This window comes from Micromonospora sp. NPDC005686, from assembly GCF_042871665.1.
In the GTDB taxonomy this organism is placed as follows: Bacteria; Actinomycetota; Actinomycetes; order Mycobacteriales; family Micromonosporaceae; genus Micromonospora.
This window is the reverse complement of sequence record NZ_JBIAIY010000003.1, coordinates 114,293-229,635: the sequence shown is the minus strand read 5'-3', so window position 1 is coordinate 229,635 and position 115,343 is coordinate 114,293. Positions and strand designations below refer to the sequence as shown.

The 115,343-nt window shown below is 73.4% G+C and carries 70 protein-coding genes and 1 pseudogene (2 of these 71 running past the window's edge); 28 read left to right on the top strand and 43 right to left on the bottom strand.

What is annotated here, in order from left to right; translation table 11 throughout:
* Positions 1-1,275, bottom strand: the 5' portion of a protein-coding gene (locus ACFYON_RS08220) for an ABC transporter ATP-binding protein (protein WP_354864131.1). 447 nt of this gene lie to the left of the window's left edge; only the first 1,275 of its 1,722 coding nucleotides appear in the window; the start codon lies at positions 1,273-1,275; its stop codon lies off the left edge, out of view.
* A gap of 171 nt (positions 1,276-1,446) precedes the next feature.
* On the opposite strand from ACFYON_RS08220, the gene ACFYON_RS08215 reads away from it, so the two are divergent.
* Positions 1,447-3,438: an acyl-CoA dehydrogenase gene (locus tag ACFYON_RS08215; RefSeq protein ID WP_354864133.1), complete on the top strand. Its 1,992-nt coding sequence runs from the start codon at positions 1,447-1,449 to the stop codon at positions 3,436-3,438.
* 44 nt (positions 3,439-3,482) lie between these two features.
* Here the strand turns inward: ACFYON_RS08215 and ACFYON_RS08210 are convergent, their stop codons facing one another.
* Positions 3,483-4,460 carry an HAAS signaling domain-containing protein gene (locus ACFYON_RS08210; protein WP_355095807.1) on the bottom strand — a complete coding sequence of 326 codons (978 nt, stop codon included), beginning with the start codon at positions 4,458-4,460 and terminating at the stop codon, positions 3,483-3,485.
* The gene (locus ACFYON_RS08205; protein ID WP_355095809.1) at positions 4,457-4,795 is read right to left on the bottom strand and encodes a PadR family transcriptional regulator; all 339 of its coding nucleotides are present in this window, start codon (positions 4,793-4,795) and stop codon (positions 4,457-4,459) included. The genes ACFYON_RS08210 and ACFYON_RS08205 overlap by 4 nt, the downstream gene beginning before the upstream one ends.
* Positions 4,796-5,024: 229 nt before the next feature.
* On the opposite strand from ACFYON_RS08205, the gene ACFYON_RS08200 reads away from it, so the two are divergent.
* From ACFYON_RS08200 to ACFYON_RS08190, 3 genes are all read left to right on the top strand, one after another.
* Positions 5,025-6,269, top strand: a complete 1,245-nt coding sequence (locus tag ACFYON_RS08200) for a cellulose binding domain-containing protein (protein WP_355095811.1) — start codon at positions 5,025-5,027, stop codon at positions 6,267-6,269.
* A gap of 291 nt (positions 6,270-6,560) precedes the next feature.
* Entirely contained in the window at positions 6,561-8,723 is a 2,163-nt protein-coding gene (locus tag ACFYON_RS08195) for a BTAD domain-containing putative transcriptional regulator (protein ID WP_354864141.1), read from the top strand.
* Entirely contained in the window at positions 8,720-10,783 is a 2,064-nt protein-coding gene (locus ACFYON_RS08190; RefSeq protein ID WP_387188642.1) for a BTAD domain-containing putative transcriptional regulator, read from the top strand. Before ACFYON_RS08195 ends, ACFYON_RS08190 begins: the two co-directional genes overlap by 4 nt.
* Before the next feature lie 6 nt (positions 10,784-10,789).
* Here the strand turns inward: ACFYON_RS08190 and ACFYON_RS08185 are convergent, their stop codons facing one another.
* The 13 genes from ACFYON_RS08185 to ACFYON_RS08125 all read right to left on the bottom strand — a co-directional run bounded on the left by ACFYON_RS08185 (position 10,790) and on the right by ACFYON_RS08125 (position 32,924).
* A complete protein-coding gene (locus ACFYON_RS08185; protein WP_355096103.1) occupies positions 10,790-13,174 on the bottom strand; it encodes a hypothetical protein in 2,385 nt (794 codons plus the stop codon).
* Position 13,175: 1 nt separating this feature from the next.
* Positions 13,176-13,811, bottom strand: coding sequence for a response regulator transcription factor (locus ACFYON_RS08180; protein WP_354864147.1), 636 nt, complete (start codon positions 13,809-13,811; stop codon positions 13,176-13,178).
* Between the two features lie 119 nt (positions 13,812-13,930).
* The gene (locus ACFYON_RS08175) at positions 13,931-14,251 is read right to left on the bottom strand and encodes a YbaB/EbfC family nucleoid-associated protein (RefSeq protein WP_354864149.1); all 321 of its coding nucleotides are present in this window, start codon (positions 14,249-14,251) and stop codon (positions 13,931-13,933) included.
* Positions 14,252-14,283: 32 nt separating this feature from the next.
* Positions 14,284-17,565, bottom strand: coding sequence for a right-handed parallel beta-helix repeat-containing protein (locus tag ACFYON_RS08170; protein WP_357708468.1), 3,282 nt, complete (start codon positions 17,563-17,565; stop codon positions 14,284-14,286).
* A 4-nt stretch (positions 17,566-17,569) separates the two neighbouring features.
* Entirely contained in the window at positions 17,570-20,761 is a 3,192-nt protein-coding gene (locus ACFYON_RS08165; RefSeq protein WP_354864153.1) for a hypothetical protein, read from the bottom strand.
* A gap of 7 nt (positions 20,762-20,768) precedes the next feature.
* Positions 20,769-22,124, bottom strand: coding sequence for a type VII secretion protein EccB (gene eccB / locus ACFYON_RS08160; RefSeq protein WP_354864154.1), 1,356 nt, complete (start codon positions 22,122-22,124; stop codon positions 20,769-20,771).
* Positions 22,125-22,130: 6 nt separating this feature from the next.
* Positions 22,131-23,540, bottom strand: a complete 1,410-nt coding sequence (eccD, locus tag ACFYON_RS08155; protein ID WP_354864156.1) for a type VII secretion integral membrane protein EccD — start codon at positions 23,538-23,540, stop codon at positions 22,131-22,133.
* Positions 23,541-23,553: 13 nt separating this feature from the next.
* Positions 23,554-27,513 carry a type VII secretion protein EccCa gene (eccCa, locus tag ACFYON_RS08150; RefSeq protein WP_355095537.1) on the bottom strand — a complete coding sequence of 1,320 codons (3,960 nt, stop codon included), beginning with the start codon at positions 27,511-27,513 and terminating at the stop codon, positions 23,554-23,556.
* Positions 27,510-27,911, bottom strand: coding sequence for a hypothetical protein (locus tag ACFYON_RS08145; RefSeq protein ID WP_354864160.1), 402 nt, complete (start codon positions 27,909-27,911; stop codon positions 27,510-27,512). Before ACFYON_RS08145 ends, eccCa begins: the two co-directional genes overlap by 4 nt.
* A 2-nt stretch (positions 27,912-27,913) precedes the next feature.
* Positions 27,914-31,252 carry a hypothetical protein gene (locus tag ACFYON_RS08140; protein WP_357708462.1) on the bottom strand — a complete coding sequence of 1,113 codons (3,339 nt, stop codon included), beginning with the start codon at positions 31,250-31,252 and terminating at the stop codon, positions 27,914-27,916.
* A gap of 42 nt (positions 31,253-31,294) precedes the next feature.
* Entirely contained in the window at positions 31,295-32,143 is an 849-nt protein-coding gene (locus ACFYON_RS08135; protein WP_355047409.1) for a hypothetical protein, read from the bottom strand.
* A 120-nt stretch (positions 32,144-32,263) separates the two neighbouring features.
* On the bottom strand, positions 32,264-32,566 hold the full coding sequence (locus tag ACFYON_RS08130) for a WXG100 family type VII secretion target (protein WP_354864166.1): 303 nt from the start codon (positions 32,564-32,566) through the stop codon (positions 32,264-32,266).
* Positions 32,567-32,603: 37 nt separating this feature from the next.
* A complete protein-coding gene (locus ACFYON_RS08125) occupies positions 32,604-32,924 on the bottom strand; it encodes a WXG100 family type VII secretion target (RefSeq protein WP_354864168.1) in 321 nt (106 codons plus the stop codon).
* 251 nt (positions 32,925-33,175) lie between these two features.
* Between ACFYON_RS08125 and ACFYON_RS08120 the strand changes: the two genes are divergently transcribed.
* From ACFYON_RS08120 to ACFYON_RS08080, 9 genes are all read left to right on the top strand, one after another.
* Positions 33,176-33,586: a YbaB/EbfC family nucleoid-associated protein gene (locus ACFYON_RS08120; RefSeq protein WP_354864170.1), complete on the top strand. Its 411-nt coding sequence runs from the start codon at positions 33,176-33,178 to the stop codon at positions 33,584-33,586.
* The gene (locus ACFYON_RS08115; protein WP_354864172.1) at positions 33,583-34,542 is read left to right on the top strand and encodes a hypothetical protein; all 960 of its coding nucleotides are present in this window, start codon (positions 33,583-33,585) and stop codon (positions 34,540-34,542) included. Before ACFYON_RS08120 ends, ACFYON_RS08115 begins: the two co-directional genes overlap by 4 nt.
* Before the next feature lie 26 nt (positions 34,543-34,568).
* Positions 34,569-54,521 carry a DUF6531 domain-containing protein gene (locus ACFYON_RS08110; protein ID WP_387320681.1) on the top strand — a complete coding sequence of 6,651 codons (19,953 nt, stop codon included), beginning with the start codon at positions 34,569-34,571 and terminating at the stop codon, positions 54,519-54,521.
* Positions 54,522-54,600: 79 nt separating this feature from the next.
* Positions 54,601-54,924 carry a YrhB family protein gene (locus tag ACFYON_RS08105; RefSeq protein ID WP_355095958.1) on the top strand — a complete coding sequence of 108 codons (324 nt, stop codon included), beginning with the start codon at positions 54,601-54,603 and terminating at the stop codon, positions 54,922-54,924.
* 62 nt (positions 54,925-54,986) lie between these two features.
* Positions 54,987-55,349, top strand: a complete 363-nt coding sequence (locus ACFYON_RS08100; RefSeq protein WP_355095956.1) for a type VII secretion system-associated protein — start codon at positions 54,987-54,989, stop codon at positions 55,347-55,349.
* The gene (locus tag ACFYON_RS08095; RefSeq protein WP_387320679.1) at positions 55,346-55,849 is read left to right on the top strand and encodes a type VII secretion system-associated protein; all 504 of its coding nucleotides are present in this window, start codon (positions 55,346-55,348) and stop codon (positions 55,847-55,849) included. The genes ACFYON_RS08100 and ACFYON_RS08095 overlap by 4 nt, the downstream gene beginning before the upstream one ends.
* Positions 55,846-56,766 carry a hypothetical protein gene (locus ACFYON_RS08090; RefSeq protein ID WP_387188653.1) on the top strand — a complete coding sequence of 307 codons (921 nt, stop codon included), beginning with the start codon at positions 55,846-55,848 and terminating at the stop codon, positions 56,764-56,766. Before ACFYON_RS08095 ends, ACFYON_RS08090 begins: the two co-directional genes overlap by 4 nt.
* Before the next feature lie 124 nt (positions 56,767-56,890).
* Positions 56,891-57,835 carry a hypothetical protein gene (locus ACFYON_RS08085; protein ID WP_355047402.1) on the top strand — a complete coding sequence of 315 codons (945 nt, stop codon included), beginning with the start codon at positions 56,891-56,893 and terminating at the stop codon, positions 57,833-57,835.
* A complete protein-coding gene (locus tag ACFYON_RS08080; protein ID WP_354864185.1) occupies positions 57,832-58,731 on the top strand; it encodes a GlcNAc-transferase family protein in 900 nt (299 codons plus the stop codon). Before ACFYON_RS08085 ends, ACFYON_RS08080 begins: the two co-directional genes overlap by 4 nt.
* On the opposite strand, the gene ACFYON_RS08075 is transcribed toward ACFYON_RS08080, so the two are convergent.
* From ACFYON_RS08075 to ACFYON_RS08030, 10 genes are all read right to left on the bottom strand, one after another.
* Positions 58,732-60,963: a S8 family serine peptidase gene (locus ACFYON_RS08075; RefSeq protein ID WP_355047401.1), complete on the bottom strand. Its 2,232-nt coding sequence runs from the start codon at positions 60,961-60,963 to the stop codon at positions 58,732-58,734. It lies immediately after the preceding gene.
* Between the two features lie 173 nt (positions 60,964-61,136).
* Positions 61,137-61,559: a hypothetical protein gene (locus tag ACFYON_RS08070; RefSeq protein WP_387188655.1), complete on the bottom strand. Its 423-nt coding sequence runs from the start codon at positions 61,557-61,559 to the stop codon at positions 61,137-61,139.
* A 50-nt stretch (positions 61,560-61,609) separates the two neighbouring features.
* Positions 61,610-62,011: a hypothetical protein gene (locus ACFYON_RS08065; RefSeq protein WP_355095864.1), complete on the bottom strand. Its 402-nt coding sequence runs from the start codon at positions 62,009-62,011 to the stop codon at positions 61,610-61,612.
* A gap of 161 nt (positions 62,012-62,172) precedes the next feature.
* Positions 62,173-64,206, bottom strand: a complete 2,034-nt coding sequence (locus ACFYON_RS08060) for a hypothetical protein (protein WP_355047398.1) — start codon at positions 64,204-64,206, stop codon at positions 62,173-62,175.
* Positions 64,207-64,249: 43 nt separating this feature from the next.
* Positions 64,250-66,175 (bottom strand): ABC transporter ATP-binding protein, encoded by a 1,926-nt coding sequence (locus ACFYON_RS08055; protein WP_355047397.1) that lies wholly within the window; start codon positions 66,173-66,175, stop codon positions 64,250-64,252.
* 61 nt (positions 66,176-66,236) lie between these two features.
* Positions 66,237-67,901 (bottom strand): bifunctional 3-(3-hydroxy-phenyl)propionate/3-hydroxycinnamic acid hydroxylase, encoded by a 1,665-nt coding sequence (locus ACFYON_RS08050; RefSeq protein WP_354864200.1) that lies wholly within the window; start codon positions 67,899-67,901, stop codon positions 66,237-66,239.
* Positions 67,902-68,023: 122 nt separating this feature from the next.
* Entirely contained in the window at positions 68,024-71,107 is a 3,084-nt protein-coding gene (locus tag ACFYON_RS08045; RefSeq protein ID WP_387320675.1) for a BTAD domain-containing putative transcriptional regulator, read from the bottom strand.
* A gap of 27 nt (positions 71,108-71,134) precedes the next feature.
* Positions 71,135-71,674 (bottom strand): DUF1697 domain-containing protein, encoded by a 540-nt coding sequence (locus ACFYON_RS08040; RefSeq protein ID WP_354864204.1) that lies wholly within the window; start codon positions 71,672-71,674, stop codon positions 71,135-71,137.
* A 152-nt stretch (positions 71,675-71,826) separates the two neighbouring features.
* Entirely contained in the window at positions 71,827-72,444 is a 618-nt protein-coding gene (locus ACFYON_RS08035; protein ID WP_355047396.1) for a M23 family metallopeptidase, read from the bottom strand.
* A 113-nt stretch (positions 72,445-72,557) separates the two neighbouring features.
* On the bottom strand, positions 72,558-73,694 hold the full coding sequence (locus ACFYON_RS08030) for a hypothetical protein (RefSeq protein ID WP_354864208.1): 1,137 nt from the start codon (positions 73,692-73,694) through the stop codon (positions 72,558-72,560).
* A 202-nt stretch (positions 73,695-73,896) separates the two neighbouring features.
* Between ACFYON_RS08030 and ACFYON_RS08025 the strand changes: the two genes are divergently transcribed.
* Complete coding sequence (locus tag ACFYON_RS08025) at positions 73,897-75,123, top strand: alpha/beta hydrolase (protein ID WP_354864210.1); 1,227 nt, start codon at positions 73,897-73,899, stop codon at positions 75,121-75,123.
* A gap of 183 nt (positions 75,124-75,306) precedes the next feature.
* Positions 75,307-76,614, top strand: a complete 1,308-nt coding sequence (locus ACFYON_RS08020; RefSeq protein ID WP_354864212.1) for a hypothetical protein — start codon at positions 75,307-75,309, stop codon at positions 76,612-76,614.
* Between the two features lie 703 nt (positions 76,615-77,317).
* Here ACFYON_RS08020 and ACFYON_RS08015 read toward each other — a convergent pair.
* Positions 77,318-78,325 (bottom strand): hypothetical protein, encoded by a 1,008-nt coding sequence (locus ACFYON_RS08015; RefSeq protein ID WP_355047392.1) that lies wholly within the window; start codon positions 78,323-78,325, stop codon positions 77,318-77,320.
* 183 nt (positions 78,326-78,508) lie between these two features.
* Positions 78,509-81,373 (bottom strand): CHAT domain-containing protein, encoded by a 2,865-nt coding sequence (locus ACFYON_RS08010; RefSeq protein WP_355014865.1) that lies wholly within the window; start codon positions 81,371-81,373, stop codon positions 78,509-78,511.
* Between the two features lie 58 nt (positions 81,374-81,431).
* Between ACFYON_RS08010 and ACFYON_RS08005 the strand changes: the two genes are divergently transcribed.
* Both ACFYON_RS08005 and ACFYON_RS08000 read left to right on the top strand, forming a co-directional pair.
* Positions 81,432-82,391: a hypothetical protein gene (locus ACFYON_RS08005; RefSeq protein ID WP_354864218.1), complete on the top strand. Its 960-nt coding sequence runs from the start codon at positions 81,432-81,434 to the stop codon at positions 82,389-82,391.
* Between the two features lie 92 nt (positions 82,392-82,483).
* The gene (locus tag ACFYON_RS08000; RefSeq protein WP_354864220.1) at positions 82,484-84,853 is read left to right on the top strand and encodes a CHAT domain-containing protein; all 2,370 of its coding nucleotides are present in this window, start codon (positions 82,484-82,486) and stop codon (positions 84,851-84,853) included.
* A gap of 40 nt (positions 84,854-84,893) precedes the next feature.
* On the opposite strand, the gene ACFYON_RS07995 is transcribed toward ACFYON_RS08000, so the two are convergent.
* The gene (locus ACFYON_RS07995) at positions 84,894-85,889 is read right to left on the bottom strand and encodes a hypothetical protein (RefSeq protein ID WP_354864222.1); all 996 of its coding nucleotides are present in this window, start codon (positions 85,887-85,889) and stop codon (positions 84,894-84,896) included.
* Between the two features lie 507 nt (positions 85,890-86,396).
* Here ACFYON_RS07995 and ACFYON_RS07990 point away from each other — a divergent pair.
* Positions 86,397-88,439, top strand: a complete 2,043-nt coding sequence (locus ACFYON_RS07990; RefSeq protein WP_354864224.1) for a caspase family protein — start codon at positions 86,397-86,399, stop codon at positions 88,437-88,439.
* Between the two features lie 56 nt (positions 88,440-88,495).
* Here ACFYON_RS07990 and ACFYON_RS07985 read toward each other — a convergent pair whose 3' ends face one another.
* Positions 88,496-89,536, bottom strand: a complete 1,041-nt coding sequence (locus ACFYON_RS07985; RefSeq protein WP_354864226.1) for a DUF4034 domain-containing protein — start codon at positions 89,534-89,536, stop codon at positions 88,496-88,498.
* A gap of 71 nt (positions 89,537-89,607) precedes the next feature.
* Positions 89,608-90,636, bottom strand: a complete 1,029-nt coding sequence (locus ACFYON_RS07980) for an acetylxylan esterase (protein WP_354864228.1) — start codon at positions 90,634-90,636, stop codon at positions 89,608-89,610.
* A 67-nt stretch (positions 90,637-90,703) separates the two neighbouring features.
* On the opposite strand from ACFYON_RS07980, the gene ACFYON_RS07975 reads away from it, so the two are divergent.
* From ACFYON_RS07975 to ACFYON_RS07950, 6 genes are read left to right on the top strand one after another with little or no spacing between them, the layout of a single operon-like run.
* Positions 90,704-91,633 (top strand): ABC transporter permease subunit, encoded by a 930-nt coding sequence (locus ACFYON_RS07975; RefSeq protein WP_355047390.1) that lies wholly within the window; start codon positions 90,704-90,706, stop codon positions 91,631-91,633.
* The gene (locus ACFYON_RS07970) at positions 91,630-92,556 is read left to right on the top strand and encodes a carbohydrate ABC transporter permease (RefSeq protein WP_354864232.1); all 927 of its coding nucleotides are present in this window, start codon (positions 91,630-91,632) and stop codon (positions 92,554-92,556) included. The genes ACFYON_RS07975 and ACFYON_RS07970 overlap by 4 nt, the downstream gene beginning before the upstream one ends.
* Positions 92,557-92,595: 39 nt before the next feature.
* Positions 92,596-94,239, top strand: coding sequence for an extracellular solute-binding protein (locus ACFYON_RS07965; RefSeq protein WP_354864234.1), 1,644 nt, complete (start codon positions 92,596-92,598; stop codon positions 94,237-94,239).
* A gap of 6 nt (positions 94,240-94,245) precedes the next feature.
* Positions 94,246-95,772, top strand: a complete 1,527-nt coding sequence (locus ACFYON_RS07960) for a xylan 1,4-beta-xylosidase (RefSeq protein ID WP_354864236.1) — start codon at positions 94,246-94,248, stop codon at positions 95,770-95,772.
* Complete coding sequence (locus ACFYON_RS07955) at positions 95,769-96,458, top strand: hypothetical protein (RefSeq protein WP_354864238.1); 690 nt, start codon at positions 95,769-95,771, stop codon at positions 96,456-96,458. The genes ACFYON_RS07960 and ACFYON_RS07955 overlap by 4 nt, the downstream gene beginning before the upstream one ends.
* A complete protein-coding gene (locus ACFYON_RS07950; protein ID WP_354864240.1) occupies positions 96,455-98,569 on the top strand; it encodes an alpha-glucuronidase in 2,115 nt (704 codons plus the stop codon). Before ACFYON_RS07955 ends, ACFYON_RS07950 begins: the two co-directional genes overlap by 4 nt.
* 7 nt (positions 98,570-98,576) lie before the next feature.
* Here the strand turns inward: ACFYON_RS07950 and manD are convergent, their stop codons facing one another.
* From manD to ACFYON_RS07925, 5 genes and pseudogenes are all read right to left on the bottom strand, one after another.
* A complete protein-coding gene (manD, locus tag ACFYON_RS07945) occupies positions 98,577-99,785 on the bottom strand; it encodes a D-mannonate dehydratase ManD (protein ID WP_354864242.1) in 1,209 nt (402 codons plus the stop codon).
* A gap of 86 nt (positions 99,786-99,871) precedes the next feature.
* Positions 99,872-100,042: a hypothetical protein gene (locus ACFYON_RS07940; RefSeq protein ID WP_184686617.1), complete on the bottom strand. Its 171-nt coding sequence runs from the start codon at positions 100,040-100,042 to the stop codon at positions 99,872-99,874.
* A 77-nt stretch (positions 100,043-100,119) separates the two neighbouring features.
* Positions 100,120-100,341: a hypothetical protein gene (locus ACFYON_RS07935; protein WP_354864244.1), complete on the bottom strand. Its 222-nt coding sequence runs from the start codon at positions 100,339-100,341 to the stop codon at positions 100,120-100,122.
* A 140-nt stretch (positions 100,342-100,481) separates the two neighbouring features.
* Entirely contained in the window at positions 100,482-101,333 is an 852-nt protein-coding gene (locus ACFYON_RS07930; protein ID WP_354864246.1) for a nuclear transport factor 2 family protein, read from the bottom strand.
* Positions 101,334-101,371: 38 nt separating this feature from the next.
* Positions 101,372-102,374 (bottom strand): annotated as a pseudogene (locus ACFYON_RS07925) (sigma-70 family RNA polymerase sigma factor).
* A gap of 574 nt (positions 102,375-102,948) precedes the next feature.
* Between ACFYON_RS07925 and ACFYON_RS07920 the strand changes: the two are divergent.
* Complete coding sequence (locus ACFYON_RS07920) at positions 102,949-104,379, top strand: RICIN domain-containing protein (protein ID WP_387188675.1); 1,431 nt, start codon at positions 102,949-102,951, stop codon at positions 104,377-104,379.
* A gap of 190 nt (positions 104,380-104,569) precedes the next feature.
* Here ACFYON_RS07920 and ACFYON_RS07915 read toward each other — a convergent pair whose 3' ends face one another.
* Positions 104,570-106,204 (bottom strand): Ig-like domain-containing protein, encoded by a 1,635-nt coding sequence (locus tag ACFYON_RS07915; protein ID WP_355047581.1) that lies wholly within the window; start codon positions 106,202-106,204, stop codon positions 104,570-104,572.
* Positions 106,205-106,334: 130 nt separating this feature from the next.
* On the opposite strand from ACFYON_RS07915, the gene ACFYON_RS07910 reads away from it, so the two are divergent.
* Positions 106,335-106,478, top strand: a complete 144-nt coding sequence (locus ACFYON_RS07910; protein WP_354864254.1) for a hypothetical protein — start codon at positions 106,335-106,337, stop codon at positions 106,476-106,478.
* A 96-nt stretch (positions 106,479-106,574) separates the two neighbouring features.
* On the opposite strand, the gene rfbB is transcribed toward ACFYON_RS07910, so the two are convergent.
* The 3 genes from rfbB to ACFYON_RS07895 all read right to left on the bottom strand — a co-directional run bounded on the left by rfbB (position 106,575) and on the right by ACFYON_RS07895 (position 109,251).
* Positions 106,575-107,573 carry a dTDP-glucose 4,6-dehydratase gene (rfbB, locus tag ACFYON_RS07905; RefSeq protein WP_387188745.1) on the bottom strand — a complete coding sequence of 333 codons (999 nt, stop codon included), beginning with the start codon at positions 107,571-107,573 and terminating at the stop codon, positions 106,575-106,577.
* A 119-nt stretch (positions 107,574-107,692) separates the two neighbouring features.
* Positions 107,693-108,250, bottom strand: a complete 558-nt coding sequence (locus tag ACFYON_RS07900; RefSeq protein ID WP_387188677.1) for a dihydrofolate reductase family protein — start codon at positions 108,248-108,250, stop codon at positions 107,693-107,695.
* A 188-nt stretch (positions 108,251-108,438) separates the two neighbouring features.
* Positions 108,439-109,251, bottom strand: coding sequence for an MBL fold metallo-hydrolase (locus ACFYON_RS07895; protein ID WP_387188679.1), 813 nt, complete (start codon positions 109,249-109,251; stop codon positions 108,439-108,441).
* Between the two features lie 75 nt (positions 109,252-109,326).
* Between ACFYON_RS07895 and ACFYON_RS07890 the strand changes: the two genes are divergently transcribed.
* Positions 109,327-109,824, top strand: a complete 498-nt coding sequence (locus ACFYON_RS07890) for a helix-turn-helix domain-containing protein (RefSeq protein WP_354864260.1) — start codon at positions 109,327-109,329, stop codon at positions 109,822-109,824.
* A 42-nt stretch (positions 109,825-109,866) separates the two neighbouring features.
* Here the strand turns inward: ACFYON_RS07890 and ACFYON_RS07885 are convergent, their stop codons facing one another.
* The gene (locus tag ACFYON_RS07885; protein WP_355014867.1) at positions 109,867-111,198 is read right to left on the bottom strand and encodes a condensation domain-containing protein; all 1,332 of its coding nucleotides are present in this window, start codon (positions 111,196-111,198) and stop codon (positions 109,867-109,869) included.
* A gap of 518 nt (positions 111,199-111,716) precedes the next feature.
* Here ACFYON_RS07885 and ACFYON_RS07880 point away from each other — a divergent pair.
* On the top strand, positions 111,717-112,577 hold the full coding sequence (locus tag ACFYON_RS07880; RefSeq protein ID WP_354864264.1) for an SDR family oxidoreductase: 861 nt from the start codon (positions 111,717-111,719) through the stop codon (positions 112,575-112,577).
* A gap of 54 nt (positions 112,578-112,631) precedes the next feature.
* On the opposite strand, the gene ACFYON_RS07875 is transcribed toward ACFYON_RS07880, so the two are convergent.
* Together ACFYON_RS07875 and ACFYON_RS07870 are read right to left on the bottom strand one after the other, a co-directional pair.
* Positions 112,632-113,741, bottom strand: a complete 1,110-nt coding sequence (locus tag ACFYON_RS07875; protein ID WP_355014868.1) for a Glu/Leu/Phe/Val dehydrogenase — start codon at positions 113,739-113,741, stop codon at positions 112,632-112,634.
* 299 nt (positions 113,742-114,040) lie between these two features.
* Positions 114,041-115,343 carry the 3' portion of an alpha/beta hydrolase gene (locus ACFYON_RS07870; protein WP_354864268.1) on the bottom strand. The gene runs 311 nt beyond the window's last position, so only the last 1,303 of its 1,614 coding nucleotides appear in the window; its start codon lies off the right edge, out of view; it ends in the stop codon at positions 114,041-114,043.

Sequence of the window (115,343 nt, the reverse complement as noted above, 5' to 3'; positions counted from 1 at the left end):
CTCGAACAGCGTCACGTCGTGCGGCTCGACGAGCACCGTGCCGCGCAGCGCGTCGACGTGCAGCTCGTCGGCGGGCACGCCGTCGACGCGTACGGCGCCCCGGCGCTGGTCCGGCGGCACCCGCCCGGACAGCAGCGCCACCAGCGCCTCGGCGTCGGCCGGGTCGTACGCGAGCACACCGACCACCTCGCCGGGCCCGACGTGCAGGCTCACCCCGTCCAGTCCGGCGTGCCCGACGTCGTCGAGGGCCAGCCGTGGCCCGTCCGTGTACGGCGGCGCCGCAGCGTCGCCGGGCCGGGTCAGCGGCTCGGCGCCGAGCACGCGCGCCACCCGGGCGGCGGAGGCGCGGGCCATCGCGAACAGTTGCACGCACCAGCCCATGGTCTGCACCGGCTCGGCGACGAACTGCGCGAGCCCGACCACTGTGACCAGCTCGCCGATGGTGAGCCGGCCGCGCAGGGCGAGCCAGCCGGCCACCCCGGCGACCGCCGCGAGGAACAGTCCGTTGGCGGCGGTGGTGAGCCCGAGGTGCAGTCCCTTGGTGTTGGCGGCGCGCAGCGTCACGGCGAGGGCGTTGCGGCTGGCGGCGGCGTACCGGCCGGCGGCGTGGTGCTGCGCGCCGATGCCGCGCAGCACGCGCAGGCCGGAGACGAGGTCGACGGCGAGCGCTGTGGTCTCGGCGAGCGCCTCCTGCTGGGAGGTGCTGCGCCGGGACAGCAGCGGCGCCATCCGTTGCAGCACCAGGACCAGCACCGGCACGCCGACGAGCACGCCGAGCCCGAGGGGGATGTCGATGACCAGCAGCGCGGTCGCCGCGACGGTGAGCGCGGTCACCGCCGCGACACCGAACCCGGCCACCCGCACCACGAGCGCGGAGAGTTCGGCGTCGGAGGCGGCGACCGAGAGCAGTTCGCCGTCGCGCAGGCCGGAGCGGTGCCCGCGCGGGTCGAGGGCACGCTCGGCGATCTCCACCCGCAGCAGGTGCGCCTCCCGCTCCACCGCCCCGAACGCCTGCCGGGCACCGTTGCGGTAGGCGAACGCGAGCACGGCGAACAGGGTGGCGAGGCCGGCGACCGAGTACGCCAGCGCCCACGGGTCGCCGGTCACCACGGCCCGGTCGATGATGACGCCGATCGCCACCGGCACGAGCGCCTCGGCGACCTGGTGCAGGCCGAGCAGCGTGACGCCGATCAGCACCGGTCGCCGCTGGCGACGCAACGCCTGGCGGAGCACGTACCGGGCCGTGACGGCGCGGCCGGCGGGTTGCGGGGACACGAGGGGACGCCTCCAGTGCTCGAAGTGAGGACAGCCTAACCTCAGCTTCGGAAGCGACCGAGGCGGGTGGCACGGCTCACCACGGCCTCCGCCAGCGGGGCCCGGTGACCGCCGGTAATGTTGATCAGGACGAGAGTGCACCCATATGTCCGCTGCCCCAGAGGAGCGACCATGCTCGATCACGCGTCCGGCCGAATCGACATCGCCCGCCTCCAGGAGACGCTCGACGGACCGTGGTCCGAGGTCCGCCAGGCCCACCGCAAACACCTCGACGACCGCTTCCTCCCGGTCTACGGCGAGACCGGCGACCAGGCACGCGAGCGGATCACCCGGCTGCTCGGCGAACTCCCGGTCGAGCTGGGCATCGCCGCGGGCTTCCCGGCCGAGTACGGCGGCCGGTCCGACGTGGGCGCCTCGATCGTCGCCACCGAGATGCTGGCGCAGGTCGACCTGTCACTCATGGTGAAGGCCGGCGTGCAGTGGGGCCTGTTCGGCGGCGCGGTCGCCGCCCTCGGCACGAAACGGCACCACGACGCCTACCTCCGGGACATCGTCGAGGGCCGGACCTTCGGCTGCTTCGCGATGACCGAGACCGGCCACGGCTCGGACGTGCAGCAGCTGCGCACGACCTGCGTGTACGACCCGCAGACGCAGACCTTCGACCTGCACACGCCGCACGAGGCGGCGCGCAAGGACTACATCGGCAACGCCGCCCGGGACGGGCGGATGGCTGTGGTCTTCGCCCAGCTGGTCACCGGTGGACACCGCCACGGGGTGCACGCGTGGCTGGTGCCGATCCGCGACGAGCACGGCAAGCCGATGCCCGGTGTGACCATCGGCGACGCCGGGGCGAAGGCCGGCCTGCTCGGCGTCGACAACGGGCGGCTCAGCTTCGACCACGTGCGGGTGCCGCGGGACATGCTGCTGGACCGGTACGCGCAGGTGGCCGAGGACGGGACGTACTCCAGCGCGATCGAGAGCGACTCGCGGCGCTTCTTCACCATGCTCGGCACGCTGGTGCGGGGCCGGGTCAGCGTGGGCGGCGCCGCGTCGGCGGCCACCAAGGCGGCGCTGGCCATCGCGGTGCGCTACGGCGACATCCGCCGCCAGTTCAGCGACGGCGACGGCGACCGTGAGGTGCTGCTCAACGACTACCTGGCCCATCAGCGCAAGCTGCTGCCCGCGCTGGCCACCACGTACGCGCTGCACTTCGCCCAGACCGAGCTGGTCGCCGCGCTCGACGAGATCCAGGGCGGCGACGGGCCGGTCGACGAGCACCGGCAGCGGGAGCTGGAGTCCCGGGCCGCCGGGCTCAAGGCGGCGCAGACCTGGCACGCGACACGCACCATCCAGACGTGCCGGGAGGCGTGCGGCGGCGCCGGCTACCTGTCCGAGAACCGGCTGCCCAGCCTGAAGGCCGACACCGACGTGTTCACCACGTTCGAGGGCGACAACACGGTGCTGCTGCAGCTGGTCGCCAAGGGGCTGCTGACCGGGTACCGGGACGAGTTCGGCTCGCTGGACGGCTGGGGGCGCGCCTCCTTCGTCGCCGAGCAGGTGCGCGAGATGGTGCTGGAGCGCACCGCCGCGCGGGCGCTCATCGCACGGCTGGTCGGCGCGGTGCCGGGCCGGGACGACGAGGTCGCGGTGACCGACCGGGGCTGGCAGCTCAAGGTGTTCGAGGACCGCGAGGAGCACCTGCTCGACAGCGCGGTCCGCCGGCTGCGCGGTGGCGCGTCCACCAAGAAGGACCGCCCCTTCGACATCTTCAACGACGTGCAGGACCACGTGCTCGCCGTCGCCGCCGCGCACGTCGACCGGGTCACCCTGGAGGCGTTCGTCGCCGGCATCGACGCCACCGCCGACCCGGCGGTCAAGGAGCTGCTGTCCCGGGTCTGCGACCTGTACGCGCTGAGCGTCATCGAGGCGAACAAGGGCTGGCTGCTGGAGCACGGCCGGCTCACCCCGGCCCGGTCCAAGACGATCACCAGCGTGGTGAACGGGCTGCTCAAGGAACTGCGGCCGTACATGCGCACGCTCGTGGACGGCTTCGCCATCCCGGACGCGTGGCTGCACGCCGCGATCCTGCGCGAGGAGCCCGGACGCCAGGAGGAGATGGCCGCGCACGACGCCACAGCCGATCCGCGGACAGCCGCCGCCTAGCCGGCCGCTCCGCGGCCCGCGCCTGACCGGCGCCCGGCCGCCGGTCAGGCGCCGGGGGCCGGCGCGGGTCGCTGTCGTACCGGCGGATCCGGCGCCCCGGCCGGGTCCGCCGCGGCGGCCCGCGACGCGGCGTACCCGCTCGCGCCGATCGCCAGGTACAGCCCACCGAACAGCCAGAACGCGGCGAACAGGAAGCCGCGCCCGGTCATCGCGAGGGTCATGACGATCGCGCCGGCCAGGGCGGTCACCGCGTAGCCGGCCCGGATCCCGTACGCGCACAGCGCGCCGACGGCGAGTGGCCCGGCGATCCACAGCGCCGCGCCCACCCAGCCGACGCCGACCGAGCCGCCCGCCGACGCGACCGCCACGAGCACGCCGGGCATCGCCACGAAGCCGCCGGTCAGGTAGTGCCACCACCGTCCACCGGCGCCGCGCCGCATCGCCCACGGCACGAGCGCCGCCGCACCGGCCACCAGCGCGAGCGGGAGGTAGTACAGGCCGATCTCGCCGGACGCGCAGGCGAAGAGCGCCAGCACCGCCGCACCGGCGAACCGGGCCGCGCCGCGGACCCGGTCGGGCAGCACCAGCGGCGCTGCCGCGAGGAGCGCCGGCAGCACCGTGAGCAGCGCGATTCCGGGACCGAACCGGCGGACGACGCCCTGCTCGCCGGACTCGGCGCCGAGCGGCTCCACCGGCACGGTGGACGGCAGCAGGAAGCTCACGCACACGGCGATCAGCACACCGGCCGCCACCGCGACCACTGAGAGCATCCGGGCGGTCCGCTCCGCGCCGTGCCGGACCGGCAGGCCCAGTTCCTCCCGCGCCTGGGCCGCCACCGCGTGCGGCTCGCCGAGCCCGGCGAGGATCTCGGCGATGTCGCGTCCACTGTCCAGCGCGTCGGCGATGTGCGCGCGGACGTCCGCGACGATCTCGCCCGCCGCGTCCGGCGGGACCTCGGACAACTCCGCGTCGAGGGCCCGCAGGTAGGTCTCCGCCGCCGCCGGGAAACCGTCGTCGCTCATGTCTCCTCCGCCATCAGCTCGTCCACGTGCGGCTGGATCTCCCGCCACACCCCCGCGAACAACCGCAGGTGCGCCCGCCCCTGATCGGTGATCGTGTAGTACCGCCGGGCGTGCCCCTGCTCGGGCGCCACCCACCGGGTCTCCACGGTGCCCGCCTGCCGCATCCTGGCGAGCAGCGGATACAGGCTGCCCTCACTCGCGGTCAGGCCACGGACGGCGAGCCACTCGGCCAGCTCCAGGCCGTACATGTCGCGTCTCGCGAGCAACGCGAGCACGCAGTACTCCAGCACGCCCTTGCGGATGTTCGTGGTGATCCGCTCGCGTGCGCCGTCCATGCGTCGCAAGATACCTTGCTATGCAAGACATCTGCGCAAGGGGTCCGTGGGCCGGGCGGCAGGCATCGACCGGCATGCATTGACACATTTCGTTACGGCGGTGATAGTAACTGCAAAGCTCCCGCCGGTCCCTCCGCGGGGACGCACCCGGCGGCGCCACGTCGACGTGGCCGACACACCGCCACCACCACCTCCCAGGGAGCGCCGTCACGACGTCCCTGGAGGACGCATGAGAACAAGATCGAAGATCTACGCCGGGTTGGCGGCCGCCGTCGTCCCGATCGCCTCGGTGATCGTGTGGCTCGGCGCGACACCGGCGAGCGCCGCGATCGGCGGCTCGGGGCCCTACCCCGCCGACTACGAAACCTCGTCGAGCCTGCCCAACCACACCATCTTCCGGCCCCAGACGCTCCCGTCCGAGCGCCTTCCCGTCCTGGTGTGGGGCAACGGCGCGTGCTCGGCCAACGGCCTGTCCCAGGGCAACTTCCTGCGCGAGATCGCCTCCCACGGCTTCCTCGCCATCGCCAACGGCGCACCGAACGGCTCCGGCTCCACGAACTCCCAGATGCTCACCCAGTCCATCGACTGGGCGGTGGCGGAGAACTCCCGGTCGGGCGGCAAGTACTACAACCGGATCGACACCACGAAGATCGCCGTGGCCGGGTTCTCCTGCGGCGGCCTGGAGGCGTACGCGGTCTCCAACGACCCGCGCGTCACCACCACCGGCATCTTCAGCAGTGGCCTGCTCAACGACGCCGACGACTACCAGCTGCGCAGGCTGACCAAGCCGATCGCGTACTTCGTCGGCGGGACCAGCGACATCGCGTACCCGAACGCGATGGACGACTGGGGCAAGCTGCCGTCCGGGCTGCCCGCCTTCATGGGCAACCTGAACGTCGGGCACGGCGGCACGTACGACCAGCCCAACGGCGGTGAGTTCGGCCGGGTCGCGGTGCTCTACCTCAAGTGGCGGTTGAAGGGCGACATCGGCGCCGGCGCCAACTTCGTCGGCCCGGACTGCGGTCTGTGCCGCACCCAGTGGAGCGTGCAGCAGAAGAACCTGACGCTCGACGGCCCGCCGCCCACGACCCCGCCGCCCACCACTCCCCCGCCCACGACTCCGCCGCCCACCACTCCCCCGCCCACGACTCCGCCGCCCACCACTCCGCCGCCCGGCGGGGCCTCCTGCACCGCTGTCTACGCCGTCCAGGACCAGTGGAACGGCGGCTTCGTCGCCAACGTGACGGTGACCGCCGGGAACGCCGCGCTGACCGGCTGGCGGGTGACGCTCACCCTGCCCGGCAGCGCCGCGATCAGCTCACTGTGGAACGGCGTGCCGAGCGGCACCAGCGGCACCGTCACGGTGGCCAACCAGAGCTACAATGGAGGGCTCGGCGCGGGGCAGACCACCACCTTCGGATTCCAGGGCACCGGCAGCGGCGGCGGCGCCACCGCCACCTGCGCCGGCAGCTGAACCACCTCGGCCGGGGGCCGGCGCCGGACGCCGGCCCCCGGCGGGGTGAGTATCGTCTCGCCGGGACGCCCGGCCGACCGCCGGTCCCTCGTCGACGGTGCGGACCGGCCCTCGGGAAGACTCCCTGCTAGCGCCACCGCCGGCGATCCGCGACGAACACCACGCGCACCGGAAAGCGCTGCGCCGTATGCTTTTCGGCCATCCACACGAAGTTGACATGGCAGATAGTTGGGCTAGGGTTCCGCCGAACGGTTGTCACCGCGGCAGGTATCCGGTCACCACGAGGACGGCATGACGGCACAGCGCAGTGGCTTCGACATCCGCTTGCTGGGCAGTCTCCGGATGACGTACGCCGGGCGGGAACTGCCACTGCGCTCGGCTCAGCGCCGGGCCGTCTTCAGCGCGCTGGCGCTCACCCCGGAGCGGGGCCTGTCCCGGGACGAGCTGATCGCCGCCGTCTGGGGTGAGCATCCACCGGCCAGCGCGAGCGGCAACCTCTACACGTACGTCTCCGCCCTGCGCCGCATGCTCGAACCGGACCGCCACAGGTGGTCCTCCGGCGGGGTGCTCACGTCCGAGGGCGGCAACTACCGGCTGCACGTCGACGCCGATGCGGTCGACGTGCACCGCTTCGAGCGGTTGCGGGAGCGCAGCCGCGCGCCGCGCGCCGCCGGGGACACGGCCGGTGAACTGGCCGCGCTGGACGCCGCGCTGGCCGAGTGGCGGGGCGACGAGGCGCTCGTCGGCGTACCGGGACCGCGAGCCGCCGGCCATCGGATCCGGCTCGGCGAGCTCTACCTGACCACCGTGGAGCGCCAGGCCGAGCTGTTGCTGGGCCTCGGACGCGGCGGCGAGGTCGTCGACCGTCTGCTCGCGCTCGCCGGCCGCCACCCGGCCCGGGAGAGCCTGTACGCGGTGGCCATGCGGGCGCTGGCCGTGCAGGGGCGTACCGCCGAGGCGCTGGCGCTGTACGCCACACTGCGGGACCGGCTGGTCGAGGAGGCCGGCACCGAACCCGCCGCCGCGCTCCGGCAGATCCACGAACAGCTCCTGGGCGGGAACCCGGCGCCGGCGCGCGCCCCCGGTCCGGCGCCGTCCCGGCACCCCGGCTTCCGGGGCCGCTCCGCCGCGCTGGCCCGCCTGCGGTCGGCGGTCACCGGCCTGGCGGTCGGACGCGGCGGCAGCGTCTGGGTCAGCGGCGAGGCCGGCATCGGGAAGTCCGCGCTGCTGGCCGAGGGACTGAGCGGCGCGGCCCCGCTCGGCGTCCGGGTCGGCTGGGCCGTCGGCGACGAGCTGGCGTACCGGATGCCGTTGAGCATCGTGCTGGAGTGCCTGTCCCTGGGCGACGACGGCCTGCCCGCCTCGTTGCACGCCTGCACGGGCGGGGCGCCACCGACCATGACGGTGATCGACACGGTCCAGCGGTTCGTGGTCGCGCGGTGCGCCGAGCGGCCGCTGCTGCTGGTCCTCGACGACCTCCAGTGGGCCGACGACATGTCGCTGCTGGTCTGGCACGCGCTGCACAAGCTCACCACGCGGCTGCCGCTGCTGCTCGTCTCCGCCGCCCGCCCGGTGCCGGCCGGGTACGAGGTGCGGCTCCTGCGCCGGGTGCTGCCCCGCGACGGCACCGCGCTGATCGAACTCGGCCCGCTGGACGACGACACGGCGGCCGGCCTGGTACGCGCCTGGTCCCGCCCGCCCGGCCCGGGTCTGGGCACCGCGCGCTCGTTCGTCGCGGCGGCCGCCGGGAACCCGTACTACCTGCGGCATCTCGTGCTCGCCGACCGCGACGGCCGGACCGCCGACACGCCCGGACCGGAACTGACCGACGCCGTCTCCCGTCACCTGCAACCGCTCGCCGACGACACCCGCCAACTGCTGCGGGCGATCGCGTTCCTCGGCAACAACTACCTGGTGACCGACCTGGCCGCGGTAACCGGCAGGTCGGCGCCGGAACTCCTGCCGGCAGTGGAGGAGGCGCTGGCCGCCGGGCTCCTCGTCGAGGACGGACGCCGCCTGCGGTTCCGGCACCCGGTGATCCGCCGGGTCCTGCGCGGCGCGATCCCGACCGCGCTGCGGGTGCTGATGCACAGGCAGTTCGCCCAGCGGCTCGCCGAGGCCGGCGGCGATCTCGGCCGGGTCGCGGGTCAGTTGCTGGCCGGGCCGGTGCCTGTCGACGCGTGGGTGCAGGACTGGCTGATCGCGCACGCCGCGCAACTGAGCGCCACCGCCCCCGCGCCCGCGATCGCGGTGCTGCGGCACGCCGTCTCCGCACCCGGCCTCTCCGCGCCGGCCCGTGAGCTACTCACCGCGCAGCTGGCCCGGGTGCTGCACCGCAGCGGGCTGCCCGCCGGAGCCGAGGCGAGCTGGGTGTCGGCCCACACCGGGGACGCCGCGAGGCGCGCCGAGATGGACCGGATCGCCGTCGGGACAGCGGCCACCGGGCAGCGGTGAGAAGACTGCGTGTCACCGTTCTGGGGCCGGTACGCGCCTGGAACGGCGAGGTCGAGATCGACCTCGGACCGGCCCGGCGGCGGGCCGTGTTCGCGGTGCTGGCGGCGAACGCCAACCGCCCGGTCACCCGCGGCGAGCTGATCCGCGCGCTCTGGGGCGAGTCGGCGCCGAGCACCGCGGCGGGCAACATCTACACCTACGTCTCGGGGCTGCGGCGCAGCCTCGGCCCGGCCGGCGGGCTGCTGCGCTCCGGCCGGACCGGCTACACGCTGCGCCTCGAACCGGGCGCGCTGGACGCCGACCGGTTCGAGGCGCTGTGCGAGGCAGCCGGGGCGCCGGCCGCCGCCGGGCGGCCCGGGCAGGCCGTGGCCCTGCTCGACGAGGCGCTCGCGCTCTGGCACGGCGAGGCGTACGGGAACGTCACCGGACCCTTCGCCGACCTCGACCGGCACCGCCTGACGGAGCTGCGGATCGCCGCGGCGGAGCGGCGGGCCCGGCTGGTCCTGGCCGGCGGCGGCGACGACGCGCTGATCGCCGACCTGACCGCCCTGGTCCGCGACCACCCGCTGCACGAGCCGTTCCACGAGCTGCTGATGCGCGCGCTGCACCGGGCCGGCCGGGGCACCGAGGCGCTCGACGTCTTCCACGCCGCACGCCGGGTGCTCACGGCCGAACTCGGCGTCGAACCCGGCCCGGCCCTGCGCGGGTTGCAGAGCCGCATCCTCACCGAGCCCACACCGGCAGTCCAGCCCACACCGGCCGGCCGGCCGGCACCGGCAGCCGCGGCAGCACCGACGGCAGCGGCGGCGCCCGCCGTACCGTCGCGGGGTGCCCTGGTCGGACGCGACGGCGACCTGGCGTTGCTGCGCGGCCCGCTGGACGCGCTGGGCGCGGGCCGCAGCGCGATCGTGTGGATCGAGGGCGAGCCGGGCATCGGCAAGTCCGCGCTGCTCGACGCCGCGCTGGACGAGGCGCGGGCGCGGGGCCACCGGGTCGCGCGCGGCGTCGCCGAGGAACTCACCAGCCGCATCCCGCTGCACGTGATGCTCCGGGCGCTGGACCTGGAGGACGCGCCGCACGAGGACCGGGCCACGGCCGTCGACCGGGTGCTCGACCACGTCCGTGCGCTGACCGCCACGGGTCCGCTCGTGCTGGCCGTCGACCATCTCCAGTGGGCCGACGAGGTGAGCCTGCTGGCCTGGGAGCGGCTGGCCGCGCTGACCCGGTGGCTGCCGCTGCTGCTCGTCGCGACCGCCCGGCCCGAACCCGGTCGCCGCGACCTGGCCCGGCTGCGGCGCGGGGTGAGCACCCGCGACGGGCACCTCATCCGGCTCACCCCGCTGCCCGCGGCGGACATCGAACAGATCTTCGGTACGACGGTGGGCGTGCCGCCCGGCGCCACGCTGCGGTCGCTGACGCCGCTGGCCGCCGGCAACCCGCTGTACGCCCGGGAGCTGGTCGCCGGACTCGTGGCGGAGGACGCGGTACGGGTGGTCGACGGACTCGCCGAGGTCGACGCGCGAGCCGACGAGATGCCGCGCTCGCTCCTGGACACCGTGCGGGCCAGCCTCGACCACCTCTCCCCCGGCGCCCGGGAGGCGCTGCGTTACGCCGCCCTGCTCGGCGGCGAGTTCGCCGTGGCCGAGGTCGCCGCGGTCACCGGACGGTCGCCGTTCGACCTGATGGCCGAGCTGGAGGAGGCGGTCGCCGCCGACGTCCTCGTGGCCGCCGGCAGCGAGCTGGCGTTCCGGCAACCCGTGCTGCGGCGGGCGCTCGCCGCCGGCATCCCCGCCGCGTTGCGCCCGACGCTGCACCGGCACGCGGCACAGGCGCTCGCTGACAACGGAGGCGCGGTCACCCGGATCGCCGAACACCTGCTCGCCGGCCCGCCCGAGGTGGACGAATGGCTGGTGAGCTGGCTGGTCGCGCACGGCGTCGAGCTGTTCCGCCACGCGCCGGAGGCGGGCCGGGAACTGGTGCGCCGGGCCTTGGCGAGCCACCGGCTGTCGCAGGCGCAGCGGGCGACGCTCGCCGCCCTCCTCGACGGGCCGGACCGGTAGCGACCCTCAGCACAGCCCGGGTACGCCGGTGAACCGGCGCGCGGCGGCCGCCGGGACCGGCGTACCCGGGCCGGTACGGCGCGCGAGGTGCTGGCGCAGGGCGGCCAGGGCGAGGGCGTCGAAGCGTACCCGCCCGTCGACCGGCGGCTCCTCCACCGCCAGCTCCCGCACCAGCAGCCGGGCCGGGGCGCCGGCCTCCGGCTCCTGCACCTCGAGCACCGTGAACGCCGTACCGGGGAGGAAGAGGACCCGGGCCGGCACGCCGTCGCCGGTCTCGAACGCGGCGGTGCGCCGCGCCGTGGCCGACCAGATCAGCACCTCGACCGTGCCGGGCAGGTCGGCGGGCGGCTCGGCGAGCGCGTTCGTGAACCCCCAGTCCGTGAGCACCCGGCGCTGCGCGATCCGGCGCAGGTCCGCCGTGGTCAGCTCGGCGCCGGCGTACGCGACGCCGCGATGCACCGGCAGCCGGCGCACGCCCGCCGACACGCACCTGGCGAACGGCACGTGACCACCCGGCGCGGCGGACCGCAGCGCCTCGTCGAGGCCGTCACCGGCGGCCGAGAGGTAGAGGCGGACGGCAGTGGCGTACTCCACCGCGTCGGCGCCGCCGGCCAGCGCCGGATGCGCGGCGAGCACGTCCGCCACGTCTGCGGTGAGGGCGGCGATCTCGCGGCGGAACGCGCGCCGGAACCAGGCCCGCTCCTCGTCCAGGTCGGGTCCGGGGCGTACGCCGCGCGCGTCGTCGCCGGGCGTGCGCTGGAAGCGGACCGGCGCCGGCGCGGGGCGGTGCACCGGCAACGTCATCGTCGGGCCCGTCGCCCACGCCGCGCCGCCGCCGAGCACGGGCCCGGCCACGTCGGGCGCCGCCACGTCCGGCCCGGCCGCGTCCAGCGCCACGCGGCCGAGCCCGGCCGTGTCCGGCCCGGCGCCCTGAAGCCCGGCCACCTCCGGCGCCGGCCCGGGAGGCCCGGCGCCGTCCGGCAGGGCGGCGGGAACGGCCACCCCGTCGGCGGCCACCCCGCCGGTCGACGGCGCGGGTGGACCCGCCACGGCGACGGACACCGGTTCCGGCAAGGCCGCCGGCACCCGCGGCGCGGGAACCGGTCCGGCGGCGTGCTCAGTCGTGGGCCGGTACGTCCCGGCCTCGATCCCGCGAGCCGAGAGCCCCGGGCGTCCCGGCGCCACGACCGAGGACGGCTGCACCGCAGCGCGCCCGCGGGTCGCCGGGTCCAGCCGCGCCGCCAGGTCACCGGCCAGTTCCCGATGGCGGTCGGCCACGGCCGGTGCCGGATCGTCCACCACCAGCCGGGCGCGGTTCGGGTCCATCGGCGCCGCGCGGATCCGGTCGGCGTGCCGGGGCGGCTCGGGGCCACGCAGCCAGAGGCCGGACGGGATCACCTCGACCACCGCGTCGTGGGCGTACTGGTAGACGCGAGGGCCGATCGGCTCGCCGAGTTCCGGCGGCGCGCGGTGGCGCAGGATGCGCGGCGTCACCGCCTTCGCGCCCAGGGTCTCCCGGGGACGGTAGCCCAGTTCCTCGGCGAAGACCTGCCAGCCGGGCCGCCCGCCGGCGTCGACTGTGAACATCGCCGGACCGTCCGGACGGCCGGTGGGCACGCCGGCGAAGACGCGCACCGGGCAGCACAGCAGGTCGGCCAGCGCCTGCCCGAACTGTTCGCCCTCGGGCAACGCGACCGGGCCGTACTGGACGAAGCGGGCGTGTTCACGGCCCTCCGGCGCCAGGCCGCGCCAGAACCGGGCGATGTCGTCCAGGCGCAGCGGCGCCGTTCCGGGGCAGCCCACCAGCACCGGCATCGCGTCCGGCAGGCACGGCATCGTCGCGGTGAGGTGGCTTCCGTGTACGGCGACGGCGGCCTCGTCGCGGCTCTCCCGCAGCCACACGCCGCCGGGTAGCGGCTCGGCGGCGCAGGTCGAGCTGACCGTCAGGTGGTCGACGGCGGCGCCGTCCCAGGCCGGTACGGGATAGCGCTTCGACTGCCAGACCGGCGTGTGGCCGCGCCGGTAGCAGACCCAGCCGCCCAGGTCGGTCGCGTGCACGAACAGCAGTCCCGCCGCACCCGGGATCATCCGCCCGAAGGGCGCGATCACCGGCCGGCCCAGCCGGTCGGAGAGCCACTGGCCGGCGAGCGCCCCGGTCTCCGGACGGGCGCCGCAGACCACCAGCCGGATGCCCCGGCGCAGGCGCTGCCGGCGCAGCTCGGTCGCGACCGTGTCCCAGATGTCGAACGGCAGCTCGTGTTGCAGGTCGAGAATCACGATGTCGTTGTCGGGATCCCGGTCCACCGAGAGCGCGACCGTACGGGCCTCCGTGCTGATCCGTTCGCGGGCGTGCAGCACCAGCGCGTTGCCGACGGTGTGGCGCGTGATCACCTCAGATCATGCCGGAGCGCAGGGCGTAGGCCACCGCGTGCGAGCGGTTGCGCAGCTTCAGCCGGTGGTTGAGGCCGTAGATGACGTTCTTCACCGTACGTTCGGAGTAGCGCAGCTCGTCGGCGATCTCGTTGGTGTCGAAGCCCTCGGCCATCAGCCGCAGCACGTCGATCTCCCGCGCGGTCAGGCCGGAGGCATTCAGCCCGTTCGGGTTGAGCACGTCGCGCTGGAGCCGTTCGATGTGCTTGAGCAACTCGCCCACCAGGTTCGGGGGCAGGACGCCGCCACCGGAGGCGGCCGCCCGGACGCTGTGCACGAGGCGTTCCGCGGTGACCGCCGCGCGCGGCAGGACCGCCACGACGCGGCACTCCACGGCGGTCAGCAGTTCCTGCTCGCTGACCTCCGTGGTGATCAGGACGACCGGGGCGCTGATCTCGGTCGCCGCGAGGCGCAGCATGGCGATCACGTCGGTGGTGAGCCGTTCGGCGGCGACGACGAGGACCTGCGCCCGGGTGCGGTCAGCGCTGTCCAGCAGCGTGATGTCGGAGCACGACCGGAGGTGGGCGGTCAGGCCGGTGTGGGTCAGCGGGTCGGGCGCGTGCACAAAGACGGCAACTTGCTCCACAGCCATCTCCATCACTGTCAGTAGGGGCTGACAGTCTCATGGAGAGTCCTTCAGGAAATCTCCACAGTCTCCCGCCGGATGGCGACAAGGCGTGAAGACGCACGCGTAAGCGCTGGTCAGACTTTTTTCAGTCAGTGAAGATTGATTTCGACGGGGCCCATCTTCTCCGTCGCGAGCTTCCCCGCATTCTCGGCCGCGGCCTGGATCGCCTCCATGATCGCCGTCTGCAACGACGCTGCGTCTCGTCGCTCGTACACCACCGGGTCGACCCGGACGACCTGGACCTTGCCCAGGCCGCTGGCCATGACCACCACTGTGGCGTCCTGCGAGCGGCCGGTGACGATCGCCCGTTCCAGTTCCGACTGCGCGTTGCGCATCTGGTCCTCCAGGCGCTGCGCGTTCTCGATGAACTCCTGGAACGAGGGCGGAACCGGCTTGGACTCGGGCTGCATGCCGGGCCTTTCTGTCTGGGACGGACGGGTGGTCAGCCGACGGCGGCCAGGCCGCCGAGCCGCTCGCCGACCGCCGGGCCGGGCGCGGCCAGGTCGGCGAGCGCGAGGGTACGGGAGCCGGTGCGCCGGGTCAGCGCGAGCGAGAACTGGTGGGCGGCGAGGACGGTGCGCTCGGGTAACCGCCCGGCCATCTGCGTCAGCGCGGCCCGGACGTCGTCGGGCACCTCGTGGCCCCGCCGCACCAGGTGCCGCAGCACGATCGCGGCCAGCTCGTCGGTGCTGAACTCGGGCACCGACCACTGCTGGCCGAACACCTCGTTCACGGCCGGCACCGCTGCCCGCAGGCTCGCCAGCGCCGCCTCCTCGCCGGTCAGCACCACCATCGGGTCACCGAGCCGGGAGCGCATCCGGCCGACCAGCGCCTCGGCGATCTCCGGTGCCACGCCGGAGCCGTCGTCGACGTAGTCGAGCTGAAGCACCCCGCCGGCCGCGTCGTCGAGCACCGCGTCGACGAGGCTGCCGGCCTGGCCGGGCCACTGCGGCGCCAGCTCCCGGCTGGTGCCCACCCGCACCAGGTGACCGACCGGCACCAGGCCCAGCTCGGACAGGCAGGCCGCGTAGAGCCGGGCGTACTCGCTGCGGCCACTCCCGGCCCGGCCGCCGAGCAGCACGTTGCCGGTGCGGCCGGGGCCGCGGCGGCGGTTGCGTCCTTCGCAGAGCTGCAACAGCGTCTGCCCAGCCGCCTCCTTCACCCGCTGCCCGCCGACCAGGCCACAGATCCGCTTCCAGCTCCGGGCCGCGTTTATCGCGCCGGTGGGATCGGTCGCCGCGTCGGGTTGCTCGCCCTGCTCGACCGGCAGGTCCTCCAGCAGCGCCAGCTCGGGCTCGACGTCGGCGGCGGTGAGCCGGTTGAGTTCGCTGTCCTTGGTGGGCGGCGTGGTGGCCAGCCGCGACGCCTGGTTGTTGATCAGCGCCTCGAAGAGCTTGCGCGCCACCCGGCCGTTGCCGAACGTGGCGTTCTTCGGCACCCGCGTGAAGTACGCGGTGAGGGCCTCCACCGCGTCGTCGGTCAGCTCGTAGTAGTGCTTGCTGACCAGGTTCGAGGTGATGGTGACGAGTTCCTCGACGGAATAGTTCGGGAACTCGATGGTGCGGGTGAAGCGGGACGCCATACCGGGGTTGGAGGCCAGGAACTGCTCCATCAGCTCGGAGTAGCCCGCGACGATCACCACCAGCTCGTCGCGGTGGTCCTCCATCATCTTCATCAGCGCGTCGATGGCCTCCTGGCCGAAGTCCGGCCCGGAGCCGCCGGAGCCGCTGGACAGCGTGTACGCCTCGTCGATGAAGAGCACCCCGCCGAGCGCCTTGGTGACCAGCTCGGTCGTCTTGATCGCGGTGGAGCCGATGTACTGGCCCACCAGGTCGGCCCGCGCCGCCTCCACCATGTGGCCCTTGGACAGGATGCCCAGTTCCTTGAGCACCGAGCCGTACAGGCGGGCCACTGTGGTCTTGCCGGTGCCGGGCGGGCCGGCGAAGACCAGGTGCCGGCTCATCGGCGGCATCGGCAGGCCCATCTGGAGCCGGACCTGCGACATCTTGATCAGGTTGATCAGCGCGGTGACCTCCTGCTTCACCCCGCGCAGGCCGATCAGGCTGTTCAACTCGCGAAGCGGCTCGCTCAGCTCGTCCGCGCCGCTCTCCTCCGGCGTACCCCCGGCGTCGGGCGCCGGGAGCGGCGCGGCGGCCGGCGGGCCGGCGGGCGTGGCCTGCGGACGGCCCACAGTCAGCGCCTCGGTGGTCACCGTCGCGCCGGGCGCGCGGCGCACGTCCTCGCCGCCGCTGTCGCGCACCACGCACCGGGTGAGCGCGACCGGCTCCTCGGTGTCCACGCCGATGCCGGCCGCGCCGCTGCCGAGCACCTCCCCGTCGCTCACCGATCCGCGGGAGCCCGCCTCGAAGACGATCCCGTCGGCCCGGGCGTCGCGTACCCGGGTCTGCGTGACGCTCGCCGAGCCGGTGACCCGCAGGCCGTCGCGGGCCGAGCCGACGATCTCGCTGTCGCCGAGCTGGAGCGCCCCCTCGGCCAGCACGCCGGAACCGCGCAGCAGGGCCGCGCGCAGCGTCAGGTCGGCGCCGGCGCCCACCCGGACGCAGGCCGCGCCGGTGCCGGTGAGGCGGGCCTCGTGCACGACGCCCCGCGCCGGTCCGGTCAGCGCGAGCGCCGTCGCCTCACCCGCGTCCACCACGAGGTCGGCGCCCTCCAGCGAGGCGCCGTCCTGGACCAGCACCCCGGAGCCCGTGGTGATCTCGGCGCGCAGCCGCTGGAGCACGACCGCCGACTCACCCGCGAACACGGCCACGTTGTCCCGCGTGCCCCGCACGGTCAGGCCGAGGAAGCGCGGGGCGCCACCGTTGACGGCGACACCCACCGGCGCGTCCTGGATCGTGCAGTCGGTGAAGGTCGGCCGGCCGCCGCCGAGCACCTGGACCGCTGTGTGCCCGGCGCCGGCGAACGTGCAGTTGCGGAACGACGGCGAGGCGCCCTCGGCGATGTGCGCCGACTGCACCGCGGCGCCGGTGAACGTCGAGTCGCTGATCTGCACGTCGGCCTCGCCCCGGACGAAGACGTCGACGTTGCCGCTGCCGGTGACGGACAGGCCGCGGATGCGCGCCCAGGCGCGCTGCTCGACCACCAGGGCGGGCTTGCCGGCTCCGGTGATCTCGCACTGCTCGACGGTGAGCCGGGCGTCGCCGCCGGCGCACACGCTGTTCGCGCCGGCCGTGCGCAGCCGGCAGCGGCGCAGCGTCAGCGCGCTCTGCTCCCCGGCCACCACGCTGCTCGTGACGACGTCGTGGACATCGGTGTCCTCGATCGTGCTCGAACCGGCCGACATCACCACCACACCCGCGCCGGCCGAGCTGGTCACGTCGCAGCCGCGCAACGCGACGGTGCCCTGCATGCGGGCCAGCAGCGTCACCCAGGAGGCCCCGCTGACCCGGCAGTCGTCGAGCGCCACCTCACCCGCGTACACGTCGACGGCGGCCAGCGTGGCGTCGGCGCTGCTGAGCGTGATGCCCCGCAGGTGGGCGCCCTCACCGCGCACGACGAGGACGCTGCCCTCCTCCACGTGCACCTCGACGGTGCCGGGCTGGACCGCGCTGATCGTCACCCGGTCGCCGACCACGAGCTTCTCGACGTACCGGCCGGGATGGACGTCGATCGTGGCGCCGGGCTCGGCGCGGGACAGCGCGGCGCCGATCGTCGGATGGGATCCCGGCCTCCGGTCGCCCACCACAAGAACCTGCCGACTCACCGCGTCACCCCTTCCGGTCCAGTCCGGGCAGCACCCGCAGGCGCCCGCGGGCCGCCGCTCCGATGCGTACCCGGGGCTCGGCCGCGGCCCAGCGGTCGACGCTGCGCCGCAGCGACGTGATCGCCAGCTCGTCCAGCGACAGCCGGTTGGAGTCGACCCGGCCGGTGTCGTCGATCTCGTTCGCGCCGATCTCCCGCAGCATTATCACGCCGCGCTCACCCGCCGCGGGCCGGCGCAGCTCCAGCACCTTGAAGCTCGTACCCGGCAGGAACAGCACCCGGTCCTCGACGTGCTCGTCGCCGTCGGGCTCCAGCAGGCTGGTCCGGCGGGCGGTCATCGACCAGATCAGCACGTCGGTGTCGCCGTCCTCGGACGCGCACGGCTGGGTGAGCGCGTTGAGAAAGCTCCAGTCGGTGACCAGCCGCCGGTCCTGGTAGAGCGCCCACTCCCCGGCGGTCGGCGACAGCCGGTAGACGGTGGTGCCCCGGAAGGACGGCAGCCGGGAGACCCCGGCGACCACGCAGCGCGCGAACGGCACGTGCGGCCCCTTACGGCCGGACCGCAGGCCCGCGTCGACGCCCGGCCCACGGCCGGTCAGGTAGAGGCGTAGCGCGACCGAGTCGGCGAGCACGTCGTCCGTGGACACGCCGGAGCCCTGCATGCCGGGGTGCTCGGACATGATCCGGGACACCGAGCTGGCCATCACGTCGAACTCGCGGCTCAGCGTGCGGCGCAGCCAGGCGCGCTCGTCGGCGAGCCCCTTCTTCTCCGACAGCAGCGCGCCCGCGCCGGCCGAGGGCACCGGCTGCACCCGCGCCTCGGCGGCCACCTCCGACGGCTCGGCCGTCTCCACCGGCTCGGCTGTCTGCGCCGGCCCGGCCGTCGTCGCCCGCTCGGCTGTCGTCGCCCGCTCGGCTGTCTCCACCGGCCCGGCTGTCTCCATCGGCGTGGCCGTCTGCGCCGGCGTGGCCGTCTGCGCCGCTCCAGCGGCGGCGTGCGCGGCGGGCGGCAGGTCGACGGCGACGACCGGCATCGACGCCGGGGCCGCCACCGGCCCGGCCGCCACGGGCGGTGGCGTCGCGAGCGCCTGACCGAAACCGGCGGGCATGGTCGGCGGCGCCGGCTCGTCGAAGCCGGCCGGCACGGTGGAGGGGCCGGGGTACGCCTCGCGTCCGGTCTCCTCGACCGGCGCCGCCGACGGCCCGCGCCCGGAGTCGGGGACCACCGGCCCGGCGACCACGGGCGCGGTGGGCGCCGTCGGCGCGGCGGGTGCGGCAGGCGCGGCAGGTGCGGCCGGCTCGGCGGAGGCGGCCGGCTCGGGAGTGGTGGCCGGCGCGGCGGGCGTGACCGGCTCGCCGACGACGACCGGCGGCGTGGGAGCGGCCACCACGACCGGCGCTGCCGGGAACGGCATCGCGGGTGGCGGCGGCAGCTCGGACCCGAGCGGCACCGAGGGGGGTTCCGGAAGCTCCGGCCTGAGTGGCGCCGAGGGTGGTTCGGGCAGGACGGCCGCGACCGGAGGCGCTGCCGGAACCGGTCGCTCGGACAGGGCCGGAGGCGGCGACGGAAGCGGCCGCTCGGACCCGGCCGGAGGCGGGACCGGCCGCTCGGACCTGAGCGGGGCCGTCGGCGGATCCGGCAGCGCGGACACGAACGGCACCGCGGGCGGAGCCGGCAAGTCGGATCCGGGCGGCGCGACCGGGGACGGCGGCAGTTCGGGCACCGCCGGGGGCGGCGGCAGCGTGCGCGTCCGCTCGGCGGCGAGGGCCGGGACCGGGGCGGGAACGGCGACCACCACACCGTCCGCCGCGGGCGGGGCGACGGCGGCGGGTGGGGTGACCTCCAGGTACGCGCGCAACGGCACGGTCGTGTCCGCCGCGGCCGTCCCGGCCTCCAGATCGACGACCATCTCCGCCCGGCTGGGCGGTTTCGCGCCGGGTACCAGCACCGACGCCGGCATCAGCGCGCGGCTCGTACCCGCCATGCCGTCGACCCGCGCGCCCAGGTCCAGCGCCAGTTCCCGCATCCGGTGGGCGGTCGAGTGGACGGTGTCGTCGAAGACGAGCGTGCCGCTGCGCGCGTCGAGCATCGCGGACCGGACCTGATCGGCGTTCCTCGGCTCGGCGGTGGAGCGCACCCAGAGGCCGGTCTGCACCACCTCGACCACCGCGCCGGGGGCGAACCAGTAGACCCGGGGTGCGACCTCCTCCGCCCCGGCCAGCGGCGGGCGGTGGCTGAGCACTGTGGGCCGGCGGGCCCGCGAGTTGGGGTGCGCCCGGGGCGAGTAGGACAGTTCCAGCGCGTACGGCGCCCAGCCGAACGTGCCGTCGGGCAGCACGGTCCGGATCTCGTAGCGCTGCGGGCTGCCGATCGGCACGCCGGTGTAGCAGGTGACCTCGGTGTTCAGCAGGTCGGCGAGCGCCTGGCCGAACGCCTCGCCCTCCGGGATCCGGACCTCACCGAACTCCACGAAGCGCACCCGCTGCCGGTTCTCCTCGTCGAGTCCGCGCCAGAAGCGCACCACGTCGTCGAGCGACAGCGGCGGCGTGCCGGGGCAGCCCAGCAGCACTGTCATGGTCTCCGCCTGGCAGGGCACGTACGCGGTGAGCCGCTGCCGTTGCGGGTCGACCACCTGCGGGTCGCGATTGCTGTGGATCCAGACCCCGGCCGGGATCGGCTCGATCTCGGCGGTGGCGCTGGACGGCCGGGTGTCGATCGCGGCCCGGTCCCATCGCGGCGTCGGATAGCGCTTGGCGTCCCAGGCCGGCGGGCGGCCGGGCCGGAACCGCACCCAGCCGCTGCCCGGGGCGGAGTGGACGAACAGCGTTCCGGCCGAGCCGCGTACCAGGTCGCCGTCCGGGGCGATGACTGTGCGGTTGAGGCGCTCGGACAGCCACTGACCGGCCATCGCCGCCGAGTTGCCGTGCCGGCCGCAGGCGATGAGCCGGATGCCGCGGCGGCGGCGCGGCAGCATCCCGGCCATCGACTCCCAGGCGCTGATCGGCATCCCGTCGCCGAGGTCGAGCACGACCACGTCGTTCTCCGCGTCCTCGATCATGGACAGCGCCAGCGACTGGGCCTCGGGACTGATGGCGTCCTCGGCGTGCACCACGAGCGCGTTGCCGACGGTGTGCTGGACGACGCCCTCCGGACGGTCCTTGCCGCCGCCGAACAGGTCCCGGATCCGGGTTGCCATGATCGACCTACCCCACTTCTGCGGCCGCGAGGGCCCTCATGCTCAGTCCCGGCCCCTGAGGCACCAGCGCGAGCAGCTCTCTCGGGAAGGGAACGTTCACGACCCGGTCGAGGTTGAGTGCCCGCACCGCGTCCTGGTCGCCGATCGGGTACGCCTTTCCGTCGTCTGCGATGTACGTCGGCAGGGGTTGCGCCGCACCGGAGCCGACCGGCGCCGGGAGCACCGCCATGCCGCTGCCGGGCGCGGTGAGCACCGACGTGCGGCCGTCGGGGCGGACGCCGGAGCGCGCCAGCGGGACGAGCACCGCGGTGCTGTCGAACCGCGTCCCATCCACCGGGCTCTGGCGCAGGCACAGCGCGTACGGGCCGGGTTCCTGCGGGGTGAGGCCGGTCAGGTCGGGCAGCCGGGTGAGCAGCGACCGGTCGGCCGACATCCGCGCCGCGGCGAGGGCGGCGGCGCTCAGCTCCACCGGCTCCTCACCGGAGGCGGCGGTGGCCAGCAGGAACTCGGTCCGGCTCAGCGGCGCGAGTCCGTCGCGGCGCAGTACCAGGAACTGTTCGGCGCCGGTGTCGGGTCGCTGCCGGAACAGCGTGCCGATCGGGTACGTGCGGTCGCCGACCCGGCCGGAGCGGCCCGCGCCGGGGATGGTGGCCGGGGCCAGGTCCGGCCCGTCGGGCAGGAAGCCGAGCCAGTCCTGCGGGGCGGGCACCTTGCGGGTGGTGGTGGCGCCGAGGGCGGCGAGCACGGCCGGGTCGGTGACCCGGTGCTTGCGGCCGGCGGTCACCAGGTAGGTGGGCCCGTCGGCGCGGCGTACGACGGCGAAGCGGTCGGCCGGCACCGGGACGGCCTCGGCGCGCGGGTCGAGGTTGATGCCGAGCCGGTCGCCGGGTTCGTCGGCGACCGAGCCGGGCAGGCAGGCCAGCCACGGGCCGGCGACCATCGACCCGATGGCGACCGACTGCGGGGCGCCGTCGATGCCGATCGACGGCCCGCGCGGAACGTCCTTGATCGACTCCTTGGAGATGAGCTTCACGGTGGCGCCGCCGCCCTGGATCAGCATGGCCGAGGTCAGGTTCGGCGTGGGGCGCAGCACGCCATCGAGGTAGACGTACCGGTTGCCGCTCTCCTTCTCCACCAGGATCACGCCGCTCTTGGTGTACGCCTTGCTGCCGCCGGGGACGATCCAGCCGTAGACGGCGAACCCGGCCACGACCAGGACGCTGATGAGCACGCCGAAGGCCAGGCCGGTGACGGCGCGCTGCCCGGGTATCTCCGCCGTCGACGGGTCACCCTGCACCAGGGCGGAACTCAACCGGCCCATCATGAACTGGTGGGCGTGGACGTGGTCGCGCTGAGTCTGCACGGCCGGCTACCCGAAGAGCCCGCGGGCCCAGGCGTAGAGCCCCAGCACCTGGGCGAGCACCGGCAGCACGGCCAGTCCGGTGGCGACGTCCAGCCCGCCGGCCGTGTACTCCCAGAACGGCAGCATCCGGCGCGGCCACGGCCGCAGCGCGGCCATCACCAGCGGCACCAGGAGGGCGACGAGCCCGCCGAGCAGGACGTACCGGCCGGTCGGGGCGAGCTTGTCGGAGAACATCAGGGCCACCATGAGGTAGCCGACGGTACCGGCCGCCACCAGGGCGATCCGCTGCCAGAATCCGAAGAAGGTACGCGAGCGCAACAGGATTGCACTCGATGTCACGAGCACGAGCGTCCACCCGGACCAGCCCGGCGCCCGCATGGTCTGCTGCATCAGCAACGGCAGGACCAGCGCGGACGCGGTCATGCAGGCGGTCAGGTAGGTGTCCGCCTCGTCGGCGCGCGACTTGACCAGGTCGGAGTCCTCCGGCTCGATGTCGTACGACATGTCGGCGCCGGTCTTGGGCAACTGCGGTCCGCGCAGCCGGGCCAGCTTCACCGCCGCCCGGGGCGCGATCACGATCAGCACCAGGATCACCGACACGGCCACGGCGGAGACCTCCGGCGCGGTGAGCGCGAAGCCGTCGCCGGCCAGCAGCACGAGCACCACCATCGCGGCGGTCAGCGCGACGATCAGCAGCGGGGCGAACGGCATGACCGGCGTGACCGTCCGCTGCGCGATCAGCAGGAACGCGGTCACCGCGACGATCGCGACGGCGGCGGCCAGCCCGGCGGTGGCGTTCCAGGCCACGCCGTCCGGGTCGCCGTCGACGGCGCTGGACGCGGCGACCGCCGCGAAGAACGCCGCGCCGCCGCCGAACAGCAACGGGAACGCGCCGTCGCTCTGCTGGCGGGCGCTGACCATCGACGCGGTGAACAGGCCGGCCGCGAGCACCGCGCCGCCGATCACCTGGGGCAGCACCGGGCCCCGGTCCACGAGCACGGCGGCGATCAGGCCCATCGCCACCACACAGAGCACCAGGAACAGCACCCGGCGGTACTCCGGCTGCCACCTGTCGGCCCGTCGGTTGACCACAGTGGCGACGCCCTCGGCCAGGTCGTCGAAGTCGAGTTCGGGCAGCGGGTCCTGCGCCGGGCGCAGGTGCAGCTCCTCGCCCTCCAGCCAGTCCAGGCTCTCCGGCGTGCCGGACAGCTCGAACGGCGCCTGGCCGACGCGTTGCAGCACCCACGACTCGTCGGGCGCCTCGCCGTCGGGGACCCGGGCCAGATCGGTGGTGTGCCGCACCAGCAGCGGCATCAGGTTCGCCACCGGCATCCGTACCGGCACGGCCAGGTCGGCCCGGCGGGCCGGCCCGATCACCGTGATCCGGCACAGTTGGTCGTTCAGCGCTGCGGTCACCAGCGAGCCTCTCTCATCGGGCCGTGTCCGACACGAAACCGGTCTGCATCAGGCGTACGCCGCGCCGGGTGACGAGCTGGGCGCGTCCGGGCGGCAGTTGGCGGGGCTTCGCCTCGCCGAGGAACTTGCCCTCCTCCTTCGGGTAGGAGAAGAGCGTCGCGGGCGTGCCCAGCTCCCACATCCGCCGGATCACCGGGTCCATCATGGCCCGCATCGCGCCGGAGGTGCTGCGCGCGACGATCACGTGCAGGCCGATGTAGGCGCCCTGCGCGAGCAACGGCAGGAGCGGGTCCAGCGTCGAGCCCATCCCGGTGCTCTTGGTCATCAGGTCGTAGTCGTCGACGATGACGAACAGCTCCGGCCCCTCCCACCAGTCGCGTTTGCGCATCCGCTCGGACGAGACGTCCGCACCGGGCATCCGCCGGTTCATCGAGACCGACGCCTGGCCGGCCAGCTCGTGCATCTTGTCGCCGGTGAACGCGAAGCCCACCTGGTACGCGGCGCCGATCGCGGTGTCCAGGTCGCGGCGCGAGTCGCCGAGCACGACCTTCGCCCGCTCCGGCGGGTAGTGCTGCTGGATGGACCGCAGGACGAGCCGGAGCAGGTTGGTCTTGCCGGTCTCGCTGTCGCCGAGGACCAGCATGTGCGGCGTGGCCATGAAGTCGTGCCAGACCGGGGCGAGACGCTGTTCGTCCTGGCCGATGACGAACTTGAAGTCGGACTCGGGCGGCGGCAGCGTCTCGACCATCAGGTGCGCCGGAAGCATCCGTACCGGCGGGGCGGCCGGGCCGGGCCAGAACGTGCCGATCTCCTCGACCACCGACTTGGTGGCCTCGGCCAGATCGCCCACGTCGGAGCTGCCGTCCATCCGGGGCAGCGCGGCCAGGAAGTGCAGCGCGCCGTCGGTGAGACCCCGGCCGACCTGGTTGGGGACGGTGGCCGCCTTGCGGGAGCCGTGCTCGGACTCCATCGCGTCGGCGAGCCGCAGCTCCAGCTTCGTGCCGAGCAGGTCCCGCATCCAGGTACGCAGCTCCGACCACCGGGTCGCCGTGACGATCACGTGCACACCGAAGGACAGGCCGCGCGAGGCGAGTTCCTGGAACTTCTGCTCCAGCTCCTGGAAGTCCTGCTTCATCGTGTACCAGCCGTCGATGACCAGGAAGACGTGCCCGAAGCCGTCCTCGATCACCCCCTCGGCGACCTTGGCCAGGTAGCTGGACATGGAGTCGAGCCCGTGCCGGGCGAACTCGGCCTCGCGCTTCTCCATGACCTGCAGGACCTCCTCGACCGTCCGGACGACGCGATCGCGTTCCATCCGGGTGGCGATCGAGCCGACGTGCGGCAGGCCGGCGATCGAGGCGAGGCCGCCACCGCCGAAGTCCAGGCCGTAGAACTGCACCTCGCGCGGCGTGTTTGCCAGCGACAGCGCCAGGATCAGGCTGCGCAGCAGCGTCGACTTGCCGCTCTGCGGGGCGCCCGCGATGCCGACGTGGCCGTCGGCGCCGTTCAGGTCGACCACCAGGAGTTCGCGCAGCTGCTCGGCGGGCCGGTCCACGACGCCCACCGGAACCCGCAGGCCACCCTGGGCGTTCGGGTCGTCGATGGTCATGCCGCGTACCGGATCGGGCAGCACGCTCGGCATGAGCGAGTCCAGGCTCGGCGCGTAGGACAGCGGCGGCAGCCAGACCTGACGGGCCGGCGGGCCCGAGCCGGCGAGCCGGTCCAGCAGCACCTCGACCAGGCTCGGCCCGTTCGCGTCGGCGGCGGCCTCCTCGATCTGCTGGGCCGGACGCTCCGGCCCGGGGTCGTGGCGCACCGCCACCTGCCGGGTGGTGAACGGCACCACGTCCGCGGTCGGCTCGTCCCCGGCATCCGCGACGCCGCCGCGGCGTCCACTTCCGGTGTACGCGCCGGAGACGTACGCCGCCTTGAAGCGCACCAGGTTCGTGGTGTCCACCTTGAGGTAGCCGTTGCCCGGCTCGGGCGGCAGCTCGTACGCCGCGCCCACGCCGATAACCGACCGCGACTCCATCGAGGAGAACGTACGCAGCGCCAGCCGGTACGACAGGTGCCCCTCGACCCGGTTGATCCGCCCCTCGTCCAGGCGCTGGGAGGCGAGCAGCAGGTGCACGCCGAGCGACCGGCCGAGCCGGCCGATGGACACGAACAGGTCCATGAACTCGCTCTTGCTGGACAGCAGCTCGCTGAACTCGTCCACGACGATCAGCAGCACCGGGAACGGCACGAGCTGGGCGCCGTTGCCGCGCGCCTTCTCGTAGTCGAACAGCGAGGCGTAGCCGCTGGCCCGCAGCATCTCCTGCCGCCGGGTCATCTCGCCGTTGAGCGCGTCCTGCATCCGGTCGACCAGCGGCAGCTCGTCGGCCAGGTTGGTGATCACCGCCGAGGTGTGCGGCAGCTTGTCCATGCCGAGGAAGGTGGCGCCGCCCTTGAAGTCGACGAGCACCAGGTTGAGGATCTCCGAGCTGTGCGTCGCGGCCAGGCCGCAGACGAGGGTACGCAGCAGCTCCGACTTGCCCGAGCCGGTGGCGCCGATCAGCAGGCCGTGCGGGCCCATGCCGCCCTGCGCGGACTCCTTCAGGTCCAGCTCGATGACCTCGCCCTCCTCGGTGACGCCGATCGGCACCATGAGGCGGTTGCGTTGCGGGGTCCGGGTACGCCACAGGGCCGGCACGTCGAAGGTCATCGCGTCGCGGATGCCGAGCAGCGTGGTCAGCTCGAAGCTGGTGTCCAGCGGCTCGTCGGACACCTCCAGCGTGCCGCTGGTCCGCTTCGGCGCGATGATCCGCGCGAGAGCCTCGCACTGGGTCCGGTCCAGGCCGTCACGCCTGGCCGAGCCGGTCGTCGCGCCGGCCGGGAACTCCACGACGTCGTCGGTGACTGTCAACCGCAGCACCTTGGGGCCGCCGGGCATCGCGCCGGTGAGGTCGAGCAGCACCACGTTGCGGATGCCCGCGCCGAGCAGGCGGGAGCTGTCCGGCAGGTCCACCAGATGCGCGACGATCACCAGGAACGGCTCGCTGGTGGTCGGCCTGACGGCCCGGTCGTGATCGCCCCGGTCGGTGATCTCGGGGCCGAGCATGTCCATCAGCGCGTCGTGGCTGCCGGCGAACATCCGTACCGGGCCGGCCGCGTCGTACGCGGTGGGATGCGCGTTGTGCGGCAGCCACTTGACCCACTCCCACGGGCCCCGGTGCACCTCGGCGGCGAGCACCGCGATCCGCAGCTCGTCCGGGGCGTGGAAGGTGGCCAACTGCGCCACCATGGCGCGGGCCAGGTCGATCGCCGGATCGATCGCGCCCTCGAACTCGACGCTGGTGAAACTCGGCAGGCCGACCGAGGTCGGGATGCCGGACACCGTCCGGTACGCCTCGGAGAACCGCCGCAGCGAGATCGACGACAGCGGTTCGAGGTCCTCGATCGGCTTGGTGGACGGCGGGTTGAACTTCAGCATCGCGGTCTGCCGGCCGAGGCCGATGCGGACCCGGCCGAAGTCGTCGTGGCTGGGTCGGCGCTCCCACAGCCGGCTGCCCATCGCGATCGACCACAGCCAGCCCGGCTGCGGGTTGTTCCACAGCACGTGCCGGCGCTGCTGGTCGGCCGCCTCGCGGGCCTGCTTGCGCAACTGCCCGATGTAGCGCAGGAAGTCGCGCCGTTCGCCGCGCATCTTGCGCTTGCGCTCGGACGCCGCCCGGCCGATCTGCATGACGCCCATGAGCAGCATGCCGCCGGCCATCGCGCCGCCCATCACGTACATGATCGGGGTGCGGTTGTAGAGGCCGAACATGGCGAGCATCGCGCCCATGCCGAGGCCCATCGGCACGACCATCGCGAACGAGCGGAAGTCGAGCGGGGCCTCCTCCGCCATCAGCGGCGGCTCCTGGAGCTCGACCGAGCCTTCCGGCGCCTCCGGACCCGGCGCGCGGGGCGGGCGCTTGACGGTGACCGTACTCATCCGATCGTCCCCGCGCCGGCGTCGTCGCCGCCCCAGACGGTGCGCTCCTGGCGCAGCAGCTTCACCGCGTAGCGGTCGTTGCGGTAGCGCTCGGCGACCTTGACGTCGTCGTCCTCCTCGGCCTGGCGCTTCTTCTCCTTCTTCGCGCGTTCCTCCTCGTCCTTGCGGAGCCGCTCCTGCTCGGCCCAGAACGCCTCGGCGCGGGCGGCCGCCGCCTTCTCCTCCTCGGCGAGCGACCTCGTGAACTCCGCGTCGCTGACGCCGGGCTCGCCGCACGGGCGCATCTTCTCCGGGTCGGCGCTGAAGAAGTCGACGGTGCCGTCGGACGGCCGGGGCGCCGCCTTCGCGGGCGCGACCCGCCGCCACACGGCGCGGGGCGGCTGCGGTGTCTCCGACATGGTCACCCTTCCCTGCCGTCGTCAGTTGACGTGCCGGTCAGCCAGTCCGCGTCGCTGAGGTCGTCCCAGCCCGTCGTGTCGTCCGGGTCGTCGTCCGGGCGGACCAGCGGCACGTGGTCGTCGGCCGCCGGCCGGGCGTGGTCACCTCCCCAGACGGCGTCGTCCTCACGCAGGCCGGCGGCGGGCTCACGCTCGGCACCGGGCTCACCGTCGTCGTCGCGGTCGGAGCGGCGCCGGACCCCACCGGCCCGGGCCGCGTCGTCGGCGTCCGAGCCGGACCCCTGCGGGCCGGGACCGGCGACTCCGGCCACGGCTGCGGCGCCGGCCAGGCCGAGCGCGCCGGGGACCGCGACGGCCACCTCACCGTCGGCCACGACAGCGGCGACGCCGGTCCTGCGGTGTGTCCCCTCCGGGCTTCCGCCTCCCGGGGTGGTCGACGGGTTCGGTGCGGCCGTCTGGGCCGGCGGGTGCGCCGCCGGGCCGGACTGTCCTGACCGTCCTGACTGTCCTGGCTGGCCTGACTGTCCTGACTGGCCGGGTGGCCCTGGTTGGCCCGGCTGGGCGGGTTGGCCCGGCTGGGCCGCGGCCACCGGAGCCGGCGCGACGGCTGCGGGCGGCTCGGCCCGTGACGGCGGTTCCACCCCCGGAGACAGGTCGACCACGGTCGGCAGCTCCACCGCCACCGGCGGCGCCACCACCTCGGGCACCGGCGCGGCCGGCGACGTACCGCCGGTGGCGGGCACTGGCGCTGCCGGAACATCCGGCGCGGCAGGTGCCCCGGCGGCGGCCTCCGGCACGCCCGGATCCGGGCCGACCGGACCGGCCGGATCTGGTTGCGGGCCGGGCAGGTCGGCGTCCGGCCGAGAACCGCTGGCGTCCGCGCGGCCGCCCGCCGTGCCCTCGCCCGGTCCCGGCCGCGGGCCGGGCACGCCGGTAACCGGCACGGCGCCGTCCAGTCCTCCGCCGCCGGAGGCCGTGCCGTCGCCCGCCTCCGGCGAGCCGTCGCCCGGTCCGGCCGGGATCCAGTCGGCCTCGTCCGGCCGGATCAGGCCGGACGCGTCGGACGCGTTGCGGGGTGTGTTTCCGGCGGGCGCGTTGCTGCCCGGCAGGCCGGCCACCGGCGGCGTCGCGCCGGTGCTCAGCGGAGCGAAACCAGCCGGCTCCCCCAACCCGGCGCCGCCCGCGACCGCCCCCGTGGGCGCCTGCGGTGCCGCGGCGTCGGGGGTCGACGGGCGCCAGTCGTCGGCGTCCGCCTCGATCAGCCCGGATGCGTCGGGAGCCTCCGGCACCCCGCTGCCGGACGTGCCCGCACCGGCGCCCGGCGCACCCGGCGCTCCGGGCATCATCGGCATGGTGGCACCGGCCGGCGCCGCGACCGGCGAATCGACGCCCGGTGCCACAGGCGGGACGGCGGGGATCTGCGGGCCGTCGACGCCGAGCCCGTCGCCACCGGCCGGCGTACCGCCGGACCCGTCCGGCACGCCCGCGTCCACACCCACCGGTCCCCAGGTCTCGGCGTCGCCGCTGACGAGCCCTCGGGCGTCGGGCGACTCGGCTCCACCGGGGCTGTTCGCGCCGCCCGCCGGCCCCGGCATGCCCGGCATCGGAGCACCCAGCCCGGCGCCGCCGGACGAGGCGCCGGCGGGTGCGCCGGGAATCTGCACGCCGTCGAACCCAGGTGGCCGCCAGTCCGCCTCGTCGCCCTCCACCAGGCCCTTCGCGTCCGGCGCCTCGGGGACACCCGAGCCGGCACCACCGCCGGCGCCTGGCGCACCGGCGCCCGGCATACCCGGCATCATCGGCGACTGGAAGCCGCCGCCACCGGGCACTGCGCCACCGGGAGCGGCCGGGATGTCCACACCGCCGACGGCGCCGGGGGCGAAGTCGTCGCCGTTGCCGAGCAGCCCGTTGGCGTCGGGCTTCTCCGGCAGCCCAGGGCTGCCGCCCGCGCCCGGCCCGGCACCGCCGGGCGAGCCGATGCCCGGCACACTCGGCGCGGTGAATCCCCCGCCTGGCCTGCCGACGCCTGTTCCGGTGCCCGCGCCGGCTCCGGGCTTCGGACCGCCCACCTCGCCGGGGCCGGAGAACGACGGCGGCTTGATCGAACCGGCGCCGCCCGCGCCGCCGCCGGCGCCGCCCGCGCCCGGTGGCTTGATGCCCGGCGGGACGACACCGGGCCCCAGCCCGCCCGGTAGGCCGGCACCCCCCGGGAGGCCACCGCCGGGGAAGCCGCCGCCGGGCGCGTTGATGCCAGGCCCGTTGATGCCGGGCGGGTTGATGCCGGGCGCGTCGAAGCCGGGCAGCCCGCTGCCGCCGCCACCGGGCGTGGGGCCACCGATCCCGCCGGGGCCGGAGAACGACGGCGGGGTGAAGGTTCCCGGCCCCTGACCGGCGCCCGGTCCTCCGGCGCCGGGGCCACCCGCCAGGTTCGGCGGCGTGATCGTGGGCACCGTGATGTTCGGCGGCGTGGTGAAGCCCGGCGTGGTGATGCCGCCGACGGGTGGCGTGGTGAACACCGGCGGGGTGAGCGTCGGCGGGGGCGTCACATTCGGCGAGGTGAAGGTCACCGACGGAGGCGGCGGCCCCGTCGGCATGTTGATGCCGGTCGTGGGCATGGTCACCCCGGACGTGCCCGCCTTGTCGGTGGCGATCTTGTACTGCTCCGCGACCGTGTGCACGACGTCGGACATCTGCTTGGCCATCGGCTTCTCGTACTCGGTACCGCTGATCGGCACCGGGTCCTTCTCGTTGCCGACCCCGTTGGTGGAGGCGATGGACGCCCAGGCGCGGTCCAGATAGGTGATCGTCTGCTGGGCCCAGGACAGATAGTTGGCGGCGTCGTAGAGCTGCGACGGCAGCGACGTGACGTTCGTCGAGGAGTTGATGCTGTTGGCTGCCGTGGTGGAGTCCGGAACCGCGCCGCCGGCCAGGTGTTCGGCCTGCTTGCCGAGCAGGTCGGCGTAGAAGTTCATCTTGTCCCGGAACCCGTTGGCCGCCGGCCCCTTCCACGCCTTGTCGTCGCCGACCATCGACGCCACGGCGGTGCGGATGGTCTGTTCGAGCCAGATCAGCAGATCCTGCGTCGCCTGGAAGGCCTGGGCGGCCGCGATCACCGACCCCACGTTGACGCGGGTCTCCGCGTACGTCCGCCCCGCCTCGCTGACCACCGCGGCGCCGCCGTTGACCGCGGCCTCGAGCTTGCGCCAGCCGCGGGTCTCGGTCGCCCAGGTCCGGTAGTCGTACAGGTCGCCGACCGGGATCACCTTCGGCGGGAAGGTGGCCGCCTCCTCCGAGGGGTCGTTCCACCCGTCGAGTTTGCTCTCACCGAGGCCGTTGCCCATGCCCTGTCCCTCTTCGCGAGCTGCCGGACCCGTCCGCCCGCGTCAGTTGCCGTCGGTCTTGATGATCTTCTGGCCGTAGGTGCCCAGATTGTCCAGGCCCTTGAAGGAGTCACCCATGATCTCGCCGAGCTTGTCCGTGGTCATCGCGTTGAGTTCTTCGAGGTTCCCGTAGTCGGTGGCCATCTTCAGCAGGGCCTCCTGCACGGCGAGGAGGGCGGTGTTCATGTTGACCAACATGTCCTTCATGTCGCCCTTGACGCCGCCGTCCTGGGCCGTCGCCCCGACGACCGCCTGCCGCAGCACCTCGGCCCGGGCGAAGGCGCCGGGCCGCGGGTCGACCGCGCTGAGCCGGTCGGCCGTGGTGAGCAGGATGTTCCCCGGGCCGGCGACCTTGCCCAGCACCTCGTTCGCGAACCACCTCAGCGCGGCGGTGTTCACCGCCACGCCGTTGGTCGAGGCGGTGTCACCCTTGAACGTCGGGTCGACCCCCGGCGGCTTGAAGCCCGAGTTCGTCGGCTCGTCGATCCAGTCGGACTTGTCGGTGAACGCGGGCGGCGTCACGTTCGACGGGTCGGTGATCCTGTCCTTGTACGTCTTGACGAGGTTCTGCCAGCCGCCGCCGTCGAGGATGTTGTTCACGTACCACTCGCGGGCGTCGATCCACTCCGGATGCTCGGCGCGGACCTGGTTCTTCCACCCCTCCAGGTTCACCCCGGTGCCGTACTGGCTGTTCGTGCCGTGCTTGGTGTAGTAGTCCATCCAGGAGTCGTACGCCGCCTGCACAGTGCCGTGGGGCTGCTTGAGGGCGGTGTCGCCCATGCCGTAGGCGTCCATCGTGCTGATGGCTTTGTCGTTGGGATATCCCCAGTCAATGCGGGCCAAGGAGCTCACTCCACTCGGGTTTCGACGGCGGAACGAAGGCACAGACCCCAGCGGCCCGGGTCGTCCAGCTCACCGGACCGGGGACGGGCGACGCGGGCCGCCGCGTGCCCGCGGCGGCCGCCCGGCGGATCAGCCGCCGCGGACGTCGTTCCAGATCATGGCGTGACGCTGCTCGGTGGTGCCGTAGTTGTCGGAGATCTGCAGCAGCGTCTGCCGAGCCTGCTCCAGGTAGCCGACCATCGAGTCGGCCGCCTGGTTCCAGACCAGCTTCGAGACCTTGTACTGCTGCTGGGCGGCACCGGTCCACTCGGCGAGGCTGGCCTCGACAGTGCGCTCCATCTCGTCCAGCGCCGACTGGATCTGGCCGTTGATGCGGTGCATATCGGTCAGCACGGCGTCTGCCTGCACGAAATCGAAGGTGTAGTTGGACACGTCAGTCCTCTCGGGAGATCGGGGGTGGGGGTGAAGCTCAGATGCCCGGCAGGGCCGCGCCGAAGGAGTTGGCCACGCTCGACGCCTCGTCCTCGGCCGTCTGGTAGCCCTTGGTGGTCACGCCCATGACCTCGAGCATGTTCAGCAGCTCGTTGATCACCCGCTGGAACGCGTTCTCCCAGTTGTCCATGGCCTGGTTGAAGCCCTGCGACGCCTGGCCGGTCCAGGAGGAGATCAGGATGGCCATCTGCCCGTTGACGGCGCGCAGCTGGCCGGTGAATTCGGTGGCCTTGTTGGAGAACTCCTGGGCAGCCCGCTGCATACCCGCTTCGGTGGTGCTGACGGTCGGCATCGTCACGGCCGGACTCCTCGTGTCAGGGAAAGGTGGCAGGGAAGAGTGTTGATCCGCGGCCGTGCCCGGCGGCAACCCGGCTACGCCACCATGTCCGAACGTCACCCAACATTGCACGGCAGCGCCCCCGGAACCGGCGGCGCCGGCCGACCGCCCGGGAAGAGTGGTTGCACTTTCATGCACTGATCCCCGACCGGAGTTCCGGCGCGACGGCGTGGCGTCTTCACTTGACCGCGACGTCGAGGGAGTGGTCCGTCGTGAACTACAGCGAGCGCATCGAAGGCCTGTTCCAGGAGTACGAGCGTCAGCGCAACAGCCTCGCCGAGATGCAGGCCCGGATGAGCGCGCTCTCGGCCACCGCGATGTCACCGCGCCGAGAGGTGAGCGTCACCGTCGGCCAGAACGGCGTGCTGACCGACATCCAGTTCCCCTCCGGCGCCCACAAGCGGCTCACCACCGCGGATCTGACCCGGCTCATCCTCGACACCTATGCCGACGCCAAGGAGCAGGTCATGAACCAGGCGGCAGACGTGCTGGCGCCGATGCTGCCGGACGGTGTGGACGCCCACAAGCTGGTCCGGGGCCAAGCCGGGACGGACGCGTTCCTGCCCAGGGAACCGCGGATGGTGACGAGTGTGCGGGAACTCCTGACCCGGGGGCCCGAATGATCAGCAACAATCCCGGCGGGCGGCTGTGGGTCGACCCGGACGGCGTGGAAGGGCTCGGCAAGGCGTACGCGGCGCACGTGCAGCTCTACGAGTCCTACCTCGCCGAGCTGACCGCCCTGCGCGCCCGGTACGCCAACGCGTGGGGCGACGACGACATGGGCGAGCAGTTCTCGACGAAGTTCCTGGAGGGCCTGGACAACCTCGAAGCGATCATCGGCAGCGTCCGGGGAACCCTGCGCTACACCGCCCAGGGGCTCACGGAGAGCAGCCGGGCGTACCGCGAGGCGGACGAGGCCGCCCTGGACGTCAGCCGGAAGATGGCCAAGGACTTCGACGGCCTGACCTACCCGACGCGGAGGGCGGTCGCGAGCCCGGCGCTGGAGCCCACCGAGGCGGGCGAGCCGCACCGGGCCCGTCTGATGTCCCGCCGGCTGGCGGTCGGTGTGCCGGCTGGCGAGCCGGACGCCGAGCAGGGTGAGCCGCACCGCCCCCGTCTGAGGCGCCTGGCGGTCGGTGAGCGGGTCGCCGTACCGGCCGCCGACCAGGCCACGCTCGCGCCACGGCAGTACGGCACCCCGATGCTGCCGGTCCAGCCCGCCGAGCCGCTGACCCCGCTCACCCCCGCCCACCCGGCCATCTCGTCGTACTTCATGCGGCCGGAGTACGCGACCGCGCACGTCGGCGGCCGGCCGCTGCCCGAGGAGTACCGGCTGATCTCACTCAACCCGTTCGAGGACGGCAGCACCCGGGTGGACGCGAACCTCTACGACTCGATCACCCCGCTGGCCGGCACGCCCGTGACCACTCCGGACGGTCAGCCGATCGACCCCGGACAGGGCCGGTTCTTCGTGGTCAAGGAGAACCCGGTCGTGGACCCCACCGCACCCGGCTACCAGCCGTTGTACCTGAGCTACGCGCCCGACGGCACACCCACCCCGATCATCCTCGGCGCCTGAGCCACCCACAGGCGCCCCGGTAGGACATGCCCGACTTCCACATCCCCAACGACCCGCAGTGGCAGTGGGCGTACGACCTGATCCTCGTCGCCGTCGGCGAGGAGTACCCGAAGGCCGACCCCACCGCCCTGCGGGCCATGGGCGACGAGCTGTACGCGCTCAGCAGCACCATCCTCAACGGGATGGGCGCCACCGCCAACCTCGGCTACGGACTGGCCGGCAGCCTGTCCGGCCCGGCGATGGACGCGTTCCAGCAGTACCAGGTCGGAATCACCAAGAACGTGCCGGCGGGCGGCAACATCGCGCTGGCGCTGGGGGGCTCGGCCTACAACTTCGCGCTGGACTCGGAGAACACCCAGTACAACATCGTCATCGCGGCCTTCACCCAGGTCGTGGAGATCGCCATCGCGCTGGCCTCGGGCTTCGGCGCGGCGGCGGTGCCCGCTCTGATCAGGATCGGGCAGGAGATCGTCGGGGCTCTGATCAGCCTGTTCCGCCAGCGGCTGCGGAACCTGCTGATGCGGCTCGCCTGGGAGGCGTTCCAGGAGGGCCTTGAGGAACTCTGGCAGAGCGCCGCAGCCCAGGTGACCCAGATCATCGAGGGCAACCGCAAGTCCCTCGACTACAAGGATCTGGCGATAGCGTTCGCCGGCGGCGCGTTCATCGGGGCGGGCGTCAGCGGCGTCCAGATGATCGGCGGCAAGTTCTTCCCGAAGATCAACAACAACGTCCTCTCGCGGGAAGGGTTGTCGGCGCTCGCCGAGACGCTGTTCGAGGGTCTGTTCACCATGATGGTCGGCGGCGGCGGCTTCAACCCGTGGGCCACCATGACCTCGTCCATGATCGGCGGGATGGCCCACCACTACGCCACAGTGGTCGGCGAGAGCTACGGTCCCGGCGCCGGTGCCGGGGCGCCACCGCCGACGATCGAGACGAAGAACCTCACGACCACCGCGCCCACGCCGCCGCCGACGACGGTGGACGGACCAGCCGTACCCCCACCCGCCGGCTCTCCCACCGGCCCGGGCGGTCAGAACGGCGATCCGGGTCCCCAGCCTTCGGGCGGCCCGAACACCGGGGGGCCGCCTGCCGGGGGCCAGACCCCGGCCGGTCAACCCCCCGGCGGTCAGACCCCGGGCGGGCAGACCCCGGCCGGTCAGACCCCGGGCGGCCAGACCCCGGGTGGCCAGACCCCCGGTGGCCAGACCCCCGGTGGCCAGACCCCCGGTGGCCAGACCCCGAACGGGCAAACGGCGGGTGGTCAAACTGCGGGCGGCCAGACACCCAGCGGCCAAGACCCGGACGGCCAGACCTCGGCCGGCCGAGGCTCGGGCGGCCAGACCTCCGATGGTCTGGTCCCGGGCGGGCAGACCGCAGGCGGTCCTACCCCCGGCGGCCAGACCGCCGACGGCCGCGCCCCGGGCGAACAGATCTCGGGCGGACAGACCGCGAATGGTCCGGGCGTCGGCGGTCAGGTCGGCGACGGGTCGCACGGCGGCACCCAGAGCGGCGGCACGAGCCCGAACGGCGCCGGGAGCCAGAGCCCGAGCGGGCTCGGCGCCGCGGGACCGGGCACCGGCACCGATCCGCGTGGGGTCGGCGACCCCGCCACGGGCCCGGTCACGGGCGGCGAGGGAACGACACCGCGCGCGGACGCGACGGGCGCGCCGAGCGGCAACCCGGCGAGCACCGGTGCGCCCACGACCGGCACCCCGGCCGCCGTCGCCGACGTCACCGTGCCCCACGGCGGCGGCCTTCCCGGTTTCGACGCGCCGGCACCCGTGACCCCGCCCGGCACCACCGCCGGCCCGGCGGCAGTGGTGGCCGGCCCTTCACCGTCCACCGGCACGCCCGACTCCGGCACACCGAGCACCGGCTCGCCGACAGCCACCAGCACACCGTCCACGAGTTCGCCGGCCGGCGCCCCGAGCACCGGCCAACCGATCACGAGCACGTCGTCGAATCCGACGACCACCGGCCAACCGACCGGTGCCCCGCGTGACGTCGCCGGAGCCGCGGTGGCGCCTGCGCCGCCGCTGGCGCCCGGCGGCGGCATCTCGGTCGACGGTCCGGCCGTTGCCGCCTCACCGGCCACCGATACCGGTGCCGTCGCGCCGCCCTCGCCGGAGCCCGTCGTCGCGGCGCCCGGCCCGGTCGCCGCCGCGCCGGGCGACGTCACGTCGGATGCTCAGGTGCACGCCGACGGCCCCGGCACGGGGACGGACCGGCCCGGCGACCCGCAGACGGGTGCCGTCGACACCACGCCGACGCCGGACGGACCGACGACGGAGCAGCACGGGACCGCCGAGCCGACGCCGGCCCCTCCCGCGCCACTCGCCGGCACGGACCTTTCCGCGCCCACCCGGCCCACGCCGAGCCCGCAGTTCCAGCAGGCCAAGGCGAGCGCGGAGCCGAAACGGCTGCGCACCGAACGGTACGTGCCCTGGAAGAACACCGTCGTCCCCGGCACGCACCTGCTGCGCGGCGAGATCACGACGATCGACTTCACCACCCGGGAGTTCACCGCCGACGGCCGGGACTACCGGTCGTTCGACGTACACCTGGATCTGGTCTCGAAGAACGACCAGATGTCCCCGCGCGAGCTGCGCGACGTCGCGGAGACGGTGCAGCGCACCCTCGACGAGATGGTCAACGGCAGGTACACGCTGCCCGACGGTCGCCTGCTGCACATCGACCTGGTCGTCGACACGCCGCCGTGGCGCGACGGCATGACCCGCGACTGGCAGGGCGACCCGCGCCGGAACCCGCCGGTCGAGGTGACCTCGGAGAACGGGGCGAGCACCGACCAGCACCTGTGGAACACCGGCGACCGCCCGACCGTGATGGTGCACGAGGTGATGCACTACCTCGGGGCCAAGGAGGGTCACCAGCCCCCCGAGCACCTCTTCACCACTGCGCCCCGGCCGGGGGTGATGGGTGTCGACGTCGCCACCCTGCCGACGTCCCCGGAGCAGGCCGCGACCTCGGCCGGGCCGGTCGACTACCTCACCGCGCAGGATCTGGCGACGATCCACGACGTCGCACTGACCGCGGGACCGGTGCGCGACCTTCCGGCGCCGCAGGCGCCGCGCGACCAGACGCCGGACCCGTACCCGAACCCGCAGGTCCCGTCCCGCGCCCCGGAGCCACCGCCGCCACCACCACCGGCCGCCCTGGTGCCACCGCCCCCGCCGGGTGTTCCGGGCCCACCGCCTCCCCCAGGGATGCCCCCGCCCCCGGGCGCGCCCGGGCTCCTGTCGCCTCCGGCGACCGGACCGAATCCGGCCCCACGCACGGCGGACCTCTCCGCAGCCACGCTGCCACCCCGGCAGCAGCCCGTGCCGACGGCGGTCGGGCAGCGGCTCACCGCGAAGTACCAGGTAGTGCACGTCCTCGACCAGGGTTCGCCGGGCCTGGGTCACCAGGCCGCGACGGTCGCCATGCTCGACGGGCTGGCCGCGACCGGCTACCGGGGCACCGTCGTGCTGACCTACCCCAGCAACAAGACGCCGTACTACGCCGGGCAGCTCGGCCGGAAAGCCGACCTCGACGACCCGACGGGCTCCTACGACCTGTTCCACCGCGAGTGGACCGGTCGCCGGGGCGACATGGACGTCGTCATGCGACCGCAACAGCCGGCCGAGCAGACGCCCGCCGCCGCCCTCCGCACGGAGGTGAACTGGAAGACGAAGCAGTGGCCCGGCGCCGCACAGGCCGCCGGCTGGCAGAAGGAGCTGCAGCCGGGGTTCCGGAAGAAGGCGGAGGACGAGCAGAACAACACCCAGGGCCTGCGCCTCAACAAGGTCGGCCCGCTTCCCCCGGGCACGGTCCTGACCGTGCTGCCGGCCGTCGACGTGCCGAAGAACCACGACCAGTCGGAGATGACCGACGAGCAGCGTGAGAAGTGGTTCCAGGAGGCCTGGGTGGACCACCTACGCGACGCCTACGGCGACCACGACCTGCTCACGCTCCAGCCGTTCCTGTGGGACAAGTTCCCCCGCCGTTTCTACAGTCCGAACGCACCGGTGAAGGATCTCGACAGGATTCTGACCGGTGTCCCGTCCTACCGTGGCCGGCCGGCGGCGACCCCGCCGCCGAGCGCCGCGGCGGTCGTCAGGGCCACCGGCGGTCCGGAGGCCGGCGGCCCCGCGGACCTGGTCGACGACAAGGGCACGGACGTGGTGCTCGTCTACTACGGCAAGACCCAGGTCACTCCGGAGCACGGCGACGTGGTCGGCCGGCTGACGGCTGCCGCCCGGCAGGACCGACCGACCGTCGTCCTCGTGGTCGGTGACGAGAAGCGGACCTTCTCCCCGACCGGGGACCCGGTCCACATCGTGGCCCTGCCCCACCTCACGCCGGAACAGATGGCCGCGCTGCGCGAGCGCGCCACGTTCGTGGCCACCGAGGGCGCGAACACCTGGCAGGAGTCGTTCGCGGCGGGCAGACCCACGCTCTCCGTGACCGCGTCCGCCGGTGACACCCGCCCCTGGGAGCACGAGCCCGCGTCGTTCCGCGGCGACCCCGGGCTGAGCGATGGCCGCACGCTGCTCGCCCGGGCGTCGCACCACCTCCGTACGGGAACGGACCCGGACGCGCTGCGCGACTTCGTCGAGGACCGCGACGGCGCCGTCCGCACGTACTTCGACAGGTGGCGCGGGGCGCTCGGCGAGCCCGGCTCCGATCAGGTCGACCAGGCCCTGGCCACGGTCACCGGGCTGCCGCTGGACCCGGAGGCCCGCCCGCGCGCCGACACGTCGCCGAGCGCGCCCCCGATCGACACCGCCGCGCGTCAGCAGGGCGTCCCGCCGCCCCGGTTCGACGTGCCCAAGACCCGCGACGAGATCACCCAGGCACGCGCCGCGCAGCGCGACACCGCGCCGCACCGGGTCGCGAACACCAGCGCGTACGACGTCGTCGACCGGGGACTCCATCCCGACACCCGGGTGCCCGGCGTTGTGGCGCGCTCGTACGAGCAGGCCGGTCTGCCCCTTCCGGCGGGCGACCGCCCGCGCCCGCGCCTCGACGCGGTCGACAACCGCATCGCGTACGACCATCGGGTGCTGGACCTCGGCGACCGTAACGTGCAGGACTTCACGGTCAAGGTCTTCCTCGACGCGCGGGACGACACGGCGGCGTCCGCCCGGCCCGACATCCAGACCCGGGTACGCGACGCGGTCGACCGCGTCTACAACCAGGGCTTCCGGATCGGCGACGACCAACTGAACGTCACAGTGGAGTTCGTGACCACGCCCAGCGAGGCGCACGCCACCGTCGCGCTGCACGGCACTCCGGCACCGACCACCCAGACCACCTGGTCGACGCACTCGTCCGACCTCGATCTCGCGCACGAGATCGGGCATTTCCTCGGCCTGCGCGACGAGTACCAGGTGGCGAACCGCGCCCTGGACCCCACGTTCGTCCAGGGCGACACCTCGCTGATGGCGACCACCACGCCGGAGCACGATCCGGGGCTGCTGGCGCGCAACGTCGACCGGATCGCCGGTCAGCAGGGCGACGTGCTCTCGCCCGACCGCGGCGGGTTGCCGCCGCGGACGGCGCCGGTCCGCTTCGAGCCGGTACGGGTGGCGGGCGCCCGCAACGCGCGGTTCGACGAGCTGACCCGGCACACCCGCGAGGTCGGTCCGGGCGACTACCGGCAGGAGAGCGCCGTCCTCAAGGACGAGGGAGCGCCGATCGGGTTCGTCGTCAACTCGATCCTGCCCGCCGACGACGTCGACCAGATCCCCGAGGTGGTCCGCGCCATCACCGAAGGGCTCGCCCCCGGCACCACGGTCGCGTTCGTCTTCGGCGTCAACACCACGGCCGAGGTGCCCGACCTCGCCTTCCGGGACGCGGTCGCCCGGGCCGCGCGGCTCGCGGAGGGTCTCGACGTGCCGGTCGCGGTGAACGGCTACGCGGTCGGCACGAAGGGCGGCAAGTTCCCGTACGGCCGCACCCGCAACCAGGTGCTCCGCGACCCCGACACGGTGGCCGCGATCCAGGGTCTCGTCCAGGGCGGCCCGGCCCGCGAGGACGCGCGCTACCCGTACGTGTCGATCCAGGACTTCGATCTGGGTGCCCGTACGACGGCCGACGGCACACACGTCTTCGACCGCATCGACACCCGGACCCGCTTCGACGCGGAGTCGACCGGAACGCAGGACGAGCCGCCGGCCCGGCCTTTGATGATCTCCGGTGGTTACCGGGTCGGCGACACCGAGGAGCTGATCCGGCGTACCCGGGAGCGGCTGGAACGGCGTGTAAGCGACCACCAGGCGGGGATCGCGGAGCTCACCGCACGCGGCCCGGGCTCGCGCAGGGAACTCGGGATCGAACGGCAGAAGCTGACCGCCGCCCAGGAGGCCCTCGCCAGGTTCGACACGCAGGCCGGGCGGGACGCCTTCGTCCAGGACTTCACCGACGCCGTGAACGAGGACATGCGGTCCCGGGACCGGCAGGCCACCGTCCACCCGATGCTCCCGTACTCGCCGGAGCCGAACCTGTTCGTCGACGGCCTGCTCACCCTCGGCCGGCCCGAGGTCCGGTTCGGCGAGGCGGGCGCGGAGTTCCTCATGCTGGCCGAGAGCCTGCACCAGGCGTACGGCGAGGAGCTGGCCGTCGCCCACGGCGCGGCGACGCCGGCCGACCTGCCCGCGGACGTCCTCACCGTCGATGTCCAGGTCGAGTCGCAGAACAACAGGCATCCCGACCGCGATCTGGCCTTCATGACGGACTTCGTGGGCGCCGCCACGCCCACCGACCTGTCCCGGCTCGCGGCCGACTTCGCCGTCGGCAACTTCCTGCCGCAGTCGCACGCCGTGCCGACGAACGTCAACCGGCAGCTGTTCTACACCGAGGGCACCGGCTTCAAGGAGTACCGGGCCGAACTGCGCAAGCCGGCCGTCGCCGCCCCGAAGCCGTTCGCCGCGCCCACCGAGGTCGCACCCGGCTCGCAGACGTGGCAGCAGACGCTCACGCCGCAGCAGCTCCGGCAGCTCGGCGCGCAACCGCACAACCGCTACCTCACCGCCGTCTCGCTGCCGGCACCGGGCGCCGCCCCGGCACCGGACGTCCCACCCGCCGTCGACCCTGACCTGGATCCGGCGCGGCCGGCGCGGACCGTGGGCCTGCCGAACAGCCAGCGCCTCGTCGCCGCGCACCTGCTGGCGACGTCCGACGACTCCGGGACCGTCCAGCAGGAGTTCGCCGCCGCCACCGCCGTCGCTGACCGCGGCGGGCTCGGCCGGCAACCGGGTTCCCTCTACGACACGATCGCCGCCGAGCTGCCCGGCGACGACGCGGACGACCTGCGGATGCGCACGCTGCGCGCCGGCCGGGACGCGATGAGTCTCGACGAGGCCGCGGCGATGCGGCAGCGCAACCCGTACGACAACGGCCACTTCGTCCGCGCCGTGCTCGCCCCCGACCCCGGACCGCAGCGCCGCGACACGCCGATCGACGACGCCGAGCGGCGGCGCATCGCCAACGCGCACGACGTGGTCGAGTTCGCCGCCGCCCGCGGCACCCAGGTGCACCTGATCGTGTACGACGACCAGGGTGGGCCGCCGCGCGACCATCCCGTTGTCGGCGCCAGGCCGCGCGGCCGGCTGGAGCTGGTCCGCACGATCGACCCGACGGGCCACGTCACCTACGCACGCCGGGTGCCACCGCCGGCCACGGCGAGCGACACCGACAGCGACAGCGACTCCGGCGGCTTCGACCTGTTCGGCGACGGCGACGGCCACGGCGACTTCGGCGATCACGACAGCGGCAGCGGCAGCGGCAGCGACAGCGACAGCGGCAGCGGCAGAAGCGACGACAGCGACAACGACGACGCTCTCGCCACGTCCGCGCCGGCCGACGACCCGGCCACCCGGTCGACCGACGACGACACCACGGCAGAAGAGAGCGCCGAGGACGAGACCACCGCCGCGGAGGACACCCCAGGCGAGACCACCGCCGAACGGGACACCGCACGAGAGACCACCACCGGAGAGGACACCGCGGACGGCACGTCGCCGGCCACCGAGACCACAGCGCCGCTGCCGTCCTCCGACGAGGTACGCCGGAGCCTCTCGTCCTACCTGCGGGAGAGCCGGACGCTCGGGCTCGCCGAGCAGTTGCGCGCCACCGAGAACGCGGATCTCGGCGCGGCGCTGCGCACCCTCGACCCCGGCCTTGCCGACGACGTCATCGACGCGGTGGCGGCGGACAGCCGCGACGACGTGGACCAGTTCCTCGGCGAGGGCCGCCCTTACCCGGTCACTGTCGGCGGGCGCCCGGCCGAACTGCGGGTCACCGCCGTCCTCGACTGGGACGCGCTCACCGTGGACCGGGCCCGCGACGACAAGCGCAAGGTCACCGCCAAGACGCGGGAGAACCTCACCCACAAGCTGCGCCACAACCGGGACCAGCGGGTCGAGCCGAAGGCGACGGTCACCGCGATGCCCGGTGTCGTCGTCGGCGTCGGCGGTTCGATGCCGACGGCGCCTGTCACCGAGCACTCCGCCGAGCACAAGGACACGTTCACGTCCACCACCACGGTCAAGGTCGACGGGCTGACCGAGGTGACGGTGCCGGTCCGGTTCGTCGCCCGGCTCGTGCGGCCCGGCCGTCCCGCCGCCGGACCGGTCGAGGCCTCGGGCACCGTCGCTCTCGCCGTACACACGGGGTTGCGGACGGGGGACGCGACCGCGCCGGCCGCCGCGGAGAGCACGCTCGGCGCGCCGGTGCCGGACCGGTTCGGAGTGGAGAGCGTCCGGAGCCGGCCGGCCGAGCCGGACACCACGTTCTTCGACCAGGTGGAGGCGATCCTCGCCGAGGACGGCATGGCCGACCTGGTCCGGATCGGCGCACCCGGCCGCCCGGTGATGCAGAAGCTGCTCAGCACGGCGTCGTTCTCCGGCAGCCTGCCAAAGATGGTGGTCACCGACCCGGCCAACGTCCACGACGGCTGGGTGCGGTCGGGTGCGCTGCCGCGCGCCGCGCGCACCGGCTGGCGGCGCTTCTTCCCGGGCCGCGCCCGGCAGGTCGAGGTCCGGCTGGTCGCCCGGCACGTCGAGGAAGTGGAGCGGGTCGAGGGGGTGACGCACATCGACACGGCCGCGCTCGCCGGCGAGGGCACCAGCGGCGCCACCACGAAGCGGCCGTGGGGCCTGTGGGGTCTCGGCGGCGCCGGGGTGGACGCCGCGCCGCTGAGCCTGGTCGTGGGGCCGCGGGCCGGCGGCGGCCGGGAGCGTGGCGCCACCCAGACGATCGCCGAGCGGACCGGCGGCAAGCAGACGGTGACGGGCAACGCGCCGGGTGTCCGGTACCGGGTCGAGTACGGCGTGCAGGTGCGCGTCCTGGGCCGCGCGCCGCGGATGCTGTCGGGTTCCGTCGACGCGCTCCAGTGGACCACCGGCGACCGGCTGCCCGGCACCGCGCTCGACCCGAACGGCCGGGAGTGGCGCGGACGGCGCGGCGCCGCCCGCACCCACTTCGCACCGGCCCGCGTCGAGCAGGGCCAGTCGTTCGGCGGCGCGTACCTGACCCGGGTGGGCGACCGGAGCCTCTACGAGACGGTCGTCGAGGCGGTCCGCTCGACGCCCGGTCACAGCCGGTTCCGCCTGGCCACGCCCGAGGAGATGCTGCGGCACTTCGGCGACGCGCGGCTCGCCGACGGGCTGACCCCCGAGCTTCAGGCGGCGCTGAACCGGGACACGGACCTGAAGACCCAGCTCTCCCCCGACCAGTTGCGTCACCTGGCGGACCGGATCGTCGGGCCCGGGCTGAAGATCCCGCTGATCCGCACCGGCACGTTCCACGACCACGTCACGGTGGTGACCATCCGGGGCAGCCTCGGCGACGTGTCCGACGGCGACCTGCTCGACCAGGACAAGACCGGCACCGCCGACAAGCGGACCGCCCGATCCACCGTGACCAGCGCCCGCGACGACAGCCGGTCGGCCGAGCTGAGCCTTGAACCCCGCGTCCTGGGCCCGCTCGGCCAGGCCGCCTCGACACTGCTCGGCGGGCCGCGCGCCGCTGTCACCTGGGGCACCACCGACGAGAGCGCCGTCACCGGCGGGCAGTCCACCGAGAGCGACCACGGGCCGGCGCTCGACGACGAGGGCAAGCCCACCGGGGTACGGCTGCGCGAGTTCGCCGCCACCCTCGACCTGACCGTCACGACCCGGTCCACGGTGCGGGTCAACCAGGCGGGGCGGCAGCTCTCCCTCGGGACGTACGGCCGGGACGTGCCCACCGTCGTCGCCTCGTCCGAGCAGCGTCCCCGCACGCACCGCCTCGACGTGCGCATGCTCGTCCCGGAGACGCGGGTCTCCCGGCAACGCCCGGACGCGGAGCCCAGCCCGGCCCCCCGCGACGTGCACACCATCGCGTACCCGCCCGCGTTGAGCCGGATGACCGGCGGACCGCACGACCTCGACGGACGCCCGGTGGAGTCGTTCGTCGGCGCCGACCGGTTGCAGGAGGCGGTGGTCGAGACGCTGCGCGAGGCGGCCCGGGACGACGTGTACGCCGTCGAGGACGGCCGCGTCTCCACTGTGGTCGCCGACGAGCTGTCACCGGAGCGCCTCACCGGTGACGCCGAGCTGTTCAGCCGCCCGCTGGCACTGAGCAACCTGTGGCACGGCCGCCGGGCCGCCGACGCCCGCGCCGACGTACGGGTACGGCTGAGCCCGACCAACCCGAGGGTGCTCGACGGCGCCGAGTTCGCCCGGATCAAGCGGACCTTCGCCAGCGGCACCGCCCGCAAGTCCACACGCGCCCGCGCGGTCGAGCTGAGCGTCTCCGGCACCGGCGTGGCGTCGGTCAGCGGGCCGGTCGCCGACCACGGCGGCAGCACCGGCCGGCCCGGTGGCGCCGTCATCCTGTCCGTCACGCCGTGGCGGCGGGCCTGGGGCCGGATCAGCGAGCGCAGCGCCTCCGGGGTCGCCAAGCTGCGCCTCAGCGGCGGCCGGGCCGAACGCGAGCTGCTGGTACAGGTGGACGTCGAGGCCGAGGTGGTCGCCGAGGCCCGGCACGACAGCAACCTGCGTCCGCTGGGACGCTGGCCCGGGTCGGCGGCCCGGCGGGCCGGCCGGCGACTCACCCTGCCCGGCGCGGTCGTGATGCGGATGACCCCGGCGGAACTGAAGCGACTCCAGGACCGCGACCGCGTCCGCCGGCACGGCACCGCCGACGTGCGCCTGCAACTGCGGCACGCGGAGGACGCCGAGACGCTGCGCGCGGACCAGCGCGAGCAGCTCGCCCGGATGGAGCGCGAACAGGACACGGAACGCGGGAACCGGCTGCGCCGGCAGCACACCGAGCTACGCGACGCCCGCGCGTACGTCGACCGGGTCCACCGGGACCGCGTCGTCGGCGAGGCGGCCCGGCAACTCGTGGACCGCTCCTTCACCCATCTCCAGGAACGCCACCGGCGTGAACTCGGTGAGCTGACCGAGGCGCACAGAGCGGCCACGGAGGCGCTGCTGGCGGCGCAGGAACAGGAGCGGGCCGCGCAGGCCGAGCAGCAGCAGCGGGAACGCGACCTGGAACGCGAGACGCAGCAGCGGCAGGACGACGAGGCGGCCGGCCCCGGCACACCGGCCGACGCGGCACAACCGGAGTTCCGGCCCGCGCCGGAACGATCGCTGGGCATCGGCGGCGTCACCACCCACGTCGACCTCACCGACCGCATCCCGCACCTGCGGCGCGCCCTGGCCCGGGAGTCCAGCGAGGAACTCGCCCAGGCGATCCTGCCCACCACCCGCGACCGCGGCCCCGGCGACCCGATCCGAGGGCTCGGCAGCACCGGGTTCCTCGGCGCCGCGCACCTGCACCTGGCCGACGCGCTCAACGGCGGCCGGGGCGACACGGTACGGGTGGAACGGCGGTTCCGGGGCGCCACGTACCACGTGACGCTGACCGCCGAGCCGGTGGCGAAGCCGAGCTTCACCGGCATCGCGCTGGTCGACGAGCTGTCGGTCACCGACCGCTCGGTCGTCGGCGAGGCGCAGACCCGCACCACCTCCCGGACGGCGGCGCAGGTCACGCTGACCGCACGGGGGCAGGGCACCGAGACCGACCGGGTCCAGGACGACTCCACCCGCGCCACCGGGCACGGCCCGTCCTCCGGCACCGTCGCCGCCGGCCTCAGCGGCACCGCCGCCCTCGGCAACCAGAACACCAAGACGACCGAGCGCACCGGCCGGACGTACGAGCAGTCGCTGACCGTGTCCGGCCCGGTGCCCACGTACCGCGGGCCGGTCCGCCTGACCGTCACCGTCACCGGACGCGGGCTGCCCGAGGGCGGCGTGTCGATCCAGGCGGTCCGCGACGTCACCACGTACTCGGGGACCGAGGGCAGGCCACCTGCCGTCTCCGGTCCGGTCACGCCGGTGCCCGCCGGGCAGACCACCGACGAGGGCCGGCGACAGTGGCGCGAGGCGGCCGGCTTCGACCGGCTGCCCGAGCCGGGCCGGTTCGCCGTCCAGGACGTCCTGGTCGACCTGCCCGGCCTGCACGAGGCGGCCCGGCAGGCGCTCATCGCCTCCGGCGCCGACCCCGGCCGGGACGTCGACGCGGCGCTGCGCAGCACCCTGACGGTGAGCCGGAGCAAGGCGCTGCCGGCGATGCTGAACGGCGCGTTCCCCTTGCCGATGCCGGCCGGGCTGGGCCGCGACCTGTTCCTCGACGCCCGCCTGGTGGCCCGTCCCACCCTCCTGCGCGCGGACGCCACGGTGAAGATCGGCGGCTCGGCGAAGCGCAACGCGGACACCGAGTACGAGCAGACAGCGGGCAGTTCACTCACGGTGAAGACGGCCGGGCCGCTCGTCGTCGGCGGGGTCGGTCATCCGGGTGGCGCGAGCCGGGTGGGCGAGCGGCAGGACTTCGCCGCCGTCAACGCCTCCTCGCTCGTCGAGCAGCAGCTCTACCGGACCGACCCGGGCGCCCAGGTGAAGGACGAGGGCACGGTGGCGGTCAGCGCGACCGGCAAGCCGGACCGGCGCACCGACCCGGACGACAAGATCACCGCCGCTGTCGAGTACGACGTCGAGTTCCGTTTCATCGCCCGTTCCCGTGACGGTCGGCACCGGGGCGGCACCGAGGTGCGGGTGCCGGGCGGTTTCGTCGTCCGGCTGGACGAGGCGGCGGCCCGGGACGCCACCGGCCGGGACCTCTCCCCCGCGCTGCGCGCGTCCGCGCTGGCCGTCGCGGACGCGGCGAAGAAGATGTCGGAGGCGGCGGCCCGCCTGGACGGGCTGACGTCCCGGACGGACACGACTCCGGAGGCCGTCGCCGAGGCCGAGCGGGCCCTGACCGAGGCCGAGAACGCCTGGTGGGACGCCTACCACGCGCACGAGGCCGAGGTGGCCCGGCCACCGGCCCCGACCCCGCCGGTGGACGTGCCGGCCGCCGAGGTGGCCACCCCCACCGCGCAGGCCCCTGTGGTCGGCGACCCGGTCGACGTCACCACCGGCCGGGTCGTCTACACCGAGGTCGACGCGCGGCTGCCCGGGCTCACCCTGGAACGGACCCACCGCTCCGACTACCGGTGGGGCCGGTGCTTCGGCCCGACCTGGTCCTCCACGCTGGACCAGCGCGTCGTCACCGACGACACGTACGCCCGCTTCCTGGCCGCCGACGGCTCCATCCGCACGTACCCGATGCCGGCCGAGGGCGGCGAGGCGCTGCCGGTCGTCGGCCCGGGCGGGCCGCTGCGCCGGCTGGCCGGCGGCGGCTGGCTGCTCAGCGAGCGGGGCCGGTCGCTGCTGTTCGCGCCGGCCGACGCGCACGGCGACGCCTGGCTCACCGACGTCGTCACCGACGGCGCCGGATGGCGGATCGAGCGCTCCGCCGACGGCACCCCCGCCCTGCTGCTCTCCTCGTCCGGCCTCGTCGTGGTGCCGCACCTGGCCGGTGGGCTGGTCGTCGGCGCGCACGTGCGCGCCGGTGACGACACCGCCGACGACGTGGTGCACCTGCCCACCTTCGGCTACGACGACAGGCGGCGCCTGGTCGAGGTACGCAACTCCTCCGGCCACGAGACGCGGCTGCGCTACGACGAGGCGGGCCGGCTCGTGCGCTGGCAGGACCGCAACGGCGAGTGGTTCGGGTACGACTACGACGAGGCGGGCCGCTGCGTCCGGGCCGGCGGCGGTGGCGACTGGCTGCGCTACTCCCTGCGCTACCACGACGGTGTCACCCACGTGACGAACTCGCTGGGCCAGGTGACCCGGTACGAGTACGACGAGCACCGCCGGGTCACCGCGATCGTCGATCCGCTGGGCGCAACGGTCCGGCAGGAGTGGGACGCGGCGCACCGGCTGCTGTCGCGTACCGACCCGCTCGGGGGCGTCACCCGGCTCGACCACGACACGCGCACGCTCACCCTCCCGGACGGCTCGACCCGTCCGGTCCCGCCGCGCCGGCCGCCCGTGCCCGCGGACGACATCGAGTTCGACGCGCTCGGACGGGTCCGGGCGACCCGGGCCCCGGACGGCGCGGTCACGACGTACGGCTGGACCGCCGAGGGGGACCTCGCGTGGCGGACCCGCCCGGACGGCTCCACGCAACGGTGGTTCTACGACGGTGAAGGGAATCTGGTGGACGTCATCGACGCATCAGGAAGGGCGGTGAGCTTCGAGTACGGCCCCTTCGATCTGCCCACGGCACGGGTGGACCAGGCGGGGAACCGCACGGAGTTCACGTACGACACGGAGTTGCGGCTCACAGCGGTGACCAATCCGGCGGGTCAGGCGTGGCGCTACGAGTACGACGCGGCCGGCCGGCTGAGCGGGCAGACCGACTTCGACGGCCGTACCCGGCGTTACGAGCACGACGCCGCGGGCCGGCTGGTCGCGCACACCGACGCCACCGGCGCCGTCACCCGCTACCGCTGGGACGCGCTGGGCCGGGTCGTCGAACGCCGGGCCGGCGACGCCGTCACCCGCGTCGAGTACGACGCCGACGGTCACGTCGCGGCCGTGCTCAGCCCGGACGCGCAGGTGCGCTTCACCCGCGACGCGAACGGCCGGGTGGTGTCCGAGACGATCAACGGCCGGACGGTGCGCACCTCGTACACCGCCTCCGGCGCGGTCGAGACGCGCACCACGCCGTCGGGCCGGTCGAGCCGGTGGACGTTCGACGCCGACGGCCGCCCGGCGAGCCTGACCGCCGGCGAGCACCTGCTCGGCTTCACCCACGACGACGCCGGGCGGGAGATCGGCCGGACCATCGGCGGCCTGGTGGCGCTGCGGCAGACGTTCGACGCGGCTGGCCGGCTCACCGGTCAGCACATCGCCGGCGGCGCCGAACGCCGCTACGCCTACGACGACGCCGACCGCGTCACCGCGATCGCCGACTCACTCGCCGGTGACCTGACGTTCACCGCCGACGACACCGGCCGGATCCGGGCCGTCGACGGCGACGCCCCCCAGCGCTACGACTACGACGAGGCCGGCAACCTGGTCGGCGCCGGCGGCGGGCGCTGGGAGTTCACCGGCACGATGCTCGTGCGCTCCGACGACGCGTCGTTCTCCTACGACGCGAAGGGCCGTCTCACCGGCCGGGTCGACGGCGCGGGCGCGTGGCGCTTCGAGTGGGACGCCGAGGACCGGATGGTCCTGGCCGTCACCCCCGGCGGCGACCGCTGGCGCTACCGCTACGACGGCTTCGGCCGGCGCATCGCCAAGCAGCGCCTGGGCGACGGCGACCAGGTGCTGGAGGAGGTGACCTTCGCCTGGGCCGGCGACCTGATCCTGGAGCAGACGCACCGCGACGCCGCCGGCGCCACCGCCACGACCACGTGGGACTACCGCCCGGACGCGCCGGTGCCGGTCGCGCAGACCGACGACGGCGCGGTCCGCGCGGTGGTCACCGACACCATCGGCACTCCGACCCACCTGGTCGAGCCGGGCGGCGGGCTGCGCTGGTGGTCGCGGGGTGACCTGTGGGGACGCGGCGCGGACCGCACCGCGATGCCGCTGGCGTTCCCCGGCCAGTACGTCGACGCCGAGACCGGCCTGCACTACAACCGGTTCCGCTACTACGACCCGGCCACCGGCCGGTACGTCAGCCCCGACCCGCTCGGCCTGTCCGGCGGCCCGAACCCGACCGCGTACGTCTCCGACCCGCTCACCGTGGCCGACCCGCTGGGCCTGACCAGTTGCACGCCCGCCCCGACGACGCCGCACCCGCTGGCCACCGTGGAACCGGCGCTCGCCGCGCCCTCCGACCAGACGCCCAGCAGCCTGCCCACGAACCCGGCACCGCCGCCGCCGAGCGCGCTCTACGGCATGCCGACCTGGGTGACCGAGGAGGCCGAGGACTCGGACGGCGTGCCCTCCCGCGGCTGGGCGCTGCGGGAGACCCCGACACCGCCGCCGCCGAACACGTCGATCGGCCAGATCACCGCACAGGCCCAGTCCTGGTTCGACAACGTCGGCTTCGCCTCGCAGGCGACGCTCGCCGACACGTCCACGTCGGCGTACCAGAGCTACCAGGGCATCCGCGAAACCATCCGGACGAGCACCGGATACGCGCCGCGCACCGGCCCCCGCAGCAACCGGGATCTGCACTTCAACGAGCCGATGATCGGCAACCGCCCGTACAACAGGGCCGACGGAACCGGACTCGGCGACCGGATCGGCGCGGAGCGGGACGGCGGACGGCGGACCGCCGGCCAGATCGCGAACTTCCTCCGGGGCCTGGCGTCGCCCGACTCCATCGAGAGCCAGGCCGGGCGGGAGTTCGCCGCGGTGGTCTCGTTCGCCGAGGAGGCGCGCGGCTACACCCAGGAGCGTCACGAACTGGCCAACGCACTCCAGGAGATCCACTCCCTGGCGCGCTCCGGCCGCGCGCGGCACTACTGGGAGAACGTCGGTTCCTGGTACGGCCCGGCCCGCGTGGGCTATGCCAGTGAGGACTACGTCCCGCCGGCGGACCGCCCCCGGCCCGACCAGTTGATCACCGGCCCGCGCCGCCCGCAGCGGATCGTCCCGCGCGAGTACGAGGGCGCCGACGCGGAAACCGGCACCGGCCGCCGGGACCGCAGCGACAGGTCGCGCAGCCCACGGGACCAGAGACGCCCCGGCGGCAGCAGCCACCGCCGGGGCCGCCGCCAGGAGTACGGCTTCCAGGCACCGCAGACCGCTCCGGCCGGCCTCGGCCCGGCGCCCGCCGCGACCCCGGCGGACACCACCACGCCGCTGGCCGAGCAGTTGGCTGCGGCACAGGGCGACCCGCAGGCACAAGCCCGGATCCTCGACACCTTCCGGGACGCGCTGTCGCGTCCCGTCCCGTTGAGCAACGGGTCGACGTTGCAGATCATGGCGGCCAACTCGCACGGCGCGACCGGCGACACCGCCGCCGACCTCGCGACGCTCGACGACGCGGACCGGCGGCACCTGCGTCAGATCCACCAGTCCCGCGCCGCCGGCAACCAGAACGACTGCATCACGCTCACCATCGCGGTCGACGGCTACCGGCAGTCCGGCCTGGTCAGCCAGATCCCGCCGCAGACGCGCCCGAGGGACCTGAACGAACTCCAGAAGCAGTATCCGGGGCGCGCTGTCGACGAGGTCGGCACCCTCCAAGGGCTGGTGGACGCGCTCGGCGCCATGCCGAACGGCACCACCGGCATCGTCGGCTTCCGCACCGGCGGTCCCGGCACCGTCGGGCACGTGGTGAACGTGGTGAAGGACTCGCGGGGCCGGGTGACGTTCGAGGACGCCCAGGTGCCCGGTCTGGCCACGCTGCCGCAGATCGGGCCGGACGGTTCCGTCGTCCTGATCCGGACCAGCGACCCGGTTCCGAGCCCGGCCGGCGACGTGGACATGGCCTCCGTCCGTGACAGCGACAGCGACGTGGACATGACCTCGGTCCGCGACAGCGACAGCGACGTCGACATGACCTCGGTCCGCGACGCCGACAGCGACGTCGACATGACCTCGGTCCGCGACGCCGACAGCGACGTCGACATGACCTCGGTCCGCGACGCCGACAGCGACGTCGACATGGCCGACTTCTCGCCGACCACCGAGACGTTCGCCGGTGTGGCGCCGGAGGCGGTGGCGAAGACCACCGCGCAGACGCCCACCGTGGGTGACCCGATCGACGTCACCACCGGCCGGATGATCCTCACCCACACCGACGCGGTCATGCCGGGGCTCACGCTGGAGCGGACCTACCGCTCCGACTACCGGTGGGGCCGGTCGTTCGGCCGGGCCTGGGCCTCCACGTTGGACCAGCGGATCATCGTCGACGGCGATCGGGTCCGGTACCTGGCCGCCGACGGCTCGCTGCTCACGTATCCGCTGCCCGCCGAGGGCGAGGTGGCGCAGCCGGAGACCGGCCGGAGGCTGCCGCTGCGCCGGCTGGTGGGCGGTGGCTGGCTGCTGACCGATCCGACGTCCGGCCGCAGCCTGCTGTTCGCCGCGGCGTCGCGCACCGAGTCGGTGCTCACCGACGTCACCGACGGCGGCGTCCGCTGGACGATCGTCCGCGACCGCCGGGGTACGCCGACGCGGCTGCTGTCGTCCACCGGGGCCACCATCGCGTTCACCTCGTCCGCCGGGCTGGTCACGATGGTCTCCCTGCCCAACGCGGCCGGTGACCTCATGGTGGCGTCGCAGTTCGGCTACGACGGCGACCTCAACCTGATCGAGGTGACGAACTCCTCGGGCGACCCCGAGCGCTTCACGTACGCCGACGGGCGGCTGGTGCGCTGGGAGGACCGCAACGGCGAGTGGTACACGTACACCTACGACGAGGCCGGCCGCTGCGTGGCCACCGACGGCAGGGGTGGCTACCTGCGCTACCGGTTCGACTACCAGCCGGGCCGCACGGTGGTGACCGACTCGCTCGGCGCGGTGCGCACGTACGAGCTCAACGACCGCTTCCAGGTGGTCGCGGAGACCGACGCGCTCGGCGCCACCACGCGTAACGTCTGGGACGAGGCGTACCGCCTGCGGTCCACCACCGACCCACTGGGCCGCACCACCTCCAGCGAGTACGACGCGTTCGGGCGGCTGGTCGCGGTCACCCGGCCGGACGGCAGCCGGTCCACCACCACGTACGACGAACTCGGTCGCGCCGTGTCCTGGACCGACTTCGACGGCAGCACCCGCAACCGCCAGTTCGGCCCGGACGGCCTGATGGTCGCCGAGGTGGACGCCTCCGGTGAGGTGGTCCGGTACGAGCAGCCGGCCGCCGACGGCCGGGGCACGACCACCCACGTCGGCACGACCGCCGTCGTGCACGATCCGGCCCGGCAGATCACCTCGGTGAGCACCGGGCAGGGCGAGACGGAGTACGTCCACGACGCGCTCGGCCGCCTGTTCAGCATCCAGGACGACACCGGTCTCACCGAGTTCGGCTGGACGCTGGAGGGTGACCTGGCCTGGCGGGAGAACCCGGACGGCTCGGTCGAGGAGTTCCTCTACGACGGCGAGGGCAACCTGGTCGAGTGGGTCGACGCCACCGGCCGCCGGACGTTCCGCGAGTACGGCGCGTTCGACCTGGTCACGGCCGAGATCGACGACGAGGGCAACCGCACCGAGTACGCGTACGACACCGAGCTGCGGCTGGTCCGTGTCACCAACCCGGCGGGTGCGACGTGGAGCTACACGTACGACCCGAACGGCCGGATGGTGTCCGAGACCGACTTCGACGGCCGCACCCAGCGGTACGTCTACGACGCCGCCGGCCAGCTCGTCGAGCGCACCGACGCGGCCGGCGAGATCACGCGCTACGCGTACGACGTGCTCGGCCGGGTGGTGGAGCGGCGTACCGGCGAGTCGGTGACGCGGTTCGCGTACGACGCGGCGGGACGGGCCGTCTCCACCGCGGACGACGACTCGCAGATCCGGCCGGAGCACGACCCCGCCGGCCGGGTGGTCACCGAGACGGTGAACAGGGCCGCGGTGACCACCTCGTCCGGCGGGCCCCTGCCGGAGCCGCGGACCGCGCCAGTACCCCGGCGGTGATCCGCCGGCCCGCCCCGGCCGTCACGGCGGCCGGGGCGGGCACCCCGTCCGACCACCATCGACAGAGAAGGACTACCCGATGAACGCCGACGACGCCCGCACCCGGGCGCAGGCCGCGCTGCGCCGGCTGGAGAACCCGGCGCAGCCGCTGAGGCTGCTCGCCCCGGCCGCGCCGGCCGAGTACGAGTGGTGCTGGGTGTACCCGTTCAACACGGTCCGGGCCACCGAGACCGGCAACATCATGGACACGCTCGCGGTGGGCCCGCTGGTGGTGCCGAAGAACGGCGCCGAGCCCTGGGTGGCGCCGTCCGGCCCGCCGCTGGAACGCTGGCTCAACGAGTACGCCGCGCGGGAAGGGCTGCCCGCGGTGCCGGTACCGGCCGCACCGGACCCGTTCGCCTGAGCCCGGACGGACGGCCCGCCGCGACCGTGCGAAGCGGCGGGCCGCCGCCACCTGGAGGAACCATGACCGACAGCACCGAGCCGCTCGGCTCGCTGCTGCGCCGGATGATGCGCGGCGACGCCCCGATCGAGCAGGTGCAGTCCGCGCTGCGCGGCTCCCGGCTCGACCTCGCGATGAACGGCGACGGCCGCCCGCTCGTCGTCACCTCCTTCGACGACGTACGGTGCGTGGCCGTGGCCACCTCGGCCGAGGAGCGGGCGCGTACCTTCGCGCCGGAGTGGCGCCCGGTCGAGACGGCCGAGCTGGCCGAGCTGCTCCCGGACGGCATCGACGTCCTGGTCGACCCGGGCGGCCCCGAGCCGGTACGGCTGGCCGCCGCGCTCGTCTGGCACGCGCTCCTGCTCGCGGACGAGGACACCGGATGAGCGACGAGGAGTTCCTGTTCCTGCTCGACCCGGAATGGCCGGCGGGCGAAGAGGACGGCGAACCGCCGTTCGAGGCGGTCCTCGGCGGGTGGCAGGTGGGTGAGGACGGCGAGGTGGGCGAGTTCCGGCAAAACCCGGACTACCTCCCCCACTTCCCGGACTCCCCCACCGACCCGGTGGACGCGCTGCTGCGCCTGATCGCCGCCGGTGCGGCCCAGCCGGCGCACCTGCCGGCGGTGCTGCGCGCGTCCACCCTGCACCTGGCGGTGAACGGCGACGGGCGGCCACTCGTCGTGCCGGTCGAAGACGACGAGCGGTGCGTGGTGGTCGCCACCGGCGAGCCGCACCGGGAGCGGGTGCCCGCCCCCGGCTGGCGGCTGCTGGACCTGCCGGAACTGGTTGCCGTGGCCGGTGAACGCGACGCGCTCGTCAACCCCGGCGGCACCGCGCCGGCCCGGCTGGCCGCCGCCTTCCTGCGCGAGACGGCGGCGACGCGATGAGCGCCGGCCCGCTGCACCTGCTCTGCCTGCGCGCCGCCGGCCGGATCCCGGACCGGGAACTCGCCGACCTGCGCGCACGGCTCGCCCGCGGTGACCGGGGCGCCTGCGCGGCCGGGCTGCTCGGCGCGTTCCCGCAGTCCGCGGCCGAGATCGCGACACTGACCGCGCTGCTGCCCCCGGAGACGCCGCTGCTGCCCGGCCCGGCGGCGGACGAGGACGTGGACGCCGACCCGGCGGCGGTGTTCATCCCGTTCCCGCCGGCCGACCTGCCGCTGTACGCGACGGCCGCGCCGCCGGTGGTGGACGAGACAGCGGGCGGCACCGTGGACGGCCTCGACCGGGTGCTGCTCGACGTGCTGGACCCGGCGCACACCGCCGGGGTGTGGCGCTGCTGGCGGCTCACGCCGGGACCGGACGACACGGTGGACGCGGTGCGCGTCTACCTGGTCGAGGCGACGGCGCCCGACGACGAGCTGCCCGTGATCGCCGACCGGGGGCAGCGGGTCCTCGCCGACGCCGGGCACGCCGCGCCGGTCGAGGTCTACCGGCACGACCTGCCGCTGCCCGCGTACCAGTGGGCGGCCCGATCGCGGTCCGCGCTGATCTGGGCCCCGGAACCGCCCGTCGAGGTACGCCTGGCCGCCGACGGGGACGCGCTGATGCCGGTCGACGACGACGAGGTAGCGCCGTTCGTCACCCACCTGCGGTCCACGCCCGCCCTGACCGCGCACCTGCGTACCGACGGCGTGTGGGTCTGGCCGGCCGACGTGGCCGACCGGCTGCTCGACGAGGGCGCGCTGGCCGACGAGGGTCTGCTGTGGCACCTGCGGCGGTGCCGGGCCGATCCGCCCGCGCCGGCCGGCGCGGTCGCCGTCCACCGGGCGTTCGCCACGCTGGTACGCGCCGGAGCGCTCTGACGGGTGCACGAACGGCCCCGGTCGCGGTGTCTCTCGGGCACGAGCCCCGGCGTCGCGCGGCGCTCCCGGCGGCCGGCGTGGTCGAATGCCGACACCCGCCGACGAGGACCCGAGGAGGCCGGAGATGACGGACCAGGACCACCTGCACACCGAGCTGCTGCACCTCGGCGGCCGGGTGCCGGACGCGCTGCTCGCCGAGGCGCGGCTTCGGCTCGCCGACACCGGCACGGTGATCCTGCCCGAGCCGCCCGGCCCGGTCGACCTGCCGTTCACGTTCGCGTCGGCCGTACCGAATCCGCGTGTCTTCGGCGGGCGGGTGCCGCCGCTGGCCGACCTGACCGGCCGCGAGGGCCTGATGGACGACACCGACCGGGTCGCCGTCGCCGCCGCGCGGCAGCAGCCCGGCGCGGTGGCGCTGTGGCGCGGATGGCGGATCGCCCCGGAGTGGGCCGCGGCGGTGATCCCGCCCGCGCCGGTCTACCTGCTGGAGACGGACGGGCCGCAGGCCGTGACGGCGGCGACCGTGATGCGGGCGCTGGCCGCGGCCGGGATCTCGGCGCCGCTGGTCGAGGTGTACCGGCCCGGCGACAAGCTGCCGCCGTACTCCGCGGCGGCCCGCCGGTCCGGCGCGCTGCTCTGGGCCGACCGGGACACCGCGCCGCCGCGGATCGCCCGCGTCTTCGACGAGGTGGACGATGACGGGGCACGCTTCGCGCCGGACCACGAACGGCTCTCCGGCACCGATCTCGCCCGGGCGGCCACGTACCTCGACGCGGGCACACCGGTGCTCGCCACCACCGCACGCGGTCCCGACGTGGTGGAGCCCGAACGCGGGCGGGTCGTCCCGATGACCTACCGCACCGACGGGCGGTGGCTCTGGCCCGAGTCCGTCACCTACTACCTCCAGGAGTACGGCCTGGCGCCGGAGCCGGACCTGCTGGCCCACATCCGGTCGCGCGGCGGGCTGCCGCCGGTCACCGACCCCGCCGACGAGCACCGCGCGCTGGCGCTGCTGTTCCAGTCGTACGCCCTCGTCCCGGCGGAGGCGGAGGCGGAGGCGGAGGCGTGACGATCTTCGTGGCGATCGCGTCCTACCGGGACCCGGAACTCGTGCCGACGGTGCTGGACTGCCTGGGCAAGGCGGCGCACCCGGAGGACGTCCGCATCGCGGTGTGCTGGCAGCACCTGGGCGACGAGGACATCTCCGCCATCCGGGACCTGCCACAGGTCGACGTGCAGGAGCACGACGCCCGGGACAGCCGTGGCGCCTGCTGGGCCCGGGACCGGACGTTCCAGCGGTACGACGGCGAGGACTGGCTGTTGCAGGTGGACAGCCACACCCGGTTCGCGCCGGACTGGGACGTCCGGCTGATCCGGATGGCGCGGGAGACCGGTGCGGCGAAGCCGATCCTGACCGCGTACCCGCCGAGCTACGAGCCCGACCAGGAGTTCACCGGCGCGGGCGCGCCCGCCGAGATCGTCGTCAGCGACTGGACGACGTTCGGCGTGCCGGTCTTCGGCCAGCGTCTGATCGAGGGAGCAGCGCCCGGCGTACCGCCCAAGCCGGCACTGTTCCTGGCCGCCGGGTTCCTCTTCGCGCCCGGCTCGTTCGTCACCGAGGTGCCCTACGACCCGGGCATCTACTTCCACGGCGAGGAGATCACCCTGGCGCTGCGCGCCTTCACGTGGGGTTACGACCTGTTCCACCCCACCGAGGTGCTGACCTGGCACTACTACATCCGGCAGGACCGGCCGCGGCACTGGAGCGACCACGTCGAGTCCGACTGGGCCCGCTACGAGGAGCTGAGCCGCCGCCGGGTGCTCTACATGCTGCACACCCCGCCGGCCGACCGGCTCGGCATCGGGCCGGTACGCACCCTGGAGCAGTTCGTGGCGCACACCGGCTGCAACTTCACCCGGCGCACCTGGACCGACATGCTGGCCCAGGAACTCGTGCTGCTCTGATCAGTTCCCCCGCGCCGGCTCACCGGCCCCGCTCGACCAGCGGGTCTCGACGATGGCGGTGGCGAGCCGGGCCAGCTCCGGATGCTGCCGCGCGTACGACGTGACGTGCTCGGCCAGCTCGTACTGGGACTGCCACCGGACCTTCCCGGCCCGGACCAGCGCCCGGTCCAGCGCGAGCGGGTCGCCGCGCAGGTGACGCCGGACGTCCACCAGGACACCGGTGAGCGACTGCTCCTGCTCGTCGGTGCCGGGCAGCGCCGTCACCATGGCCGGCAGCGCGGCCACCGTGTCGTCGTCCATGCCCGGCACCAGGCCGATGAGCGCCTTCTCTCGCGCCTCCGCGCGGGTCTCGGCCAGGTACGCCATCCCCGCCTCGTCGGCGGCCAGGTGCCGCAGCGCGGGGTCGCGGCTCAGCTCCGCCACCGCCGCCGTCACGTCCGGCCCGGCACCGGCCGCAACGGCGTCGCCGGGAGCGGTGTCATCGGCATCGGTGTCGACGGCATCCATGACGGCCGGGCCGCCGAGGTCCGGGGCGGTGACGGCCGGGCCGGTTCGGGCCGGATCCGCGACGGCCGGGCCGGCGAGGGCCGGATCGGCGCCCCTCCGGACGGTGACCGGGGCGGCCACGGCCGGATCGGTCCGGGTCGCGGCGAGGTCCGTCCTGCCGGTGTGGACGGACGGCGGTGCCGTCTCGGCCCCGGCGGGTGCCGCCTCCGGCCGCCCGGCACCGCTCCGCGCCGACCGGCGGGCGCGCAGACCCAGCAGCAGGGCGGCGAGCGCCGCCAGCCCGGCGAGCGCCAGCAACGCCGCCCGGCGGCCGATCCCGGTGGTGGAGCCGGACGCCTGCTCGGCCGCCTGCGCTCGGGGCGCCTCCTCGGGCAGCACCGCGGTGACGGAGGCGGTCAGGTCGATCTCCGGCGCGACGCCACCGGTGGTCTTCGCGGTCTTCAGCACCCGGTTGCGGACCAGCGCCGGGTCGAGGTCCGGGTACGCCGACCGGATCAGCGCCGCCTGCCCGGCCACGTACGCGACGGCGAGGTGCGTGCCGGTGCCGTTCACCGGCCGCGCGCCGGCGATGCCGAGGCTGGTCACGTCGACGCCGGGCGCCATCACGTCCACGCCGCCGGACCGGTAGCGCTCGGCCGTGCCCCCGTCCGGCCCGATCCCGCCGACGCGCAGCACGGCGTCGTGCAGTGGCACGTCCGGGTCCGGCGGCGCCGCCTCGTCGGCGGCGCCCACCACGACCACCGCGCCCTTGTCGACCGCCTCGTTCACGGCGGACACCACCTCGGCCTGGCCGAGGTCCACCTGCGGCCCGAGCGCGATGACCGAGGCGCCGGAGCCGACTGCCGCCCGGATCCCCGCGACGCTCGCCGCGGCTGAGGCGCCCGGCGTCCCGCCCGCCACCCGGACGGGCATGACCGCCGCGTCCGGCGCGACCCCGGCCACTGCCGATCCCTTCACCGGCTGCGCCACGATCAGACCGGCCATCGCCGTACCGGTGCCGAGACAGTCGGTGTCACCGCGGGCGCCGCCGGCCGCCCGGTCGACGCCTGTCGTCACGCGGCCCGCGAGCGAGGGCAGGCTGCCGGCGACGCCGGAGTCGACGACGGCCACGAGCTGGTCGCGGCCCCGGCTGTGCGGCCACGCCTGGTCGGCGGCGACGCGCAGGCCGGCCCACTGTGACTGAGCGCGCGCCGTCGCGGCGGGGCGGCACCCCTTCGGCGGGCGGACGGCCGCGTCGCCGTCGGCGGCCGGTTGCCGCCCGGCCGGCGTGGACGCGCCGGGCGCCGGCTTCGCGGCCGGCGGGACGCCCTGGCGGACCTCACTGCCGTACGCGTCCCACGGCAGCACGAGCACCCAGCCGGCCCGGAGCCGGGAGGCGTCGGTCAGGGTGGCGCCGTCGGGCTGGATCCGCCCGGCGTTGAGGGCGAAAAGCTCGGACGCCCGCGAGCCGTCGCCGAGGAACCGCTCCGCGATCTCGGTGAGGTTCTCCGGCTCACCCTGGTGGGTGGCCTCGACCGTGTAGTACTTGACCTGGTCGCCGTCGGCGCGGGCCGCCGGTGCGAGCGGGGCCAGCGCGAGCACGGCCACCGCGACGACGGCGGCGAGCGCGGCCCGGACCACCGCCGGTGCGGTCCGCGTCACCCGCCACCACCACAGGTGCCGGCGCCGGTCACGGGCGTGGTCGCCGTGGTACCGCGAACGCCGGGCGTCCGAACCATCAGTCATCGATCCACTCTTGAGCCCGGTCGAGAAGACTGTCCTTACCAGACGGGCAGGCTAGCACCGCCAACTCCCGACACACGGCGGCGGTGCACCGGGGGGACGCTCCAGTCGGGTACGCGGTCATCCGCGGAGGGCCTACCGCCCTCCGCGGATGTGCCGGATCCACAGCTCCGATGTCACGGTCCGAAGCTGCCCGAGGCCCTGGTGCTCTCCGCGGCGGCCAGCATCCGCCCGATCGCCGTCTTCCGCCGGTTGACCACACCGGCGAAGTTCACCAGGATCCCCATGTACACGACTGTCTCCGAGGCCCACATCTCCAACCGGGAGCCCCCGCCGGGGTGTGGTTCGATGTCGATGGACATGGTGATCCCACCCCGGACTCCGCGCCGCCGCATATTGATCATTCCCGGTCCGTTCGTGCCGGTCCACAACACAGCGCGGGGACCACCGAAGGCTCCCCGTACGACCTCGGCGGCCAGGGCGGGATCGCACGTGGTGTCGACGATCGTGGTCGCGGTGGCGTTCCGCGTCTCGATGAACTGCCAGACGAAAACGCCGATCAGTGCGGCCACGATGCCGAAGCAGACTAGTCCTTCCACAGTGTTCATTCCCTTCTTGCGATCGGATGAAGTCGTCGCCGAGAGCGGATTCAGCCGCGCTCGGCGCGGATCTGCTGGAGCCGTTGCTGCTCGTAGCCGGTGAGCAGGGCGACCGGAAGCCCCCGCGCGGCCTGGAAGGCGATGCCCGCGTCGATCAGCGGCAACGCCGCGGGCATCGTCAGCGCGTCACCGCTGAACATCTCCCAGACGAGCCGGGCCGCACCGAAGGTGGCGAAGCCGCCCTGGTCGTCGGCGACGAGGTCGCCCAGGGCGGCCAGGAAGCCCTCCCGGTCGCTTGTCGCGTACCGGTACAGCGATCCGACGCGTTCCCACATGCTGCTGTCGTCGATCCCGCTGCCGTGCACGTCGAACGAGTACCGGCCGAAGAGGTCGAGCCACCGCACCATGTCGTCCGGAAACGGCGAGCTGGGCGGTCGTCGGAAGAATGCCATGCCACCTGCTGACGGACAGCTGTCAGTCAGCAGGGCGCGTCCGGGCAGGAATCGCCGCCAGGGCGGCTCTCTGTCCGCTGCGATTCCCGGCACACCCGCCAAGGCGTCCTAGGAGGCTGATGTGCCGGGCGACGCGGCGCCGACAGCGAGCGGCCGCTACGTCACGGGCAGGGCCCGCCCGCGCAGACGTCGATCACCTTGCCGGTGAGCAGGAAAACCGCCTTCTGCCGCTGGGCGCCGGGCTGGGCGCGCGGGAACTCGTGCGAGTCCTCGCCGTACTCCGGTCCTGCGGGTGCGAGGTTCGTCGTCGGCGGCGCGTACGCCGCCCCGCTGTTCCACACCACCATCGCCGAGCCCGCGTACGGGTACCCGCGGATCGGCGCGATGCCCCAGAACGGGCGCACGTCCGGTGACCAGCCGTCGACGAGCGCCGGGGCGTGCAGGCGGGCGCCGACGGTACGCGCCTGCACCTCCGCCGCGGCGGTCGAGACCTGCTGGTCGGCGAAGGCCACATGCATCAGCACCCGGTGCGCCGGGGTACGCGGCAGCGGCCGGTCGGTCATGTGCTGGGCGTACCCGTTGGCCTCGGACCGGTCCCACAGCATCTGCAGCAGCGCCAGGATCAGCTGCTGGTCGATCTTGTCCGGGTAGTAGCCGTCCATGATCGTCTGGAACGGGGCGAAGTCGACGCTGCGTTGCAGCAGCGTGGAGTAGTTCATCGCGGGCACGCCGAGCACCGAACGGGTCCAGTCCTGGGCGATGGCGGTGAGCGCGCCGCCGTTGATGCCGCCCTGGCTGTTGCCGTCGTAGTGCAGCCCGCCGGCCACGTCGATCAGCGGCCGCCCGGCGGCGTCGCGGAACGCCGGGTGGGCGGCGAACCCGTGGCGGTGGATCATTGTCCGGCCCAGGAAGAGGAAGTTCAGGAAGCTCTGCTGGAGCCGGTCGGCCACCGCCGGGAAGGCGCTGAGGTCGGTGAAGGCTCCCGCCACGTACGGGACGTCGGCGGCGGCCATGCCGATCCAGCTCGTCGCGCAGAAGGTGAAGTCGTACGTCTGCGACATGGTCTTGACGTTGCCGGCGTTGATCTCGGTCGGCCGGCCGAGCAGGCCGTGGCCGTAGAGCGAGAGGTGCGCGGGTCGCGCGGCGGACGCGCCGCGCGGGATGTTGCAGACGAAGTCGGCGGCCACCGTCGTGCCGGACGGTGTGGGCAGCGCGTTCGGCGTCGGCGGGGTGCCGTCGCCGCCGGGCGGCCCGTAGTGCAGCCGGGAGCCGGGACCGCCGTCGCCGGTCAGGTAGGACGGCACCGCGACCGTGCCGGTCACCTGCCGGGCGATCAGCGGGTCCTGCTCCGGCGTGTAGTCGGTGACCTGCGAGACGGTGAACCCGGGCGCGCGGCGGCCGAGCGCGGCGAACGCGCTGTCCCGGACCGCCAGCATCCGCCCGGTCAGGCCGTGCCGGCTGGCCACCGTGAAGTCCCAGGCCAGGTAGAGGCTGTGCCGCTTGACGCCGGCCCGGGTCAGGTCGGCGAGGATCCGCTTCATCTGCGGCGCGCGTGGGTCCAGCCGGTCCAGGCCGGCGCCGGTCACGTACGTCCGGAACGCCTTCGGCGCCGGGATGAGCGCGCCGTCGCCGTCGCGCAGCCCACGCAGGCCGACCACGTACCGGGCGCCCTCGGTCAGCGCCACCGCCGGCCGGATGATCAACGTCTGCCGATCCGGGTTGCCCGCGGCGTGCGCGTCCAGTTCCGCCCAGTACGGCGTACGCCTGCCGGTGCGGGCGTCGAGCAGCACGATCGGCGCGTCCGGCGCCAGCGACCGGCCGACGTCGGTGACCGGCGCGATCCGCGTCCGCGCGGCGTCGAGACCGGGTACGCGCGCCAGGATCGGCGAGCCGGGGCTGAACCCGTCCTGCCGGTTCCACTCGGCCGGGTCGATCGGCACGCCGAGCACGTTCGCGGGCATCGCGGAGGCCGCGATGCGGACCCGCTTGCCGGTCGGGGTGCTGCGGTCCGGGACGGTGAAGTAGTCGTTCGGGAACGGCAGCAGGCAGGCCGCCGGGTCGATCGGGTCGCAGGACCGCTGCCCGGCCGGTGCGGGAGGCGCGGACGGCGCGGCGGCGGCGCCGGAGCCGAGCAGCACGGCCGAGGCGGTCACCAGCGCGGACACGGCGAGACGGAGCCGTCGAGGTGTGCGCACGCGCGTCTCCTTCGACATCGGACGGTGGCGGGTGGTGTTCTTCCTACGCCCGTGAACGGATCTCGGCAAGGGTCTGGCCGGTGGCGGCACGCTCCCTCGGGACCTCCGGCTTGTCCTGGCCGAACTGGGTGCGGTACAGCTCCTGGTACCGTCCGCCGGCGGCGAGCAGGTCACCGTGCCGGCCGCGTTCGACGACGCGCCCACCCTCGATCACGAGGATCTCGTCGGCCGTACGGACGGTGGACAGCCGGTGCGCGATGACCACACTCGTCCGGCCGGTCAGGGCCTCGGCGAGGGCGTCCTGCACGGCGGCCTCCGAGGTGGAGTCCAGGTGCGCCGTCGCCTCGTCGAGGATGACCACCCGGGGACGGGCCAGCAGGAGCCGCGCGATGGTGAGCCGCTGACGTTCCCCGCCGGAGAGCCGGTATCCACGTTCCCCCACGACGGTGTCGAGCCCGTCCGGCAGCGACCGGATCAGGGCGTCGAGGCGGGCCCGCCGCAGGACGTCCCACATCTCGTCCTCGGTCGCGTCCGGCCGGGCGAACGCCAGGTTGGCGCGGATGCTCTCGTGGAACAGGTGCCCGTCCTGCGTGACCACGCCGAGCGCCGCCCGCACCGACTCGGTAGACAGGTCCCGGACGTCGACGTCGGCGAGCTTCACGGCACCGTGCTCGACGTCGTACAGACGCGGTACGAGCTGGGCGATCGTCGACTTGCCGGCCCCGGAGGAGCCGACCAGGGCGACCATCCGGCCCGCCTCCACGCGGAACGACACGTCGTGCAGCACCTCCTCACCGCCGCGCGTGTCGAGCTTCGCGACATCCTCCAGGGACGCGAGCGACACCTTGTCGGCCGACGGGTAGCCGAACCGGACGCTGTCGAACTCGACGGCGACCGGCCCGTCGGGAAGCGGGCGTGCGCCGGGCCGGTCGACGATCAGCGGTTTGAGATCCAGGACCTCGAAGACCCGCTCGAAGCTCACCAGCGCGCTCATCACCTCGACCCGGGCGCTCGCGAGCGACGTCAACGGCGCGTAGAGGCGCGACAGGAGCAGCGCGAGCGCGACCACCGTGCCGGCGTCGAGGCTGCCCCGCAGGGCGTACACGCCACCGAGCCCGTACACCAGGGCCAGGGCCAGCGAGCCGACGACGGTGAGCGCGGTGATGAAGACCCACTGGAGCATGGCGGCGCGAACACCGATGTCGCGGACCCGCCGCGCCCGGGCCGCGAACTCGGCCGACTCCTCGGCCGGGCGCCCGTACAGCTTGACGAGCGTCGCGCCGGGCGCCGAGAAGCGTTCGGTCATCCGGTTGCTCATGGCGGCGTTGTGCTCCGCCGCCTCGCGCTGCAGGCGGGCGAGCCGGGACCCCATCCGGCGTGCGGGCAGGACGAAGACCGGCAGCAGGACCAGCGCCAGCAGCGTGATCCGCCAGGAGAAGCTCAGCATGACCGCCAGGGTCAGGAGCAGCGTGACAGCGTTACCGGCCACTGTCGACAAGGTGTCGCTGAAGGCCCGCTGAGCGCCGATCACGTCGTTGTTCAGGCGGCTGACCAGCGCGCCCGTACGGGTCCGGGTGAAGAACGCGACAGGCATGCGCTGGACGTGGTCGAAGACCGCCGTCCGTAGCTGGACGATGAGGCCCTCCCCGATGGTGGCGGACAGGTACCGGGTCAACAGCCCCAGGCCGGCCTCGGCCAGCGCGATCACGGCGATCAGCGCCGCCAGCCGCACCACGACGCCGCTGTCGGCGCCGCTGACGATCGCGTCGACCACCCGCCCGGCCAGCACCGGCGCCGCCACAGTGAGGACCGCCGTCACCACGCTCAAGAGCAGGAACCTGACGATCAGGTTACGGTGTGGCCGGGCGAACCCGGCGACGCGCCGTAGCGTCGCCCGGGACAGCGGCCGCTCATCCTGCGCGTTGAGGGCGTGGTGCAGGGACGTCCACGCTGTCACTTCCATGCTCATGCCGTACCTCCGCGAGGAGGCTAGAACCTCACGTCCGCTTGAGGTCAAGCCACCGCGCCGGTCACCGGCCCGGCGCCGCCGCGACGTCCACGCTGTCCGCACGCGGCTCGCCCGGCCCGTCCGGCGACGTGCCCAGGGCGGCCGCCAGCTCCCGTCCGGCCACCTCGGCGCCGCTGGCCGCCGCGAGGGCGAACACGAACCGGTCCGGCCGCAGCACCACCAGCCCGGCGCGGTGCCGCCGGAACCATCCGTCCAGCACACCGTCGGCGTCGACGACCTCGACCCGGTCCGGCCGGGCGTCGCCCGGCAGCGCGGCCACCGGGGTGCCCGCCGGGTGGACGGCGACGAACCGCACCGGCAGCCCCTGCCACAGCGGTCCGGGCGGACTGTCCACCGCGGCGGGACCGAGCACGGCGAAGCCGTCGCCGAGCGCCTCGTCGAGCAGGCGCTCGCCGGGCGAACCCGGGATGAGCACGCGCGGCTGGGGGAACATGGTCCCGACCACGCCGTCCCGTCGCCCGCCCGTCATCAGGCCCCGCCGGTACGCCGGCACCGGCTTGAACTCGAAGCGCTCCACGAACCGCCGTACCCGGGGAATCGTCTGGACCGCCCGCAGCGCGGTGTCGCGCAACGCGGCGGTGAGCCGGTTACGGGCCAGGAAGACGCGCCCCAGCCGGACGCTGGTCTGTGCCATCTCCACCGTGTGCGGGCGCCGCTCGGTCTCGTACGTGTCGAGCACGGTGGCGTCGGCGGCGCCGGACAGCACCAGTGCCAGCTTCCACGACAGGTTCGCCGCGTCGCGCAGGCCGCTGCACAGGCCCTGGCCCATGAACGGGGGCATCTGGTGGGCGGCGTCGCCGAGCAGGAACACCCGTCCCTCCCGCCACCGCTGGGCGATGAGGTGGTGGAAGGCGTAGACCACCGCGCGGGTGACGGCGAACCGCTCCGGGTCGACGTACGGGGAGACGAGCGCGGCGATGCTCTCCGGCCGCCGCATGTGCGCCTCGGTCTCGCCCGGGCGCAGCATGAACTCCATCCGGTAGCTGCCCGCCGCGCCGGGCGACACGAACGCCGGGCGCTGCCAGTCGCAGACGAACGTGGTGTCCGGCACCCGTACCGCCTCGGGCGGCACGTCACCGGAGACGGCCAGCCACGGCTCGGCGTAGCTCGCCCCGGACAGCGGGATACGGACGGCGGCGCGGGTGGCGCTGCGGGCGCCGTCACAGCCGAGCACATAGCGGGCGCGGACCGCGCGCCGCTGGCCGGTGTCCACGTCGGACAACAGCAGTGTCACGCCGTCCTCGTCCTGGGTGAGGCCGACCAGTTCGGTGCCGAGCGCGAGCTGGACGTGCGGGAAGCGGTCCAACCCGGCGCGCAGCGTCCGTTCCAGTCGCGGCTGGTCGAAGAAGCGCAGCGGCGCGTGCCCGTACCCGAAATCCGTCTCGGACAGCTTCATCCGGGCGAAGGTCCGGCCCGCGCGGTTGACGTACTCGACGAGCGGCGGCGCGATCGTGGAGTCGCGGACCTCGTCGAGCAGGCCGGCCTGCTGGTAGATGCGCAGCGCCTCGTCGTCGCAGGAGAAGGCCCGCGGCTGACCGTGCGGGGCCGCGCTGCGTTCGACGACGAGCGTGCTGACGCCGCGCGCGCCGAGCAGGTTGGCGGTGAGCGCGCCCACCGGCCCGCAGCCGATCACGGCGACCTCGACCTCCGGCTGAACTGATCCCATCGCTGGTGCCCTTCGACGCGTGCTCCCGGACGGCTCCGGCCGTCCTACCCGACGCCGACCAGGGCACCAGCCCGGCGTGGAAGGACCGTGGAGAAGGCGTGGAGGCGGGCCTGCGGACCGTCTCAGAAGTCGGCGAACCGGGCCAGCAGCAGCCGGGCGCCCTGCTCTGCGGCGATCCGGGCGCCGAGGTCCCACTCCGCGCGGTCGCCCCGGGCCACGCCGCGGATCCGGTGCAGCTCGGCCACGAAGACGCGCTCGCCGATCCGGTCCGCCACCGCCAGCGCCTCACCGGCCAGCGTCGCCGCGGTGTCCGGTCGGCCGCCGGTCAGGTACGCCTCGGCCACAGCGCAGAGCGTGATGGTCCGGGTGGACCGCAGTCCGGGCCGGTAGAAATCCTCGGCGGCGGCGCGCATCGCGTCGAGCCGGCCGTGGTCGCCGCCGCGCGCGGCCGCCCACTCCAGGAAGTACGCGCCGGTGGCGGTCATGTGCGGCAGGCCGGCGGCCCGGCCGATGTCCCGGCACCGGCGCCCCGCCGCGTCGGCCGCCGCGACGTCGTGCTCCTGCATCGCCAGCCAGGCCGCGTAGAGCGCCGCGTTGGCCCGGCCGTACGGGTCGTCGAGCTCCTCGGCGAGGGCCTCGGCGGCGGCGATGTCGGCCCACGCGCCGGCCGGGTCGCCGCGCATCGAGCGGACGAGCGCCCGGAAGTTGTGGCAGGCCAGCACCGGACGCCGTCCGGCCTCGCGGCGCAGCAGCGCCCGGTCGACGGTACGCAGCCGCTCGATCCCGGCGGTGAGCCGCCGCTCGCTCTCAGCCTGCCGGCCGGTGAAGTAGCCGACGGCGCCCAGCAGGTATTCGCCCGCGACGGCGATCAGCCCGCTGCCGTCGTCGGGCGCCCGTACGAGCCGCCCGGCGAGGTCGGCGCAGATCGCGAACTCGGCCCGGTTGGCGGCGAGTTCGCCGAGCGCCCAGAGCGCGTGGCGGATGTCGGCGTCCGGCCCCACGAGCGTCAGCAGCTCGCGGGCGCGGGCGCAGACCCGGTCGACCGCGTCGCTGCCGACGCCCACCGTCATCTGGAGCACTGAGGCGCGGTGCAACTGGACGGTCAGCTCGGTGGCCGCCGCGTCGGGCGAGAGCCGCGCGGCCGGGGCCAGCCGGCGCGCGGCACGTTCGAGGTGACCGAGCGCGTCCTCGTAGGCGACCCGGCGGGTGGCGTCGTCGGCGGCGCGCAGCGACCAGCGCAGGTGGTCCTCGCCGTGGCCCAGCCCGATCGCCTCGCCGTAGTGGTGGGCCAGCTCGGCCGGCGCGGTGCCGGCCGTCCGCTCGTACGCGGCGGCCAGCCGGGCGTGCAGCGCGGCCCGGCGCGGCGGGACCAGCTCGGCGTAGGTGACCTCGGCGATCAGCGGGTGGCGGAACGCGAGCGCGCCCGGCCCGGTCTCGACCACCAGCGCTGCCGGATAGGCCGGGGCGAGGTCCTCGGCGACCGCCTCGGCGGTGCTGTCCAGCGCCGCCGCCAGCACCGCCAGGTCCAGGTCGTGTCCGGCCACGCTGAGCAGGTCGAGGCAGCGCCGGGCGGGACCGGGCAGCCCGGCGAGCCGAAGCCGCACGGTGTCCCGGATGCTCGGCGGCAGATCCGCGGCAGCGCCCGCGTCGGTGCGGGAGCGCAGCAGTTCGGTGAGGAAGAACGGATTCCCGCCGGTGCGGGTGACGAGCCGGGTCACCATCGGCTCCGGCGGCGCCACGCCGGTGCGGCCCCGGACCAGGTCGGCGACCGCCGCGGCGTCCAGCCCGGCGAGCCGGACCTGACCGAAGCCGCGTCCGCGCGCCAGCTCGGCGACTGTCGCCACCAGGGCCGGGTCGCCGTCGTACGGCCGCAGCGTGGCGACCACGAGCGCCCGGGACGCGGGCAGGGCGGTGGCGAGGAACCGCAGCAACAGCAGCGAGTCCGGATCGGCGGCGTGCAGGTCGTCGAGGACGACGAGCAGCCCGCGCTCCCGGGCCGCCGCGTGCACTAGGTCCGCCACCGCCTCGTACACCTGGAACCGGGCCGTGGGGTCCAGACCGTGACCGTCCGCCGGTCCGCTCGATGATCCGGCGGCGAACCCGTCCAGCCGGCTCGCCGAGCCGGTGGAGCGCGTCTGCGGCAGCGCCGTCAGCGCGCGTACCACCTGGCTCCACAGCCAGAACGGCGGCGCCTGCCCGACGTCCGGACAGCGACCCCAGACCACCGGGACGCCGGCCGCGGCGGCCCGCGCGCCGAGCGCCGCGGCGAGGCTACTCTTGCCGATGCCGGCCTCCCCCACCAGGGTCAGCACCCGCCCGCCCCGCCCGGTGGCCGCGTCCAGCGTCTCCCGCAGCCGTTCCAGCTCCGCGTCCCGGCCCACGAGCGGTGCGCCGTCGTGCTCCATCGGGGCGGGACGCCCGGCCTCCGCCGGGCTGCTCCGGTCCTGCGGTACGTCCTGCGTCAGGATCAGCCGGTGCACGGCCCGGATCTGCTCACCGGGGTCGAGCCCGTACTCGCCGGCCAGGATCCGGCGCCCCTCGTCGAAGACGGCGAGCGCCTCGGTCTGCCGCCCCGAGCGGTACAGGGCCAGCATCAACTGCGCCCGGACTCCCTCGCGCAGCGGGTGCGCCGACACGAACCGGCGCAGTTCCGGCAGCAACGCCGCGTGCCGGCCCGCCGCGACGGCAGCGGTCAACCGCCCCTCCTCGGCGCTCAGCCGCAGCTCGGCCAGCCGGGCCACCTCCGGACGCACCACGGCCAGGTCGGCCACGCCCGCCAGCGGCTCACCGCGCCACAACGCCAGCGCCTCGGTGTACGTCCGCCCCGCCGCCGCCTGCCCGGCCGCGAGCGCGTCCGCAGCCCGGTCCACCAGGGCGGCGAACCGGATCGCGTCCACCGCGTCGGCGTCGACCCGCAGCTCGTACCCCCCGGGGTGGCTGCGCAGGACGCGCGGCGGCTCGCGGTGGGACCGTTCCGGTTCCACGGCCCGGCGCAGCCCGGCGACGTACGTGCGCAGCGTCGTCCGGGCGCTGGCCGGCGGTCGTGCGTCCCAGAGCGCGTCGACCAGCCAATCGGTGGCAACGAACCGGTTCGGCCGCAGCAGGAACAGGGCCAGCAGCGCCTGCTGCTTCGGCCCGCCGAGGGGCGCCACGCGCCCGTTCCGGACGACCTGCGGCGGGCCCAGCACCCGGAACTGCACAGTCACCTCGACGACGACCCTTTCGTGTCCGGGTCAGGCCGCCGCCATCTCCCGCAACTTCAGCACCGAGCGCCAGTTGCGCGTCGTCCCGATCACGCCCGTCTTCTTCTCCACGAAGGCGTTGCCGAGCTTGCTGCGCCCGTAGCCGTCGGGAACGTGCACGAACACCTCCCGCCCGAGCAGCGTCAGCGTCCCGGTCTCGCCGGGCGGGGCGGCGAGCGCCGCCTGCTTGTCCGCGCCGGGATCGCTGCTGAGCATCGTCACCAGCAACTTCGTCAGATCGGTCTGCGCGTCGAGGTACGGGTTGGCGGCGATCATCGCGTCGAGCTCAGCCAGGCTGCGCAGCAGCACCGGCACGTCCCGGCCCCACCGCTGCCTGACGGCCCGGCCGATCTCGGTCAGGATCGCGGCCTCGTCGGTCTCCGGGCAGCCGAACACCACATTGCCGCTCTGGATGTAGGTCGCCACCCGGTCGAAGCCGCAGGAGACGAAGACCTCTCTCAGCTCCGTCATCGCCATGGAGCTACCGCCGCCGATGTTCACCGCGCGCAGCAGAGCGACGTATCTCGCCATGACCGAGGATGGTAACCGGCCGGGCCCTCGCCGTGGGTAAGTCCGCTCGGCGCGGTGGCCGTGTCGACGGCCGCGTTCGGCGACCGGACCGACTGGCTCGGCGTCCTGGCCGACGCGTGGGCGTTCCACATCGCCGTCGACCGCGCCCCGGGTTACGGCGCGCAGTTCGCGCTGGTCAGCCGGATCGAGTACTCGCGGTCGTCGGACGTGATGCCGGACGGCACGCCGCCGAAGTAGGTCTCCACCTTCTCCCAGCCCCGGCGCTGCTCGTAGTGCACGTGCGGGGCGCCGGAGTTCCCGGTGCTGCCGACCCGCCCGAGCTGCTCGCCCCGGGCCACCCGCTGACCGGCCCTCACCGACGGCGGTTCGAGCAGGTGCAGATACTGGGTCTCCCACTTGCCACCGTGGTCGATCTTGACCCAGTAGCCGCCCCCGCGTCCCCGCGGCCCGTCCGGATCCTGCGGCGTACGGCCGCCGAGCGAGCCGTTGATCCCCGCCACGGTGACGGTGCCGGCGGCGGAGGCGAGCACCGGCCGCCCCCACGCCTCCCCCGAGGTCGGGAAGAGGTCGACGTCGTAGTCGTCGTGTCCCGGATAGGTCGACAGCCGCCACGTCTCGCCGCAGGCCACCGGGAGCTGGAAGTCCGGTCGCGGGCCCGGCGGCCGCACCAGCGGCACCACGACCGCCGCGCCGGCGACGAGCACCGCGAGGGCGCCGACGATCAGCAGGACGCGCGGGAGCCGGGAGCCCGGTGGACGGTCGGTGGTCATCGCTTCGAGCATGACAGGCGGTGCTCGGCCGCTGCCGCTCCCCCGCCATCGGTGAAGACCGGCCGTCCGGTCAGCGCTTCACGAGGGCTGTTCGGTCAACCACCGAGCGACCCTCACCTGGTCCGCTCGATCACACCGGCGAGGCGGAACCCGTCGGTGGACGCCGCGCCGCTCCCCCAGAAGGCCGAGGTACCCGGGATGTTCGCCAGGGCGTCGATGCTCGGGTCGTTGCCCTCCACCTTGGGCCCGTACGCGACGCTCCATCGCCCGCCCGTGTAGCGCAGCAGCAGCGTGCCCGGGTACTCGATGTACGGCGGGATGGGATTCGTACCACTGATCCAGACGTTGCCGTTCGCGTCACCGGCGACGGCGTACACCCAACCGGCGGATGCCGGCCCGGCCACCCGCTGCCACGTCCGGCCGTCCCAGTGCAGGATGACCGGCTTGGGGGTGGAGTCGTAGTCCTGGGTGCCGACCGCCCAGGCATCGGTCGACGAGCGAGCCCACACACCGGTGAGCCGGGCGCTCGGGATCGGCGGCAGCGACGCCACCCGCCACGACCCGCCGACGCGCTGCGCGATCATCGGCTCCGGGTAGGGCGCGTCGGCGACGTACCGTTCACCGGCGGCGAACACGCCGCCGTCCTGGGTGCGCGAGACCGCCCGCAGGACGCCGTTGAGTCCGTCCGTCCCCGGGACCGCGACCCGGCCGAACCCGCGGGTGTCGCCTTCGACGACGAGCGGCCGGCCGCCGTCGTGGCCGACGAACACGGCCCGTCCGCCGCCGGTGGCGGCCACGTCCAGCAGATCGGAGGTCCCGGCCGGGGCGGTCCACGGCGCGTGCGCCGTCCAGGTCTCCCCGTTGAAATGCCCGGCGTACGGCTGGCCGAGCCGCCGGGTGCCCACCGTCCAGACGTCCCGGGCGGCCGCCGCGTCCACCTTGTACAGCACATGCGCCTCGTGTGGCAGCCGCCGCTCCGTCCACGTCTGCCCGTTCCACCGCAGCAGCGCGTACGGCTGTTCGATCGAGTACCCCGTGTAGGTCGACGCCTGGTAGCCGACGGACCAGGCGTTGTTCGGGCCGGTGGCGGCCACGTCGGTCAGCCGGCTGTCATGGATCAGCGCGGGAATCGTCGCCGTCCACGCCGAAGGGGTAGCGGCGGCAACCGGCGGGACCGGCGGGAGCAGCACGCCTCCCACCAGAGTGGACAGTGTCGCCACGGACAGCCCGTACCGTACCGGTGATCGCATGGTCGCCCTCTTCCTGGGTTGGTAGCCGGCCCTCAGCATCGCGCTCCCTGACGCTCCGGGTACGCCCGCGCGCCGTCCCGTAAGACAGTGGTAAGAACGGCGTTCGCCGCCCGGGTCATGGACCGCCCGGGCCCTGCCGGGGTTCGCGGCCCGGATCCGGCAGCAACAATCGTGGATGATCGCGCGCCCTATGCTCGGGGTGATGGACGAGTCACGCATGCTGGTCGACGCTGTCGGTGCGGTGTGGCCGGAGGAGCCGGGGCCCGAGGAGGCCGCGATCGAGCCCGCCCTGGTCGACGCTCTGCGTGCGTTGGACACCGCCGGCCCCGACGATGCGGAGAGCGCGCAGGATCGCGTCCTCGCGGTGCTGGGTGAAGCACCCGACCTGCACCGCCGCGTGGAGTCGGCGATCCGGGCGACGTTGCTCGGCGCCGAACGCGGCGTCGGATCGCCGCAGCCGCAGGGCGTGGCGGAGCGGCGCAGCGAGGTCGAGATCGCCTACGCCACCGACCGGGTGCCCACCGGCCGTCCGGGTGAGTTCTACGGCCCGGGCCGCGACCGCACACTGCGTTGCGGCAGGGCCTGGGTCGCGCTTCCCGATGACCGTCGGATCGGCGAGCTGCCCCGGCCCAAGCGGCGATGGCGCCTCAGGTTCCGCAGCCCCGGGGATACGGGCCTGCGCCTGGAGGAGTCGGCGAGCCTCACCGCCACCGTCGCCGGGATGCGGGACCGGGCACCCGGCCGTGACGTGCTGGTCTTCGTACACGGCTACAACGTGTCGTTCGCCGATGCCGTACGGCGTACCGCGCAGCTCGCCTACGACGTGGACTTCGGCGGCGTGCCGGTCCTCTACAGCTGGCCGTCCGCCGGCTCGCCTGCGGCCTACGTCGCCGACGGCGCGGCCGCCGACGGCACGCAGCGCCGGTTCCGCACTTTCCTCACCTCGCTCCTGGAGTCCACCGACGGCGGCCGGGTGCATGTCATCGCGCACAGCATGGGCAACCGCGTTCTCACCGAGGCGCTCAGCGGCCTGGCCGGCTACCGACTCGGGCATGTCGTGTTCGCCGCGCCGGACCTGGACGCGGAGCAGTTCCGGGACCGGGTCGCCGACTTCTCGGGCACCGCCGAGCGCTACACCCTGTACGTGAACGACAGCGACCTGGCCCTTGCCGCCTCCGGGTCGTACGCGCTCGCCAATGCCCCGCGGGCGGGCGCGGGCGGCATCGACGAGCTCGTCCTCGACGGAATCGACACCATCGACGCGAGCCGCGTCGAGACCGGTCTCCTGGGCCATTCCTACGCGATGGAGCGTCGTACCGTCGTCAGCGACATCCACCTCTTGATCCATCATGATCACCCGCCGAACGCGCGGCCCGGGCTCAGGCTGATGATGTCGAGGGGCGGGCCGTACTGGGAGTTCCGGCCGTGAGTGAGGCGCGGCAGGAGTCGCGCGAGGCGACCGGCCTGCCGCCGACGCGAACCCTGAACGGCATGCCGAGTTGACGGGCGAGTGGGCCTGGGCCTTTTTCACGGTCTCGATCTGACCGGACCCGCCCGGCGTGTCCGTCAGCTATCGCTACAGGGCAACCCGAGCACCGGCCAGGGAGACACCATGACGGCGGACGCCATCGACCTGCTGAACCCGTCCGACGTCCTAGCCGGACGCGAACTCGTGTCCGCCTCCGGGCGTTCTGCCGACGATCGGGGCGTCCGGGTGGTCGGCGACGGCGTCCGCTGCGGGCGCCCGGTGATCTACCCGGTGCCGGCTGCGGACCTGCCGCCGGCGCTGCAGCGGCGGGCCGGCACCGGCTACCGGTACGTGGGTGCCATATTCGCCTTCGACCTCGGGGGTCTCGCCGACGGCGAGCGCTACCAGGCGGTCCGGTTCGAGGTCGAGCTGACCGACCGGCGCGCCGTGGCGGTGCGGCTCGACGGTGACGGCGGCGCGCTGGGGCTGACCTTCGACGACGCCGGGCCGGCCCCGGCCTCCACGACCGCGGCGCACACGGTCACCGCCGCCGGGACCCGGCCGGACTGGCTCCGCCGTCTGCTCAACCGATGGGGCGTCCCCCGCGCGTGGACGCTCGGCCTGCACCAGCACCGCTTCCGCTGGACGTACGAGGACCCGCGCAGCGTCCTCCTGTTGCCCCGGTCGTACGCCGTGCACGCGCTGATCGAAGTCCCCGCGGACCTCGCGGAGCTTCACGGCACGCTCGACATGCACGTCGACGTGTCGACACGGACGTCCACGGTCCTGCACGCCGACCTGAGTGACTCGATCGCCTTCAGCGAATCGATCCAGGCCACCGCCGGGCCGGCCGACGTGACCGCCTCAGCGGCGGTTCGGCTCTGCATGGCCGCCGACGTGTCGGGTTACAGCAGCCGGACCAACGCCGAGACCGAACGGATCCAGGCCCTCCTCGTCGACGTTCTCGCCCGGGCCCGTCGCGCCGCGGGCATCGCCGACTCCGCGGTGGTGCCCCAGGCACAGGGCGACGGCCAGTTCACGGTGCTGCCCCCGGGAATCGACGAGTCGGCGGTCATTCCACGCCTGGTCGACGAGCTCGGCGCCGCCCTGCGCGAGGTGAACGCGATCACCGCGCCGAACGCCCGGCTGCGCCTGCGGGTGGCGCTGCACCGGGGTCTGGTCAAACCGGCGTGCAACGGGTGGGTGGGCTCGTCCACCATCGCTGTGCACCGCCTTCTCGACAGCCCTCCGCTGCGGGCGGCGTTGCGCGACAACGCGGCGGCCGACTTCGTGCTGGGCATCCCCGACGTGCTCTTCAAGGACGTGATCGTTCACGCCGCCGAACCGCCGCTGCCGGGCGACTTCACACCCGTCATCGTCGACCTGCCGGAGAAGAGCTTCGTGGAGCACTGCTGGGTGGCCGTCGGCACCACCCTGTCGGTGGGCGCCTGACGAGGACGCCGGCCGGCTGACGACCGCGTCGCCGCCCCCTGCCGATTCCGGTTTCGGTCGGATTCCACACGCCGCTTTCCCGGTCTGATTCCGATCAGCGGCCGGGATGTGGCCGGAAGGGATTCCCACACAGCCGGGGGGTGGCCGACGTGGAGTCGCACTGATCTGCGTTGACGGCGGCCTGGGAAGGCACTTGCCTGCCTTCCCACGCCGCCAGATCCCCCGCGTGCGCCACCGGTCGCCGGTGAGCCCGCCGCCCGTCCCTTCCTGACGGACGGTCCGTCAGGAAGGGGTACGCGGGCGAAGTCCGGCGGGACGGAGGTGGGCCGCCGATGACGACGAGGACTGCCGGTGCGGCACGGGCAGCCGGGCGGACGGACACGCGACCGTCACCGGCCGGGTACGAGCCGCCCATCCCCCTGGCGGCGGTGGTGGGCGCTGCGGTGGGTCTGCGAACCGGCCGGAGCGCACCCGACACGGACCACAGCGGGAACCTGATCGAGACCTTCGCGGTGCAGAATCGTCTCGTGATCATTCAACCGGCCGGCCAGCGGTGCGGGTGAGACTCTCTCCGGAGCAGAGCGCGAAGCTCCAACGCCTCGTGGAGGAGGAGCTTCGCGCTGCCCTGCGCGCCGCCGCGGCCGACGGTGTCCCGGCCGGAGCGCTGGCCGCGGACCTGGACGAGCGCCGCCGGGCCCTGGAGTCATCGCTCGGTGCCACAGACGATCTGCTGGACGGCCGCGACCACCCGGGCGACGACGGCGGGGTCGGCGAGTCTCGCTGAGATCCGCTCGTCGAAGGCGGGCGCCGAGCCCGGCACGCGGTCCAGTTCGTCTCCCCCGGTGCCCTCCCCGAACACCGCGGTGACGACCCGTACGACGGCCTCGTTCGGATCCACTCCCCGGCCCAGCGCCTCGTCGAGGGCGTCGATGACGGCCGCGGCGAGCGATCGCAGCCTCGCCTCGTCGATCTCGCCGCTGGTCGAGGTATGGTCCGCGGTCTCGCCCACCGGCGTCGCCGCCACCGGGGCCGGCTTGGCGCCCATCGGTCGCTCGACGTACCTGGCGAACCAGGTCGGGCGGCGCCGCATCGCCGCGAGCACCTCCTCGACCTCGCGCACGACCGCCGCCGGGTCGCTCCCCACCCAGTCGCCCGTCACGGCGACACGCCGCGCCGCCCAGCTCTGCAGCGGCCAGACATCGGCACCGGCGGTGGCGGTGACACCCACCCAGTTGAGAATCTCGACAGCGAGTTCCATCAGCCAGGCGTCGTAGTCAAGCGCGTCGGCCAGCCAGCCGGGGACGCGCGGACGTTGCAGCGCTCCCCTCCGCCCTCGGCGCCGTCGGTGCGCGTCGACCGTGACAGCGGTCAACCGCCGCGTCATCCATGCCTCCACGCTGCGTATCGGCGTCACCGCATGCGCCAGGAGATCCTCCACGACCGCCTCCACGTCGTCGTGGAAACCGTCGAGGCACTCGTCGGCCAACTGCGGCATGGCCACCGCGCAGACGAAGTGGCCGCGACGGTGTTCGACCGGCCGGGTGACGCGGGAGAAGACCAGCGGCCAGGCCATCGCCCACGCTCCGGCGGTCAGCCGCCGACGCTCTGCCGGCGAGGCGGCCCGCGCCACGGCCGCCAACTGACCGCGCCCGGCCAGGAGACGGACGTGGGCGGCCTCGGCGTCTGCGGCGGCGGGGTGCGAACTCGTCACAGCGCTCCTTCCGATGCGGTGACTACCGGCGTGGAGCGTGCGGAGACCCCGGCGGTGCGCTGGCCGCCGGCCGGTCAGGGCAGCTCACCCCACGATTGACAGATCAATCGTGGGTTCGCCGCCGGTCGTCCGCCGGTCATCGCCCGGCCGACTCTGTGGCCAGTTGGTGGCCAGCCGTCGATCTCAGCGCCCGAAGTGGACGAACGCGGCCCAGCCGACCGGATCGGCCGTGGTGGTGCGGCCGAGCGCCGCGCGCAGCACGTCGGGCATCTCGGTGGGCACCTGCCGCGCGTCGGAGATCATCCACCGTTGGGCCGCGCGAAGGGCATCGGCCGGCGCGAAATCCTCGCGACGCAGGTAATGGTGGAACATGTACATCAGCACCGACGTGGCGGCGTCCGGCACGCTCCACTGGGCACCCACGACAGCGCTGGCGGTGTTCGCGAGCAGCGTGGTGCTCAGGCTGAACGCCTCGTCGTCGGCGCGGCCGCAGACGCCGCTGCCGCACGCGGCGAGCACCGCCAGGGCGATGGAACGGGCCGGGGCGAACCGGACGACCTCCTCGGCCGACATCCGCTCCCCACCGGCCAGCAGGAGGTAGGACGTGTCGGCCCCGGTGCGGCCCGGGCGTACCACGCCGTGGCAGGCCAGGTGCAGCATGGTGCCGGCGTGCTCGTCGGCGAGCCACCCGAGCAGATCGGCCCGGGTGCCCACCCCACCGTCGGCGGCGACTCCGTCCGGGGTACGGCCGACGTACCGGGCGCGCGGATAGAACCGCTCCCGCACCGCCAGCGCCTCGGCCCGGGCCGCCGGCAGGTCCGCGGCGGCGCCCGCCGTGTCCGGGTCGCCCACCACCAGGCCGGAGTCGGACAGCGGCACCGGGGCACGCCAGGCCAGGTCGCACAGCAGACGCGCCGACGGCGCGTACGAGAACACCGCGTCCTCGATCGCGTACCGCACTCCCCCGTCCGTCACCTGGCGGGCGGCGTGCCAGGGAATGCGGGCCAGCTCGCCCATCGGGATCAGCACGAGGCGCGGCGCACGTCCGTCCGCCGATTGCGGGCAGCGTTCCAACAGCGGACCGATCGCGGCTGTCCACGCCCAGTCGCAGACGTCGTCGAGGGTCTTGCGCGCCGCCCCGGCGGCCTCGGACCATGATCCGGCCACCGCCACCCGGGAGGCGCGGCTGTCGGCCGTGGTCGCGGTGAGGAACGCGTCGAAGCCTGCCGTGCCCTGCTTGCTCAGCGTCGCCAGCGGGAACCAACTCGGCGGCTCCGCGCGTGGCACCATCACCACCGCGCCCGACCTCTCGTCGCCCGGCATCAGATAGACGAGCATGTCGGCGCCCAGTGCGGTCAGCGCCGCTCGCATCTCGTTGAGGTCGGGCGGGGCGAGCAGCCGCGTCGCGGCGGCGTCGGGCGCGACAGTCGTCGTGCCGTCCTCGGTGATGGCGATCCCGGCCAGTGCCGCGACGGCCTCCCGGCGCAGCTCGCCCGGCACGAACTCGGGCTCGGTCTCGGCCACGGCGTCACGCCAGCGCTCGGCGAGGCCGGGCCGACCGGCGTCGGCCAGGCGCGCGCCGAGGTCACGGGTCTCGGTGGCCGCGTAGAGGATCAGCGCGCGACAGGCGTCCAGCGCCAGCGCCGCGGATCCCGGGTCGTCGTCGGCGAGGCACCACCTCGCGACATCGAGCGCGTCGCCCGCGGCGTTCCGCGCGGCCGCGTCGGCGTCGCTGATGCGGGTCGTCAGCAACACGTTCCAGGCGTGCCCGCGCAGGCCGGCGAGCGCGACCTCCCGGCTCCGCCGGTTGTCGCCGGCCATCCGGTACGCGTGCGCCAGCGGGTTGGACAACTGCGTCCACTGCTGGTGCTGGTTCGAACCGGCCAGCTCGCGCCCCTGTTCCAGCAACCGGATGGCCTCGACGAGATCCGCGCGGCGTGCCACCTTCTCGACTCGGCGCAGGTGCGCGCTGCCGAGGCTGGCCAGATACCGCACGCGCTGCGGGTCATCACCTGACACCAGGTCCAGCGCCGCGCGAAGATCGCTGATCGCGGCGTCCAGCAGGCTCCTGTTGGAGAAACCGTGACGCAACTGCGCCACTCCGAGCGCATGCAGGTGCCGCGCGCGTTCGTGCGGCAGCTGGTCGGGCTGTTCGGCGAGCGCGCGCAACGCGGCGAGCCGCGCGCGCAGCTCGGGGTCGGCCGCATCGCTCCGCCTCGGGGCGGCGCCGGCGGGGGCGGATTTGCCCGTCTCCCGCAACGGGTCGACCTGCGTCCGCACGGTGCGCAGCGCGCTTCGTACGGGGTGGTCGTCGGGCAGCGACGACGCGGCTTCCTCCGCGCGGTCCAGGGCCGTCCACACGGCCGGCAGGTCGCCGCGGGCAACCGCCGCGTTGATCTCGGACAAGCCCTTGAGCGCCGCGAGCCGCGCCATCCCCTGCGGGTTGCCGGACATCAGGCCGGTGAGGACCTGGAGCGCGCGTTCCAGGTCTGCCGAGGAGCGCGCGACACTCGCCGGATCACCCTCCAGTCCGTTGACCACCACGCCGAGGGCCACACGCGCGTTGTCCACCATCTGCGCGTACGGCTGCCGATCGGCCACGACCCGGGCCAGCCGCTCCACCTCGGCAAGCGCTCCCCGAGGAGTGACTCCTGGCGCGCTCTCCGCCACCGCCTGCGCCAGAGCCGTGGACCGCACGACCGCCGCGCCCAGCTTGGCCTCCGGCAGGGGGTGTGGGTCGGCGGCGGCGATCTCACCCAACGCGACCGCTCGTTCGAGGTGTGCGGTGAAGCGTCCCGAACGGAGGATGGCGTTGACCAGGATCTGCGCGAGCTTGCACCGCCCCGGCAGGTCCTCGGGAAGCTCGTCGAAGTCGGCGAGAGCCGCCGACAGGTCGGCCGGCCGCCGACCGTGCTGGTCGAACGCGACCAGACGCAGCCAGCAGCGGGTGAAGCGCCAAGGCGCGCTGTCCGCCTCGCCGACCATCGTCATCGCTGCCGATGCCGAGTCGACAAGCGTACGCAGCGCCTCATCGGGTACCTGAGCCAACGTGACCCCACAGAGTACGGTTCCGGTTGCCGACTACTGACGGACCGGGGAGGCGGCCGTGTCCCTTCAGGACGAGCTCCACCGGGAACTCGTTGACCTCCGCCGGCGGCGGGGCCTGCTGAGCGCCTCCCTCGGCCGGCTCGTCGGGCCACGGCTGCACGAGCTGAGCGGGACCACGCCGACCGACCCCGACCGGGTGGTGCGCGAACGGGTCGGGCAGACGTTGCTCTCCCTGGCCCGGGACCTGCCGGCGGACCTGGTACGTGTGGTCGAGCTGACCTACGCCATCGACGCGGAGCACGCCTACGCCGACCTGACCACCCGGCAGGCTCAGTTGGGCCGGGAGCAGAGATACGAGTTGCGGACCGCCCGGCGCCGCTCGGAGCAGGTGACCGAGTTGCTGGCCGCGGCGGCGGAGGCCGACTGGGCGACGCGCCTCGCGGGGGATCTCGACTCCGGGTGGCGGGTCCGGTCGCTGGAGGCGCTGCTCCGGCTCGACACTCCCACGCCGGAGCTGTACGAGGTCCGGACCATCGTCGCCACCCGGGATCTCGACGAGATCGTGGTCCGGCTCGACCTGCCCCGCCCGGACACCGACAGCTCGGACGGCGCCGACCTCGTCATCGACGTGCTCTACGGCGCACGCATCCGCAGCGTCCGGCGGGGCAACGGCAACCGCCACTTCGAGGTCCGCCTCGCCCTGCCCGAGACGCTGAGCGCCGACCGGAACCACAAGCTGTGCATGCACTTCCGGGTGGCGCCCGGGCAGCGGATCCGGGACCGGTACGTGATCACTCCGCTGGATCCCTGCGACTACGGACTGGTGCGGGTCCGCTTCGCCGGTCGCGAGCCCGCCGCGCTGTGGCGGATCGACGGGCTGCCGCAGGGGCTGCTCGACGATCCGGACCGCCGGCACGACCGGCTCAGCGTTGACGGCGCGGGTGACGTCGTGGCGGAGTTCCGGCGGCTGCGACAGGGGCGCGGCTACGGCGTGGGGTGGCGGTTCGCGCAGCCGTGACCCGGCGGCGTCCCGCTGTCCGTCAGGGACGGGTGTGGCCCGGTTCTGTCGCGGGCCGAGCGGGCGACGCACCGGAAGGCCGGGTACCGGAGTTGGACGGCGAACACCTGTTGAACGTGATCGTCAACATGTCGATCGACGACCTCCCCGACGCCATCGACCATTTCACCGAGTCGGGTGACCTGCTCGCCCGCGCCATGGCGTACGCCCGTCTCCATCAGCACGACCGCCGGCCGGAGACGCTCGCGCGCGCCGAGGCGGACTTCGCCGCGGCCGGCGGCAGTCCCGCCGACCGCGCCCAGGTGGCGCGGGTGCTGGCCGTCCAGCGAGCCAAGGAGGCCGCCGTCGGCGCGCCCGGGGACGTCGGGCCGCTCCAGCGGATTCTCGACGAGGCCGAGGACGACCCGGCCGCCCCCGGTAACCGGGCCATGCTGGGCGTCATGACCGATCTGGCCGGCGCCCTGCGCGGGGGATCCGCCCATGACCTCGCGGGCACGCTGGCGCGGCTCTCGTCGATCAGCGTTCCGGACGACAGCCCCTACGCCGCGGTGCTGCCGCTCATGAAGGCGGCGCTGGCGTCGCAGATCGCCGACCCCGACGATCGGGCCGCCGTGGAAGATCTGCTCGAGCAGGCCCGGTCGACCCGCAGGGAGCTGTGGAAGCACGGGCAGCACGCGTCGACCGGCGAACTGCTGGAGGTCTCGGCCCGGCTGGTCGACGCGGCGCAACGGCAGGACCTCCGGTCGGCGGAGGAGGCGCTCCGGCGCATGCGCGAAGGACTCGACCGCATGCCCGCCGACGATCCGGGCGTGGCCGACCTCCGGGAGCACATCGAGCAGAACAAGACTCAGCTCGACGGCCTGCTCTCGACGATCGCCGCCGGCCCGCCCCCGGCCTCCGACGACGCCGCCACGCCCGCCGACGACGTGGCTCGGCTGATCACCAGCGGCTCCCGGCTCGTCGCGCAGGCGCAGGCCGGCCAGGACCTTGACCTGCTACGCCGGGGCGTCGACGACCTGGCCGGCGCCGTCCGGGCCGCCGCCCCGGACGACCCGCGACTGCCCGCCGTACGGATGGCGCTCGGCCACGCCCTCACACTGGCCCACCGCGCCGGCCGCGACACCGCCGCGCTCGCCGAGGCGGTCGACCAGCTCACCGCCGCGGTACGGGAGGCGGCCCAGCCGGGCCACCCCGTCTTCGCACCGGCCGCACACGCCCTGGCGCACGCGCACCTCGACGCCGGTGGCGCACGCGCCGCCTGCGACGTGGGGCTGCGCGGACTGTCCGGGTACGCCTACCAGGTGCTGCTGGGCAGCGGTACGGAAGGCGCCGTCACGATCGCGCGGGACGGGGCGACGACGGCTGCGGAGGTGGCGCGCTGGTGCCTGGCCCAGGACGACGTCGAGGCGGCCGGGACGGCGTTGGAGGCGGGGCGCGACATGCTCCTGTACGCGGCGACAGCGGTCGCCACCGTTCCGGAACTGCTGACCGCGGCCGGTGAACCCGGCCTCGCCGCGGACTGGACGGCCGGCGACGGCGTCCTGGACGTCGCCGGAGCGCGACGTGCCACGCGGGCCGCCGCCGCGCTGACGTACTCCGCGACACCTGCCGTCGGCCGCCTGATCGGCACGACGAGCTTCGACGAGATCCGCGCCGCACTGACCTCGCTGGGCCGGGACGCGCTCGTCCATCTGCTACCCCAGGACGCCAGCGGTGGCGGCCTCGCCGTCGTCGTGCCGCGCGGGGAAGCGCCCTTCTCGCTTGCGCTGCCGGCGCTGACCGTCCCGCCGGCTGCCGAGCCGTTCTCCGCTCAGATGGGCGAATGGGCGTGGCGGGTGGCCGTGGGCCCGTTGCTGCACGCCCTGGGCCACGTCCCGGGTCCGGACCGCCCGGCGCGGCTGACCCTCGTCGCGCCCGGGCCGCTGTCCACGGTGCCGTGGCAGGCCGCCCGCGCCCCGGACGGCCGGTACGCCGTGCAGGAGGCCGCCCTCTCGTACATCGTCTCCGGCCGGCTGCTGTGCGAGCTGGCCTGGCGGAGGCCGGTGGCGTCCGGCGCCGAGCTGACCGGCGACGCCGGCCTGGCGCCGCACGCGATCCTGACGCGACCCGCCGGGGCGGACGTCGTCACGCTCCCGCCCCGCCCCGGCGGGACCGAGGCCGCAGGGGCCGAGGACCAGGCGTTCGCGCCGGCGACGGCGTACCTGGTCGGCGGCGCCCGTACCGTGTTCGCCGCCGGATGGCCGGGGCCGGGCTCCTCGGCGCCGCTGCTCGCCTACATGACCTCGCACTTTCGGCGGGAAGGGCTGCCTCCGGCGGACGCGCTGCGCCGCGCCCAGTTGTGGATGCTCGACGGCGGCCGCACGGCGCCGCAGCCGATGCCCGACCACCTACGCACGGAGGCGGGCGAGGCGGGGTGCGCCGAGGTCGCCGCGTGGGCCGGGGTCAGCCACCACGGCCGGTAGGCGACGAGCGCCCTCCGGCCACATCCGACGGGCGACTGCCTCAGCCGGCGACCGGGCCGGACCTCTTCGCGCCGACGATCTCCAGCGCGGCGGCCGCTATCCGGTCCACGTCGACACGCCCACTCAGCGCACCCAGCACCGTTTCGCCCGGGTCCGTACCGGCATGCGGCGGTTGCTCGACATCGGTTACCGCGCTCGCCCGCCCGAAGACGGTCGCGAGGACGTCGACCACCGTCTCGGCCGCGGGCTCGCCCCGCCCGATCCGTTCCTCGATCGCCTCGACGGCGCGGGCGGCGAGCCGGGTCAGCTCCGCGTCGACCCGCGCGTCCAGGCCGGCCGGCGCAAGCGGTGCGACGAATCCGTCCTCGGGCGGCGCCGGGGCCACCGGAGGCTCCTTGTGCCCGAGCGGACGTTCGACGTACTTCTCGTACCAGCCGCTGCGCCTGCGCATGGCGGCCAGGACCCGCTCCACCTCCCGCGCGACGACCGGCGGTTCGCTGCCCGGCCAGTCGCCGGTCACCTCGGCACGGCGTTGTGCCCACGCCTCCAGTGGCCACACGTCGTTCCCGGCCGTCACCGGGACCCCCACCCAGCCGAGCAGTTCCGTGGCCAGCGCCGTGAGCCATCGGTCCCGGCCCAGTTCGTCGGCCAGCCACCCGGGTATCCGGGGACGTTGCAGCGCACCCCGGCGCCCGCGTCGCCGGCGGTGGCCGTCCACCGTCGCCGCGTTGAGGCGGCCGGCGATCCACCCCTCCAGGTTGTGGATCGGCCGGTCGGCGTGGGTCAACAGGTCCTCCACCACCGCCTCGACGTCGTCGTGGAACCGGTCGAGGCATTCGTCGGCGAGCCGTAGGACGGAGACGGAGCAGGCGGCATGGCCCCGACGGCGCTCGAACCGGCGTGTCACGCGGGCGAACACGATCGGCCAGACGAGGTCGTACGCCGCCCGGACGATCGCTCGACGCTCCGGGCCCTCTGCGGTCGCCGCAGCGGCGGCGAGGGTGCCCTCGCGGGCCAGCTCCGTCAACGCCGGCACGCCGCGATCGACGGCCTGCCGCGTCTCGCCGGGCGCGGGAGCCCGGCGAACGACGGGCATCCGGGCTGAGTCCCGTTGTCGGGACTGCGCTGCCGAAGCACCCACTGCGGCTCCTTCCAGAGCAGATTCGTCAGGGATGGTCTCCGATCGCGCCAGGACCGGCGGGATCGGACGGACACAGCCTGCCCCCGCTACAGGGCGCCACGCGACAGCGCGGCCGCACCGCTGAACCCGAGGAGCCACATTCAGTCTCTTCAGTGGATCCTCCACATCGGTCGGACGTGACGGCGGGGCCGGCCCGCGCCGCCGGTGCGTCATCCGGCGGTGAGCGGTGAACCAACCCGACCAGTCCCCCTCCGACGTCCTCCTGTCCCCGATCTGGGGTCTTGCGCCAGTGGCGGTTCTGTGCAGCGAGATCGTCGGCGGTCATCGAGGCGGACGGTCCGTCAGATACCTGTGTCACCTCCGACGAATCGCTCGCCGGATCGAGGAAAGGGCGGGAACTCCGTGTCGTCGCTGTACGCGCTGCTGGTCGGCATCAACTCGTATCGGACACCCGACCTGAGCCGGCTCTTCGGGTGCCTCAACGACGTCGGGCGGGTGGAACAGCTCCTCGACGCCCGGTTCGGATCGGGCTCCGAGACGCGCCCCCTGACGCTGCTCAACGAGCAGGCGACCCGAGCGGCGGTCGTCTCGGCATTCCGCGAACACCTCGGCCAGGCAGGTCCCGGCGACACCGCCCTGTTCTGGTTCAGCGGGCACGGCTCGCTCTCGCGGCTGCCGCCGGAGCTGTGGCACCGGGAACCCAGCGGCTGGTGCCAGACCCTCGTGTGCCACGACAGCCGGGCCGACGGGACCGAAACGCCCGATCTTCTCGACTGCGAACTCCGGGTGCTGATATCGGAGGTCGCGGCCCGCGGCGCGCACGTCGCCGTCGTCCTCGACAGCTGCCACTCGGCCGGCGCCACCAGGACCGGTCCCGGCGCCGACCCGCAGACGGACGAGGTGATCCGGATCGCGCCGGTCGCCCCTCGCTGGGCCGAGCCCGCCCCGCGGCCGCCTGCGCTGGAGTCGCTGCTACCGGAACTCGTCGGCGCCACCAACGATGCCGCCCTCGGCGGCAACCGAGACGTCGGCCCGGACCAGGCCGACGCCGACCACGTGGCGCTCACGGCGTGCCGCGACGACCAGCAGGCGTACGAGACCGGGCCGTGGAACCGACGCAACGGCATCTTCACCCTCGGCCTGCTCGACGCCATCGAGCGGTTGGGGCCCGGGGCCACCTACCGCGAACTGATGGTCGCCGCCCGGTGCGCCGTCGAGAACGCCAGGGACCGTCAGGTGCCGACGTTGTACCCCGCTGACCACGACATCGTCGACCAGCCCTTCCTCGGTGGTGTGTCCCGGGCGCCGGCGAGCGCGCTCGTCATGCGGTACAAGCGTGGCAGCTGGGAGATCAACGCCGGGTCGATCCACGGGATCGAGGCTGCGGCCGGCGAGGACGTCCGGGTCGCCGTACACCTCGAGAGCCCCGTACGCGAAGCGCGAGTGACCCGGGTACGGACCGAGCTCAGCGTCGTCGAACCCCTCGGCTGGACACCCGACACCGGCCGCCAGTACGACGTGGTGCTGTCCCGGGTGCCGATGCCCGCGGTCACGGTGGCGGTCGGGGGGACGAGCCGGGACGACCCGGAAACCGCCCGCGCCGTCATCGACGCGTTGCGGAGCGCGGGGCCCGACGGGTCCCCCTCACCGCACCTGCGACTGGTCCCGCTCGACGACCCGGAGAAGACACCCGACCTGCGGGTCTCCACCGACGGCTGCCGCATCCGCGTTCACTCGTTCGACGGCGGGCCACTGACGGACGACCTGACCCGCGCCGACGTGCACACGGCCGTGGCTCGGCTGGAGCACATCGCCCGCTGGCGCACCATCCGGAACCTGGCCAACCGGGTCTCCCGGCTCGCCGGTGCGGTCAAGATCGAGGTCGTGGTGGCGGAACCGGGCGAGATCAGCGCACCGCGGGACCGGGCGCCGGCCAAGCCCGGCGACGACGGCGCCGTTCTGTTGACGTACGCCCGCGCCGGCGACGGGTGGGTGCCACCGATGGTCTTCATCCGACTCCGGAACACCAGCGATCGGCCGCTCTACTGCGTCCTGCTCGACCTGACCGACCGGCACGCCGTCCACCCGCACCTGTTCCCCGGCCGGATCATCGCGCCCCGGAACTGCGGTGTGGCCTTCGACGGCGGCCTGGTCGCCTTCCAACTGCCCGAGGACCGCGCCGTCGAGCCCGGTGCCGAAACGCGCGACTACCTGCAGTTGCTCGTCTCGGAGGAGGAGTTCCCGGCCACGTCGTTCCACCTCGGCGCGCTGGGCACCCAAAGGGCCGTCGAGAGGAGCCCGAGCCGCTCGGGGTCGTTCACCGGCATCCTCGACCAACTGGGGATGACCGCCCTTCATCGCGAGGCGGTTCGCCCGCCGGCCGCGGCACCGGACTGGGCGAGCAGCGTCCTGACGGTACGCACGCGGGTGCCGGAGATCTCGTGAGCGGTGGACAACCTGGGCCGAGACCGGGACCGACGAGGGGACCCGGTCGCAGGCGGTCAGGCAGCGCGGCGGGCGCGGCGACGGGCGTGGACGAAGGCGGCGTCGCCGCGCCCGCGGCCCCACCAGGACCACGGAACGCCCGTCGCGTACCGGCCGATCGACGCGAACACCGGCGCGGCCTCGGCGTCGCGGCCGGTGCGCGCCAGCCCGTACGCCAGGAAGTTCGCGTCGTCGAGCCAGTCGGCGTGCCGGGTGGCCGGCTGGTGGAACCACCGGGACAGCGCGTCGTCGAGATCGGACCGCATGACCGGATCCTGTTGCCACCGCTCGCTGATCTCGTCGGCGGTGCCGCCTTCGGGTTCGCGATCCTGCTCCCACAGCGCCCACTCCGCGGCGGCGCGCACCGGCAGCACGAGCAGCGGCGAGCCCGTCGGCGCCGCGGCGGCGACCGATCGGGCGAAGCGGAACATCGCCTCGTGCGAGCCGCTCCACTTCCTGCAGTGGTAGGTCAGCCGCAGGACGTGGCCGTCCTGATGCCAGGGATCCCGCTTGGTCAGCTCACGCCACGTCTCCTCGACGTCCTCCAGTGGCGCGCTCTCGTCGATCATGAGGCGCAGCCGGTGCGCCCACGGTGTGGGATCGTCGGGCGCGAGCCGCATCGCGAGGTCGTTCACCTGCCGGGCCAGGTCCAGCAGGCGGTTGAACTCGGCCCACTGCTCCGGACGTACGGAGGCCGCCCAGTCGCCGCCGCGCACCTCCCACGCACGGGCCATCAGGGAACGAGCACGTACGAGCTGGGCATCCGGATCGGCGGGCGCGCGCGACGCCCAGCGATCGGTCCAGGCGGCGGCGGTGTCGACCCGGCCGGTCGTACGGTCGATCCGGGATCCGAGCCCGCCGGCTGTCGATTCGGCCAGCACACGGACGTACCGTGCCCGGCGGTCGTAGTCATCCCGCGTGGCGGCCAGAGCCTTCCGGGCCGGCCCGATGTCGGAGCCGTACCGCGCCTGCGTGCACGCCTCGCGCAGCACGGCGTCGTCCTGCGCCAGGTTGGGGTCGATCTGGCGGGTGAGCAGCCGCCACACGGTCGAGATCATGATCAGGGATGGTAGATGCCGGCGGGCCCGCCGGCAGCCCCGGCGAGCCGGACCGCCAGCCGGTGAGCCCGTCAGCCGTCTGCCGTCCCGGCGGCGCGGATCACCGCGTCGAGCCAGCGCAACTGCCGCCGCACGTGGACGGCCTCGCCGCCCTCGTGCCCGTTGAACGGGTACGTGTGCATCTCCCGTAGCGGCGCGGCCGATCCGCCGGCGGCGGCGTACTGGTTGTAGGCGGCGAAGCCGGTGCTCGGTGGGCAGACGTCGTCGCGCAGGCCGATCCCGAAGTGTGCCGGGGCGGTGGCCCGCCGGGCGAAGGTCACCCCGTCGACGTAGGACAGCGTGCGCCGGACCGGCTCCTCGGCGTCGCGGTGCACCGCCAGGTAACCGGCGATCTCGCCGTAGGGGGACGCCTCGGTGAGTTCGATGGCGCGCTGGATGTCGCACAGGAACGGGGCGGTGACCAGGAGCGCGGCGAGGCCGTCGACGAGGCCTGCCGCCGCGAGCGCGAGTCCGCCACCCTGGCTGTTGCCCACCGCGGCGACGCGCTCCGGGTCCACACCCGGCAGGGCGCGGACGGCGTCGATCGCGCGCACCGCGTCGGTGATCAGACGGCGGTAGTGGTAGTCGTCCGGGGCCAGGATCCCCCGCGTGACAGGGCTGGGCCCACCGGGGGCGTCGTGCGGGTCCGGGGTGTCGCCGTGGCCGAAGAGTCCGGCCTGCCCCCGGTTGTCCACCAGCAGGTGGGCGTAGCCGGCCACCGGCCAGGTGAGCCGCTCCCCCGGCAGACCCCGGCCGCGTCCGTAGCCGGGGTACTCCACCACGGCCGGCAGCGGCGTGGGTGCGCCCGCGGGGCGGGTGTACCAGGCCCGGACCGGTTCACCGGCGAAGCCGGCGAACGTCACGTCCCACACGTCGACCAGCCGCAGGCCGGTGGGTTCGGGCCGGACGTCAACGAGCACCGGGGTGGCCCTGGCGGCGGTGAGGGTGCCGCACCAGAACCGGTCGAAGTCGGCGGGTTCGACAACGTCCGGCGTATAGCGACGGAGCTGGTCGAGGGAGATATCGATCGATGCTCTTGACACCCCGATAACGATACCCATAAATTTCCGAAAGGCTTACGGCGCATTACCGGAAAGTTCCGGTCGACGTTCAGGCGGGAGGATGAGCTTGGCATCACCGACCCCGCGCGGTCGCCGTACGCCCTGGCGGCGAGCCCTGCGCCGGGACTGGCAGCTCTACTCGCTGGCCGTCCTGCCGCTGCTGTTCTTCCTGACGTTCCGCTACCTGCCGATGCTCGGCAACGTGATCGCGTTCCGGCGCTTCCAGCCGGGCGGCAGCCTCTTCGGCGAGTACTGGACCGGGCTGCGGTACTTCCGGCTGTTCTTCACCGACCCCACCTTCTGGAGCGTGTTCACGAACACGCTCGTGCTGGGCGCGCTGACCCTGGTGTTCTGCTTCCCGCTGCCGATCGTGCTCGCACTGCTGCTCAACGAGGTGCGCAACCGCGCCCTCAAGCGGTTCGTGCAGTCGGTGTCCTACCTGCCGCACTTCCTGTCGATCGTGATCGTGGCCGCCATGGTCCTCCAGCTGCTGTCGGTGGACGGCACGGTGAACCAGATGCTGCGCGCCGTGGGTGGCGAGCCGGTCCCGTTCATGCAGCAGGCCGGCTGGTTCCGGACGATCTACGTCTCCTCCGAGGTCTGGCAGACCGTCGGCTGGGGCACCATCCTCTACCTCGCCGCGCTCACCACTGTCGACGGCGACCTGTACGAGGCGGCGCGCATCGACGGCGCCAACAGGTGGCGACAGACCTGGCACGTGACGCTGCCGGGGATCCGGCCGACGATGGTGACCCTGCTGATCCTCAACATCGGCACCTTCATGGCCGTCGGCTTCGAGAAGATCCTGCTGCTGTACAACCCGCTCACCTACCCGACTGCGGACGTGATCTCGACCTACCTGTACCGGGTGGGCATCGTCTCCGGAAACCTCAGCTACGCCGCCGCGATCGGCCTGTTCGAGTCCGTGATCGGGCTGACGCTGGTGCTGTCGGCGAACGCGATCTCCCGGCGCACGGTGGGGACGAGCCTGTGGTGAGCACGCGCGCCCGCACCGGGGCACCGGCGGTCCGGCCGCGTGGCCCCCGGCCCACCCGGGGCTACCGGGTCTTCCAGGCGGTAAACGCCGTCGTGCTGACCGCCGTCGTGGTGGTGACCCTCTACCCGTTCCTCACCATCGTGGCCCGCTCGCTCAGCGACAACGCGTACATCGTCGCGGGTGAGGTGAACCTCGTGCCGCGGGGGTTCAACCTCACCGCGTACCGGGTGGTGACGTCCGACCCGGCGTTCTGGGTCAGCTACCGCAACACCGTCTTCTACACGGCGGTCGCCACGCTCATCTCCGTCGTGCTGACCACCTGCTACGCCTACGTGCTGTCGAAGAGGCACCTGCGGGGCCGGACCGCGCTGGTCGGGATCGCCGTGTTCACCATGTTCTTCACCGGCGGCCTGATCCCCAACTACGTCCTGGTCACCAGCCTGGGGCTGAAGAACTCCGTGTGGGCGATCGCCCTGCCCAACGCCATAAACGTGTTCAACCTGCTGGTGATGAAGGCGTTCTTCGAGAGCCTGCCGGTCGAGCTGGAGGAGGCTGCCGCCGTCGACGGGCTGAACACGTACGGCACGCTGCTGCGGATCGTGCTGCCGCTGTCCAAGGCGATGGTCGCCACGATGGTGCTGTTCTACGCCGTCTCGTTTTGGAACTCCTGGTTCGCCGCGTTCCTCTACATGGACCGTCAGGACCTGCTCCCGGTGACCGTCTACCTGCGCAACCTCATCGCGGGCGCGACCGACGCCACGCAGACCGGCGGCGGCCTCGGCAGCGCCGGCGACGTCGTCCAGTCCGCCGCCACCATCCAGTCCGTGACCATCGTGCTGACGATCCTGCCGATCCTCGCGGTCTATCCGTTCATCCAGCGCTATTTCGTCTCCGGAATCATGCTCGGCGCCGTGAAGGGATAGCCGCCCCCGCACCACCTCCACCACCGGAAGGAAGAATCCATGGCCAAGCTGTCCCGGCGCCAACTGCTGCTCGCCAGCGGCGCGGCCGCCGTCGTCTCCCTGGCGGGTTGCGGCGACGACACCCCCGACAAGAAGGACCTCGACCGCAACCGTGCGGGCGCGATGGAGAAGTACGGCCTCGGGGACCAGTTCAAGGCCACCGAACCGGTCACGTTCTCGATCCTCTACAACAACCACCCGAACTACCCGCTCAAGCCCGAGTGGCTGTTCTGGGCCGAGCTGGCCCGGCGGACGAACGTCAAGCTGGACCCGGTCGCCGTGCCGCTGAGCGACTACGAGCAGAAGCGCAGCGTGCTGGTCGGCTCGGGCGACGCCCCGCTGATCATCCCGAAGACCTACCACCCGCAGGAGAGCTCGTACGTCTCCTCCGGCGCCATCCTGCCGGTCAGCGACTACCTCGACCTGATGCCGCACTTCAAGGACAAGATCGAGCGGTGGAACCTCCAGCCGGAGATGGACACGCTCCGGCAGGAGGACGGCAAGTTCTACCTGCTGCCCGGACTGCACGAGAAGCCCTGGCAGGACTACACCCTCGCGGTCCGCACCGACGTGCTGGAGCAGTTGAAGATCCCGTCCCCGACCACCTGGGACGAGGTGTACGCCATGCTCAAGGCGATGAAGGCGGCCCACCCGGACGTCATCCCGTTCTCCGACCGGTTCGGCAAGCCCAACCCGGCCGGCAACCTGCTGAACATGCTGGCCCTCGCGCACGGCCTACCCGGCGCCGGCTGGAACTACCAGGCGACGAGCTGGGACGCCGGGGCCGGGAAGTACGTCTTCACCGGCGCCTCGGACGGCTACCGGCAGGTGGTGGAGTACCTCCACAAGCTGGTCGCCGAAGGGTTGCTCGACCCGGAGACGTTCACCCAGACCGACGACCAGGCCCGGCAGAAGCTCGCCAGCGGCAAGTCCTTCGTGATCAGCACGAACGCGCAGACCCTGGTGAACGACTACCGCCCGGACATCGCGAAGATCAACCCGAACGCCCGGCTCGGCAAGATCCTCTTCCCGGTTGGGCCGGCCGGGCCGGTCAACCCGGCGAGCCGGCTGGAGAACGGCGTGATGATCTCCAGCAAGGCCCGGGACGGCAAGAACTTCGTGGCCATGATGCAGTTCATCGACTGGCTCTGGTATTCCGACGCCGGCCAGGAGTTCGCCAAGTGGGGCGTCGAGGGCACCACGTACGCCACTGACGCCTCCGGCAAGCGCACCCTCGCCCCGGACGTCAACGTCGTCGGCCTCAACCCCAAGGGCAGCAAGCACCTCCAGAAGGACTTCGGCTTCTACAACGGCGTCTTCGCCTACGGCGGCAAGCTCGACCTGGTGCAGTCGTTCTTCTCGCCCGAGGAGCTGGAGTTCCAGAAGGAGATGAACGCCCGCAAGCCCGCGCCCTGGGTGACCCCGCCACCCGCGCCGCTCAACGACGAAGAACGCGAGCAGACGACACTGTGGGCGACCGCGCTGAAGGACCACGTCACCCAGAACACGCTGAAGTTCGCCCTCGGCCAGCGGCCGCTGAGCGAGTGGGACGCCTACGTCTCGGAGCTGAGGGGCAAGAACGCGCAGGCCTACACCGACCTGGTCAACAAGGCGTACGAGCGGTACCGCAAGAACCACGGCTGACCGGCGATGCGCGAAACCGTTCCCGATCGACCCACCGGCCGGCTGACCGACGCCTGGCGTACCTGCGTCGGCACCGGCCGGTTCGACCTGGCCCTGCGACGCGACTACCAGGACTCGCTCGCCCTGGTGCAGCGGGACATCGGCTTCCGGCACATCCGCGGGCACGGGCTGCTCAGCGACGGCGCCGGCGTGCACCGCCCCTACACCTACCAGGGCGAGCGCCGGGTGCGGCACGCCTTCACCTACGTCGACCAGGTCGTCGACGCCTACCTCGGCATGGGCATCCGGCCCTTCGTGGAGCTGGGGTTCATGCCCTCGGCGCTCGCCTCCGGCGACCAGACGGTGTTCTGGTGGCGGGGCAACGTGACGCCTCCGGAGTCGTACACCGAATGGGGTGACCTGGTCCGCGCCACGGTGGCCCACCTGGTCGGCCGGTACGGCCTCGACGAGGTGCGTGGCTGGCCGATCGAGGTGTGGAACGAACCCAACCTGACGGCGTTCTGGGCGGGCGCCGACCAGGACGCCTACCACCGCCTGTACGAGGTGTCGGCGCACGCCGTGAAGGAGGTCGACGCGGCGCTCCAGGTCGGCGGCCCGGCCCTCTCCCCCGGGGCCGACGAGTGGCTGAAGCCCTTCGCCGAGTTCGTCACCGACCGCGACGTGCCCGTCGACTTCGTCAGCCGGCACGCCTACACCTCCGGCCCGGCGCGGCACCTGCCGTTCGGCACCCGGCAGACCCTCGCCCCGGCCGCGGAACTGCTGGAGCAGTTCGCCGCGCCCCGCCGGCACCTGGCCGGCACCGCGCTGGCCGACCTCCCGGTGCACATCACCGAGTTCAACTCCTCCTACCGGCCGGACAACCCGATCCACGACACGGCCTTCCACGCCGCCTACCTCGCTCCGGTGCTGGCCGGCGGCGGGGACCTGGTCGACTCCTTCTCCTACTGGACCTTCAGCGACGTGTTCGAGGAGGAGGGGGTGCCCACCGCGCTGCTGCACGGCGGCTTCGGCCTGCTCACCCACCGGCAGGTCAAGAAACCCACCTACCACCTGTACGCGTTCATGGCCCGGCTCGGCGACGAGGTGCTCGCGCGCGGACCGGACCACCTCGTCACCCGGCACCCCGACGGCCGGGTCGCGGTGCTGGCCTGGGCCCCGGTGGACGTCACCGGCCGGGAGCCGGCGCCCGAGCGGCACACCCTGTCGCTGTCGGTTCCGGTCGGCCCGCCGGGCACCGTGTCGGCGTTCCTGCTCCGCTCGTCGGTGAGCGAGGACGCCGGCAACGCCTGGGCGGCCTGGCGGGAGATGGGCAGCCCGCACTCGCCCCGGCCCCGGCAGCTCGACGCGTTGCGGGAGGCCGCCGAGCCGGCCCGTACCCATCGGGCCCTGCGGGTCGCGGCCGGCCGGGCCGACCTCGACCTCGTCCTCACCCGGCACGAGGTGACCCTCGCCGAGCTGACTCCGGTGGTGGACGAGACCCCGCCGTGGTGGGACGACGACCGGTTGCTCGACCCGCCCGGGGACCCACGGTGAGCGGCGCGACCGGCGGGCCGCGGGAGTTCGGCGACGGGCCGCTGTCGCGGGCCGCCGCGGCGGTCCACACCCTGCTCGTGGTCGAACTGCTCCTCCTGGTGAGCATGCTGCCCGGCCTGGCCGTGCTCGTGCTGCTCGACCGCGACAGCAGCAACCTCCCGCTGGTCGCCGCCGCCGCGCTGCCGGTCGGTCCGGCGGTCTCGGCCGCGCTGCACACGCTGCGCCACCAACGCCCGGACCTGACCGATCTCCGGCCCGCCGTCACGTTCCGCCGGGCCTACCGGGCCAACCTGCCGGGCGTGCTGCGCGTCTGGGCGCCGACGCTGCTGTGGCTGGCCGTCATCGCGGTCAACCTGGCGAACCTGCCCGCCGCCGCCCTCCCCCGCTGGTGGGCCGTGCCGCTGGTGGTGATCGGCGCGGGGGTGATCCTGGTCGGGGTCAACGCGCTGGTGATCGTCTCACTGTTCGCCTTCCGCACCCGCGACGTGCTCCGGCTCGCCCTCTACTACGTGACGCGCAAGCCCGGCGTCACAGTCGGCAACGTCGTGCTGCTGGCCGCCGGCGCCGCCGTCACCGCGGTGTTCTCCGAGGCGGTACTCGCCCTGCTGGCCGCGCTCCTGGTGCTGGCGCTGCTGCGGATCGGCGACCCCATGATCGATGACATCCGGGCGGAGTTCACCGCATGAGCGTTCCGGTCACCGGCCGGGCTGCGGCCGACGCCGGCGAGTCGGCCTGGCACGCCGCCTGGCTACCCCCCGCGGTGTTCCGCGAACTCGGCTCCCGCGGGGTGCTGGTGCACGGCGACGGGCTCCTGGTCGACACCGTCATCGACGAGGTGAGCCGGGCCTGCGCCCGGTACGGCGGACGGCTCTGGCACGGTCCACCGTGGCAGGTCGACGCGGACCTGGTGCTGGCCCTGCGCGAGGCCGGTCCGGTGCCGAACGCGGCGGCGGAGGCGATCCGGCTCGGTGCGACACCGGCGGTGAACGGCACGGGCGACGGCTCCCTCGGCGACGAGGGGTACCTGCTGGCGCGGGTGAGCGGCGTGACAGTGGTCCTGGCCGACGCGCCGGCCGGCCTGCTGTACGGGATGTTCCACGTGGTCCGGCTGGGCCCGGCGGCCTTCGACGACGACCTTCCGGCGCGGCGGCACCGGCCGGCGCTGGACCGGCGGATGCTCGACCACTGGGACAACGTGGCCGTACACCCGGTGTCGGGTCAGGTCGAGCGGGGCTACGCCGGCGGCTCCCTGTTCTGGCGCGACGGCGCCGCCCGGCACGAGCCCGCCCGGCTGCGGGACTACGGACGCCTGCTCGCCGCCTGCGGCGTCAACGCGATCTGCGTGAACAACGTCAACGTGCACGACACCGAGGCGCGACTGCTGACCGACCGGCTCGGCGACGTCGCGGAGATCGCCGAGGTGCTCCGCCCGTACGGCATCCGGGTGCACCTGTCGGTGACCTTCGCCGCCCCGGTGGTCCTCGGCGGCCTGCCCACCGCCGATCCGCTGGACGAGCGGGTACGGGCCTGGTGGGCCGCCGCCACCCGGCGGGTCTACCAGCGGATCCCCGACTTCGGCGGCTATCTGGTGAAGGCCGACTCCGAGGGCCGGCCCGGCCCGTTCGCGTACGGGCGCGACCACGCCGACGGCGCGAACCTGCTCGCCGGGGCGCTCGCCCCGCACGGCGGCGTGGTGCGCTGGCGGGCGTTCGTCTACGACCACCGCCAGGACTGGCGGGACCGGTCGACCGACCGCGCCCGGGCCGCCCACGACCACTTCGCGCCGCTGGACGGGCGGTTCGCCGACAACGTGATCGTCCAGGTGAAGTTCGGCCCGATCGACTTCCAGGCACGCGAACCGGTGTCCCCGGTGCTCGCCGCGATGCCGGCCACCCGGCTGGCGGTGGAGGTGCAGGCGACGCAGGAGTACACCGGCCAGCAGCGGCACGTCTGCTACCTCGGACCCTGGTGGAGCGAGGTGCTGGGGTTCCGGCCCCGGGGCGCGGCCGGCGGCACGATCGCCGACGTGGCGGCCGGCCGGGCGGGCACCGGCGGTGGCGGTCTGGCCGCCGTGGCCAACGTGGGCGACGACCCGTTCTGGACCGGGCACCCGCTGGCCCAGGCGAACCTGTACGCCTTCGGCCGGCTCGCCTGGGATCCGCGGCTGGATCCCGCTGCGATCCTCGACGAGTGGATCGACCTGACCTGGGTGCCGGTCACCGCCGGCGATCCGGATCCGGTGCGGCGGACGATGCACGCGATCATGGACGACTCCTGGCGCACCTACGAGCGCTACACCGCCCCGCTCGGCGTCGGCTTCATGGTGCGGCCCGGCCACCACTACGGTCCCGACGTGGACGGCTACGAGTACACCCCGTGGGGCACCTACCACTTCGCCGACCGCGACGGCGTCGGGGTGGACCGGACCCGGGCGACCGGGACCGGCTTCACCGGCCAGTACCCGCCGCCGTGGTCGGAGGTGTACGAGTCACGCGAGCGCTGCCCCGACGAACTGCTGTTGTTCTTCCATCACGTCCCGTACCGGCATGTGCTGCAGGATGGCCGTACCGTCATCCAGCACATCTACGACACGCACTTCGCCGGGGTCGAGGAGGTGGCGGCGATGCGGGAGCGGTGGCGGCTCCTCGCCGGGGCGGTCGACCCGGCCGTCCACGACCGGGTGGCCGAGCGCCTCGACGAACAGTTCCGCAGCGCCGTCGAGTGGCGGGACCAGATCAACACCTACTTCTTCCGCAAGTCCGGGGTGCCGGACGCGCACGGCCGCCGCATCTACTGAGCCGCGCTCACCAGGGGTGCACCGTGCCGTCCGCCAGCCGGTTCACCGGCAGGTAGGCCGGTGCGTACGGGTAGCGGGCCGCGGCCTGTTCGTCGATGTCCACCCCGAGCCCCGGGGTCTCGGCCGGATGCAGGTAGCCACCGTCGAAGTGGTAGCCGTGCGGGAACACCTCGTCGGTCGCCTCGGTGTGCCGCATGTACTCCTGCAGGCCGAAGTTGGGGATGGCGAGGTCCAGGTGCAGCGCGGCGGCCATGCAGACCGGGGAGAGGTCGGTGGCTCCGTGCGAGCCGCTGCGGACGTGGTGCAGCGCGGCGAGGTCGAAGATGCGCCGCAGGTGGGTGATCCCGCCGGCGTGGACCACTGTGGTGCGGACGTAGTCGATGAGCTGTTCCCGGATGAGCTGGGCGGCGTCCCAGATGCTGCTGAAGACCTCGCCGACGGCGATCGGCGTGGTGGTGTGCTGCCGGATGAGCCGGAAACCCTCCGGCAGGTCCGCCGGGACGGGATCCTCCATCCAGGTCAGCGCGTACGGCTCCAGGCTCCTGCCGAGCCGCGCCGCCTCGATCGGGGTGAGCCGGTGGTGCACGTCGTGCAGCAGCCGCAGGGTCGGCCCGAACTCCTCGCGGACCCGGGCGAACACGCTCGGCACGTGGGCCAGGTAGGCCTCCGTCGACCAGGCGGTCTCGGTCGGCAGCGCTGCGTCGGCGGGCTCGTAGAACATCTTGTCGGCGCTGACGCCGTACGTCCGGGGCAGGCCGGGCACACCGCACTGCACCCGCACCGCGCGGTAGCCGAGGTCGACGAAGCGGGCGACCTCGGTCAGCACCTCGTCGACGGTCTCGCCGTTGGCATGTCCGTACACGGTCACGCCGTCGCGGGACCGGCCGCCGAGCAACTGGTAGACCGGCAGGCCGGCGACCTTGCCCTTGATGTCCCACAGCGCGGTGTCGACGGCGGCGACGGCGCTCATCGTGACCGGCCCGCGCCGCCAGTACGACCCCTGGTAGAGGTACTGCCAGGTGTCCTCGATCCGGGCCGGGTCGCGCCCGATCAGCAGCGGCACGACGTGGTCGCGCAGGTAGGACGCGACAGCCAGCTCCCGGCCGTTGAGGGTGGCGTCGCCGACGCCGGTGACGCCGGCGTCGGTGACGACCTTCAGGGTCACGAAGTTCCGGCCGGGGCAGGTCACGATCACCCGGGCGTCGACGATTCTCATCCGGTCTCCCCTGCGGTCGGCGCGCCCATCCCCCAGGATTATCCATCATCGTCGATCGATGGGGTGGCCGGTGCGGGCCGGGCCGGTCAGGCCGGTTCGGGCACGCCCCCGGGCTCCCCGTCGTCGGGCATCGGCTCGACCGGCGCCTCGGGCAGTTCGCCGGGCGTGTCCGGGAGGAGTTCGCCGGGGTCGTCCGGCACGTCCTCACGCGGGTCGATCGGCGGATACAGCTCGGGATCGAGGTCGGGGTTGGTCATCGGCCCAGTATCCGACGCCACCGCCCGGACCGCCCGCCGAGCGGTCCGGCCCTTTCCCGCCTCCGCCTCCCGCATCGTCACGGGCTCTCAGCGTCGCCGGCCGCGGGCGTGGACGACCGGTCGGCCGGCTTGCGCAACCACAGCCACACTCCGGCCGACAGGCACGCCGCGCCCCCGATCGCGACCGCTGTCTCGGCCAGTTCGGAGAGATCGTCGAGGAACGGGAAGGTGTGGGTGGCCGCCATCGCCAGCAGCCCGATCAGCAACAGGAGGCCGGCGGCGATCCGCTGGGGAATCATGCGCTTCATTGGATCACGACGCCGACCACAGCCCCGCAGGCGCCTCCGTAGGTTCCATGGATCTGACCGTGCGCTGACGCAAGTCGATATATGCGATGGACGTCGATGGCGGCTCGGTGTGCGATGTCCCGCCCCCGCCGCTACGGACGCAGATCCGTCCTCGCCTTCCCGGTCGAGGGGTCGTACGGGTAGGAGAGGTGCTGGTGGGTCATCAGCCAGGCCCCGCCGCGTCGCTGGAAGACCCGGGTCCCCCGGGACCAGCTCTCGATCGGCGGGCCACCGCTCGGGCTGACCGAGACGCGGTTGAGGCCCCACGCGACGGCGAGGTCGCCGTCGACCAGGATCGTCAGGTCGGGCACGTCCCAGGCGACTGATCCGTCACCCGACGCCGCCAGGCCCGCCGCGCAGACCTCGCGGACCGCGTTCACGCCGACGTATCGCAGCGGCTGGTCGTGCTCGTACGAGACCACGTCATCGGCGACGGCATCCATCAGGGCATCGAGGTCCTTGGCCGCGGTGCCCTCGAACCAGCGCCGGTGGAGCCGGCGCACCTCCGCCTCGGCGGTGGCCGCGTCCGGAGTCGGCTCGGCGGCGGTACCGGCGAGCGGGAAGGAGTGGTGTTCGTGGGTGACGACCCACCGGCCCTCCCGCCTACGCAGGCCGAAGGTCACCCGCAGGCGGTTCTCCGGATCCGCGGCGACGTCGGCCGGCGTGCCGCAACGCAGGAGCGCGTACGCGAAGGCGACGTCCTCGCCGGCCTCGACGTCCAACGACTCGACCTCGAACGACGCGCCCTGCGCCTGCCATCCGAAGAACGGCGGCCAGATCTCCCGGTAGGCGTCCAACCCGCGCACGCCCTCGTACGGCGGCGGCACGTCGAACATCACCATGTCCTCGGCATGGTCGGCCAGGACGCCCGCGAGGCTCCCCTCGTGAACCGCCGCGGCCCAGCGCTCGACCAGGGCGCGGATCTGTTCTTCGTCGCTCGGCATGTCGGCTCTGCCCTTCGTGACTGGTGAACCTGTCAGGACTAGAACCCCCGCCGAACCGCGAACTCATCGCCTCCGCGCGAACTTTCCGGCAGCCGGTCCGGTAGGTCGAAGTCAGGCAGGCGCGCGTTGAGGAACGAGACGACCTCGGCCACCCGGCGCCCCCGCAGCACGAGCAGGTCCAGCCCTGCCGGCAGGTAGGCGGCAGCAGCGTCGTTCCACAGGTACGTCCCGAAGGCGAGTTGCCCGTTGGTCCTCGTCGGCAGGAACCGCCACCTCCGCCCAGCCGTCACCTCGGCCAGGAAACCGCGGAGCTGTTCGTGGCCCTCGTACCAGACGGTCAGCGGCGGCATCGAGTACCGCGCGTCCTCCGTCAGCATCGCCACGATCGTCTCGACGTCGCCGGACTCCCACGCCGCGGCGTACCGCCTGGCCACCTCCCGCTGCCCCGCGTCGCCCAGCTCGGCGAGGATCCGCCGCTGGCGTCAGCCCGGCGACGATCCGGCGGGCCCGCTGCATCGCGCTGTTGACCGCGGCGACGGTGGTGACCAGCATCCCGGCGGTCTCCTCGGCGGAGTAACCGAGAACGTCACGCAGCAGCAGAACGGCACGTTGCCGCGGCGGCAGGTGCTGCAACGCGGCGACGAACGCGAGTTCCATGGTCTCCCGCGCGATCGCGTGAGTCTCCGGATCCGATTCGACGGACCGGACCGCAAGGCGGTCCGGATACGGTTCGAGCCAGCTCACCTCGGCCCGGGGCGTGCCCTGGGCAGTGAAACCGGTGGGCAGTTCACGCCGCCCGCGCGCGCCGAGGAGAGACAGGGCGCGGTTGGTGGCGATCCGGTAGAGCCACGGGCGGATCGACGTGTGGCCCTCGAACCTGTCGACGGCCCGCCATGCCCGATCCAGGGTGTCCTGGACCGCGTCCTCCGCGTCGTGGAAGGAACCGAGCATCCGGTAGCAGTGCGCACGGAGCTCGTCCCGCAGGGGTTCGACCAGACGACTGAAGGCCGCGCCGTCGCCCGCGCGCGCCGCCGCCAGCATCCTCGCCGTCGCGTCCTCCCCCGACGGACCGGTTTCCGCCAATGGCTCGGCCTGGCTCACCAGCGTCAATCTACTGCACGGCACCGGCCCGGCACGTGAGGTAGTCGAGGCCGTCGCCCTCCGGGCCCCTGGTCCCCGCGCCCCAGCCGGTTGGCCGGTGGGCCGAGCCGGGACAGGGAGCGAAGCACGTCGATTCCTTGACACTCCAGATGTGATCGCCAACACTTGTCTGCAACACGCATGTAACAACCAGAAGACATGTGTCTGCCTCGGCGAGACGCGCCGGAGCCGCCCGGGCGGCACGTCAACTACGCCCCGACCGTGAAGTCCTGAGTTGCGTGTGGTTCAGCGATGTTAGCGCTAACAGCGATGGCGTCCCGGAAGGACTTCATGGCTGCCGGACCACGGCAGGCAGCAGCGGCTTCGGCGATCGGTCTGATGTCCGAACCCAGAGAGGCTGGATCACGTGATTGACCACTTCTTGACGCGGATCACGTCGCCGCGCGGCCACGCAGCGGGGCCATCCCAGAGCACCCGGTCGTTACAGCGGCTGCTGATCGTGCTGGTGGCCGCGATGACGGCGATGGCTGGCGGCGTCGTCGTCATGTCGTCGCCGGCCGCCGCCGCCACGAACCAGTTCCGAGGCATGAACTGGGCCGTGCTGGGTGACAACTTCAGCACCGGTCCCCTCGTCGTGCAGGGTCTGAGTCCCTCCGACAGCAACGCGACGGTACGGGCCAAGGCCAACGCCCTCTATGACGACATGGCCTCCTCCATGGGGATCAACACCGTCCGGCTACCCGTCAACACCCACACGGTAGGGACGGCGTGGTGGGACGCCTACCGAGGCGCCATCGACGCCGCCACCGCCCGCGGATTCAAGGTCATCCTCGCCTACTGGGAGGACGGCGCCGCCTCCGGCGGCAGGATCACGAACCTCGCCGCGTGGAACACGATGTGGTCCACGGTGACCAACACGTACGGCTCGAACCCCAACGTCTACTTCGAGCCGATGAACGAGCCTCACGGTTACAGCTCGACGGAGTGGCGCAACGTCGCGGCCAACTGGCTCAGCTACCACTACTCGGCGGTGCCCAGCCGGGTGCTGATCGGAGGCACCGGGTTCAGCCAGGACCTGCGGGACATCTGCAACGACACCCGTTTCGCTTCGACGTTGCTCTCGTTCCACTACTACGCCTTCTTCTACAGCCCGATGACCTACGACGCCTTCCGGAGCCACATCCAGACCCGCCTCGGCACCTGCGCCGGCCGGGCCGTCGCCACCGAATTCGGCGCGCCCATGAACGACGGCCGCAACTACGCCGACGCGAACAGCACCGACAACTTCGTGCGTTACATCCGCGCCATGGCCCAGGTCATGCGCGACAGCCGGATGGGCGGCACCTACTGGCCCGCGCTCGGCGGCAAGCCCGGCACCATCGGCTACGACTGGTACTCGATGTACTCGCTCAGCGGCGGCGGCACCGACCTCCATCTGACCGTCCGTAACACTTCCGGCGCCGACCAGGTCCGCTATGCCTGGGGCGACACCATCGGCGGCGGCCCCACGACGCCGCCGCCGACGGACACGTTCCACCGGGTCGTCGTGCGTCACAGCGGCAAGGCCATGGATGTCCAGGCGCCGAACACCGAGAACGGCTCGCGCGTCGGCCAGTACACGTACAACGGCAACGCGTGGCAGCAGTGGCAGTTCCAGGACGCCGGCAGCGGCTACTGGCGCCTCGTCAGCCGCAACAGCGGCAAGTGCCTCGACGTGGTGAGCGCGTCCACCGCCGACGGCGCCGAGCTGATCCAGTACACCTGTGGCAGTGGCACGAACCAACAGTTCCAGATGGTCGCCAACGGCAGCTACTTCCAGCTGCGGGCACGACACAGCGGCAAGTGCGTGGACGTACCGGCCGCATCGACCGCCGACGGTGTGGTCCTCAAGCAGTACGCCTGCAACACCGGCGCCAACCAGCAGTGGTCGCGTACGACCGTCTGACAGGCCCTCGGGCCGCAGCCGGAACTACGGGCCGGGTCGAGCGGACCCACTGGGCAACCGCTGCCGTCGGCAGCGGTTGCCCCTGACCTCGTGGCCTGCCAGCTCCCGTCTGCTCGGCGGCCCGCGCGGCGCGGTGGCCGTCGGGCCCTGAGGGCCGCAGCTGTCGGCGTGGCTCACCCCTCCCCGGTCGTCACCGGCGCAGGTGACCGATGCCGTGCTGGTCGAGCCAGGCGACCGTCCGAGGCACGAACGTCGGCGCCGCCGGGCCGGCGCTGACATCGGTGGCGACCAGCGGTACCCGGGCGGCGACCGGGAGCAGGGTGGCCTGCCAGCAGGCCGGCGTGGCGCAGGCCGAGCGGTCGTCGACGCGCCAGGCGGCGGCCACGCTGCGGCCGTCCGGGTCGGCCGGGCGGTACTCCAGCCACCGGCGCAGGTCGTTGCCACCGTCGATCCCGGCGGCGAGGACCAGGTTGAACGAGCCCCGGAGGCGAAGCAGGCGGATCTGCTCCTGCACGCCGAAGGCCGGCAGGCTGGTGCCCAGGCACGCGGGACCGCCGTCGCGCCAGCAGGTCCAGACCGTTGCGGGATCGGTTCCGCCGGCCGCCGGGAACTCGTAGGGCGAGATGTCGAAGACCACCGCGTTGTCGTCGCCGAGCACCTCCGCCGCCGCGCTCCAGAACAAGCGGGCGGCGAGGGCGTCGCTCTGGCGCAGCGACACGATGGGTGTGATGCCGGCCCGGACGAGCCGGTCGACGTACAGGGCCGCCTCGTCGAGGTAGCCGACGCGGTTCTGCCGATCGGCAGGGCCGCCGGTGTAGACGTAGCAGGCATCGCTCAGCACGACCCGAACCGCGTTGACGCCGCGGGCCCGCAGCGCGCCGACGGACGCGTCGTCGACCGGGCCGTCCCAGCGGATCGGTCCCCACGCGCACTCGCCGGGCACGGCCGACCGGATGATTCCGCGTGGCCGGTACGGCCTCGGGTCGGTGGTGACGGTGAGGATGCGGTTGCCGAATGCCTTCAGCGCGGGTGCGGCGCCGGGTGCCTGCGGCGGGAGCACCCGGATGCCGCGGACCTCGGCGGTGGCCTGGGCGCCGGCGCTGTCGTAGGCGGTGGCGGTGACGCGGGTACCGCTGTTCGGCGGCACGCCGCGCCAGTCGAAGGCGTACGGCGCCGTGGTGTCCACGGCGAGCAGCGTGCCGCGCTCCCGGAACTCGACCCGCTCGATCCGCCGGCCGGCCGTCGCCATGGCCTCCGCACGGATCGGGATGACGCCCGGCGCGGCGAAGAAGTCGTTGGGTAGGGGCGAGGTGAGCGTCACCGCCGGGCCGCCCGGCAGTGGGCTGGGCCGCGGGCTCCCGGACGCCGGCGGCGGCGGCGAGCTGGTCGGGCTGGAGCCGTCCACGTTGCACGGCTGGCCGCTCAACATCCAGTCGGTCGGCACGGGGTCGGCAGCCTGGTAGTTGCCGCCGAACCGCACCGTCACGGAGGCGCCGGTCGGCAGCGTGGACCCCGCCGGTGGGCGGAGCATGGTGATCGGGTACAACTCGCCGCTGCCCAGCGTGTATCCGTCCGGCAGCCGGTCGAGGCCCATGGTGATCGTCTGACCGTTGGCCTGCCGGAACCGCAGCCCCCAGTCGGTGACGGGAGAGCCCAGGTTGGTGAGGGTGAGCTCGGCCCAGAAGCCGGAGGACCACTCCCGGGTGATCTTGTAATCCACTGTGCACGCCGTCGCGGCGTACGCCGGCTGCAGCACCATCGTCATGGCCCCGCCGACGACGACCGCGGCGGCTGTCGCCAGCGCGAATATCCTGCGTCGCATCATGCCCCCCACATTTATCGATACACATCGCTTTATGCAGCCTCGGCCGTCGGGCAACGTTCTGTCAATACCGTGGCGCCCGCTGCCGCCTGTCAGCGTGCGGCTGGCGGGCCCGGCGGATAAGGTGCGGCACATGCAGTCGCTGAGTGCGGCAATCGTCGAATACGACGAGGCCGCCAGCTTCCTGGCCTGGCCGGGCGACTTCGAGTTCGACCGGAAAGACCACGTTGAGGAAGTCCACCTCGCATCAGGCGCGGCACTCGAGGCCCGTGGTTGACCGGGACGAGGGAGTGCGACCAGCGACCAATTCCACGATCAGTTCGACGGTAACGCTGAACGCCGCACGGGTGGCGTGGATCGCCCGAGCGTGGCCTCAGCCCGCGGTCTCAGCGGCGGTGCGGTAGCGCTCCTCGACGGTCTGCTTCCGCGGCTTCCACCACCATTCGTTGGCGCGGTACCAGTCGATGGTGGCCGCGAGCCCGTCGCGGAACGAGCCGAACCGCGGCCGCCAGCCCAGCTCGGTGCGCAGCTTCGTGGAGTCGTTGGCGTAGCGCAGGTCGTGCCCCGGGCGGTCGGGCACCAGATCGTACGCGTCGGCCGGCTGGTCCATCAGGGTGAGGATCAGCTCGACGATCTCGCTGTTGCTGCGTTCGTCGCCGGAGCCGATGAGGTAGGTCTCGCCGAGCCGGCCGTGCCGCAGGATCAGGTGGACCGCCTCGTTGTGGTCGTCCACGTGCGTCCACTCACGGATGTTGACGCCGGTCCCGTACAGCTTCGGGCGCTCGCCGACCAGCACGTTGGTGACCTGCCGGGGGATGAACTTCTCCACGTGCTGGAACGGCCCGTAGTTGTTGGCGCAGTTGGAGAGCGTCGCCGCCACGCCATAGGACCGGACCCAGGCGCGCACCAGCAGGTCCGACCCCGCCTTGGTGGCGGAGTAGGGGCTCGACGGGTCGTACGCGGTCTGCTCGGTGAACTTCGCCGGCCCGTCCAGCGGAAGGTCGCCGAACACCTCGTCGGTGGAGACGTGGTGGAACCGGACGTCGTGCCGGCGTACGGCCTCCAACAACGTGAACGTGCCGATCAGGTTGGTCCGGACGAACGGCTCCGGATCGCGCAACGAGTTGTCGACGTGTGACTCGGCGGCGAAGTGGACGACCACGTCGGAGCCGGCGACCAGGGTGTCCACCAGCTCGGCGTCGCAGATGTCGCCGTGCACGAACTCCACCCGATCCTCGACCGGGCCGAGGCTCACGCGGTTGCCCGCGTAGGTCAGGGCGTCAAGGACGCGGACCCGGTATTCGGGGTGGTGCCGCAGGGTGTGGTGGACGAAGTTCGACCCGATGAACCCCGCACCGCCGGTGACCAGCATTCTCGCCATGAATCGTCACTCTATCGGCGGCCATGCTTTCGACCGTTTCACCGAAGGCGACGACACCGCAATCCAGAGGAAGCGGGGGACGCGGGCGGCCCGCTCGGCTCCGGGGTGGCTCAGCGGGTCCGGTAGCGCGCGTAGATGAGGCCGGTGGCGAAGGCACGCTCCTCCACCAGTTCGAGGTCGAGGCGTAGACCTTCGGGGAAGAACCGCTTGCCACCGCCGACCACAGTCGTGGTGATGAACAGGTGGTACTCGTCCACCAGGCCGGCCGCGATCGCCTGGGCCGCGAGGTTCGGGCCGTCAATGGTGAGGTCCCGGTCGGCCTCGGCCTTGAGCCTGCGCACCGCGTCCGGGTCGAAGGTCCGCTCGATCCTGGTCTTCGCGCTGGACACCGACTGCAGCGTCGTGGAGTACACGATCTTCTCCGCCGCCCGCCAGTCGCTGGCGTACTGAAGTTTGTGCGGCGGCTGGCCGGGCTTGGTGTGCGCGGTCTCCCAGTAGACCATCGTCTCGTAGATCCGGCGGCCGTAGAGATATGTGCCGACGGGGCGGAAGAGGTCGTTGACGAAGGTGTGCACCTCCGGATCCTCGGCTCCGGTGCCGAGGCTGCCCTCAGCCGCCTCGACGTAGCCGTCGAGCGAGGTGACCATCGAGTAGATGAGCTTCGCCATGCGTCTCCTTCGGGCGCCGGCACCCCGCGCGCCGACACCTCTTCGGCTACCGCCACCGTCCGAGGGACAGGGACGTTTCAGCCGGCGGAGCGTCCACGTCCGGAGCGCTCAGGCAGCCGCCCAGGACGCCGGAGCTTCGCCGGCCTCCCCGAGGGCGTCGACCGGTCCGACCGACGCCGTCGACGTCGCTACACGCGCTGGGCGAGGCGCTGGGCCTGCCCGGCGTGCATGTCGCTCACCCACTCCCAGCCGGGCTTGGCCGATGGACCGACCCGCGGGTCGTCGGCGACATCGCCCTCGGGTAGAGCGAGCACGTACGCCCGGTCGCGCTCGATCCGCGCGCGGACCTGATCGGCCTCGGCGATCGACCCGTGGCCCGGAACAACGACATCGACGTCGTCCGCCACCTCCTCGAGCAGCCGCAGCGCGGTCAGGTAGTCGTCGACCGGCTCCGCGGCGCCGTTCAGGTCGAGCATCGGAATCAGGACATCGGAGAGCACATCGCCGGCCACCAGCACCCGACTCTCCTTGATCAGCAGCGACGCGTGGCCGGGCGCATGCGCCCGATGCTCGATGATCCGGACCTCGGGACCGTCCCAGGGAATCCGGCTCGTCCCAGCCGGGAGGCCGGTGATGTGGCCGAGGAGATCCAGCGGCACCTTGCCGACGACCTCCGGCGGGAGCATTCCCTCGACGCGTTGCCTCGCGCCCGCGTCCGACAACTTGGCCTCGACGGTGGCCGCGCAGCCCGCGGTGCCGTAACGAGGTGCCGCGCCGAGGCTCTCATGCCACAGCAGATGATCCCAGTGCGGGTGCGTCGAGAAACCCGCCACGACGCTCTGACCCAGCTCGGACAGGTCGTTGGCAAGGCAGGCCATCTCGTCACCCGTCACACCGGGGTCGATGAGCAACACGCCGGACCGGCCTTGCACGACGACGGCGTTGCACTCGAGGAACTCGCTCTCGTGGATCAGCACACCCTCCGCGACCTGCCTCAGCACGGGGCCCCCCTTCGTTTGTGATTCTGCTATCGCTCGTCGGGACGCTAGTACCGGCGGTGGTAGTTTGCAAGCACTATGGGCGACACGCACGAGCCGCGGTCGGAGTGTCCGATCAACGCCGCCGTCGAGGTGTTCGGCGATCGCTGGAGCCTGCTCGTCCTCCGCGACATCGTCTTCGGCGACCGCCGCTACTTTCGGGAGCTGCAGGCCAACTCGGTCGAGGGCATCGCCTCGAACATCCTCGCCGACCGGCTGAAGCGACTCGTCGAGTCGGGACTGCTCACCCGGGAGGACACTCGACCGGGCCAGCGGGCGCGCTACAGCCTGACCGAATCCGCCATCCAACTCGTACCCGTGTTCGCGCGGCTCGGCAGCTGGGGGCTCCGGCACCGGCCCACGAACTCCGCGCTGCGGGTCCCCGCCGAACTGCTCGAACAGGGCGGCCCGGGCCTCTGGCAGGAGTTCATGGCCGAACTCCGCCACTCGCACCTCGGTGCCGGCGCCCCACCGCGATCGCCGAGCGTCCACGAGCGCCTGAACGCGGCACACCTGGCCGCCGCCCGCGCCGGGTAGCCACCGGGCGTCGGCGGCGGCCAGGCGGCCGCACCGCATCCGCTACGGCTTCCGCCAGGCCTGATCCGGCCGGTCGGCGATCGTCAGGATCAGGTCGATGAAGTCCGAGCCCCAGCGGTCGATCGTGCTCGCGTCGACCGCGCCGGGCTCGTACTCGACGCAACACCGCAGTTCGCCGGGAGGCGCCACGAGGAAGGTCCAGACGAACCCGCCACGGAGGAAGGACGTCGTCCGTTCCTCCGGCATGACCACCGGTTCGACGCTGGCTGCGAACCCGGTGTCGTCCTGCGCCACCGGTGAGTTGATGTAGTTGAGGATGGGCATGAGGGCCCGCGGATCCGCGGCACCGTTCATCAGGCCGGGCGTCATCTCGACGATCATCGGGAACGGAAACGGGTGCCGCCGGGCCTCGGCGCCGGCCTTACGCGCGAGCAGCATGAGGTCCAGGAAGGTCTCGCAGCCGCCGAACTCCAGACGAAGGGGAACCGGGTTGACGAAGAATCCGATGGTGTCGTAGAAATCCGGGCTCGGCCGGCCGCTGCTCGACGTGAACAGGGTGATGTCGGACCGGCCGGTGACTCTCTCCGCGAGCACCATGTACGCCGCCAGGAAAACGTGCCAGACGCTGCAACGATTCTGGGCGGCACTCACCGAGACCTTCGCGAACCTGCCCGGATCGATCGTGAAGTTTCCGATCGCCATCTGCGGCTGCAGCGTGTCGGGACCGTGCGGCCGGTCGGCCGGCATGGTCAGCATCTCGGCTCCCGCCAGACTGTCCGACCAGAAGCGGCGCGCGGCCGCCGCCTTCCCGCTCTGCAGGAACTCCTGTTCCTGAAGGGCGAACTCCCGGTACGGGACCGGCGCCGGAAGCGTGTGCGGCACTCCCGTCACCCGGGCCGTGTAGCAGGCCGCGATCTCGCGCCGGAGTACGTCGGTCGACCAGCCGTCGCAGAAGAGGTGGTGGGTCTGGAGGGTGAGCACCGCGTCGCGGTCGTCGAACCGGTGCAGGGAGGCCCGCAGCGACGGCTTGACCGAGAACGACATCGTCTGTTCGCTCAGTTCGGTGAGCAGATCGACCGCGACGTCGTCACGCGAGCGGCCGGGTCCCACGGCGATGTCGCGGACGGTGAGCGGGACCGGCAGCGGCGGCAGCACCTCCTGGAACCCGAGGTTGCCGTCCGTCTCGTCGTAATGAACCCGCGTGCGCAGGGACTCCTGCCGTTCCACGACCTCGTCGAGGGCGGCTCTGAGGGCATCGACGCGCAGTTCTCCCTTGATACGGAGAGCCAGGGCGATGACATGCTGCGGTGCGCGTGCCAGACCGCCCGGGTCCCGCTGTCGGGAACTCAGCGGATAGCGGGTGGCGGGTTCCACGAGGATCTCCGATTGGTCCATGGCAACCCCCATGAGTCATAGATCGACGCATTTCTCTGCGGCACTCCTCCGGCCACGCTAGTCAGGACGCCGGCGCCGGGCACCTTCGTAGTTGCCCGCCGCTGTCCGCCGTGCGAGCACGGCCGGAGATGCTCCGCGCGCCCGGCCTGCCGGATCGTGGGCCCTGTCCACCGCGGCCGCTCCCTACGCCCTCCGGGCGGCCCCGCGCCCCACAGCCAGTCACCTCCGCGTGACGGCGCCGAGGCCACACACCGCCGTCGACGTCCTCGCCCGGGAGACGGCGCCGACGGCTACCGCCGTCGGCGCCGTCGCACTGGTCGGCGCGTCGGAGCCGGCCCGCGGATCGTCCCGCGAGGGCGGTACGGCCGAACCCCGGTGCCCTGTCCCGACAGAAACGGGTACCGGCGATATCCGTCGCCGCACTTTCGCGGGTGCTGTCGGCCCACTGCCTGGCAACGATCAGGAGACCGCTGAACCCACCAGGAAGGGGCCCGACCATGAGCGAAGCGCACGGCACGCCCGAGGAAGGCGCCGCGACGCCCCCAGTCGCGGACGAAGGCGATCGATCCGGTCTGCCGCCCCGGCGAGCCCACGACCAGGACGCGGGCCCGGGGGCGGGCCGCGCCGTCCTCGTCACGGGGGCGGCGAGCGGCATGGGTTGGGCCATCGCGAAGCGATTCGCGGCGGCGGGTGACCGGGTGGCTCTCCTCGACAAGGCGGCCGGCGTCGCCGACGAACTCCTGGGCGAGCTGGACGGCACCGGGCATGTCGCCGTTCAGGCCGACCTCATGGACAGCGCCGCTGTGCGGATTGCTGTCGACTCCGCCGCCGAACGACTGGGCGGCCTCGACGTCCTGGTCAACAACGCCGGCGTCTTCACCCTGCACCCCATCACCGAGGTGAGCTACGAGGTCTGGCAGCAGCACTGGCAGTCCACCCTGGGGCCCAACCTGATCGGCGCGGCCAACGTGACCTGGTGCGCGGTCCAGCACCTGAAGAAGCACGGCGGGCGGATCGTCAACGTCTCGTCGCGGGGCGCATTCCGCGGCGAACCCGAGGCGCCGGCCTACGGGGCCAGCAAGGCCGGCCTGAACTCCTTCGGCCAGTCACTCGCGCTCGCCCTCGCGCCGTACCGGATCTCGGTCGCGACCGTGGCGCCCGGATTCGTGCGGACCCCCATGGCCAAGGAGTACCTCGAGGCCCCCGGCGGCGACGCGATCAGGGCCCAGAGCCCGTTCGGCCGGGTCGGCGAGCCGGACGAGATCGCCGCGGCCGTGTTCTATCTGGCCTCGGAGAAGGCCGAGTGGGCCAGCGGTGCCGTACTCGACCTGAACGGCGCCTCCTACCTGCGGACCTGAGCAGCGGTGGCGGTCCGGTCCGGGCGGCCGATGTCGCCCGGACCGGCTCGAACATCAGAACGTCCGCTGGTACGCGCGCGCGACGTCCAACCGTGTCTGTGCCATCTCGACCGCGGCGTCGGCGGGCAACAGACCGGGGCGGGCCGCGACCCGATCCAGGAGTTCGAGCGTGTTGGCCGTGATCCGATCCGCGATCTCGGTGAACGCCTCCGCCCGGGTACGGCCCCGGTGCTCGGCGGCCGCGCAGATCACGCCCCCCGCGTTGACGATCACGTCGGGCACGCTGAGCACACCGCGCCGGGCGAGGACAGCCTCCGCCTCCGGGGTGACCGGCAGGTTCGCGCCCTGCAGGATCGTCCGCGCCCGCACGTCATCGACGTTGCCCATGTGCACGGCGTCGCCCTGGGCGGCGGGGATCAGGATGTCGCACTCGACGGTGAGCAACTGGTCGCGCTCCATGCGTTTCACGTCGTGGTACTCCGCGATCGGGCCGGTGCGCTGGAAGGCCGCGAGCGCATCGACGTCCAGGCCGTCCTGGTCGTACACGGCGCCGGTGATGTCGGACACCGCGACGACGCGAGCGCCGAGGCGGGCCAGTTCGAGGGCGGCGACCCGCCCGACGGCACCGAAGCCCTGGACGGCCACCCGGGCGCCCGCCAGCTCGAGCCGGTTCGCGGCGTGCAGCGCCTCCGCGCACTTCGCCACGCCGTAGCCGGTGGCGCCGACCTCGTTGAGCGGGATGCCGCCCAGCGCGCCGGGCAGCCCGACCGCGCGACCGATCTCGTCGCGGATCCACGCCATCGCCGTCTCGTCGGTCCCCACGTCGGGCCCGGGGATGTAGTCGACGACGTGACGGATCGCGCGCGCGAAGGAGCGGAGCACGGACTGCCGCGCCGCGGGGTCGAGCGGCCCGTTGATCCGGATGCCGGACTTTCCACCGCCGTGTGGCAGACCGGCCACCGCGTTCTTGATCGTCATGGCGCGGGCGAGCCGGGCCACCTCGCCCACGGTGACCGTCGGGGTCATGCGCACCCCGCCGATGGCCGGGCCGAGCACAAGATTGTCGAGCACGACGATGCCCGTGGCGCCGGCCGTCAACTCGAAGAAGTGCACGGCCGCGGGCCCGAGATCGTCGGTCGGCCACGCTGCGGTCTCCTGCATCATGGCCTCACCGTCGTCCCGGTGGAAACCGTCGCGCCCGCGCCCGGTGGCGAATACCAGAATGACTCGCGCATGGATGTGACCTCCCGAATAGATGGGCATCCGTCATGTCGAGTCTCACCGCGCCGTTGCGGCGTGCTCAACGGTGAAATTGCCGTCCGGTCACGCACGTGACCGGCGATCGGAGTGCCGGTCCTGACGGCGGCGGCGCGGCCGTCTCCGCACGTCGGACGGGCTACTGCCGCCAGAGCCGGCCACCGGCATTCGCAGTGGCCGGGTGAGGCGAAGACGGGCCGGGGGTGTCAGCGAGGCCGGCCCGCCGGGGGCATCCCGAGGACCGACGCGCGGCCCACCGGGGACTTCGCGGCGTCGATTCCGGCCGCCGGCGCGGCGGTCGCCGGGTCGGGGACCGGCTGCGGGAGCGGCGCGCAGGTCGCATCCGGGCCGCTGCCCCGCTGGCGTGCGGGCAACGCGCCGGTCGCCAGGTAGGTGGCGACCACGCCGTTCACGCACTCGTTGCCGACGAAGAAGCCGCTGGCGTGGCTGGTGCCACCCGGTACGGCGAGCAGGCTGGAGTGCGGGAACCGCCTGCGCACCTCGAGGCTCCCCCCGAACGGCGTCGCCGCGTCCAGCGTCTCGTTGACGAGCAGGACGCTCGCCACGCGCCGCCCGTCGACGTCCACCGCCCTGCCCGCCGGTACGGGCCAGGACAGGCAGGGCGCGTTGTACCACCCGTTGAGCCAGGTGACGAACCGCGCCGTCCGGAAGGTGGACCTCAGGTCGCGCTGCCACGTGGCCCAGCTCCGGGGCCATCGCGCGTCGGTGCACGACACCGCGTTGTAGGCGGCGTAGGCGTTGTCGTCACCCGGCCCGTCGACGGCCTGGTACCAGCCGATCAGCGTGTCGGCGTCCGGGTCGTGCACCCAACCGGCGAACACGTCGGCGAGCTGGGTCCAGAAGAACTGGTTGTATCCGGCGTGCACGAAGATGTCACTCCACTCGGCGCCGCCGACGACGCCGCCGGCCGGCCGCCGGTCGAGTTCGTGGAGCTTCCGGTAGTAGAGCTTCTCGACCGCGGCCGCGGTGCTGCCGAGGTGGTAGACGCTGTCGTACCGGGCGAGCCAACCGAACCAGATCGTGATGTTGCGCTCGAGGGCGACGGACTGGTCCAGGTTGTTCCGGTACCAGACGGTGCGGGGGTCCACGGTGCTGTCCAGCACCATCCGTCGCACGCGCGTCGGGTAGACGGTGGCGTAGACCTGGCCGAGGTAGGTGCCGTAGGAGTATCCGAGGTAGTTGATCTGCCGTGCGCCCAGTGCGATCCGCAGGCTCTCCAGGTCGCGCGCGGAGTCCAGCGTCGTCATGTGTCGCAGCAGCGGCCCGTTCTTCGCGGCGCAGGCGCTGGCATATTCACGCGTGCGCGAGAGCCAGGCGCGCTCCACGGCCGGCGTACCGGGCACGTACGGCGGCCTCGGTGCCGCGAAGTAGTCCGGCTGACACGAGATCGCCGGCACGCTGGAGCCCACGCCGCGCGGGTCGAGGCCGATCCAGTCGTAGGCGTCGCCGACGCCGTTCGGGACCGCCTGGCCCAGTGCCGCCAGGCCC

What these genes read in the sequence shown, in the direction of transcription:
- ACFYON_RS08215 (WP_354864133.1), top strand. Translation starts at nt 1,447, where the DNA reads ATGCTCGATCACGCGTCCGGCCGAATCGACATCGCCCGCCTCCAGGAG.
- ACFYON_RS08210 (WP_355095807.1), bottom strand. Translation starts at nt 4,460, where the DNA reads ATGAGCGACGACGGTTTCCCGGCGGCGGCGGAGACCTACCTGCGGGCC.
- ACFYON_RS08205 (WP_355095809.1), bottom strand. Translation starts at nt 4,795, where the DNA reads ATGGACGGCGCACGCGAGCGGATCACCACGAACATCCGCAAGGGCGTG.
- ACFYON_RS08200 (WP_355095811.1), top strand. Translation starts at nt 5,025, where the DNA reads ATGAGAACAAGATCGAAGATCTACGCCGGGTTGGCGGCCGCCGTCGTC.
- ACFYON_RS08195 (WP_354864141.1), top strand. Translation starts at nt 6,561, where the DNA reads ATGACGGCACAGCGCAGTGGCTTCGACATCCGCTTGCTGGGCAGTCTC.
- ACFYON_RS08180 (WP_354864147.1), bottom strand. Translation starts at nt 13,811, where the DNA reads ATGGAGATGGCTGTGGAGCAAGTTGCCGTCTTTGTGCACGCGCCCGAC.
- ACFYON_RS08175 (WP_354864149.1), bottom strand. Translation starts at nt 14,251, where the DNA reads ATGCAGCCCGAGTCCAAGCCGGTTCCGCCCTCGTTCCAGGAGTTCATC.
- ACFYON_RS08165 (WP_354864153.1), bottom strand. Translation starts at nt 20,761, where the DNA reads ATGGCAACCCGGATCCGGGACCTGTTCGGCGGCGGCAAGGACCGTCCG.
- eccCa (WP_355095537.1), bottom strand. Translation starts at nt 27,513, where the DNA reads ATGAGTACGGTCACCGTCAAGCGCCCGCCCCGCGCGCCGGGTCCGGAG.
- ACFYON_RS08145 (WP_354864160.1), bottom strand. Translation starts at nt 27,911, where the DNA reads ATGTCGGAGACACCGCAGCCGCCCCGCGCCGTGTGGCGGCGGGTCGCG.
- ACFYON_RS08140 (WP_357708462.1), bottom strand. Translation starts at nt 31,252, where the DNA reads ATGGGCAACGGCCTCGGTGAGAGCAAACTCGACGGGTGGAACGACCCC.
- ACFYON_RS08115 (WP_354864172.1), top strand. Translation starts at nt 33,583, where the DNA reads ATGATCAGCAACAATCCCGGCGGGCGGCTGTGGGTCGACCCGGACGGC.
- ACFYON_RS08110 (WP_387320681.1), top strand. Translation starts at nt 34,569, where the DNA reads ATGCCCGACTTCCACATCCCCAACGACCCGCAGTGGCAGTGGGCGTAC.
- ACFYON_RS08105 (WP_355095958.1), top strand. Translation starts at nt 54,601, where the DNA reads ATGAACGCCGACGACGCCCGCACCCGGGCGCAGGCCGCGCTGCGCCGG.
- ACFYON_RS08100 (WP_355095956.1), top strand. Translation starts at nt 54,987, where the DNA reads ATGACCGACAGCACCGAGCCGCTCGGCTCGCTGCTGCGCCGGATGATG.
- ACFYON_RS08095 (WP_387320679.1), top strand. Translation starts at nt 55,346, where the DNA reads ATGAGCGACGAGGAGTTCCTGTTCCTGCTCGACCCGGAATGGCCGGCG.
- ACFYON_RS08090 (WP_387188653.1), top strand. Translation starts at nt 55,846, where the DNA reads ATGAGCGCCGGCCCGCTGCACCTGCTCTGCCTGCGCGCCGCCGGCCGG.
- ACFYON_RS08085 (WP_355047402.1), top strand. Translation starts at nt 56,891, where the DNA reads ATGACGGACCAGGACCACCTGCACACCGAGCTGCTGCACCTCGGCGGC.
- ACFYON_RS08075 (WP_355047401.1), bottom strand. Translation starts at nt 60,963, where the DNA reads ATGACTGATGGTTCGGACGCCCGGCGTTCGCGGTACCACGGCGACCAC.
- ACFYON_RS08065 (WP_355095864.1), bottom strand. Translation starts at nt 62,011, where the DNA reads ATGGCATTCTTCCGACGACCGCCCAGCTCGCCGTTTCCGGACGACATG.
- ACFYON_RS08055 (WP_355047397.1), bottom strand. Translation starts at nt 66,175, where the DNA reads ATGAGCATGGAAGTGACAGCGTGGACGTCCCTGCACCACGCCCTCAAC.
- ACFYON_RS08050 (WP_354864200.1), bottom strand. Translation starts at nt 67,901, where the DNA reads ATGGGATCAGTTCAGCCGGAGGTCGAGGTCGCCGTGATCGGCTGCGGG.
- ACFYON_RS08040 (WP_354864204.1), bottom strand. Translation starts at nt 71,674, where the DNA reads ATGGCGAGATACGTCGCTCTGCTGCGCGCGGTGAACATCGGCGGCGGT.
- ACFYON_RS08035 (WP_355047396.1), bottom strand. Translation starts at nt 72,444, where the DNA reads ATGACCACCGACCGTCCACCGGGCTCCCGGCTCCCGCGCGTCCTGCTG.
- ACFYON_RS08030 (WP_354864208.1), bottom strand. Translation starts at nt 73,694, where the DNA reads ATGCGATCACCGGTACGGTACGGGCTGTCCGTGGCGACACTGTCCACT.
- ACFYON_RS08025 (WP_354864210.1), top strand. Translation starts at nt 73,897, where the DNA reads ATGGACGAGTCACGCATGCTGGTCGACGCTGTCGGTGCGGTGTGGCCG.
- ACFYON_RS08020 (WP_354864212.1), top strand. Translation starts at nt 75,307, where the DNA reads ATGACGGCGGACGCCATCGACCTGCTGAACCCGTCCGACGTCCTAGCC.
- ACFYON_RS07985 (WP_354864226.1), bottom strand. Translation starts at nt 89,536, where the DNA reads ATGATCTCGACCGTGTGGCGGCTGCTCACCCGCCAGATCGACCCCAAC.
- ACFYON_RS07980 (WP_354864228.1), bottom strand. Translation starts at nt 90,636, where the DNA reads ATGGGTATCGTTATCGGGGTGTCAAGAGCATCGATCGATATCTCCCTC.
- ACFYON_RS07965 (WP_354864234.1), top strand. Translation starts at nt 92,596, where the DNA reads ATGGCCAAGCTGTCCCGGCGCCAACTGCTGCTCGCCAGCGGCGCGGCC.
- ACFYON_RS07960 (WP_354864236.1), top strand. Translation starts at nt 94,246, where the DNA reads ATGCGCGAAACCGTTCCCGATCGACCCACCGGCCGGCTGACCGACGCC.
- ACFYON_RS07950 (WP_354864240.1), top strand. Translation starts at nt 96,455, where the DNA reads ATGAGCGTTCCGGTCACCGGCCGGGCTGCGGCCGACGCCGGCGAGTCG.
- manD (WP_354864242.1), bottom strand. Translation starts at nt 99,785, where the DNA reads ATGAGAATCGTCGACGCCCGGGTGATCGTGACCTGCCCCGGCCGGAAC.
- ACFYON_RS07940 (WP_184686617.1), bottom strand. Translation starts at nt 100,042, where the DNA reads ATGACCAACCCCGACCTCGATCCCGAGCTGTATCCGCCGATCGACCCG.
- ACFYON_RS07935 (WP_354864244.1), bottom strand. Translation starts at nt 100,341, where the DNA reads ATGATTCCCCAGCGGATCGCCGCCGGCCTCCTGTTGCTGATCGGGCTG.
- ACFYON_RS07930 (WP_354864246.1), bottom strand. Translation starts at nt 101,333, where the DNA reads ATGCCGAGCGACGAAGAACAGATCCGCGCCCTGGTCGAGCGCTGGGCC.
- ACFYON_RS07920 (WP_387188675.1), top strand. Translation starts at nt 102,949, where the DNA reads ATGACGGCGATGGCTGGCGGCGTCGTCGTCATGTCGTCGCCGGCCGCC.
- ACFYON_RS07915 (WP_355047581.1), bottom strand. Translation starts at nt 106,204, where the DNA reads ATGATGCGACGCAGGATATTCGCGCTGGCGACAGCCGCCGCGGTCGTC.
- ACFYON_RS07910 (WP_354864254.1), top strand. Translation starts at nt 106,335, where the DNA reads ATGCAGTCGCTGAGTGCGGCAATCGTCGAATACGACGAGGCCGCCAGC.
- rfbB (WP_387188745.1), bottom strand. Translation starts at nt 107,573, where the DNA reads ATGCTGGTCACCGGCGGTGCGGGGTTCATCGGGTCGAACTTCGTCCAC.
- ACFYON_RS07900 (WP_387188677.1), bottom strand. Translation starts at nt 108,250, where the DNA reads ATGGCGAAGCTCATCTACTCGATGGTCACCTCGCTCGACGGCTACGTC.
- ACFYON_RS07890 (WP_354864260.1), top strand. Translation starts at nt 109,327, where the DNA reads ATGGGCGACACGCACGAGCCGCGGTCGGAGTGTCCGATCAACGCCGCC.
- ACFYON_RS07880 (WP_354864264.1), top strand. Translation starts at nt 111,717, where the DNA reads ATGAGCGAAGCGCACGGCACGCCCGAGGAAGGCGCCGCGACGCCCCCA.
- ACFYON_RS07875 (WP_355014868.1), bottom strand. Translation starts at nt 113,741, where the DNA reads ATGATGCAGGAGACCGCAGCGTGGCCGACCGACGATCTCGGGCCCGCG.